At 37.7% G+C, this 115,343-nt stretch carries 107 protein-coding genes, 1 tRNA gene, 1 other RNA gene, 6 pseudogenes and 1 other annotated feature (2 of these 116 cut by a window edge); of the genes and pseudogenes, 23 read left to right on the top strand and 92 right to left on the bottom strand.

Going from position 1 to position 115,343, the window contains the following annotated elements:
• The 3 genes from ribF to IGJ87_RS04890 form a co-directional block, all read right to left on the bottom strand.
• Positions 1-676 carry the 5' portion of a riboflavin biosynthesis protein RibF gene (gene ribF / locus IGJ87_RS04900; protein ID WP_002301258.1) on the bottom strand. 266 nt of this gene lie to the left of the window's left edge, so the window shows 676 of its 942 coding nt (coding positions 1-676); its start codon is at positions 674-676; the stop codon falls past the left edge of the window.
• Positions 677-679: 3 nt separating this feature from the next.
• Entirely contained in the window at positions 680-1,603 is a 924-nt protein-coding gene (truB, locus tag IGJ87_RS04895) for a tRNA pseudouridine(55) synthase TruB (RefSeq protein WP_002301259.1), read from the bottom strand.
• A 367-nt stretch (positions 1,604-1,970) separates the two neighbouring features.
• Positions 1,971-4,334, bottom strand: coding sequence for a phosphoketolase family protein (locus IGJ87_RS04890; protein ID WP_104876609.1), 2,364 nt, complete (start codon positions 4,332-4,334; stop codon positions 1,971-1,973).
• Positions 4,335-4,498: 164 nt separating this feature from the next.
• On the opposite strand from IGJ87_RS04890, the pseudogene IGJ87_RS04885 reads away from it, so the two are divergent.
• Positions 4,499-4,955, top strand: a pseudogene (locus IGJ87_RS04885) (carbohydrate ABC transporter permease); the annotation flags it as partial.
• A gap of 156 nt (positions 4,956-5,111) precedes the next feature.
• On the opposite strand, the gene rbfA reads toward IGJ87_RS04885, so the two are convergent.
• The 15 genes from rbfA to rpsB form a co-directional block, all read right to left on the bottom strand.
• Entirely contained in the window at positions 5,112-5,459 is a 348-nt protein-coding gene (rbfA, locus tag IGJ87_RS04880) for a 30S ribosome-binding factor RbfA (protein WP_002294142.1), read from the bottom strand.
• Positions 5,460-5,485: 26 nt separating this feature from the next.
• The gene (infB, locus tag IGJ87_RS04875; protein WP_002294141.1) at positions 5,486-7,792 is read right to left on the bottom strand and encodes a translation initiation factor IF-2; all 2,307 of its coding nucleotides are present in this window, start codon (positions 7,790-7,792) and stop codon (positions 5,486-5,488) included.
• Positions 7,793-7,804: 12 nt separating this feature from the next.
• Positions 7,805-8,116 (bottom strand): YlxQ-related RNA-binding protein, encoded by a 312-nt coding sequence (locus IGJ87_RS04870; RefSeq protein ID WP_002288509.1) that lies wholly within the window; start codon positions 8,114-8,116, stop codon positions 7,805-7,807.
• Positions 8,113-8,406 carry an RNase P modulator RnpM gene (gene rnpM, locus IGJ87_RS04865; RefSeq protein ID WP_002288501.1) on the bottom strand — a complete coding sequence of 98 codons (294 nt, stop codon included), beginning with the start codon at positions 8,404-8,406 and terminating at the stop codon, positions 8,113-8,115. The genes IGJ87_RS04870 and rnpM overlap by 4 nt, the downstream gene beginning before the upstream one ends.
• Positions 8,407-8,427: 21 nt before the next feature.
• A complete protein-coding gene (gene nusA / locus IGJ87_RS04860; RefSeq protein WP_104876608.1) occupies positions 8,428-9,603 on the bottom strand; it encodes a transcription termination factor NusA in 1,176 nt (391 codons plus the stop codon).
• Positions 9,604-9,626: 23 nt separating this feature from the next.
• The gene (gene rimP, locus IGJ87_RS04855) at positions 9,627-10,100 is read right to left on the bottom strand and encodes a ribosome maturation factor RimP (RefSeq protein ID WP_002346361.1); all 474 of its coding nucleotides are present in this window, start codon (positions 10,098-10,100) and stop codon (positions 9,627-9,629) included.
• A 143-nt stretch (positions 10,101-10,243) separates the two neighbouring features.
• The gene (locus IGJ87_RS04850) at positions 10,244-14,596 is read right to left on the bottom strand and encodes a PolC-type DNA polymerase III (RefSeq protein ID WP_430609980.1); all 4,353 of its coding nucleotides are present in this window, start codon (positions 14,594-14,596) and stop codon (positions 10,244-10,246) included.
• 211 nt (positions 14,597-14,807) lie between these two features.
• Positions 14,808-16,517, bottom strand: coding sequence for a proline--tRNA ligase (locus IGJ87_RS04845; protein ID WP_002297401.1), 1,710 nt, complete (start codon positions 16,515-16,517; stop codon positions 14,808-14,810).
• Positions 16,518-16,584: 67 nt separating this feature from the next.
• The gene (gene rseP / locus IGJ87_RS04840) at positions 16,585-17,853 is read right to left on the bottom strand and encodes an RIP metalloprotease RseP (RefSeq protein WP_123839458.1); all 1,269 of its coding nucleotides are present in this window, start codon (positions 17,851-17,853) and stop codon (positions 16,585-16,587) included.
• A 160-nt stretch (positions 17,854-18,013) separates the two neighbouring features.
• Positions 18,014-18,814 carry a phosphatidate cytidylyltransferase gene (locus IGJ87_RS04835; protein WP_002294135.1) on the bottom strand — a complete coding sequence of 267 codons (801 nt, stop codon included), beginning with the start codon at positions 18,812-18,814 and terminating at the stop codon, positions 18,014-18,016.
• Positions 18,811-19,623: an isoprenyl transferase gene (locus tag IGJ87_RS04830; RefSeq protein ID WP_002294134.1), complete on the bottom strand. Its 813-nt coding sequence runs from the start codon at positions 19,621-19,623 to the stop codon at positions 18,811-18,813. The genes IGJ87_RS04835 and IGJ87_RS04830 overlap by 4 nt, the downstream gene beginning before the upstream one ends.
• 194 nt (positions 19,624-19,817) lie before the next feature.
• Positions 19,818-20,375, bottom strand: coding sequence for a ribosome recycling factor (frr, locus tag IGJ87_RS04825; protein WP_002293875.1), 558 nt, complete (start codon positions 20,373-20,375; stop codon positions 19,818-19,820).
• A gap of 2 nt (positions 20,376-20,377) precedes the next feature.
• A complete protein-coding gene (gene pyrH, locus IGJ87_RS04820; protein WP_002293877.1) occupies positions 20,378-21,100 on the bottom strand; it encodes a UMP kinase in 723 nt (240 codons plus the stop codon).
• A gap of 135 nt (positions 21,101-21,235) precedes the next feature.
• A complete protein-coding gene (gene tsf, locus IGJ87_RS04815; protein ID WP_002293878.1) occupies positions 21,236-22,117 on the bottom strand; it encodes a translation elongation factor Ts in 882 nt (293 codons plus the stop codon).
• A gap of 98 nt (positions 22,118-22,215) precedes the next feature.
• Complete coding sequence (rpsB, locus tag IGJ87_RS04810; protein WP_002293880.1) at positions 22,216-22,998, bottom strand: 30S ribosomal protein S2; 783 nt, start codon at positions 22,996-22,998, stop codon at positions 22,216-22,218.
• 358 nt (positions 22,999-23,356) lie between these two features.
• Here rpsB and IGJ87_RS04805 point away from each other — a divergent pair, with 358 nt between their 5' ends.
• From IGJ87_RS04805 to phnX, 3 genes are all read left to right on the top strand, one after another.
• On the top strand, positions 23,357-23,836 hold the full coding sequence (locus tag IGJ87_RS04805; protein WP_002293881.1) for an arginine repressor: 480 nt from the start codon (positions 23,357-23,359) through the stop codon (positions 23,834-23,836).
• A gap of 216 nt (positions 23,837-24,052) precedes the next feature.
• Positions 24,053-25,144 (top strand): 2-aminoethylphosphonate--pyruvate transaminase, encoded by a 1,092-nt coding sequence (gene phnW / locus IGJ87_RS04800; RefSeq protein ID WP_002346364.1) that lies wholly within the window; start codon positions 24,053-24,055, stop codon positions 25,142-25,144.
• Entirely contained in the window at positions 25,137-25,925 is a 789-nt protein-coding gene (gene phnX, locus IGJ87_RS04795; RefSeq protein ID WP_002346365.1) for a phosphonoacetaldehyde hydrolase, read from the top strand. The genes phnW and phnX overlap by 8 nt, the downstream gene beginning before the upstream one ends.
• Before the next feature lie 345 nt (positions 25,926-26,270).
• Here phnX and argS read toward each other — a convergent pair whose 3' ends face one another.
• The 5 genes from argS to IGJ87_RS04770 all read right to left on the bottom strand — a co-directional run bounded on the left by argS (position 26,271) and on the right by IGJ87_RS04770 (position 33,656).
• Positions 26,271-27,962 carry an arginine--tRNA ligase gene (gene argS, locus IGJ87_RS04790; protein ID WP_002293885.1) on the bottom strand — a complete coding sequence of 564 codons (1,692 nt, stop codon included), beginning with the start codon at positions 27,960-27,962 and terminating at the stop codon, positions 26,271-26,273.
• A gap of 76 nt (positions 27,963-28,038) precedes the next feature.
• Positions 28,039-28,236: a binding site (T-box leader), on the bottom strand.
• Positions 28,237-28,383: 147 nt separating this feature from the next.
• Positions 28,384-29,331, bottom strand: a complete 948-nt coding sequence (gene arcC, locus IGJ87_RS04785; protein ID WP_002288434.1) for a carbamate kinase — start codon at positions 29,329-29,331, stop codon at positions 28,384-28,386.
• Between the two features lie 114 nt (positions 29,332-29,445).
• On the bottom strand, positions 29,446-30,465 hold the full coding sequence (gene argF / locus IGJ87_RS04780) for an ornithine carbamoyltransferase (RefSeq protein ID WP_002288437.1): 1,020 nt from the start codon (positions 30,463-30,465) through the stop codon (positions 29,446-29,448).
• Positions 30,466-30,555: 90 nt separating this feature from the next.
• Positions 30,556-31,785 carry an arginine deiminase gene (gene arcA / locus IGJ87_RS04775; protein WP_002288439.1) on the bottom strand — a complete coding sequence of 410 codons (1,230 nt, stop codon included), beginning with the start codon at positions 31,783-31,785 and terminating at the stop codon, positions 30,556-30,558.
• A 551-nt stretch (positions 31,786-32,336) separates the two neighbouring features.
• A complete protein-coding gene (locus IGJ87_RS04770; protein ID WP_002323333.1) occupies positions 32,337-33,656 on the bottom strand; it encodes an IS1380-like element IS1678 family transposase in 1,320 nt (439 codons plus the stop codon).
• 272 nt (positions 33,657-33,928) lie between these two features.
• On the opposite strand from IGJ87_RS04770, the gene IGJ87_RS04765 reads away from it, so the two are divergent.
• Positions 33,929-34,630, top strand: a complete 702-nt coding sequence (locus IGJ87_RS04765) for a Crp/Fnr family transcriptional regulator (RefSeq protein ID WP_123838478.1) — start codon at positions 33,929-33,931, stop codon at positions 34,628-34,630.
• Positions 34,631-35,238: 608 nt separating this feature from the next.
• On the opposite strand, the gene tsaD is transcribed toward IGJ87_RS04765, so the two are convergent.
• From tsaD to galE, 7 genes are all read right to left on the bottom strand, one after another.
• The gene (gene tsaD, locus IGJ87_RS04760) at positions 35,239-36,255 is read right to left on the bottom strand and encodes a tRNA (adenosine(37)-N6)-threonylcarbamoyltransferase complex transferase subunit TsaD (protein WP_002323951.1); all 1,017 of its coding nucleotides are present in this window, start codon (positions 36,253-36,255) and stop codon (positions 35,239-35,241) included.
• Positions 36,252-36,716: a ribosomal protein S18-alanine N-acetyltransferase gene (gene rimI, locus IGJ87_RS04755; protein WP_002306425.1), complete on the bottom strand. Its 465-nt coding sequence runs from the start codon at positions 36,714-36,716 to the stop codon at positions 36,252-36,254. Before rimI (IGJ87_RS04755) ends, tsaD begins: the two co-directional genes overlap by 4 nt.
• A 6-nt stretch (positions 36,717-36,722) precedes the next feature.
• Positions 36,723-37,265: a ribosomal protein S18-alanine N-acetyltransferase gene (gene rimI, locus IGJ87_RS04750; protein ID WP_002293890.1), complete on the bottom strand. Its 543-nt coding sequence runs from the start codon at positions 37,263-37,265 to the stop codon at positions 36,723-36,725.
• Positions 37,249-37,971 carry a tRNA (adenosine(37)-N6)-threonylcarbamoyltransferase complex dimerization subunit type 1 TsaB gene (gene tsaB / locus IGJ87_RS04745; protein ID WP_033627704.1) on the bottom strand — a complete coding sequence of 241 codons (723 nt, stop codon included), beginning with the start codon at positions 37,969-37,971 and terminating at the stop codon, positions 37,249-37,251. The genes rimI (IGJ87_RS04750) and tsaB overlap by 17 nt, the downstream gene beginning before the upstream one ends.
• Positions 37,972-38,161: 190 nt before the next feature.
• On the bottom strand, positions 38,162-39,142 hold the full coding sequence (locus IGJ87_RS04740; RefSeq protein WP_086310217.1) for a LacI family DNA-binding transcriptional regulator: 981 nt from the start codon (positions 39,140-39,142) through the stop codon (positions 38,162-38,164).
• Between the two features lie 23 nt (positions 39,143-39,165).
• Positions 39,166-40,650, bottom strand: coding sequence for a UDP-glucose--hexose-1-phosphate uridylyltransferase (gene galT / locus IGJ87_RS04735; RefSeq protein ID WP_123839451.1), 1,485 nt, complete (start codon positions 40,648-40,650; stop codon positions 39,166-39,168).
• An 11-nt stretch (positions 40,651-40,661) separates the two neighbouring features.
• A complete protein-coding gene (galE, locus tag IGJ87_RS04730; protein ID WP_002293897.1) occupies positions 40,662-41,651 on the bottom strand; it encodes a UDP-glucose 4-epimerase GalE in 990 nt (329 codons plus the stop codon).
• 248 nt (positions 41,652-41,899) lie between these two features.
• Between galE and IGJ87_RS04725 the strand changes: the two genes are divergently transcribed.
• Positions 41,900-42,067, top strand: coding sequence for a DUF3042 family protein (locus IGJ87_RS04725; RefSeq protein WP_002288457.1), 168 nt, complete (start codon positions 41,900-41,902; stop codon positions 42,065-42,067).
• Positions 42,068-42,128: 61 nt separating this feature from the next.
• Here the strand turns inward: IGJ87_RS04725 and IGJ87_RS04720 are convergent, their stop codons facing one another.
• From IGJ87_RS04720 to IGJ87_RS04675, 10 genes are all read right to left on the bottom strand, one after another.
• On the bottom strand, positions 42,129-43,940 hold the full coding sequence (locus tag IGJ87_RS04720) for an FAD/NAD(P)-binding protein (protein WP_002346367.1): 1,812 nt from the start codon (positions 43,938-43,940) through the stop codon (positions 42,129-42,131).
• On the bottom strand, positions 43,937-44,302 hold the full coding sequence (locus IGJ87_RS04715; RefSeq protein WP_002288459.1) for a DUF488 domain-containing protein: 366 nt from the start codon (positions 44,300-44,302) through the stop codon (positions 43,937-43,939). The genes IGJ87_RS04720 and IGJ87_RS04715 overlap by 4 nt, the downstream gene beginning before the upstream one ends.
• A gap of 162 nt (positions 44,303-44,464) precedes the next feature.
• The gene (locus IGJ87_RS04710) at positions 44,465-44,860 is read right to left on the bottom strand and encodes a rhodanese-like domain-containing protein (RefSeq protein ID WP_002293900.1); all 396 of its coding nucleotides are present in this window, start codon (positions 44,858-44,860) and stop codon (positions 44,465-44,467) included.
• 17 nt (positions 44,861-44,877) lie between these two features.
• Complete coding sequence (locus tag IGJ87_RS04705) at positions 44,878-45,840, bottom strand: ROK family glucokinase (protein ID WP_002288462.1); 963 nt, start codon at positions 45,838-45,840, stop codon at positions 44,878-44,880.
• Positions 45,840-46,052 carry a YqgQ family protein gene (locus IGJ87_RS04700; RefSeq protein WP_002293902.1) on the bottom strand — a complete coding sequence of 71 codons (213 nt, stop codon included), beginning with the start codon at positions 46,050-46,052 and terminating at the stop codon, positions 45,840-45,842. The genes IGJ87_RS04705 and IGJ87_RS04700 overlap by 1 nt, the downstream gene beginning before the upstream one ends.
• 20 nt (positions 46,053-46,072) lie before the next feature.
• Positions 46,073-46,771 (bottom strand): rhomboid family intramembrane serine protease, encoded by a 699-nt coding sequence (locus IGJ87_RS04695; protein WP_002289885.1) that lies wholly within the window; start codon positions 46,769-46,771, stop codon positions 46,073-46,075.
• 19 nt (positions 46,772-46,790) lie between these two features.
• Positions 46,791-47,333, bottom strand: coding sequence for a 5-formyltetrahydrofolate cyclo-ligase (locus IGJ87_RS04690; RefSeq protein ID WP_002289886.1), 543 nt, complete (start codon positions 47,331-47,333; stop codon positions 46,791-46,793).
• 131 nt (positions 47,334-47,464) lie between these two features.
• Positions 47,465-48,469, bottom strand: coding sequence for a FecCD family ABC transporter permease (locus IGJ87_RS04685; RefSeq protein ID WP_002323947.1), 1,005 nt, complete (start codon positions 48,467-48,469; stop codon positions 47,465-47,467).
• Positions 48,466-49,455 carry a FecCD family ABC transporter permease gene (locus IGJ87_RS04680; RefSeq protein ID WP_002323946.1) on the bottom strand — a complete coding sequence of 330 codons (990 nt, stop codon included), beginning with the start codon at positions 49,453-49,455 and terminating at the stop codon, positions 48,466-48,468. The genes IGJ87_RS04685 and IGJ87_RS04680 overlap by 4 nt, the downstream gene beginning before the upstream one ends.
• Positions 49,452-50,258, bottom strand: coding sequence for an ABC transporter ATP-binding protein (locus IGJ87_RS04675; protein WP_002293905.1), 807 nt, complete (start codon positions 50,256-50,258; stop codon positions 49,452-49,454). Before IGJ87_RS04675 ends, IGJ87_RS04680 begins: the two co-directional genes overlap by 4 nt.
• Before the next feature lie 165 nt (positions 50,259-50,423).
• Between IGJ87_RS04675 and IGJ87_RS04670 the strand changes: the two genes are divergently transcribed.
• Positions 50,424-51,380, top strand: coding sequence for an ABC transporter substrate-binding protein (locus IGJ87_RS04670; RefSeq protein WP_002293906.1), 957 nt, complete (start codon positions 50,424-50,426; stop codon positions 51,378-51,380).
• A gap of 76 nt (positions 51,381-51,456) precedes the next feature.
• Here IGJ87_RS04670 and IGJ87_RS04665 read toward each other — a convergent pair whose 3' ends face one another.
• Together IGJ87_RS04665 and rpmG are read right to left on the bottom strand one after the other, a co-directional pair.
• Positions 51,457-51,975, bottom strand: a complete 519-nt coding sequence (locus tag IGJ87_RS04665) for a dihydrofolate reductase (protein WP_002296121.1) — start codon at positions 51,973-51,975, stop codon at positions 51,457-51,459.
• 87 nt (positions 51,976-52,062) lie between these two features.
• Complete coding sequence (rpmG, locus tag IGJ87_RS04660) at positions 52,063-52,227, bottom strand: 50S ribosomal protein L33 (RefSeq protein ID WP_002320810.1); 165 nt, start codon at positions 52,225-52,227, stop codon at positions 52,063-52,065.
• Between the two features lie 212 nt (positions 52,228-52,439).
• Here rpmG and IGJ87_RS04655 point away from each other — a divergent pair, with 212 nt between their 5' ends.
• A complete protein-coding gene (locus tag IGJ87_RS04655; RefSeq protein ID WP_002288531.1) occupies positions 52,440-52,886 on the top strand; it encodes a DUF2188 domain-containing protein in 447 nt (148 codons plus the stop codon).
• Positions 52,887-53,080: 194 nt separating this feature from the next.
• Here IGJ87_RS04655 and asnB read toward each other — a convergent pair whose 3' ends face one another.
• From asnB to IGJ87_RS04635, 4 genes are all read right to left on the bottom strand, one after another.
• Positions 53,081-54,976: an asparagine synthase (glutamine-hydrolyzing) gene (gene asnB / locus IGJ87_RS04650; protein ID WP_002323439.1), complete on the bottom strand. Its 1,896-nt coding sequence runs from the start codon at positions 54,974-54,976 to the stop codon at positions 53,081-53,083.
• Between the two features lie 324 nt (positions 54,977-55,300).
• Positions 55,301-56,275 (bottom strand): choloylglycine hydrolase, encoded by a 975-nt coding sequence (gene bsh / locus IGJ87_RS04645; protein WP_002333622.1) that lies wholly within the window; start codon positions 56,273-56,275, stop codon positions 55,301-55,303.
• A gap of 334 nt (positions 56,276-56,609) precedes the next feature.
• A tRNA-Ser gene (locus tag IGJ87_RS04640) sits at positions 56,610-56,697 on the bottom strand.
• A 144-nt stretch (positions 56,698-56,841) separates the two neighbouring features.
• Positions 56,842-57,408: a TetR/AcrR family transcriptional regulator gene (locus IGJ87_RS04635; RefSeq protein ID WP_002296332.1), complete on the bottom strand. Its 567-nt coding sequence runs from the start codon at positions 57,406-57,408 to the stop codon at positions 56,842-56,844.
• A 254-nt stretch (positions 57,409-57,662) separates the two neighbouring features.
• Here IGJ87_RS04635 and IGJ87_RS04630 point away from each other — a divergent pair, with 254 nt between their 5' ends.
• Both IGJ87_RS04630 and IGJ87_RS04625 read left to right on the top strand, forming a co-directional pair.
• Positions 57,663-58,994, top strand: coding sequence for a DUF1576 domain-containing protein (locus tag IGJ87_RS04630; RefSeq protein ID WP_227311083.1), 1,332 nt, complete (start codon positions 57,663-57,665; stop codon positions 58,992-58,994).
• On the top strand, positions 58,960-59,310 hold the full coding sequence (locus IGJ87_RS04625) for a hypothetical protein (protein WP_002296335.1): 351 nt from the start codon (positions 58,960-58,962) through the stop codon (positions 59,308-59,310). Before IGJ87_RS04630 ends, IGJ87_RS04625 begins: the two co-directional genes overlap by 35 nt.
• Positions 59,311-59,401: 91 nt before the next feature.
• On the opposite strand, the gene IGJ87_RS04620 is transcribed toward IGJ87_RS04625, so the two are convergent.
• On the bottom strand, positions 59,402-59,821 hold the full coding sequence (locus IGJ87_RS04620) for a cupin domain-containing protein (RefSeq protein WP_002317579.1): 420 nt from the start codon (positions 59,819-59,821) through the stop codon (positions 59,402-59,404).
• Positions 59,822-60,166 carry a carboxymuconolactone decarboxylase family protein gene (locus IGJ87_RS04615; RefSeq protein ID WP_002296337.1) on the bottom strand — a complete coding sequence of 115 codons (345 nt, stop codon included), beginning with the start codon at positions 60,164-60,166 and terminating at the stop codon, positions 59,822-59,824. It abuts the gene before it with no gap.
• Between the two features lie 349 nt (positions 60,167-60,515).
• Between IGJ87_RS04615 and IGJ87_RS04610 the strand changes: the two genes are divergently transcribed.
• Together IGJ87_RS04610 and IGJ87_RS04605 are read left to right on the top strand one after the other, a co-directional pair.
• Positions 60,516-61,112, top strand: coding sequence for a TVP38/TMEM64 family protein (locus IGJ87_RS04610; RefSeq protein ID WP_002287776.1), 597 nt, complete (start codon positions 60,516-60,518; stop codon positions 61,110-61,112).
• A gap of 123 nt (positions 61,113-61,235) precedes the next feature.
• Positions 61,236-63,035, top strand: coding sequence for a glycerophosphoryl diester phosphodiesterase membrane domain-containing protein (locus tag IGJ87_RS04605; protein ID WP_002287775.1), 1,800 nt, complete (start codon positions 61,236-61,238; stop codon positions 63,033-63,035).
• 277 nt (positions 63,036-63,312) lie between these two features.
• On the opposite strand, the gene IGJ87_RS04600 is transcribed toward IGJ87_RS04605, so the two are convergent.
• Positions 63,313-63,525, bottom strand: coding sequence for a hypothetical protein (locus IGJ87_RS04600; RefSeq protein ID WP_002297633.1), 213 nt, complete (start codon positions 63,523-63,525; stop codon positions 63,313-63,315).
• Between the two features lie 60 nt (positions 63,526-63,585).
• Positions 63,586-64,539 carry an IS30 family transposase gene (locus IGJ87_RS04595; RefSeq protein ID WP_002328397.1) on the bottom strand — a complete coding sequence of 318 codons (954 nt, stop codon included), beginning with the start codon at positions 64,537-64,539 and terminating at the stop codon, positions 63,586-63,588.
• 514 nt (positions 64,540-65,053) lie between these two features.
• On the opposite strand from IGJ87_RS04595, the gene IGJ87_RS04590 reads away from it, so the two are divergent.
• A complete protein-coding gene (locus IGJ87_RS04590; protein WP_002293931.1) occupies positions 65,054-65,203 on the top strand; it encodes a hypothetical protein in 150 nt (49 codons plus the stop codon).
• Positions 65,204-65,416: 213 nt separating this feature from the next.
• Here IGJ87_RS04590 and IGJ87_RS04585 read toward each other — a convergent pair.
• Together IGJ87_RS04585 and IGJ87_RS04580 are read right to left on the bottom strand one after the other, a co-directional pair.
• Positions 65,417-66,454 (bottom strand): annotated as a pseudogene (locus tag IGJ87_RS04585) (IS630 family transposase).
• Between the two features lie 132 nt (positions 66,455-66,586).
• A complete protein-coding gene (locus IGJ87_RS04580; RefSeq protein ID WP_000222573.1) occupies positions 66,587-67,546 on the bottom strand; it encodes an IS30 family transposase in 960 nt (319 codons plus the stop codon).
• Positions 67,547-67,662: 116 nt separating this feature from the next.
• On the opposite strand from IGJ87_RS04580, the gene IGJ87_RS04575 reads away from it, so the two are divergent.
• The gene (locus tag IGJ87_RS04575; RefSeq protein WP_002322843.1) at positions 67,663-68,049 is read left to right on the top strand and encodes a YxeA family protein; all 387 of its coding nucleotides are present in this window, start codon (positions 67,663-67,665) and stop codon (positions 68,047-68,049) included.
• A 307-nt stretch (positions 68,050-68,356) separates the two neighbouring features.
• Here IGJ87_RS04575 and IGJ87_RS04570 read toward each other — a convergent pair whose 3' ends face one another.
• Both IGJ87_RS04570 and gdhA read right to left on the bottom strand, forming a co-directional pair.
• Positions 68,357-69,703 (bottom strand): glucose-6-phosphate isomerase, encoded by a 1,347-nt coding sequence (locus tag IGJ87_RS04570; protein ID WP_002288574.1) that lies wholly within the window; start codon positions 69,701-69,703, stop codon positions 68,357-68,359.
• Positions 69,704-69,814: 111 nt separating this feature from the next.
• Entirely contained in the window at positions 69,815-71,164 is a 1,350-nt protein-coding gene (gene gdhA / locus IGJ87_RS04565; protein ID WP_002317577.1) for an NADP-specific glutamate dehydrogenase, read from the bottom strand.
• A 116-nt stretch (positions 71,165-71,280) separates the two neighbouring features.
• Here gdhA and IGJ87_RS04560 point away from each other — a divergent pair, with 116 nt between their 5' ends.
• On the top strand, positions 71,281-72,534 hold the full coding sequence (locus IGJ87_RS04560; protein WP_002288576.1) for an NAD(P)/FAD-dependent oxidoreductase: 1,254 nt from the start codon (positions 71,281-71,283) through the stop codon (positions 72,532-72,534).
• A 70-nt stretch (positions 72,535-72,604) separates the two neighbouring features.
• Here IGJ87_RS04560 and ybaK read toward each other — a convergent pair whose 3' ends face one another.
• Genes ybaK through IGJ87_RS04545 form a run of 3 tightly spaced genes read right to left on the bottom strand, consistent with a single transcriptional unit; the run spans position 72,605 to position 75,065 of the window.
• On the bottom strand, positions 72,605-73,090 hold the full coding sequence (ybaK, locus tag IGJ87_RS04555; RefSeq protein ID WP_002288577.1) for a Cys-tRNA(Pro) deacylase: 486 nt from the start codon (positions 73,088-73,090) through the stop codon (positions 72,605-72,607).
• 22 nt (positions 73,091-73,112) lie between these two features.
• Positions 73,113-73,871 (bottom strand): type I 3-dehydroquinate dehydratase, encoded by a 759-nt coding sequence (gene aroD / locus IGJ87_RS04550; RefSeq protein WP_002293935.1) that lies wholly within the window; start codon positions 73,869-73,871, stop codon positions 73,113-73,115.
• A 15-nt stretch (positions 73,872-73,886) separates the two neighbouring features.
• A complete protein-coding gene (locus tag IGJ87_RS04545) occupies positions 73,887-75,065 on the bottom strand; it encodes a class I SAM-dependent rRNA methyltransferase (protein ID WP_002322842.1) in 1,179 nt (392 codons plus the stop codon).
• 229 nt (positions 75,066-75,294) lie between these two features.
• On the opposite strand from IGJ87_RS04545, the gene IGJ87_RS04540 reads away from it, so the two are divergent.
• From IGJ87_RS04540 to IGJ87_RS04530, 3 genes are all read left to right on the top strand, one after another.
• Positions 75,295-77,415 carry an LTA synthase family protein gene (locus IGJ87_RS04540; RefSeq protein ID WP_002325787.1) on the top strand — a complete coding sequence of 707 codons (2,121 nt, stop codon included), beginning with the start codon at positions 75,295-75,297 and terminating at the stop codon, positions 77,413-77,415.
• 222 nt (positions 77,416-77,637) lie between these two features.
• Entirely contained in the window at positions 77,638-78,363 is a 726-nt protein-coding gene (locus IGJ87_RS04535; RefSeq protein ID WP_430609950.1) for a hypothetical protein, read from the top strand.
• Positions 78,353-78,862, top strand: coding sequence for a hypothetical protein (locus IGJ87_RS04530; RefSeq protein ID WP_002288586.1), 510 nt, complete (start codon positions 78,353-78,355; stop codon positions 78,860-78,862). Before IGJ87_RS04535 ends, IGJ87_RS04530 begins: the two co-directional genes overlap by 11 nt.
• Before the next feature lie 69 nt (positions 78,863-78,931).
• On the opposite strand, the gene IGJ87_RS04525 is transcribed toward IGJ87_RS04530, so the two are convergent.
• The 3 genes from IGJ87_RS04525 to IGJ87_RS04515 are packed head-to-tail and all read right to left on the bottom strand — an operon-like array spanning position 78,932 to position 81,427.
• Positions 78,932-80,380: an ATP-binding protein gene (locus tag IGJ87_RS04525; RefSeq protein ID WP_430609948.1), complete on the bottom strand. Its 1,449-nt coding sequence runs from the start codon at positions 80,378-80,380 to the stop codon at positions 78,932-78,934.
• Entirely contained in the window at positions 80,380-81,096 is a 717-nt protein-coding gene (locus tag IGJ87_RS04520) for a response regulator transcription factor (RefSeq protein ID WP_002293942.1), read from the bottom strand. The genes IGJ87_RS04525 and IGJ87_RS04520 overlap by 1 nt, the downstream gene beginning before the upstream one ends.
• The gene (locus tag IGJ87_RS04515) at positions 81,077-81,427 is read right to left on the bottom strand and encodes an SdpI family protein (protein ID WP_002288595.1); all 351 of its coding nucleotides are present in this window, start codon (positions 81,425-81,427) and stop codon (positions 81,077-81,079) included. The genes IGJ87_RS04520 and IGJ87_RS04515 overlap by 20 nt, the downstream gene beginning before the upstream one ends.
• Positions 81,428-81,570: 143 nt before the next feature.
• Between IGJ87_RS04515 and IGJ87_RS04510 the strand changes: the two genes are divergently transcribed.
• Both IGJ87_RS04510 and ssrA read left to right on the top strand, forming a co-directional pair.
• Positions 81,571-82,344, top strand: coding sequence for a Cof-type HAD-IIB family hydrolase (locus IGJ87_RS04510; protein WP_430609944.1), 774 nt, complete (start codon positions 81,571-81,573; stop codon positions 82,342-82,344).
• A gap of 170 nt (positions 82,345-82,514) precedes the next feature.
• Positions 82,515-82,881, top strand: a transfer-messenger RNA (tmRNA) gene (gene ssrA, locus IGJ87_RS04505).
• A 433-nt stretch (positions 82,882-83,314) separates the two neighbouring features.
• Here ssrA and IGJ87_RS04500 read toward each other — a convergent pair.
• On the bottom strand, positions 83,315-83,629 hold the full coding sequence (locus tag IGJ87_RS04500) for a hypothetical protein (RefSeq protein WP_002323892.1): 315 nt from the start codon (positions 83,627-83,629) through the stop codon (positions 83,315-83,317).
• A 285-nt stretch (positions 83,630-83,914) separates the two neighbouring features.
• Between IGJ87_RS04500 and IGJ87_RS04495 the strand changes: the two genes are divergently transcribed.
• On the top strand, positions 83,915-84,154 hold the full coding sequence (locus IGJ87_RS04495) for a hypothetical protein (RefSeq protein ID WP_002321266.1): 240 nt from the start codon (positions 83,915-83,917) through the stop codon (positions 84,152-84,154).
• A gap of 361 nt (positions 84,155-84,515) precedes the next feature.
• Here IGJ87_RS04495 and IGJ87_RS04490 read toward each other — a convergent pair whose 3' ends face one another.
• The 14 genes and pseudogenes from IGJ87_RS04490 to IGJ87_RS04425 all read right to left on the bottom strand — a co-directional run bounded on the left by IGJ87_RS04490 (position 84,516) and on the right by IGJ87_RS04425 (position 95,939).
• Positions 84,516-84,776 carry a hypothetical protein gene (locus tag IGJ87_RS04490; RefSeq protein ID WP_002289617.1) on the bottom strand — a complete coding sequence of 87 codons (261 nt, stop codon included), beginning with the start codon at positions 84,774-84,776 and terminating at the stop codon, positions 84,516-84,518.
• A 193-nt stretch (positions 84,777-84,969) separates the two neighbouring features.
• Positions 84,970-85,467, bottom strand: a complete 498-nt coding sequence (locus IGJ87_RS04485) for a GAF domain-containing protein (RefSeq protein WP_002289618.1) — start codon at positions 85,465-85,467, stop codon at positions 84,970-84,972.
• A gap of 129 nt (positions 85,468-85,596) precedes the next feature.
• On the bottom strand, positions 85,597-86,307 hold the full coding sequence (gene budA, locus IGJ87_RS04480) for an acetolactate decarboxylase (RefSeq protein ID WP_002323008.1): 711 nt from the start codon (positions 86,305-86,307) through the stop codon (positions 85,597-85,599).
• A 12-nt stretch (positions 86,308-86,319) separates the two neighbouring features.
• Complete coding sequence (alsS, locus tag IGJ87_RS04475; RefSeq protein ID WP_002297645.1) at positions 86,320-87,984, bottom strand: acetolactate synthase AlsS; 1,665 nt, start codon at positions 87,982-87,984, stop codon at positions 86,320-86,322.
• A 205-nt stretch (positions 87,985-88,189) separates the two neighbouring features.
• A complete protein-coding gene (locus IGJ87_RS04470; RefSeq protein WP_002297646.1) occupies positions 88,190-88,852 on the bottom strand; it encodes a DUF624 domain-containing protein in 663 nt (220 codons plus the stop codon).
• A 9-nt stretch (positions 88,853-88,861) separates the two neighbouring features.
• Positions 88,862-89,677, bottom strand: coding sequence for a carbohydrate ABC transporter permease (locus IGJ87_RS04465; RefSeq protein WP_002325788.1), 816 nt, complete (start codon positions 89,675-89,677; stop codon positions 88,862-88,864).
• A 64-nt stretch (positions 89,678-89,741) separates the two neighbouring features.
• Positions 89,742-90,638, bottom strand: a complete 897-nt coding sequence (locus IGJ87_RS04460) for a carbohydrate ABC transporter permease (protein WP_002293955.1) — start codon at positions 90,636-90,638, stop codon at positions 89,742-89,744.
• A 52-nt stretch (positions 90,639-90,690) separates the two neighbouring features.
• A complete protein-coding gene (locus IGJ87_RS04455; RefSeq protein WP_002293956.1) occupies positions 90,691-91,950 on the bottom strand; it encodes an ABC transporter substrate-binding protein in 1,260 nt (419 codons plus the stop codon).
• 28 nt (positions 91,951-91,978) lie between these two features.
• A pseudogene (locus tag IGJ87_RS04450) lies at positions 91,979-92,293 on the bottom strand (glycoside hydrolase family 88 protein); the annotation flags it as partial.
• Positions 92,294-92,583: 290 nt separating this feature from the next.
• Positions 92,584-92,826: a DUF2087 domain-containing protein gene (locus IGJ87_RS04445; protein ID WP_002293958.1), complete on the bottom strand. Its 243-nt coding sequence runs from the start codon at positions 92,824-92,826 to the stop codon at positions 92,584-92,586.
• A 453-nt stretch (positions 92,827-93,279) separates the two neighbouring features.
• A pseudogene (locus IGJ87_RS04440) lies at positions 93,280-94,459 on the bottom strand (tyrosine-type recombinase/integrase).
• 103 nt (positions 94,460-94,562) lie between these two features.
• Entirely contained in the window at positions 94,563-94,820 is a 258-nt protein-coding gene (locus IGJ87_RS04435; protein ID WP_407080764.1) for a helix-turn-helix domain-containing protein, read from the bottom strand.
• A 458-nt stretch (positions 94,821-95,278) separates the two neighbouring features.
• Positions 95,279-95,524 (bottom strand): helix-turn-helix domain-containing protein, encoded by a 246-nt coding sequence (locus IGJ87_RS04430; protein ID WP_430609936.1) that lies wholly within the window; start codon positions 95,522-95,524, stop codon positions 95,279-95,281.
• Positions 95,517-95,939, bottom strand: coding sequence for an RNA polymerase sigma factor (locus tag IGJ87_RS04425; RefSeq protein ID WP_430609934.1), 423 nt, complete (start codon positions 95,937-95,939; stop codon positions 95,517-95,519). Before IGJ87_RS04425 ends, IGJ87_RS04430 begins: the two co-directional genes overlap by 8 nt.
• A 243-nt stretch (positions 95,940-96,182) precedes the next feature.
• Between IGJ87_RS04425 and IGJ87_RS04420 the strand changes: the two genes are divergently transcribed.
• Together IGJ87_RS04420 and IGJ87_RS04415 are read left to right on the top strand one after the other, a co-directional pair.
• Positions 96,183-97,136 (top strand): IS30 family transposase, encoded by a 954-nt coding sequence (locus IGJ87_RS04420; RefSeq protein WP_002325884.1) that lies wholly within the window; start codon positions 96,183-96,185, stop codon positions 97,134-97,136.
• A 202-nt stretch (positions 97,137-97,338) separates the two neighbouring features.
• Positions 97,339-98,658 carry an IS1380-like element IS1678 family transposase gene (locus IGJ87_RS04415; RefSeq protein ID WP_113848360.1) on the top strand — a complete coding sequence of 440 codons (1,320 nt, stop codon included), beginning with the start codon at positions 97,339-97,341 and terminating at the stop codon, positions 98,656-98,658.
• 242 nt (positions 98,659-98,900) lie between these two features.
• Here IGJ87_RS04415 and IGJ87_RS04410 read toward each other — a convergent pair whose 3' ends face one another.
• The 17 genes and pseudogenes from IGJ87_RS04410 to IGJ87_RS04330 form a co-directional block, all read right to left on the bottom strand.
• Positions 98,901-99,482, bottom strand: coding sequence for a hypothetical protein (locus IGJ87_RS04410; RefSeq protein WP_317753576.1), 582 nt, complete (start codon positions 99,480-99,482; stop codon positions 98,901-98,903).
• A gap of 147 nt (positions 99,483-99,629) precedes the next feature.
• Positions 99,630-100,184, bottom strand: a complete 555-nt coding sequence (locus IGJ87_RS04405; RefSeq protein ID WP_317753575.1) for a VanZ family protein — start codon at positions 100,182-100,184, stop codon at positions 99,630-99,632.
• Positions 100,185-100,253: 69 nt separating this feature from the next.
• Positions 100,254-101,768, bottom strand: a complete 1,515-nt coding sequence (locus IGJ87_RS04400) for an IS3 family transposase (protein ID WP_016179228.1) — start codon at positions 101,766-101,768, stop codon at positions 100,254-100,256.
• A gap of 162 nt (positions 101,769-101,930) precedes the next feature.
• The gene (locus IGJ87_RS04395) at positions 101,931-102,851 is read right to left on the bottom strand and encodes an LCP family protein (protein ID WP_317753577.1); all 921 of its coding nucleotides are present in this window, start codon (positions 102,849-102,851) and stop codon (positions 101,931-101,933) included.
• 246 nt (positions 102,852-103,097) lie between these two features.
• The gene (gene tagD / locus IGJ87_RS04390; protein WP_010754242.1) at positions 103,098-103,502 is read right to left on the bottom strand and encodes a glycerol-3-phosphate cytidylyltransferase; all 405 of its coding nucleotides are present in this window, start codon (positions 103,500-103,502) and stop codon (positions 103,098-103,100) included.
• Positions 103,503-103,560: 58 nt separating this feature from the next.
• Positions 103,561-104,997, bottom strand: coding sequence for an oligosaccharide flippase family protein (locus IGJ87_RS04385; protein ID WP_317753574.1), 1,437 nt, complete (start codon positions 104,995-104,997; stop codon positions 103,561-103,563).
• The gene (locus IGJ87_RS04380; protein ID WP_034810448.1) at positions 104,990-106,132 is read right to left on the bottom strand and encodes a CDP-glycerol glycerophosphotransferase family protein; all 1,143 of its coding nucleotides are present in this window, start codon (positions 106,130-106,132) and stop codon (positions 104,990-104,992) included. The genes IGJ87_RS04385 and IGJ87_RS04380 overlap by 8 nt, the downstream gene beginning before the upstream one ends.
• Positions 106,120-107,073, bottom strand: coding sequence for a glycosyltransferase (locus IGJ87_RS04375; RefSeq protein WP_155854778.1), 954 nt, complete (start codon positions 107,071-107,073; stop codon positions 106,120-106,122). The genes IGJ87_RS04380 and IGJ87_RS04375 overlap by 13 nt, the downstream gene beginning before the upstream one ends.
• Positions 107,066-108,370 (bottom strand): hypothetical protein, encoded by a 1,305-nt coding sequence (locus tag IGJ87_RS04370; RefSeq protein ID WP_317753573.1) that lies wholly within the window; start codon positions 108,368-108,370, stop codon positions 107,066-107,068. The genes IGJ87_RS04375 and IGJ87_RS04370 overlap by 8 nt, the downstream gene beginning before the upstream one ends.
• Positions 108,370-109,374 carry a glycosyltransferase gene (locus IGJ87_RS04365; RefSeq protein WP_010754247.1) on the bottom strand — a complete coding sequence of 335 codons (1,005 nt, stop codon included), beginning with the start codon at positions 109,372-109,374 and terminating at the stop codon, positions 108,370-108,372. Before IGJ87_RS04365 ends, IGJ87_RS04370 begins: the two co-directional genes overlap by 1 nt.
• A 74-nt stretch (positions 109,375-109,448) precedes the next feature.
• Positions 109,449-110,579 (bottom strand): glycosyltransferase family 4 protein, encoded by a 1,131-nt coding sequence (locus IGJ87_RS04360; RefSeq protein ID WP_129236477.1) that lies wholly within the window; start codon positions 110,577-110,579, stop codon positions 109,449-109,451.
• On the bottom strand, positions 110,576-111,217 hold the full coding sequence (locus IGJ87_RS04355) for a sugar transferase (RefSeq protein ID WP_317753572.1): 642 nt from the start codon (positions 111,215-111,217) through the stop codon (positions 110,576-110,578). Before IGJ87_RS04355 ends, IGJ87_RS04360 begins: the two co-directional genes overlap by 4 nt.
• Positions 111,218-111,221: 4 nt before the next feature.
• Positions 111,222-112,169 (bottom strand): NAD-dependent epimerase/dehydratase family protein, encoded by a 948-nt coding sequence (locus tag IGJ87_RS04350; protein ID WP_010754250.1) that lies wholly within the window; start codon positions 112,167-112,169, stop codon positions 111,222-111,224.
• A 58-nt stretch (positions 112,170-112,227) separates the two neighbouring features.
• A pseudogene (locus IGJ87_RS04345) lies at positions 112,228-112,993 on the bottom strand (tyrosine-protein phosphatase).
• Positions 112,994-113,020: 27 nt separating this feature from the next.
• On the bottom strand, positions 113,021-113,725 hold the full coding sequence (locus tag IGJ87_RS04340) for a CpsD/CapB family tyrosine-protein kinase (protein WP_123840668.1): 705 nt from the start codon (positions 113,723-113,725) through the stop codon (positions 113,021-113,023).
• 13 nt (positions 113,726-113,738) lie between these two features.
• Positions 113,739-114,514 (bottom strand): annotated as a pseudogene (locus IGJ87_RS04335) (YveK family protein).
• A gap of 40 nt (positions 114,515-114,554) precedes the next feature.
• On the bottom strand, positions 114,555-115,343 hold the 3' portion of the coding sequence (locus IGJ87_RS04330; RefSeq protein ID WP_430609929.1) for a hypothetical protein. Its footprint extends 90 nt past the window's final position; 789 of the gene's 879 nt are visible here — the last part of the coding sequence; its start codon lies off the right edge, out of view; its stop codon occupies positions 114,555-114,557.

Here is a 115,343-nt window from a genome sequence, read left to right as displayed (position 1 = left end):
CTTCTTTAGGCAAATGAACTGTGCTCTTTACTTTGACATTTGCTGTAGGGAATCCTAGTAGTCTGCCTCGTGCATCGCCATGGACAACTACCCCTTCTACCTCATATGTGCAACCTAATAGTTTTGCTGCTTCTTTTACTTGTCCGCTGTCTAGTAATCCTCGAATACGGGTAGAGCTGATTTTTTCACCTTGTTCTTCTTCTTTAGAAACTGTGACGATTTTGAATCTTCCTTTGGCATATTCAGGAAAATGAGCGACATCTGCAATGTCTTTTGGTCCATACGTATAATCAAAACCGGAAACAGCATATTTTGCATGTAACCCTACGATGTATTGATCAACAAATTCCTGCGGTGCTAAATGAGCAAAAGAAGAAGTAAAATCAACTTCATATAAATAATCTATACCCAAAGCGGCCATTTTTTCTTCTTTTTGCTTAAGGCTAGTCAAATATTTCACGCTGCTAGGATCGATCTTTTTAAAGACAATCGATGGATGCTGATTGAAAGTCATCAATGCTAATTTCAATCCTTCTTTTTGTGCAATTTCCATACCTGTCTTTATGACTTTCTGGTGTCCAATATGCACGCCGTCAAAAAATCCCAGTACTAAAACGACATCGTCTTCTGGAATTTGTTCTGATTGGTAAGGATGTCTGATCTTGATGATATTCATTCGTTATTCCTCATTTCTCAATACTTTACTAGGTTTTAATTTGTTTTTTTCTTTCGGGTTTGGCTGATAGATACTGACAACTTTGCCTTTATAAAACAAAGCAATTTCTTCTGACGGCATTTCTGGGAGCGCAAATACAGTATAATCAAGTCTCATACCGTTTTTTACTTTCTGCCATACTTCATCAGTAATATCTACTCGTTTGAATCGTTTCACTCCTTTTTCTATTGGCAGCAAACAATCATCGATTGTCCCATTTTTCACAGCTTGAGCTACTTCTTCTAATGTCAGAGCATCTTTCTGGGACATACCGGCACTTGCTGTTCGGGTCAGATCAGACATGTGCGCAGGGTAACCAAGTTTCTTGCCTGTATCTACAGCTAATGTGCGGACATAGGTTCCTTTCCCGCATTCTACTTCGAAGCGCCAAGAAATGGTTCCTGTCACTTCGTCTCTTGTCAATTCACTTGTCCGGATAAAACGGTAAATCTGAGCCTTTCTAACAGGACGCTCCACTGTTTCATTATTGCGGGCATATTCATATAACCGCTTACCGTTGACTTTTACCGCTGAGTACATTGGTGGTATCTGGGTGATCTCACCAATAAATGAAGCCATCACTTCATCTATTTTTTCTTCAGATAAAGACATATCTACTGGTTTTGTTTCTACCCGTTCTCCGGATCGATCTTCCGTCGTTGTACTGAAACCTAGAGTTATCTCGCCTACATAGATTTTCCCAGAATCTGTCAAATATTCGATAACTTTTGTGGCTTTTCCAATACAAATAGGCAACACACCGTCTACGTCTGGGTCAAGCGTACCCCCATGTCCGATTTTTTTCGTATGTAAGATTTTTCTTAATTTGAATACGCAATCATGACTTGTCATTCCGCGTTCTTTCCATAAAGGTAATAACCCGTCCATGTCTTTTCTCCATTTCATTTTTGATTTAACTGAATTATTATAACACATTGCATCAATTACTGACGAATTTGACATCATAATGAACGGTTTTTATTTTTCGGCAATAAAAACGTAACAAAATTCATGCTCACGTAAATAGAAATCATGTTATGTTTTTTTAAAGGAGGGAATAGAATGGAAGATTTTTTCTTTGCACCATTTGATTGGATTTATGGGTGGCTTACAGGTAAATAGTTTGGTTTTCACTTCCCAAAAACGAAAAAAAAGACTGTCCATTCTTCCAGTCTTTTTTCCGTTTTTTTTATTTATTTTTTCAGTTTCTTAATCAATGTAAAAAATTCTGTTTTGCGGGATCGATTTTATCATTTTATTGGTCAAGATTTTTCCATTTCCAATCCAATACTTCTGGCAGATCAATACCATTTTCACGAATATAGTTTTGATGTTCTTGTAATTTCTGATCCATTTTTTCCGCAAAATCTTCTGCTTGACTTCCTTTGATTTTTAAAGCTGCGTCTTTTGCCAAATGATAACGATCAAGTTCATTTACTACACGCATGTCAAATGGTGTCGTGATATCTCCATTTTCTTTGTAGCCATGAATCATTAAATGATGGTTATGACGATCAAAGAAAATCGTGCGGACCAATGTTTCATAACCGTGGAAAGCAAATAAGATCGGTTTGTCTTTTGTAAAATATTGATCAAATTCTTCATCGCTCAACCCACGCGGATCTTGACTTGGATGACGTAATTTCAATAAATCTACGACATTAATGAACCGAATTTTTAGTTTTGGGAATTCTTCCAGCAGCAAAGTTGCAGCTGCTAATGCTTCTAAGTTAGATTCCGTTCCTGCAGCAGCAATGACCAATTCAGGTTCCTCCTCTTTTGCTGTCGAAGCCCAATCAATGATTTTCAAGCCTTCATTCACTAAGACGGCTGCTTCTTCTGCTGAGTAAAATTGAGCACGCGGATGTTTGGAAGAGATGATCAAATTGATTTTTTCTGACGAGCGGAATGCTTTATCCATGACTGCGAGCAATGTATTTGCATCCGCAGGCAGATATTCACGGATGAACTCCGCCTTCTTTTCTGCCAAATGTGTCAATATTCCTGGATCTTGGTGGCTATATCCATTGTGATCTTGCTGGAAGACTGTTGAGCTTGCAATGAGATTTAGCGAAGGATAATCATTTCGCCAAGAAAGGTCATGTGATTTCCGCATCCATTTGAAGTGCTGAGTCAACATAGAATCAACCACTCGCAAGAATGATTCGTAACTTGCAAAAAAACCATGCCGTCCAGTCAGAACGTACCCTTCTAAGAACCCTTCATCTTGGTGTTCCGATAATTGACTGTCGATGACGCGACCAGATGGCGAAAGCCATTCATCATTTTCTGGTTCGATTTTTTCCATCCATTGGCGATTTGTCGTTTTGAAAACTTGATTCAATCGGTTTGATTTTGTTTCATCTGGTCCAAATATACGAAAATTTTCTGGATTTTTCTCAATGATCTCGCGAACGAATTTACCAAGTTCGGTCATATCTTCTGCTTTAATGGAGCCTGGTTTTTCAAATTGCAAAGTATATTTTTTCCAATCTGGCATAATAAGCGGTTTTGGATCGATTCCACCATTGGTGATAGGATTTTTTGCCATTCTTTGGTCACCAGTAGGCGCGATTTCTCTGATTTCTTCTAAAATACGTCCTTGTGCATCAAATAATTTTTCTGGTTCATAGGATTTCAGCCAACGGAGTAAAGCATCTGCATGATCCATATGTTCTTGATCTACAGGAATCGGTACTTGGTGTGCTCGGAAGGTTCCTTCAATTGGTTTCCCGTCCCATTCTTTTGGACCGGTCCATCCTTTTGGTGTGCGTACGATCAATACTGGCCATTTTGGCATCACGACATCTGTTGCTGTCTTCAGGCGAGCTTCTTTTTGGATGGATTTGATTTTCTCGATTGCTTGATCCATTTTTTCAGCCATAACAGGATTTAATTTTTCTGGATCATTTCCTTCAATAAAGAAAGGTTCCCAGCCAAGTCCGTTAAAGTAATTTGCTAATTCTCCATCTGATTTACGTGCCAAGATCGTTGGGTTGGCTATTTTTGCACCATTTAAATGAAGGATCGGTAAAACAGCTCCATCTATCACTGGATTGATAAAGACATTTGAGAACCAGCTTCCAGCTAAAGGACCGGTTTCTGCTTCACCATCACCAATCACGACAGCAGAGATTACTTCAGGATTGTCTAATACAGCTCCGACTGCATGTGAAAGAGAGTATCCAAGCTCTCCGCCTTCATGGATAGAACCTGGTGTTTCTGGTGCTGCATGAGAAGCAATGCCTCCAGGAAATGAAAATCGCTTGAATAATTTTTGCATTCCTGTCTCATCTTCCGTTACTTCTGGATAGATCTCTGTGTAACTTCCATCTAAATAAGCATTCGATACCATGACTTGTCCGCCGTGTCCTGGCCCTTCGATATAAAACATGTTCAAATCATATTTATTGATGACTCGGTTCAAATGGACATAAATAAAATTTTGGCCAGGAATCGTTCCCCAATGACCGATTGGATGTTTTTTGACATCTTCTGGTTTCAGTGTACGTCTCAGTAAGGGGTTATCTTTAAGATAAAGTTGCCCAACAGAAAGATAATTAGCAGCACGCCACCAAGCCGTCATTTTATCAAAGTATTCTTTACTAGAATAATCCATACATAACTCTCCTTTTCATTATTACTCTTATTCTAGCGCAGATACTCCCAATTGAAACCTAATAAGCACTTCTGTTCATTTGTTTGGATTTTATATCTAGCCAAATGAACAGGTATAAAAAACCACGAAATTTTTCCTTTCGCTGACGTTTTTTACATTGATCCAAAAAACTTGTCGTTATCACAATGGCTGTTCCGCAGTTCATTTCGCTCCTCATCATGCATAATTTGCTGAATGACGCTAGGCCAGTTAACACATTGTTGGAAAACTGGGGCTGGATCGAGCAATTCCTTTCCTGATTGATCCGTTTTATGTAAAAGTCTCTGTTATCTTTGTCAATATGTGAATTGGTATCCCAGCTACTATGCTAATTTCTACAGGGATTATCCAAAATTTGGATCGTGACCAAATCGAAGCGGCGTAATCGGAAATATCAATAACTTCAACGTGATTTTTCTTTTAACTGTCAACGGACCGACAAACTCAAACTTTTATGGTGCAGGTTCCACTGATCTTCTAGTTACTTGGCTATACCTGACTGTCACTAAAATAGATTACAATCTAGCTTCCGTTATCGGTATCTTGATCTTTATCTATATGCAAAAATTTATATACTACTAGAAAAAAGAAAGTCGAATTTTTTACTTTTCTTTTTCTCTTTTTTGGTTAGCTGACACGCTACCAGACTAAAGTCATGGAACTCTTAGGTAATACGTCTTAATGAAAACAAAAAAATCCCGCAACCCCTGATTTCACAGGATTTGCGGGATTTTTTGATTAGTCTTTGTTCAAGTCGCGAAGCAATTCATCGATATGGTTGCCATAGACAACTGATTCATCAAGTTCAAAGAACAATTCAGGTGTCTTATAAATACTTAGATTGTGCCCTAATTCTCGACGAATCAATCCTGATGCCTTATTCAATCCATCTTGTGCTTTTTTCTTATCTGATGCTAAGTCAGATAAAATGCTGTAATAGATCGTTGCTTGCTGTAAGTCCCCCGTAACTTTCACATCTGTGATCGTTACGTTCTCCACACGAGGGTCACGGACCTTTTTGCGCAAAATATCATTGACTTCTTTTAAGATTTCTTGACCGACTCGGCGATCACGGTAGTTAGCCATAATGATTGGCCTCCTTTTATCAGTTTTTAGTCATTTTTGACTTCTTCCATGATAAATCCTTCAATTACGTCATCTACTTTGATGTCATTGAATTTTTCAATCATTGCACCACATTCATAACCCATTTTGACTTCTTTCACGTCATCTTTGAATCGTTTCAGACTTGCAAGTTGTCCTTCATAGATTACGATTCCGTCACGGATTACACGGACACCGCTATCTCTACGAATATATCCTTCTGTTACATAGGCACCTGCAATCGTACCAACTTTAGAAACTTTGAAGGTTTCACGAACGATCATTTGACCAGTGATTTTTTCTTCAAATTCAGGGTCTAGCATCCCTTTCATCGCAGTTTCGATTTCTTCGATGGCTTTATAGATGATACGGTGAAGACGAATATCGACTTCTTCAGTATCAGCTTGCACTTTTGCCTGCGGTGTAGGACGAACGTTGAAACCGATGATAATAGCGTTGCTGGCTGCTGCTAAGGTTACATCACTTTCATTGATTGCTCCGACAGCTGAATGGACGATTTTTACACGGACACCTTCCACATCAATCTTCTTCAATGATGCAGCCAGTGCTTCTGCTGAACCTTGTACATCTGCTTTGATGATTACGTTAACTTCTTTCAATTCGCCTTCTTTCAGGCTTTCAAATAAGTTGTCCAAAGTCACACGGCTTGTGGCAGCACGGTTTTCCAATAATGCACGTTTTGCGCGTTCTTCACCCGCTGCACGTGCTGTCTTTTCGTCTTCGAAGACTACGAAACGGTCACCTGCTTGAGGTACATCATTCAAGCCAGTGATTTCTACTGGCGTTGCAGGTCCTGCTTCTTTATCGCGACGGCCAAGATCGTTTGTCATTACACGGACACGTCCGTAAGTATTACCGACAACGATTGGGTCACCAACGTGAAGTGTTCCTTCTTGGACAAGTAAGGTTGACACAGGACCTTTACCTTTATCAAGACGTGCTTCGATCACTGTTCCGATTGCGCGTTGTGTTGGATCTGCTTTTAAATCTTCTACTTCTGCGACTAACAGGATCATTTCCAGCAATTCTTCGATGTTTTGGCCGAATTTCGCTGAGATCTCAACAAAAATCGTTTCTCCACCCCATGCTTCAGGAATTAACTCATACTCACTTAATTCTTGCATAACATGCTGAGGATTTGCACCTGGTTTATCAATTTTATTTACAGCGACGATGATTGGAACGCCTGCAGCTTTGGCATGGTTGATTGCTTCAACTGTTTGTGGCATGACGCCATCATCTGCAGCAACAACTAAGATCGTGATATCTGTGATACTTGCTCCACGTGCACGCATACTTGTAAAGGCCGCATGTCCTGGTGTATCCAAGAAAGTGATTGGTTTACCATCAATATCGATCTGGTAGGCACCGATATGCTGCGTGATTCCGCCTGCTTCTCCGCTTGTTACACGTGAATGGCGTAATGTATCCAATAAAGTTGTTTTCCCATGGTCTACGTGTCCCATAATCGTTACGACTGGCGGACGTGAGACTAATTTATCTGGATCGACTTCTTCTGCCTCGAAGAATTTATCGATATCAGCAATGTCAACTTGGACTTTTTCTTGTGGTTCCATGCCATAATCCGTCGCTAACAGTTCAATCGTATCTTTATCCAGTGCTTGGTTTTGATTGACCATAACACCAAGCATAAATAATTTTTTAATGATTTCTGCTGGCTCACGATGAATTTTTTTCGCAATATCTGCTACGTTCATACCTTCAGTATACTCTAATACATCTGGCAATTCACGGAATTTGCGTGGTGGTACAGCTGGTTTAGTTGATTGTTGCTGTTTGCCTTTTTTACCTTTTTTATTATAACGATTACGGTTATTATTATTAAATTTGCCGCGATTGTTATTGTTTGGTTTGTTGTTATTGTTAGTACGGTTTTGATTGCCGCCTTGGCTCGTTCCTTGACGATTTTGGCTGCTGGTATTTCCCGTATTATTTTGGTTTGTTGTTGGTTTTTTCCCTTGATTCACTTGACCGCTCCCTTGACCGCGATCTTGATAACTGCGGTTATTTTTATTTTTTTGTTGATTGTTCGTTGTTTCTTTTTTACGTTGATCGTTCGGCTGTTGATTGGCTGGTTTTCTGCTTGCTTGTTGTGCAGCTTGTTGTTTCGTGCTTGGGTTTTTGAACGCTTGTTGCAATTTCTTCTCATCACTGCTAGTAATCGCACCCATATGGTTTTTCACATCGATGCCAAGTTGTTGTGCTTTTTCCACGACGTCTTTACTAGATTTTTTGAGTTCTTTTGCTAATTCATAGATTCTTTTGTTGCCCATGCAATCACCTTCCTAACCTTCAATTAGCTCCTTGGTCTTCTTCGCAAATCCGGCATCCATTATTCCGAATACCTTGCGAGGTTTTCCGATCATCTGCGTGATTTCTGCTTCAGAAAATAGCTCAAAGCAAGGAACTTCATAATATGAACTCTTATCTTTTATCTTTTTTCTTGTATTCTCGCTTGCATCGGTTGCCACAAACACCAATTTTGCTTTTTGTTTGCGGATTTCAGCAATGGTCAGTTCTTCACCCGTGATTAGTTTTCCCGCGCGCATCGCTAGACCGATGAGATTCATGGCTTTTTGCCGATTAACTGTATTCATTTTCCAAATAACTCTTTACGTGCTTTTTGGTGAGTGACATAGTCAAGAAGTTCTTGATAAAACTCATCTGTTAATGTTGTTTCGAGTACTCGATCGAGAATTTTTTTATCCCAAGCTTGTTGTACTTCTTCCGGCTCAAGTGAGACATACGCTCCTCGTCCAGGCATTTTTCCAGTTGGATCGATCGATACTTCCCCTTCTTTTGAACGGGTGATTCGGACCATCTCTTTTTTAGGTTTCATTTCACCTGAAACCACGGATTTGCGTAAAGGAATTTTCCTTTGTTTCATCTCTTTGCCTCCTTACTAAAGTTAAGCTTCTGGTTTTTCTTCGACCGTTTCATTGTTGAATGCAATTGTTTCATATTCATCGTCTGTTAAATCTGACTGAACGATTGCTTCATCATGCAGTTCTTCTGCTTCTTTTTGTTGTTCTTGATTTTTATAAAATTCCGTCATGTCAGATTCTGATTTGATATCGATTTTATGGTTAGTCAATTTAGCAGCTAAACGTGCATTTTGTCCGCGTTTACCGATTGCTAGCGATAATTGGTAGTCTGGAACGACAACTGTGCAGGCCTTTGGATTTGTCTCATCGAAGATCACATCCATGACTTGTGCAGGATTCAATGCATTTGCGATGAATACAGCTGGATCTTCATTCCATTCGACGATATCCATGTTCTCGCCTTTTAATTCATTGACGATTGCTTGAACTCGTTGTCCCTTTGGCCCGACACATGTACCGACTGCATCGATATTTGGATCATTTGAGCGAACTGCCACTTTTGAACGATCGCCAGCTTCGCGGGCGATGCTGACAATTTCAACGATTCCATCATAGACTTCTGGTACTTCTTGTTCAAATAAGCGACGCAATAGGTCTGGATGGCTGCGGCTAACAAATACTTGCGGACCTTTAGACGTATTTTCTACTCGGGAAACATAAACTTTGATTCGATCATGTGGTTGATAAAATTCATTTGGCATTTGATCTTGTTTAGAAAGAACTGCCTCAATTTTACCAAGATTGACATAAATATAACGTTTATCCTGGCGTTCGACGATTCCTTGCATGATGTCTTTTTCATAAGCACTGAATTCGTTATAAATAATCGTTCTTTCTGCTTCACGTACACGCTGTAAAATAACTTGTTTAGCCGTTTGCGCAGCGATCCGTCCAAAATCTTTTGGTGTTACTTCAAAACGGATCGTATCACCGATCTCATATGCTGGATTGATTAAAAGTGCATCTTTCAATGAGACTTCCAACTGTGAATCCATCACTTCTTCCGTTACTTCTTTTACCGCATAGACATGGATCTTTCCTTTTTTCTGATCAAATTCCACTTCGACGTTTTGTGCTTGGCCATAGTGACGTTTGTATGCAGAAACCAATGCTGCTTCTAAAGCATCGATCACGATTTCTTTTGAGATCCCTTTTTCAGCTTCTAAAGCGTCTAACGCATTTAACATTTCTTTACTCATTTTTTTCTGATTCCTCTCCGTGATTAAAATTGGATAGCTAAGCGAGCTTTTGCAATATTTTTTCGGTCAAAAGTCAATTCTTTTTCTCGTGTTTTTATGCGTATTTGCAATGTAAGCTGTTCAGCATCAAATGATTGAAGAAATCCTTCATATTGTTTTTCGCCATCTACTGGTTGGTATAAGGAGACATGGACATAATCACCAAGTGCCTTTTCATAGTCGCTTTCTTTTTTCAATGGCCGCTCTGCTCCCGGGGAGGATACCTCCAGGAAATAAGCTTGAGGAATCGGATCTGGATCTGCTGCATCAAGTTTTTCACTCAGTTTCTCACTGACAAAGGCGCATTCTTCGATATCGATACCGCCTTCTTTGTCAATAAATACTCGTAAGAACCAGCTTTTTCCTTCTTTTACAAATTCGACTTCGACAAGTTCAAAATTTTGTTCATCTAAAATCGGTGTCACCATTTCTGTGACTGTTTCAACGACGCTACTCAAAAGTTTCGCCTCCTTAAAAATTAAGTGCGTAATTCCATTAAAAAGAGTGAGCGAAAAATCCGCTCACTCACAGTTAGTATCATTACCTATAAGAACTATACCATACTCTGCTTAAAATTACAAGCAGACAGGAAAACAGATGCTTATAGCATATCGAATAACGATAATTGATTTTCATCTGGTAGATCTTTCAATACGCCATTGTCGTTCATATATTCGATCAATGTTTTTGAAACTTTACCGCGGGTGGCAAGATCTTCTTTGGATAAAAATGGACCGTCTTTTCTTGCTTCAACGATTTGTTTCGCCACGTTGGTTCCCAAACTTGGGACAGCTCTAAATGGTGCGATCAACGTATCACCTTCAATAACAAAGTTAACGGCATCCGATTTATACAAATCAATCATTCCAAATTTGAATCCTCGTTCCAGCATTTCATTGGCTAACTCCAGCACTGTCAGTTGATTCTTTTCTTTTACGGAAGCATCTAATCCTTTGTCCGTGATTTCTTTCATTGCTTGTTTCACAGCATCTTTTCCTTTGCACATGGAGACTAGATCAAAGTCGTCTGCACGTACAGAAAAGTATGCACAGTAATACAAAATAGGGAAATAAACCTTGAAATAAGCGACACGAAGAGCCATCAATACGTAAGCTGCAGCATGGGCTTTCGGAAACATATATTTGATTTTTGAACAAGAATCGATATACCAGTCGGGCACATTATTTTCTTTCATCGCCGATAGATAGGTTTCTCGCAATTCATCAGGGATCTTGTTCCATTGTCCTTTACGAACAGTTTCCATGATTTTAAATGCCATCCCGCTATCTAATCCAGCATGGATCAAATAAACCATAATATCATCACGACAGCCGATTACTTCCGCCAGTGTCGCATCTCCTCGTCGAATCAATTCTTCCGCATTTCCTAACCATACGTCTGTACCATGAGATAGTCCGGAAATTTGCAGTAGTTCTGCAAAAGTTGTAGGATGCGTTTCTTCTAGCATCCCTCGAACAAAACGAGTGCCGAATTCTGGAATACCTAATGTCCCTGTTTTGGAATAAATTTGTTCCTGACTTACTCCAAGTACTTCAGGACCGGCAAATATCCGCATCACTTCCGGGTCATCCGTAGGGATCGTTTGTGGATCGATCCCTGATAAATCTTGAAGCATCCGAATAACAGTTGGGTCATCATGCCCTAGAATATCTAATTTCAATACATTATCGTGAATCGAGTGGAAATCAAAATGAGTCGTTTTCCATTCCGAATTTTGATCGTCTGCTGGATATTGGATCGGCGTAAAATCATAGACATCCATATAATCGGGAATAACGATGATCCCCCCTGGATGCTGGCCGGTTGTCCGTTTGACTCCAGTAGCGCCTTTTGCTAATCTGTCGACTTCTGCACTTCGAAACTGCAGATTATTGTCCCTTTCGTATCCTTTTACATAGCCATATGCTGTTTTGTCGGCGACTGTACCAATCGTTCCGGCACGGTAAACATAGTCTTCGCCAAACAATACTTTCGTATAGTTATGGGCTTCTGCTTGATAATCACCTGAGAAGTTCAAATCAATATCGGGCACTTTGTCTCCATGGAATCCTAAAAATGTCTCAAATGGAATATCATGACCGTCTTTGTTTAAGCGTGCACCACATTTTGGACATTGTTTTTCTGGCATGTCAAATCCAGAACCATACGTACCATCTTCAAAAAACTCGGAATATTGGCACTCTGGACAATAATAATGAGGGGCTAATGGATTAACTTCAGTGATTCCTGTCATCGTTGCAACAAAGCTAGAGCCAACAGAGCCACGTGAACCTACTAGATAGCCATCTTCATTACTTTTATGCACTAGTTTTTGGGCGATCAGATAAATAACCGAGAAGCCATGACCATTAATAGAATTCAACTCTTTTTCTAATCGTTTTTGAATGATCTCAGGTAACGGATCTCCGTACATTTGTTTTGCTTTGGTGTAACTCAATTCTGATATTTCATCTTCTGAACCTGGAATCTTCGGTGTATAAAGTTCATCTTTGACTGGAATCACTTCTTCGCAGATATCTGCGATTTTATTCGTATTTTCTACTACGATCTCTTTCGCTGTTTCTTCCCCTAAAAAGTGAAATGCAGTTAGCATCTCATCGGTTGTTCGGAAATGGACATCCGGCAAACTATGACGATTCAACGGATTCGCTCCGCCCATAGAATTGATCAAAATTTTTCGGTAAATGGCATCTTCTTCGTTCAGATAATGTACATTACCTGTTGCAACAACGATTTTATCCAAACTTTTTCCGATTTCTACCAAATTTTGGATAATTTCTTCCAAATCATGTTCATTTTTTACCAATTCTTGCTCGATCAAAGGCGCATAGACCGCTTTTGGCATAACTTCAATATAATCGTAGAATTTTGCTCGGTTTCTTGCCTCTTCTACCCCTTTTTGCATCATGGCTTCGAATATTTCTCCCTTATCACAAGCTGAGCCGATCAATAGATTTTCACGCATCTTTTTCAATTGGGAGCGTGGTATTCGTGGGACGCGTTCGAAGTATTCGACATTCGACATTGAAATCAGTTTGAACAAATCTTTCAGTCCTGCCTGATTTTTTGCTAAAATCGTTACATGGAAAGGTCGAGCCCTTTTGTAAGAATCTCCTTCTCCGATATGCTCATTTAGCTGATCATGATAAAGCATGTTATGATTGTCCATTGCCTCTTTCACAAAGATCCATGCTAAGTGACCAGTTGCTTCAGCATCATAGATTGCTCGGTGATGCTGTTCCAAGCTGACACCAAATTTTTTAGATAACACACCTAATCCGAAACGTTTGAATTGAGGATACAGATATCTAGCTAATTCCAACGTATCAATGACTGGATTGGCCGCTTCAGGAATACCATACCTTGCGTAGCTAGTATTCAAGAACCCCATATCAAAAGCCGCGTTGTGGGCTACCAAAATTGTATCTTTTGAAAATTCAAGGAACATCCGCAATACTTCTTCTTCCGACTTTGATCCTCGAACCATTTCATCCGTGATACCAGTCAGATCTACCGTTGTTCGTGACAAAGGATGTCCTGGATCGATAAATTCATCAAAGCTTTCGATCACATTTCCTTTATACATTTTGACTGCGGCTAGCTCGATGATCGTGTCATATACTGCAGACAATCCTGTCGTTTCCACGTCAAATACGACATATGTGGCTTCACTCAATGCTTCATGTGCATCATTATAAGCAATTGGGACACCATCATCTACGACATTCGCTTCCACGCCGTATAAGATTTTCACACCTGCTTTTTTTCCAGCACTATGTGCTTCCGGAAAGGCTTGCGCACCACCGTGGTCTGTAATGGCGATAGCTCGGTGTCCCCATTTCCCTGCTTGTGCCACAAGATCAGAGATGCTGTTTGTTGCATCCATCGTACTCATATTGCTATGAACATGAAGCTCTACTCGTTTTTCCCCTTCAGGAGCATAATCTTTGCGAGGTGTATGTTTGACTTCTATGATATCTTGCGCATTCATGACCAAATCACGGACAAACGTATCTTCTTGAATACTTCCTCGTACCTTTAACCAGCTACCGACACTGATCGCATCAAATACTTGTTCATCTTTTTCGCCGTTCGAGAATTTTTTGACGATAAATGATGAAGTATAATCTGTGATTTTCAAAGTCAAGATCTTGCGTTTTGAACGTAGTTCTCTGACTTCTTTGTCGAATACGTACCCCTCAAGTGTGACTCTTCGTTCTTCTTCAACGATACTGATCATTGGTATCGTTGGTTCATCGGCTGGAATATTTCGTCCTAGCTGGATGGGTCCTTCAAGAGCTGGCGATTGCTCTTTTCTTTCCTTTTTCTTTTGTTCGTGGACAACTAGACTTTCAGCTGCTTGCTTCATAAAGGCTTCTGCCTGTTCTTGTTTTCGTTCTTCAAAAAGTTTCAATACTCGTTCCGCTTGCTGCTCATCCACTTCTGGTTCGATACGAAATTTTGGGAATCCGTAACTGACGAACAACTCTTCTACTAATGGCAAGTATTGTTGCTTCAAATAAGAAATAGCTCCTGTACTGTCGATTGGCAAGATGACTTTACGATCTTTTATCACAGGTACCTGCGTTTTCAATACTTGCTGTGCTAGTGGTGTATCGCATTGCTGATTTTCCAAAGCTTGGGCCCAGTAATCTTGCAAGAGCTGTTCATCGAATGTCTGGTCATCTGCTAAGATATTCAGTTTGACTTGTGCAATATCTTTAAAAGCGATAGTCAGATGCTGAGTCAATGACCGATATAGCATAATAGGCAAAATTTTGGAAAAATGCAGCGTAAATTCCCATAAACGCGATTTACGATGGACCACTACACTATCCATTTCACCAGCAGTAAGCAGTGGATGATTTTTTTCTGCTTCCTCTAGTTGGATTTGTTCCAACAGTTTTTCAAATAAATCTCGTTTTTCTGACAAAGATATACGCCCTTTCTGATGAGAAACAATGCAATTGATCGCATCTTATCCTCTTCTTTTTCAGTACCTTTTAGTATACTCGTTTTTTCTGAGTTTTACATTAAAAAATTGGAACTGCGATTTGAATCGCAGTTCCAATTTTAAAAGCGAATCATCAGATTGTCAAAAACAGCTGATTCAGCTATTTTTATTTTCTGTGTTTTAACGCTTATTATTCGCCTTGGTTCAAGAGGATTGGTAAAGTATTCGCCAATTCTTCTTTACGTACTTCAACCATTTCGCCAGTTTTCTTGATTTTCACTTCTACGATTCCATCCACTGCTTTTTTACCGACAGTGATTCTTATTGGACAGCCAATCAAATCAGAATCCGCGAATTTCACTCCTGCGCGTTCATTTCTGTCATCAACCAGTACTTCATAGCCAGCTTTTGTCATCGCTTCTTCTAGTTCATTCGTCAGGTTTGTTTGGTATTCGTCTTTTAGATTCATTTGGACGATATGCAGATCAAATGGCGCAATTCCTTTTGGCCAATTGATTCCTTGTTCATCTGAATGTTGTTCTACGATTGCTGATAATAAACGACTTACACCGATACCATAACAGCCCATAATCACAAATTTTTCTCGTCCGTTTTCGTCTAGAACGGTTGCTCCCATAGATTCACTGTAACGAGTGCCGATTTTGAAGATATGTCCGATTTCGATTCCTCGAGTAAAGGCAAGAACACCGTTGTTGTCTGGTGAAGGATCTCCTTCTTGTACAAAACGAAGATCTTCATAAGAAAGCACAGTGAAATCGCGTTCTGGATTCACATTTTTATAGTGGAATCCTGTTTCGTTCGCTCCAGTAATGGCATTCGCTAAATCTTGGACATAACGGTCTGCATATACTTTTACGTCATCTGAAACACCGACTGGTCCGACAGAACCAAACTCAGCACCTAGATATTTTTGTGCTTCTTCTTCTGTTGCTTCTTCTAAAAAGTCAGCAGATAAAAAGTTTTTCAGTTTTACGTCATTGACTTCATGGTCTCCACGTACCAAAACAAGGACAGGTTGTTCATCCGCAATGAACAATACAGACTTGATGATTTTTTGAGGTTCAACAGAAAAGAAATCTGCTACTTCGTCAATTGATTTTACGTTAGGTGTAGCTACTTTCTCCAATTCAAGCTGTGTTTCATGCGATTTTTTTGATACATAGTAGCTTGTAGCCATCTCCAAGTTTGCAGCATAATCACTTTCAGTCGAATAACAGATCGTATCCTCCCCGATTTCTGAGATCGCCATGAATTCCTTTGAGTCTTTCCCGCCCATTGCGCCGCCGTCTCCGATGATCGAGCGAAATTCTAAGCCACAACGCTTGAATACTTCGGTATAGGCTTTTTCGTAATCTTTATATGTCTCGTCCAAACTTTCTTCCGTTGCATGGAAAGAATATGCATCTTTCATGATAAACTCTCTTCCGCGAAGCAAACCGAAGCGAGGTCGTTTTTCGTCACGATACTTAGGTTGGATTTGATAAAGATTTAAAGGTAATTTCTTATATGAATTGATTTCATTACGCATCAAATCAGTAAAAGTTTCTTCGTGAGTTGGTCCAAGGATCATTTTTCGATCATTGCGGTCTTTGAAACGATACAAGTTTGGTCCATATGTTTCGTAACGCCCGGATTCTTCCCAAAGTTCTGCTGGCAAGATGGCAGGCATCAGCATTTCTACCGCTCCGATTTTTTCAAATTCTTCCCGCATAATGCGTTTCAGTTTTTCCAATACACGATTTGCTAATGGCAGATATGAATAAATACCCGCTGATACTTGGCGGATATATCCAGCTCTTAGCAAGATTTGATGGCTTAATACTTCTGCATCATTTGGAACTTCGCGTAATGTTGGAATCAACATTTTTGATTGTCTCATTCTATATACTCCTTTATTTCCTCAAAATAGTTATCGTTTGTTATTATACCCTATTTGTCAACTTTTTCTAGAAAAAGAATCGTTGAATATCGTTCCATGTAACTAGCACCATCAACAACATTAAAAATCCAAAGCCAGCTAATGTCAATATTCCTTCTTTTTCTTGACTTAATGGTTTCCCGTGAATCCCTTCAAAAATATTCAAGACTAATTTCCCGCCATCTAAGGCAGGAATCGGAAGCAGATTGACGATTCCGAGATTCATTGAAAGAAGCGCCATCAAACTAATAACAGTTGTTACACCTTGATTTGCTGCTTCTGAAGACAATTGGTACATCATGACAGGTCCGCCTAATTTATCTAAACTGAAACCTGTAAATAGTGATCCTAAGGCTTTGAAAATTTCCAATGAACCGCTGAAAGCTTGACGCGTCCCTCCAATGATCTTATCCATAAAACCTGTATTCATTGGGGCTTTTATACCAAGTTGGCCAACTTTTTCGCCATTTGACTCTACAGATTTCGGTGTCACGTCGACAGATTGCACCTGACCTTCTCGTTCGATCTTAAAGTCTAATGTTTTACCTGGATTTTTCGTAATGACTGTTGTCAGATCATTCCATGAATGGATTTCTTTTCCGTCCACACTGACTACCTCATCATTTTCTTTTAAGCCTGCTTCTGCCGCAGCTCCATTAGGCATGATCTCTCCTACGCGATTAGTGTTCGTCACTTGAACACCACCTTGCATAAATGCCAGAATGATGAATAACACGATTGCCAAAATAAAGTTATTCATGGGTCCAGCAAAGTTGGTCAGCATACGCTGCCACAATTTAGCCGATTGGAACTGTACGTCTTTTGGCGCAATTCTGATTTCTGTTCCGTCGTTTTCAATAATCGTCGCATCGTGATCAACAGGGTAGGTTACTACTTCTGTTTCGTCTCCATTCACATAACCAGTGATAGTCAGCTCATCTTCTAAATCATAACGGCTCAATTCCATCGGGATAGCATTTGTCAATTGGATTTTCTTACTTAAATTTATCTTCTCTACGATGCCGTCAGAATTTAGTAAAAGAGAAAGAGGCATTCCTGGTGCCATTTCTGTTTCATCATCCCCATTGCCTGCCATTCGAACATAACCGCCAATAGGTAATAGGCGAAGCGTATATGTTGTCCCGTCTTTTGCTTGATGCCCATAAATTTTCGGACCCATACCGATAGCAAATTCGCGAACAAGGATTCCTGATCGTTTCGCAAAGAAGAAATGACCAAACTCATGAACAATCACTAATATACCAAAAACGATGATAAATGTCAGAATCGTTTTCATAGCTTTTTTCTCCTTTACTTGTTTTTTGTGTTTTTTATAAAACAACGATAAAACACTATAATTTTACCATAGTATACCAAAGACACCAATAGTATCAATATAATGAAAAATAAAAACCTGCGTCTTTTATGAAATTCACAAAGAAACGCAGGTATACTTACTAAATAATGCCAAATAAATGCATGATAGGAAATACAAACAGCAAACTGTCGAAACGGTCTAAGATTCCACCATGGCCTGGTAAGATATTTCCCGAGTCTTTCACATCATAATGACGTTTGATTGCAGATTCGACCAAATCACCAAATTGTCCGACTGCTGAAAAAATAATCGTCATCAGAAGCATGACAAACATACCATGATTGAATAGTTCTTTTGCTGGGTATAGCAATAAATAAAGAAATGCGACTACAACAGCACTACCGATACCACCGAGCGCACCTTCAATCGTTTTGTTGGGCGAAATATCAGGACTTAACTTATGCTGACCATAACGTCGACCAACCATATATGCTCCGATATCAGTTGCCCAAACAATAAATAGACCAAATATCAAAACAGCCAAGCTTTCTGTTCGTGCATTGACAAAATTCTGGAAACCTATTCCCACATACAAGCTGACAAGCACAGGAAAACCTGCTTCATCAATCGTATACGTATTTTTAGAAATAACTGATGTTCCTAAAAGAATCATAACTATAAGATAAAATAACATAAATGTACTTACATTCTCTGGAAGAAAGAAAAACCATCTTTCTTTTGGCAAAACAAGTAACACTGCACCAACGGCGGATAAAACTCCTTCAAAACTTAAGAGTGTCAATCCTTTCATCCGGAACAGCTCGTAAACTCCTACTACCGCTAAGATTGCTGCTGTAAGCTCAACCGCTATGCCTCCGATCCATATAATCGGAATAAACAAGACTAGCGCCACAGCTGCTGTGATCACACGTTGTTTCATGACTGATCCCCTTTCTCATCTTCTGTTTTTTTTACACCGCCGAATCGACGGTCTCGATTTTGATAAGAGGCGATTGCTTCTTCAAGATGCGCACCATCAAAATCAGGCCAAAGCGCTTTTGTAAAATACAGCTCACTATATGCGATCTGCCATAACAGAAAATTACTAATTCGCTCTTCTCCACTTGTACGGATCATCAGCTCAGGATCTTGTAACTCTTTAGGCAAGAAACCTGTCATTAAATGCTTAGCAATCAATTCATCATCGATTTCTTCTGCGTGTATTTCTCCTTTTGCTACTTCTTCGGCAATTTCTTGGACAGCAGTCACGATCTCTGCTCTACTTCCATAATTCAAAGCAAAATTCAATACCATTCCAGTATTGTTTTTTGTTTGCTCAATTGCACGTCTTACAGCATCTTGCGTATGTTCTGGCAATACGTTTTCATAACCCATGACATGAACTTTGACATTTTCTTTAATCAATTCTGGTACGAACGTATCAAAGAAGTCGACAGGTAGTTGCATGAGAAAACTTACTTCATCTTTTGGTCGCTTCCAGTTTTCAGTCGAAAAGGCATAAAGCGTCAACACTTTCACTCCAAGCCTTGATGCTTTTTTTGTGACTTTCTTTACTGTTTCCATGCCTTCTTTATGGCCAGCAACTCGTGGCAAACGACGGTTTTGCGCCCAACGACCATTGCCGTCCATGATGATGGCAATGTGCTGAGGGATTGGTCCATCGGTATTAAATTGAAATTCGCTTTTTTCTTGAATATATTTGTTTTTTTGCGGAAAAAAACGTAACATTCTTTTTCCTCCTATACTTAAAAGATTCCCACTATCTTAAGTATTATAGCAATATCTAACTGTTTTTCCTATGAAATCATTGTTTTTTTATTTAAAAACTGAATAATTTTTTCTTTTTTTAATTTTTAAATAAAAGAAATATAAATAAAAACAGAGGAAGCGGAATGATCCGCCCCTCTGTTTTTATGATTTTATTAAACTTCCAATAATTCTTTTTCTTTATCAGCAGCGATCTTATCTACTTCTTTAATGCTGTTATCTGTCAATGTTTGTACGTCTTTTTCTAATCCGCGCAAATCATCTTCGGTAATATCACCATTTTTTTGTTGTTTTTTATATTCATCGATCGCATCACGACGGATGTTACGAATCGCGATTTTTGCATTTTCTGCTTCTTTTTTCACATCTTTAGCTAATTCTTTTCTGCGTTCTTCTGTCAGTTGCGGGATAACTAAGCGAATGACATTTCCATCATTGGTTGGACTGATTCCGATATCACTTGCCATAATAGCTTTTTCAACATCTTGAAGAATGCTCTTGTCAAAAGGTGTGATCATTAAAACACGTGCTTCTGGAATTTGGATTGATGCCATTTGGTTCAATGGTGTTGGCGCACCGTAGTAGTTCACAGTAATACGGTCCAAAAGGCTAGCGTTCGCACGGCCTGCGCGGATTTGCCCAAGTTCACGTTGAAGATTTTGTGCTGCTTTTTTCATTTTTTCTTTTGCTTCTGTCATAATTGCATCTGCCATTTTTATTTCCCCCTTACAGTTGTTCCGATATTTTCGCCTAAGATTGCACGGCGAATATTTCCGTGTTCATTTAAATTGAAGACAAGCAGTGGAATATCATTATCCATGCTTAGTGAACTTGCAGTTGAATCCATGACTTGTAATCCTTTGGCAATAACTTCCAGATGAGTCAGTTCTTCAAATTTTACTGCATTTGCATCTACTTTCGGATCAGCAGAATAAACACCGTCTACATTGTTTTTAGCCATCAGGATAACATCTGCGCCGATTTCTGCCGCTCGTAATGCTGCTGTTGTGTCTGTCGAGAAGTACGGGTTGCCGGTACCGCCTGCAAAGATAACGATCCGTCCTTTTTCTAAATGACGTTCTGCTTTACGGCGAATATATGGCTCTGCGATTTGACGCATTTCAATCGAAGTTTGCACGCGTGTCGGTACACCCACGTTTTCCAACGTATCCTGTAAAGCTAAGGCATTCATAACTGTAGCTAACATACCCATGTAATCAGCTTGAGCACGTTCCATGCCCATTTGTGCTCCGATTTGTCCGCGCCAGATATTTCCGCCACCCACAACGATTGCCATTTCAACGCCCAGCTCGTGAACTTCTTTGATTTCTTGGATGATTTCTTTGATTACTGGTGGTTTGATTCCAAATCCTGCATCCCCAGCTAAAGCTTCTCCACTCAATTTTAAGACTACACGCTGATATTTCGGTGTGACCATGTTCATTCCTCCAATATTTTCTATTGCCATTTTACCATACTTAGATGATTTCGACACTCTAAGACTGGTTTTTCTTGTTTTGCTTAAAAAAAGGGAGCGCACAAACCGTGCGTTCCCGTCTGTTATTCAACAGAATTATTTTTTCACTTGGCTCATAACTTCTTCTACAAAGTTATCTTCGCGTTTTTCGATACCTTCGCCAACTTCGAAACGTACGAATGTTTTAACAGTTGCGCCTTTTGATGCAACGTATTTTTCAACAGTCATATCAGGATCTTTAACGAATGGTTGGTCCACCAAAGCGATTTCTGCTTTGAATTTCTTCAAGCGTCCTTCTACCATTTTTTCAACGATATTCGCTGGTTTGCCTTCGTTCAATGCTTGTTCTGTAAGAACAGTTTTTTCATGTTCTAATTCAGCTTCTGGAATTTGTGATTCGTTTACATAACGAGGATTGATAGCTGCTACGTGCATAGCTACGTCTCTTGCAACTGTTTCGTCAGTTGTTCCATCTAGAACAGTCAATACGGCAATACGTCCGCCCATATGCAAGTATCCACCAAATGCAGCATTGTCGTCTTTTTCTACAACTTCAAAGCGACGGAAGCTGATTTTTTCTCCGATAACTTGAGTTGCTTCGATCAAGTCAGATTCAATTGTACCTTTATCTGTTTTGATTTTCATTGCAGCTTCCATGTCTGCTGGTTTGTTTTCAGCAACAAGTTCTGCAATTTCTTTTACTAAATCTTGGAACATTTCGTTTTTAGAAACAAAGTCTGTTTCTGAGTTTACTTCAACGATTGCTGCAGTGTTACCTTTCACAGCAACTGAAGCCAATCCTTCAGCTGCAATGCGGTCATTTTTCTTCGCAGCCTTTGCCATTCCTTTTTCACGTAAAAGATCAACTGCTTTTTCCATGTCGCCTTCTACTTCAACTAATGCTTTTTTCGCATCCATCATTCCTACGCCAGTCATTTCGCGTAGTTCTTTTACCATTTTAGCTGTAACGTCTGCCATGTTTAACTCCTCCTGTGTGTTTTTCTTTTTAAAAAAAGCTGCTTCAAAGGAGAGTGAGGCTTGTCGCCCAGCCTTTGAAACAGCTCCATCATTCAAAATTATTCTGCTGAAGAATTGTCGCCTTCAACAACATCTACGATTTCTTCGATTGATGTTGCTGTGTTTTCTTCTGTGAAATCTTCTTCAACTACTTGATCTTCACCTTGGTTTCCTTCGATGAAAGCATCAGCCATTTTTGAAGTAATCAATTTAACGGCACGAATTGCATCGTCGTTTGAAGGGATTACTACGTCGATTTCATCTGGATCGCAGTTTGTATCAACCATAGCTACGATTGGGATATTTAATTTGTGTGCTTCTTGAACAGCAATACGTTCTTTACGTGGGTCAACGATGTACATTACATCTGGGATTCTTGGCATATCAGCGATACCGCCTAAGAATTTTTCAAGACGTTCACGTTCTTTGTTCAAACCAGCAACTTCTTTTTTAGGTAGAACTTCAAAAGTTCCATCTTCTTCCATTGCATTGATTTGTTTCAAACGGCTGATACGTTTTTGGATAGTATCCCAGTTTGTCAATGTTCCGCCTAACCAACGATGGTTAACGAAGTATTGTCCTGCACGAGTTGCTTCTTCTTTGATTGCTTCTTGTGCTTGTTTTTTTGTACCTACGAATAATGCTACGCCGCCTTCTTCAGCAACGCTCTTCATGTAATCATAAGCTGCATCTACTAATTTAACTGTTTTTTGCAAGTCAATGATGTAGATTCCGTTTCTTTCTGTGAAGATATATTTCTTCATTTTTGGATTCCAGCGACGAGTTTGGTGACCAAAGTGTACGCCGGCTTCTAGTAATTGTTTCATAGAAATTACTGCCATGTTTGTTTCCTCCGATTTGGTTTTATTTTTCCTCTTCTTATCTTCTACCTTGCCGGCAAACTTTTTCAAGCACCTACCGACAATCCAATAAGAATGTGGATTTGCTGATGCATAAAGCACCCTCAGCTATTATACAGACAAAAGATCCGTATCGCAAGAGTAAATATACTTTTCTGCTCAACATTCAATAGTTTACCTGAAAGATAAAAAGAATTCAAGAAAAACAGTAGATTTCTCTTTGTTTCTTTATTATCCTTTTTCCATAAAATAATTTTAGGTATAAAAGACGAATATTATTGGGCAATCCTTCTTTTTTTTGTTATGATACATGTGAAATCTTTCGTAAAGGAGAAAGAAAATGCGCAAAGCTCAAAGACATTTGCTGATTAAACAAGTCATTGAAGAATTCCCGATCCGTACGCAAGAAGAACTATTAAACAAACTTGGGCATTATGGCGTTACCGCCACGCAGGCAACGATTTCTCGAGATATCCGTGATCTAAAAATCGTGAAGGCACCTGATGAAAATGGCGTTTCCCGCTTCGTATTGTTTCGCGAAAAAGGAACTCCTGAGACTAGGACTGAGGAAGAGGATCGGCTGGTTCAAATGATTGAAGACATTGTATTGAAAGTCGAACGAGTCCACTTTTTGACGATCGTCAATACCTTGCCAGACAATGCTCATTTATTTGCATCTGTTTTAGATGAGATCAAACCTCCCTCTATTGTCAGTACAATTGCTGGATTCGATACGATCATGGTCATCTCGGAAAATGAGGAGGACGCAAAACGAGTAGAAGAATTTCTTCACCATCCAACTGAAGTATCACTTTTTTAATCAGAGCACGTATTCCTAATATGGAATGCGTGTTTTTTTATTTTCAATATTTTCCTTATTAAATAAACCTTTACACTCTTTACAAAAATACATCATTTTTTATTCAATTTTTTCAACACCTTGATTGAATCACAATAATCATCATTTATATTGGATGTTAACAAGAGCAGCTTCTTGCTCTTTGTGTATTTCAAAAAAGAAATGAAAGGAAATCATATGTATAAATTATTAACTCCTGGACCATTGACGACTTCTGAAACAGTGAAAAATGCTATGCTGATCGATCATTGTACTTGGGATCAAGAATACAAAGAAATTACACAATGGATAAGAAAAAAATTATTGGATCTTGCTCAAGTATCGGAAGGAATATACACAACGGTCTTAATGCAAGGTAGCGGCTCCTTTGGGGTAGAATCGGTATTAAGTTCTGTGATCAGGCCAGAAGATACTGTACTGATTTGTTCAAACGGCGCATATGGACAACGAATGATCAACATGTGCGAATGTCTGAAACTGAACTATACCGTTTATGAGGTATCGGAACATCAAATCCTCCAAGCTCATGTGATTACACAGCTGATTGAAGAGAATCCCTCTATCTCCGCACTAGCAATGGTCCATAGCGAGACTACTTCCGGTATTTTGAATAATTTGGAAGAGATTGCTGCTGTCACACAAGAAAAAGATCTTTTGTTTATAGTGGACGCGATGTCAAGCTTTGGTGGGATACCGATTCGTGTAGCCGAACTAGGGATTGATTTTTTGATTTCCAGCTCAAACAAATGTATTCAAGGTGTTCCAGGCTTTTCTTTTGTACTTGCTAATAAAGCGGAACTAGAAAAGCGAAAAAATGTGAGTCGAAGTTTGTCACTTGATCTATATGACCAGTACCGCGTGATGGAAAACGAGAATGGCAAATGGCGTTTCACTTCCCCTACCCATACGGTTTTGGCTTTTCAACAAGCGCTGAAGGAACTAGAGGCAGAAGGAGGAATCGAAACTCGATATTCACGTTATCTCGCCAATAATCATGTACTACGACAAAAAATGACAGAGATGGGGTTCCAGCCTTTCATTCAAGAATATCAGGAGCCATTCATCACCTCTTTTCTTTACCCTAAGGACTGGCGATTTGATTTTAATCATTTTTATCAGTATTTAAAGCAAAACGGATTTGTGATCTATCCCGGGAAAATCAGCGATCATGAATGTTTTCGTATCGGAAATATTGGCGAGATCTATCCGGAAGATATTTTGGAACTGACAGCAATTATCAAAGACTATAAGGAGAACGTTAATGATTAAAACTGTAATTTTTGATTATTGGGCAGGAACAACTGTGGACTTTGGCTGTATGGCTCCTGTCCACGCTTTTAGAAATGCTTTTCTAGAAAAAGGAATCCAACTGACTGACAAAGAAATCCGCGAACCGATGGGAAAATTAAAATGGGATCATATCCAACAGCTTCTTTCCCTCCCTTCTGTCAAAAAACAATGGATAGCTATTTATGGACAACTACCTCAGGAAAAAGAGGTGGAGGAATTGTATCAACAATTTGAACATTATCTGTTTAAAGATTTGGTCAAGCATTCTACCTTGAAACCCGACACATTGGAAACGATCGAACGGTTGAGAAACGCTGGGATCAATATTGGTTCCACGACTGGATTTACTGCTCCTATGATGACAATCGTAGCAGAAACCACAAAAAAAGAAGGGTATTCACCAGACTTCATGGCAACTTCTGAAGACGTCGAAGGGTATGGTCGACCGTTTCCTTATATGATCCATAAAAACATGCAGTACTTCAAAAACAAGTCGGTTGATGAAGTAATCAAAGTCGGAGATACGGTCTCAGATATCCAGGAAGGGAAAAATGCCGGAGTGTTGACAGTAGGTGTAATTGAAGGTAGTTCGCTAATGGGGATTTCTTATGATGAGTACCAAAAATTAGAGATGGGGAAAAAAGATCGTTTAAAACAGTCTGTTGCTCTTAGATTCCAACAAGCTGGCGCTGATATTTGTGTAAACAATTTAAAAGAGTTAACAGAATACATTTTGTACGCTGACAAGAATCCAGAATGACTTTTATACAAAATCAGAGGTCGTGAAAAAGCTGTACTGCATCAAGTAATAAGAACAGCCAAACAAAAATAGCTCCTCATATTTTTCGTTTGGTTAGGCTTATTACCGCAGATGCAAGCTTTTGAACACCGTTTATTCGAAAAAAAAAGGGAGCTGTGACACGACTTTTGTCACAGTCCCCTTATTTACAAACAAACAGTGTTTAAGAGACAACCTCTCCACTAAACGGTGTTCATTCAGCTGACTCTCGGTATTTGCTCAAAAAACGATAAAATTTGAAAAGCTATTTTCTCTTTTGTTTCTCTAATACTCGGATCAGAACGCTGATTTCACATTCTCTTTTTCTTACATCTTATCTGGTGCATGAAGTCCTAGCAAACGAAGGTCTTCTTTCAATAATACAGTCACTGCATAAACTAGAGCTAAGCGTGCTTCTTTTTGTTCATCATCAGCTAAAATCTTCGTATGAGCATAGTATTTGTTGAATGCTTGTGCTAATTTGATTGCATGTTTCGCAATCACTGACGGTTCGTATTTTTCCCCAGCAGACAAGACCGTTTCAGGGTATTTTTGAACTAATTTAACCACTTCCCAGCTGGTATCGTCATTCAATGCATAGTCTGCTGTTTCTGAAGGGACAAATCCTGCTTTTTCCAACAGGCTGACTGCACGAGCATGTGTATATTGCACATAAGGTCCAGTTTCTCCTTCAAATCGAACAACTTCTTCCAGGTTAAAGTCAAATGTATTCAGTCGATCGTTTTTCAAATCGTGGAAAATGACTGCCCCAACCCCAACTTGTTTAGCTACAGCATCTTTGTTTTCCAAATCAGGGTTTTTCTCGCTGATTTGTTCTTTAGCAGATTGGATTGCTTCATTTAATACTTCTTCTAATAAGACGATCTTTCCTTTACGAGTTGATAATTTTTTACCACCTTGCGTGATCAAACCAAATGGAATATGGCGCATATCGTCAGACCAGTCAAAGCCCATTTCCTTCAAGACAGCTTTCAACTGTTTAAAATGATAGCTTTGTTCATTCCCTACTACATATAGAGATTGTTTGAAGTCGTAAGTACGTTTACGGTACAATGCAGCAGCTAAGTCACGTGTAATGTATAGTGTCGCACCGTCTGACTTCTTAATCAACGCTGGATTCAGGTCATAAGCAGATAGGTCAACGATCTCTGCACCTTTATCCTCGTTCAGCAAATGTTTTTCTTCTAAAAGTTTGACGATTTCATCCATCTTGTCATTGTAGAAAGCTTCACCGTTCAACGAATCGAAACGTACTTCCAGCAGATCATAGATTTTATTGAATTCTTTCATCGATTCATCACGGAACCATTGCCATAATTGAATAGCCTCTTCATCGCCTTCTTCCAGACGTTTGAACCAAGCACGAGCTTCTTCATTTAATTCTGGTTCTGTTTCAGCTACTTCATGGAATTGGACATATAAACGAAGCAATTCATTGATTGGTTCTGCTTTAACAGCTTCTTCTGTACCCCATTTTTTGTAAGCGACGATCAGTTTTCCAAACTGTGTTCCCCAGTCACCTAAATGGTTGATGCGGATTGGCTGATAACCGATTTTTTCCATAATGAAACCGATCGAATTACCGATAACTGTCGAACGCAAATGTCCCATTGAGATTGGTTTGGCAATATTAGGAGAAGACATGTCGATTGGTACTGTTCCTTGATTCCCGATATTGCTATCCCCATAATGTTCTTTTTCTTTCACTACTGTTTGCAAAACTTTTTTGCTGATAAGTTCTTTATTCATGAAAAAGTTCAAGTAAGGTCCGACAACTTCGATTTTTTCAAAGTTGGCAGAATCGATTTTTTCTGCTAAATCTGCAGCGATTTGCTGTGGCGCTTTTCGGTAAACTTTTGCTAATGAAAAGGCTGGAAATGCAACATCTCCGTGTTCAGCTGATTTTGGATTTTCTAGTAATTGTTCGACTTGTTCCAGTGTTAAATCATCTTTGACAGCGTCATAGACAGCTTTTGCGACAAGATCTTTATTATTCATCTTTATTCCTCCTAAAGTGCTCCCTTGATTGTTAAACAAAAAAAATCTCTAGCGACGGCATACTTAGTATGCCATCACTAGAGACGAGATTTCCCGCGGTACCACTCCAATTGTCCTAAAAAAGGACCAGCTCCATCTGATATCGGTAGACGACCGTCTGTTTAAAACAGAATTCTCCAAGTGCGCTTCGTTGTATCTTCTTCATTCGGCTTCCACCACTTCCGAATTCGCTAGCCAAGAATGATACAAGTACTCTCTTGTTCAACAAATCTTAGTCTTATTAAACTTTCTTGAATTATATCAGAAAAAAAAACGAAAGGCTAGTCGTTTCTGATAAAAAAACAATCCAGATGGCCTAAAGGAGAAGAAATACCACCTGGATAGCTATAAATCATTTCGTAAATACGAAAGACTTAACAAATTAATCAGCTACGATAATCGTTCCTTCTTCAGAAGCTAAAAGATTCTCGATATTTTCTAAAGAAGTGATGATTGCCTTAGCGTTTGGTTTTGCTTCAACAAATGCAATAGCTGCCTCTACTTTCGGAAGCATGCTTCCTGGAGCAAATTGCTTTTCATCAATGTATTGTTTCATTTCTGAAACAGTAACAGTTTCTAATTTCTTTTGATCTGGTTTTTGGTAATTGACATACACATTGTCTACTCCTGTCAATACGATCAGCAAATCCGCATCGATGATTTCGGCTAATTTTTCTGAAGCAAAATCTTTATCGATTACGGCTTCTCGTCCTTCTAATCCAGTAGCTGTTTCTACAACAGGAATCCCACCGCCACCAACAGAGACTGTGATAACTCCTTGATCGACCAGCGTTTCGATGACACGTGCTTCTTTAATCGAGATGGGTTTAGGGGAAGCGACTACTTTTCTCCATCCACGTCCAGCATCTTCTTTGAATGTCACAGTGGAGTCAGCATTCATTTGTTCTTTGGCTTCTTCTTCCGTGTAGAATGGACCGACTGGTTTACTTGGATTTTTGAATGAAGGATCATTTTCATCCACAATAACTTGAGTGACTAAAGAAACCACATCTTTATCGATCCCTTTTTCCTTCAGTACTTCGCCCATGGCATTTTGTAACCAGTAACCGATAGATCCTTCTGTCATTGCAACACATGTATCTAAAGGCATTGCCGGTGTTTTCTCAGAATCAGCAGCTTGCTGCTGAATCAATAGGTTACCGACTTGCGGACCATTTCCGTGGGAGATGATCAATTCATCTCCTTGTTCGATAAATTTCACTAAATACTTTGCTGTTTCCATTAACGCTTCTTGTTGGGCTTTTGCACTTGCATCCGTAGACAAGATAGCATTACCCCCTAAAGCGACAACTACTTTTCGTTTGGCCATTTCATTCGTCCTTTCTTCAGTTCTACCGAATTTTCTAGATAACAAAACGAGCCAGCGTTTTGTGATTTTCCCTCAATGCTGACTCGTTTTTTCGTGAGATGAATATGGTTATGCTTAAACGCGAGGGATAAACAAGTTACCTAATGTTGCTGCCATGATCGCTTTGATTGAGTGCATACGATTTTCTGCTTGGTCAAATTGACGAGCATATTTGCTGCGGAAGACTTCATCTGTTACTTCCATTTCAGTGATGCCAAAGCGTTCTTTCATTTGTTCACCGTAAACAGTGTTTGTATCATGGAAAGCTGGCAAGCAGTGCAAGAAGATCAAACGATCTGTGTTGTGTGTTTTTTCTACCATTTCCATATTGATTTGGTAAGGTTTCAACAATTTGATACGTTCTTCGAATTTATCTTCTTCACCCATTGATACCCATACATCAGAATAAAGGACGTCTGCTCCGTCTACACCTTTATCAACATCGTCGGTAATCATCAATTGTGCACCGGATTTTTCAGCAAAGCCTTCTGCCATTTTGACGATTTCTTCTTCAGGTTGTAATTCTTTTGGTGCAACGATACGCATATTCGCTCCTAAAATTGCACCTGTGACTAATAAAGAGTTAGCCATATTGTTTCGACCATCTCCGCAGTAAGCAACAGTGATACCTTCTACTGTTCCAAAGTTTTCTTGGATAGTTAAAAAGTCAGCGATCATTTGTGTTGGATGCCATTCATCAGTCAAGCCATTCCAAACTGGAACACCAGAGAATTCTGCTAGTTCCTCTACCATTTTTTGACTGAATCCGCGGAATTCGATTCCGTCAAACATACGTCCTAGTACTTTAGCTGTATCTTCTGTGGATTCTTTTTTACCTAATTGGATGTCATTCGCACCTAGGTATTCAGGATGTGCACCTAGATCGATCGCTGCAGTAGTAAATGCAGAACGAGTACGTGTAGATGTTTTTTCAAATAAAAGCGCAATATTTTTTCCTTCTAGATAGTGATGTGGGATACCACGTTTTTTCAAGTCTTTCAAGTGTTCTGAAAAATCGATCAAATATTGTAATTCTTCTTTTGTAAAGTCTTTTTCTGCTAATAAGCTTCTTCCTTGGAATACTGATTCTTTCATATTAAACATTCTCCTTTAGATTGTTTTTATTTAAGATTAAAGAGGAAATCCCGACGGCAGCTGACAGTAAGACCGCCGTCAGGAAACAAATTACTTCAAGTCTTCACGGACAAGTGGTTGGCTCATGCAGCGTGGACCACCACGGCCTCGTGACAATTCACTTGAATTGATTTCTAACACTTTGATGCCATAGCTACGAAGCAATTCGTTCGATACATAATTTCGGTTATAAGTGACTACAACACCTGGAGCGATTGCCAATGTGTTTGATCCATCATTCCATTGTTCTCGAGGTGCAACGATCTCATCTCCATTACCAGTTGGGATCAGTACAAGATCATCTAATCCAAGAGCAGCTTTCATCGTTTCGTGTAAGTTATCTGAATGAGTAATCTTGATATCATCACCATCTGGTTCGATTGTAAAGACATCCATCTTACCGTCTTTACTTTGAATTGCTGGATGGATAGTGAATTTATCGTGATCTACCATTGTAAATACGGTATCCAAATGCATCATTGCACGGTTGTTTGGAATTTTGATTGCCAACACTTTTTCAAATCCTGAATTTTTTGCGAATAGGTGGCGTGCTAATTTTTCTAAAGCTTTCGCATTAGTTCGTTGAGAAATCCCAACAGCTACTACTTTATCGCTTAAGATCAATTCGTCTCCGCCTTCGATATGATCTGGATTTTCACGATCCAACCATACTTCGATTCCTTTATTTGCAAATCTTGGATGATGTTTCAAAATATATTCTGTAAACATCGATTCACGACGACGTGCTTCAAAAGTCATCTTATTGACTGTCATCCCATTTCCCATTGATGCGGAAGGGTCGCGTGTAAAGTACAAGTTTGGCATTGGGTCCATGTAAAATGGATAGTCATCGTCTGCTGACAGATCGTATAGACTGCTAGAACGTACTTCAATATCTTTTGTACGAACCCCAGCCATGATTTTATCTACCATTTCTTGCGTTTCCATTGATAGAAGGAACTCATGAAGACCCTCTCTTACAGCATTCGATGCAATATGAGATTCATCCAACATTTTATTCAAGAATTGTTCTTTGACATTGCCTGCGTCAATCGCTTCTGCCGCTAATTTTTCCAAGTAAAGAGTCTCGACGCCTTCATTTTGCAATGTCTTTGCAAAGTTGTCATGTTCTTCTTGAGCAATCGGAAGATATGGAATATCATCGAACAACAGACGATCCATAATATCTGGTGTCAAATTTTCCACTTCTTGTCCAGGCCTTTTCAGTAAGACTGTCTTTAATTTCCCTATTTCAGAGAAAACGTGAATAGGTTTATCCATGTTGTGTTGCCTCCTTCTTTTTGATTACATGTATAGGATATCCTCCTTTTGTAATCACTTTCATAATTTTGTCTCATTCAAAATGAGACATTCCTCACATTAATATTCGATAATTAAATAATTAAACGTTTTTCTATTTTTAAGCGTAATTTATTCATTTTTTATTCTGTATACACTTTCAAAAAAATATTTATTCATTGAAAAAATTTTTTTGAATAAATTAAAAAAATAAATTATATTAGCGTTGTTAGCGTTTACTATATGTATTATTGTTGTTTTTTATACACAAATCATTCGCTTCAAAACAAATTATTCAATACCATTGTATATTTTTTACATAATAACAAACCTGAATAATTCATAGCTTTAATTCTTTGGCACATTTTATTGAAATATGTATCACTAATATCCCTATCAACTGATTTTGACTAAAAAGTTACTTCAAACATTCACTGTTCAAAAATATTGAGGAATAAATTTTGGGTGTAAGGCATTTTGAGCATACTTCTCCCTGGATAACTTCCCAGTAAAAAAATCGTTAGATTGTTGGATTAGATCCATTGACTGCCTCGCCTCAGGCGAGCAAAGACCCTGTAGAATTCATTCTGATACACATGATAACTAGATAATTTGAGATAGACTCGTCTACCCGTTTGGACTAATTTCCCAGCAACTTTCAGAAACTTCAATCGAATAGAATGAATGGTCATTCCCTTTTGGACTTCTTCAAAGCCAATCGTTCTTAAGAAGTTGACTAAGTTGTAAGCTATCAAGCTGAGCATCATTCGGACATGATTCTCCAAAAAGCGAGGACTGTCTGTTTTGTCAAAGTAAAAGCCAGCTTTCGCTTCTTTAATAAAGTTCTCCATTGTGCCACGTTTGGCATAGATAGAAAAGATGGTATCAGGAGAAACATTTTCTGATAGATTCGTCACGATAAATTCATGTCGAAAGAGTAGTTCGCCCGCTTCACGTGTTGAGCGTATACACACGCGACGACTTTGTGACCAGGATTGTGCTTGATAAGTGGTCGAGAAGTACTGAACTTCTCGTTCTTCCCACTTTTGATTATCGCCATAAAGTACTGATTTCTCAGCTATTTGACCTAGTCTACGATTATTCTTCAGTCGAATAACATAATGACTCTTTTTTGATTCACACGAATCATACACACCAGGTGTAGCGAACCCGCTGTCTCCACGAACCAAGATGTCAGTGTTTGGTAGAGAGTGATTATAGTGCTCTAATAAAGGTGTGAGAAACTCCTTTACGCCTTTTGATGTATATTGATTTCCTGAACGTAGTTCAGCTTTTAAGAAGTCACCAGTCAATCCGTCAAAAGCTACCAATGGATGGTAACCATAGGTTTGGTAGTGTGTATTATAATTCGTTTGTTCTTGGTGACCAAATGTATCTGAATGGGTCGAATCTAAATCAATGATTAATTCCGTATCATTACGGATGAGGCGTGCTTTATCGATAAGTTCTTGGTTCAAAGCTTGAAGTTCATGGATATTCTCCTCAGATAGTCGATCTAAAAATCGGGAAAGTGAAGATTGAGAAGCGAGTTCTTTCCTATCTAAAACAGCTTTAAACACAGGATCTTGTCTCAGGAGATTAGCTGCAGAATCAGCTGAGTAACCAGCAATTAATTGCATAATGAACTGCTCAAGTATGGATAAGTTGTCATGAGTAAAATACGCTCGTTCGTCTTCAATGTGAATGTGTTGCTTAGCCAGTTCAGAAAAACCAAAGATGTTCATCAGCTCTTTCACTAGGACGAGACCCGAATCACTCGATAATTGACCACCTGTATGAGAAATAGTGATATTTGAATTGAATTTTACTTGGTTTTTGTGTAAGCTAGTCATGAAAAGAACTCCTTTCTTTTGGTTGGTTTAGTCACTTTAACCATAGCAGAAAGGGGTTCTTTTTTCATCACTTAACGGGTGAAGATGAAAAAGTAATTGTAAGCTGCCGTGAGGCAGTTTCACATGGTTTTAATTAAAAGTATGAATTATTCAGGACAAATTATATTTGTAAAGTATTAAAACTTGTTTCTAATGTTGGTATGTTAAAACTTTACAAATTCTTTAAAAAAAGTGACAATAAATATAGTGAACAATAAGGAGAGGACTTTTTAATGCGTGTTAATAAAATCGATTTTCACTTTTCAAAACTCAGATATCAACCTGATTTTGAACATTTCTCGGATGAAGAGTTCCAACAGATCAAGGAACATACTGTTCTTCGTTCTTATAAAAAAGGACAGATCCTTTTCGACGATGGTGATCCCAGACAACGGTTGTATATCTTGACCAAAGGACTCGTTCGTTTAGAACGTTATGATGAAAGTGCAACTTATTACTACTATGACTATGTGAATACAAATAACCTTTTTCCTATGTCAGGAATGTTTGGAGAAGAGACCTACACTTATACAGCTCAAGCGATGACTGATATTGAAACATTCTACCTTCCTGTTTCCTACTATGAAAAATTAGCACGAAAAAATCCCGAACAGTTGATCTATATGATACAAAAAATTTCTAAAGTAGTTGAAATACATGAATTGCGTATCCAAATCGGATTGACCTCTAGCGCCTTTGACCGGGTAAAACAAAATTTATTCATTTTGAAAGAAGAATTGGGCGTACCAACAAAAGATGGTCATATCACCATTCCTTATCCGATCACCTTAAAAGAATTAGCAGTGAATAGCGGCACGACACGTGAAACTGCTGGACAAGTAATCAAACACCTACGTGATTCCGGACTGTTAGATTATGACAAAAAGCGTTTTACTTTCTGTAAGACAGCTACTACTCCAGCTATGAGAGAATAACGCGAACAAAAATAAGCAGTGACCCTGATAAATATCAGGGTCACTGCTTATTTTCCTCCCTAAAACTTCTGAAAGATCCGGCAGTTTTAGATCACTGGACAAGACTCAAAGATTTTCTATGTGTGTTTCAGTTATGTAATATTCACTGTTTGCAAAAAATACTGTTAGATTAACTAGATGAAGCGTCTTGTCCTCATCCGACCTAGATTATTCGATATTCCTCGACAATAAACGATTACTCAGTGAGGGCAATCAGAGGAACGGATAATGATAAATAAGCTCTAAAAAATAGCAAAATAACAATAATGATTAAAAGTATGTAAAAAATAGGGCTTTGACAAAAACGTGTCACAGCCCTATTTCGATTAAACGGTGTGTACCTGTCAACTCTTCGGTCACAAGTCATAATGTTCATAAACATGAGGAGCTGTTTTTTGAAATTGTTCCTTGTGAATCAGAGTTAAACGACAGGCTTACGAACTCTTGATTAAACGGCGTTCAAAAGCTTGCATACGCGGTAATAAGAACAGCCAGGTCAAAAACATGAGAAGCCGTTTTTCCTGGGCTGTTCTTATTACTTGATGCAGGGCAGCTTTTTCACAACCTCTTTATTCAGATAAAACCAAGCTTGGATCAGCATTCAACTGATAGCTAGCAAAATTTCTTTTTTGCATTTCCACATGTGCTGCTGCTCCAATCATTGCAGCATTATCTCCACAAAGTCGAAGAGGGGGAATCACTAGTTCTACCTCAGGGAGTTTAGTTGCCAAAGCATCCTGCAATCCTTCACGCAACCCTTGATTGGCCGCTACACCTCCAGCTACAATCAGTTGCTTGACTGGATAATTTTGACAAGCTCGAAGTGTTTTAGTAATCAATACATCGATCACACTTGCTTGAAAGCTAGCTGCTAAATCATTTTTGTCTAGATCTTCTCCACGCTGTTGTGCATTATGCACGAAATTGATAAATGCACTTTTTAATCCGCTAAAACTGAAATCATAATTATCTTCATGGATCATCGCTCGCGGAAAATGGTAATTATCTTTTCCCTGATGAGCTAGCTGATCGATTTCTTTTCCGCTTGGGTAAGAAAGACCTAATACTCTTCCAACTTTGTCATAAGCTTCTCCTGCTGCATCATCTCTTGTCTCCCCAATGATTTCATATGATCCATCTTCTTGCATATAGACTAATTCTGTATGTCCTCCGCTAACAAGAAGTGCCATCAATGGAAACTGGAATGGTTTAACCAGACGGGCTGCATAGATATGCCCTGCCATATGGTTTACAGGAATAAGCGGCAATTGGTGTGCCCAAGCAAAAGCCTTAGCTGCAGAAATACCAATCAGCAACGAGCCGACAAGTCCTGGTCCATAAGTGACAGCGACTGCCGATAAATCTTCTGCCGACACACCAGCTTCTACCAGTGCATCTTCCAAGCATAAGGTGATTTGTTCTACGTGATGGCGGCTAGCTACTTCAGGTACTACGCCACCAAAACGTTTATGACTGTTTATTTGAGAAGCAACGATGTTAGATAAGATCTCTGTTCCATTTCTAACGACCGCTACACTCGTTTCATCACAACTTGATTCAATCGCCAGAATCAATTCTTCATTCATTTCATCGTCTCCGTTTTTAACTTTCTGCTCATAATGATCGCATCTTCCGTCGGATTGCGATAATATGATTTCCGTTTACCTAATATACGAAACTTTTCTGATTCATAAAGTTTTCTTGCTGCTTCATTAGATAGACGTACTTCTAAAAAAACATGCAGTGAATCTTTTATTTGTTCCGTAATCAGTAATTGTAACAAATGCCGTGCATGCCCTTTTCCTTGTTCTGAAACTGCAACAGCAATATTTGTGATCTCGACTTCATCTATTACTTTCGAGTATCCAATAAAGCCACAGATCTGGTTATCTTCAACTAAAAGCAGATAATCAGAGTGAGGCTGTTGGATGTCTGCCAAAAACTGCATTTTCGTCCAAGGGGAACCATGTGGATAAGCATTTTCGCTAATCACCCATACGCATTCTGCCAAGTACGCTTCATCAAAATCTTTTTTTCTGCAAATCAACTAATCTCACTCATTTTCTAAAAGTTTTATCATATCCAATGCATCTTCTTTTGTTTCAGTGTAATATCTTTTTTTGATCGTCGTTGCTTGAAAACCTAATTTCCGATAAAGTCTTTGTGCATCTTGATTACTCATACGCACTTCTAATGACATCGTCTCACAGCGATTCATTATAGCAAAGTTCTCGATTTCGTCAATAAGCAGCGAACCGATTCGTTTACGCTGATATGCCGGTCGAACGGCAATATTCGTGATATGGCAATCTAAACCGAACGCTCTTGAACCGATAAAACCAATCATTCTTCCATTATCAAAGATACCTAGATATAGATGAGGAAGCGGTGACTTCAATTCTGATATAAAGGCACTTTTTGTCCATGGCAATTCGCCATTATAGACTTCTCGTTCGACATCCAGCAGCTCTTTGATATCTTCTGTAGTCAATTCTCTTAGTACGTAACGACGATCGATTTGTTCGATTGTTTTTTCTGTATAAATCATTTTATCTTGAAAAAAGCTTCTGGCATACGCTCTAAATTTTTTCAACATAACTTTCGTCTCCAGGTGTGTGCGTCTCCAACCATTTTTCTTCTGCTTCTACCCGTTTTAAATAGCGAGGAAGAAAAGCTTGTTTCTCTGCAACTGGTTCAGCTAAAGTCCCTAATTGAGCCACAGTTACACCACTTGGAATATCCCATGCTGGAACTGTATTAATCGTCGCACTAGGCAATATTTCCTTTATTTCAGAGAAGAATTTGTGACAATCACTTCCGACGAAATAAATAGCTTCATTCAGCTTTTGTAGTTGTGTGAACAAATCAGAAGCAGAAATATGTACATCTTCAAGTACAGTTTCTAATCTATTTTCTTTCCAGCGGTATGCCCCAGCGTATACATTTTTTCTTCGAGCATCAAACATGGGCACAATAATTTTATCCACACCGATGCAATTAGCCGCGATGGTTTTCAGACTAGATACTCCTACTAGCTCTTTATCTAATGTATAAGCAATCGTTTTTGCTGTCGTTACACCTATACGAAGCCCTGTATAAGAACCGGGACCATCAGAAACCGCGATTCGGTCAATGTCTTTTGGACTTATTTGAAGATCTGCAAACAATTGGTCGATTGTAGGCATCAGTGTTACACTGTGGTTGCGTTTGATATTTGTTTGTATTTGTCCAAGAATTTGTTCGTCTTCTACCACACCGATCGCCAAAGTTTGGTTTGCAGTATCTATTCCTAATGTAATCATATATTTGATCCTTTCTGCTATGACATTCTCGCCTTCCATTGTAGCATACTTTTTTATTCTGAGGATGAAAATACCAAAGGCAAAACTAGTACAATGATACATGATTATCTGCTGGCGAGCAAATTTTGCCCCTTCCTGAAACACAAAAAAGCTGCGGTATCACTCCATTTCCCCACAGCTTTTCCATCTTTTATTTCGTTGATTCTCGAATAATCAACTCTGTTTCCACAATAATCTTTCTTGAAACCGGTGCTTTGGAATTACTTAATTGAAGAATCGTCTCCACTGCTAGCTCTCCCATCCATTCGGTATAAACTTTTACAGTAGAAAGAGAGGGCGTTACATATTTCGCTACACTGACATCATTGAAGCCCATCACAGAAATATCTTCTGGTACCACTAAACCTTTTTCTTGAATCGCTCTCAGTGCGCCAATCGCTAATGCGTCATTAGCTGCAAAAAGCGCATCAGGAACATGCGGATTCGTTTTTAAATACTGCTTCACTGCTTGATATCCTGACTCGACAGAAAAATCTGCTTCGATAATTGGACCTTCGTCGTAGCCTTTTTCTGCCAAAACTTGTTGAAATGCCATAATTCTGGGATCTTTTAGCCGCTGATGGTTTTTCTTCGTATATTCTGTTCCAGCAAGCATAGCGATATGTTGCGCTTTATGGGAGACAAAGTGTTCAATGACTTTTTGAACACTTGACTTAAAGTCGACAACTAGAGAGTCGATTCCTTGAGAAGTGCCGTCAGAATCTACCAAAAGCAAGGCATTTTGGGATCCTTTCATTTCTAATAACTGAGCTTCGTCGAATTTTCCTAGTGCGATCGTTCCATCTGCCGGAAGATCACTAATGGAATCCCACGTTTCTTTCAATAAAGTAACGTTTGCTTCTTCTGCCTTTTTTTCGATTCCTAGACGAATAGATAAATAATAAAGATCTTCAAGCTCTTCCGTATCGTCGTACCACTGGATCAGGCGAAGCGTTTGCTTAGTATTTGCTGCATTTTTACGATGTTTCGTATAATTTAAGCGTTCTGCTGCTTCAAAAATTTTTTGCTTTGTGGCTAAGCCGACGGAAAGATCAGGATCATAGTTGAGAACTCTTGAAACAGTAGCAGGAGAAACTCCTGCCAACTGCGCAATGTCTTTAATTGTTGCCATTTGTCTCTCCTCCTTTTTTACGTTTATAAAATCGCAGTAAATCGTTCAAACGCTGCCTGTCCTTTTTCATCTCGCTTGAATACCCCAGCGTCTTCCAGTACACGTGCAAAAACCTGACCTACAGATTTTTGTACGACATCGGTGACCGTATCTTTCGTCAAATTAGGATGTTCTTTTTTTAATTGTTCTGCCCACGGACGATGATATTCAGCCATCTGGTTTTCTTCTCCTAATAAGAAATGCTCTACTTCTACTAGTTCTGGTTTCAAACGAGGTGGTAAAACAGCAAGCCCCATTACTTCGATCAACCCAATGTTCTCTTTTTTGATATGTTGGACATCTTTATGTGGATGAAAAATCCCATCAGGATGTTCTTCTGAAACATTGTTGTCTCGAAGGACAAGGTCCAACTCAAAGTAATTGTCCCTTCTTCGTGCAATTGGCGTAATCGTATGGTGTGGTGTACCATCTGCTGAAAAAGCTCTGATAGATACTGTTTCATCCGAATATGCTTTCCACTTTTCCAATACTGAGTTAGCTGCTTCAATCAGCAAGTTTTTCTCTGTTGATTGCAAACGGATCACAGACATCGGCCATTTCACGACTCCTGCGATGACTTGCGGATAATCTGCTAGTTTGATAAGTTTTTCTATCGGTGCTTTTGCCATAGGAAATTCATGACGTCCTGCCTGATAATGATCATGAGAAAGAATCGATCCTCCAACAATTGGTAAGTCAGCATTCGAACCAACAAAGTAATGAGGCAAGACTTCAGTAATCCGAAGCAGTCTAGCAAATGTTTCCTTTGTGATTTTCATCGGGCGGTGTTGTTCTGATAAAATGATCGAATGTTCATTGTAATAAGCATAAGGGGAATATTGGAATCCCCAGCTTTCACCGTCTAGATTCATTCGAATAATCCGGTGACTGGTGCGGGCTGGATAGTTCAAGCGACCTCTATATCCTTCGTTTTCCATGCAAAGCATGCAGGTAGGATAGTCTACTTTTACCGCCTCGCGTTCTGCTGCGATTTGTTTTGGATCTTTTTCTGGCTTAGATAAATTGATTGTGATTTCCAGTTCACCATACTCCGACTCTGCCGGAAATTTGATGTTTTTTGCGATGGCTCTTGTTTTGATGTAGTCATTTTTCTTACTTAAATTAAAGAAATACTCAGTTGCTTCCTCTGGGCTTTTCGAATAGTGCTGTGCAAAGAATGCATTGACGACTGAAGGTGGCGGTGTGAGAAAATCCATTAATTGCGCTTTAAAAATCTCTTGTTCTGCTGGCAATTCTGAAAGAACACCATTTTCTCTTGCCTTAGCGACAAGCTGATCCAATAAGTCTACAGATTCTTCCTTAACTGGTCTTACTTCAATGCTTTCTAGAGCATCTTCTCCTACCATCCCTAAAAGACGATTCTGTAAATATAAGCGGTCCATTTCCATCCATCCGCCAGCTTCGATCGCAAGTGTGGCAAAATCACAAATCGTTTGACTGATTGACATATCTCATTCCCCTATTCTTCATAACCATTTGGATGGCTGACATGCCAATCCCATGCTGTTTTGATAATTGCTTTGATATCTGTGTATTCAGGTTTCCAGCCCAGAACCTCTCTCGCTTTTTCACTTGAAGCGACTAATCGGCTAGGATCTCCAGCTCTTCTTGGTGCTATTTCTGCTGGAATTTCTTTTCCTGTCACTTCTCTAGCTGCTTCTAGCATTTCCTTGACTGAGTATCCTTTGCTGCTGCCTAAATTGAAGAAGTTGCTTTCATTTCCTTCTTTCAAGTATTCCAAAGCTAAAATATGTGCAGCAATCAAATCTTCTACTTGAACATAATCTCTGATACATGTTCCATCTGGTGTATCATAATCGTCTCCATAAACAGCCAATGCTTTTCTTTGACCAAGAGCTACTTGTAAAATGATTGGGACAAGATGCGTTTCTGGTGTATGATCTTCTCCGATAGATGCATCTGCTTTTGCTCCGGCTACATTGAAGTAGCGCAAAGCGACATAGCGCATGCCATATGCTTGGTCACACCACTTCATCATTTTTTCCATCATCAATTTACTTTCACCATACGGATTTTTAGGATTAGCTGGTGTATCTTCTGTGATTGGAGACTCTTTCGGCTCTCCATAAGTTGCTGCAGTAGAAGAGAATACGATTTTATTCACGTTGAACTCGTGCATGACTTCAAGTAAGATTTGCATACCGTATACGTTGTTGTTGAAATACATCAATGGTTTTTCGACAGATTCTCCTACTAAAGAGCTTGCAGCAAAATGGATTACTCCTTCAATCGGTTCCTTTTCAAATACGGAACGTAGAAATTCTTTATCCCGGATGTCTCCTTCATAAAAATGAGCATCTGGATGTACTGCTTGTTTGTGACCTGTGAGCAAATTATCTACCACAGCTACTTGATACCCCTTTTGAACTAGCTGGTCTACAGCGTGCGAACCGATATAACCGGCTCCGCCTAGTACTAAAATTGTCATAAAAAACACTCCTTTGATTAGTAAAATTGTGTTTGTTGATTCTATATAATTTAAAAAAACGAAGTTTACTTTTATGGTGAAAACAAACAAAGTAAAATTTCGTAAATTCATATGGTAAATTTATAATAAAACATTTAGTAAACATTTTCAAGGATTTTTTGCAAAGGTTTACAAACAAACGTAAAACTAGCCTTTTTTTCTCTTTTGTTCCATAATAGATATAACAAATAATAAATGAGGTGGATTCAATGAAAAAATTTGTATCTGGAATATTAGTAGGAAGTCTGGCAACAGCCGCTGCCGTTGCTGGTTTGGTTGCTTCTGTGAAAAAAACAGTGATCGATCCAATTGACGAAAAAGAAGCAATGATCGAAGAAAACCGTAAAAAAGCAATGCGTAAACGCGTTTCTCGTTAATAATTATTTAAAAATACGCATGAAGACTTTCTAAAAAACAGATAAGTCATCATGCGTATTTTTATTTGTCAGTCAATATAAGTTGTGCTATTTTATCTGCCTGTCTCAGATTCCATGGATCTGTATAAGGTCTAGCTACTGCTGCAGTTAGCCAATCCACACCTTCAACAGGTATTCCATAGCAATAAAAGTCAGACTGGATTTCCCCTGAAGCATCAATCACGCGATTCGTACCTCGCTCAACATCTATAGCTTCTGAATGATAACTTCCTGTATTATCTGAAAATGAAAAAGGGCGAACAAGTTTGTTTTCCTTCAAATTTTTTATGACAGGATTACTTGAACGAGAAAAGCTTGTTTGTGGCAATCGAGCTTCAATCAAATAGCGACTGCTGATTTCTTTATCTTGTAGAGAAATAACATAGCGGTTGTGCTTTTGCTGAATATCAAATGGCGGTTCGATCAAATGAAAAATACCCGCATCTATCAGTGCTGCTAATTCTTTCGTCCGAATGACTGGCGGACCGATCGTTAAAAAGCTATTTAGATGAGTAAACCATCCCCATAGTATTTCTTTGTATTCCTTTGCAGAAAAAACGTGCCCTTCAATAGCCTGTCGTATTGGATCACGCCAGTCTTTTAATGCATCAAATGTTGAAGCAAATGCTCCTGTACAGTTTCCTTTTTCTGCTTCTTTTATCTGCCCTTCAATAAATATTCGGCTAGCTTCTGAAAAGGGCTCATTCTGATAGGCAAGAGGAGTTTCTAAATACGACCAATCCCATCTATAAGGGATTAGTGCTGGATGCTTTCCGAGACACTCCTCTGAAGAGAGGGAGAGAAAATCATGCTCAAAATTTTTCTTTGGAATCGGCAAGTGATATTCTTCGATGATTTTCTTGTAATAAAACAACTCAACGTCTTTTTTCAGATAGTCAAAAAATGTTTCGCCAGTCAAAAATCCCGACTGATGCCATTGCTCCAGGTTTTCTTTTGTTAGTAACCGTGGCCATGCCATTGCTCCGCCTTGCTTTTGATTTCTTCCTCGAGGGTAATAAGGGAGCCCCCTTCTTGATCCACTGTATACAATCGGTTCCTTGCCTGATGGATGATAGACCAGTTTTCCCTTTTCGTTCTCGAAGCGCCCTCCTCTTGATACTGTAAACAATCCGACATAATCAAAAAAACTTAAGCCTAGACCTCTTAAAAAGACATTTTCTTTAGGCGGTATCTTCGAAAGATCTACATCTGCAGGATTAGAAGGAAGCTGATACAGTAAATCATTTTTCTTTGCGTAGTCTACCCACACTCTTTCTTCTTCTGTCTCATCATTTTCCCAGTGACCGCTTGCTAAAACAAGCTGATCGACAGAATAGCTTTGCTGATCTGTCTGTAAAAGGTAACCATCTTTTCTTTTGCTGACTTTTTTTACTAAAGAATAAACAAACTGAATAGAAGCTGGAAATTCTTCTTGCAACTTTGAGAAAAACCAGCGTTGATAGAGTCCGTATAAACATCGAGTAGATTGCTGATCTTTTTCCAGACGATTGATTTCTTCTATAACTAGTTGCTTATTTTTGGTTACCGTCTGTTCGATATAATCTGTAGCAGGTCCTTTACTCCATTGAAACAAGTTGGGGCCCTGTGTTACCAATCCTCCACTGGACAATGTTTCATCTGTAAAAAGCGTCACTTGTTGAGAAACAGAGTTCATTAATAACTCCGGTGGCTGATTCAACCGCCAAACTCGACCTCCAGGACCATTGGGATCGAAAAGAAAAAGTTCAAGAGAATGTCTGTCCTGATTATTATGGAGAATTCTTTCTGCTACACTTAATCCTCTAGGGCCGGCACCAATGATCCCTATTTTCATTTGCATGCCTCCATTTCGATAAATTTTTTCAATAAAACAGCATGGTTCTGATGTTCATTTTTTGCACCATAAACAAAAGTAATGACTGGATGTTCTTTCATAAGTTGACTGAGTTTAAAAATAGCTTGCTTCTTTTCTTCTTCGAAAATCAATTCTTGCTGGTATTTCTTTGCAAATGAAGCAAATCGTTCTGGTACATGGTCAAAAGTTTTGCGTGCTTCATTACTAGGTGCAATTTCTTTCAACCACAGATCTAACTGCGCTTTTTCCTTTGAAATTCCTCGTGGCCAGAACCTATCCACGAGTATTCTATAGCCATCCTCTTTTTCAGCATCAAGGTAAACACGTTTTAATTTGATCATAGTTGCTTCCTTCTTTCTGCCTTTTCGCTTAGCTTATATATGTAGATAATAGCACAAAATAAAAAAAATGAACGGCACAACTATCCATTGCGCCGTTCATGTGATCTTGGTCAAAATCTAATGATTGATTCGTTTTTTAAAGCTGTCATACAATCATCTGTTTTATACTTTTTTACTTTTGATTTTTCCAGACCATCCGTCATATCCACCCTTAAGTAAATAAATCTCTTGATAACCTGCTTTACGTAATTTATTTGCTGTACGGATGCTCAAACTTTTCTTTTGATCGTAAATATAGACAGGCTGGTCTTTTCGAATAGATCCTAATGAATCTTTCAAAACAGTGTAAGGGATGTTTCTTGCACCTAAAATATGCCCAGCATCAAACACATCTTTTTCGCGAACATCGATTACTTGTGCTTTTCTCATTCCTTCTCGAAATTCTTCTTCTGTCAAAGTCGTTGCTGAACGTTTGGCCATTACTCGTAGATAGACTTCCCAAAAGATGATTGCAAGCACAATCAATAGCAAAATGATATTAATTACCCATAAAACCATGTAATGCCTCCGTTTTTTTAAGCAAATTTCAAGGCTAATGAGGCAGCACCAATGACACCAGCTTCATTACCAAGCTCTGCTAATTTGATTTTTGTTGATTCTCTTACTTGCGGGAAAGTAAATTCTTTAAAATATTTCTCTACACGGCTGCGTAAAAATTCTCCTGCTGCCGATACTCCTCCACCTAACACGATACTTGACGGATTTAATGTATTCCCCAAGTTTCCGCAAGCTAAACCTAAGTAGAAGCATACGCGATCAACAACCATCAATGCAAACGGATCGTCTTCTTGAGCCATTTCAAAGATATCTTTACTTGTTACTTCTTCTCCGTTGTCTAGCATTGCTTTCAGTTTTGAATCCCCTGCGTATTCTTCTGCCAAGAAACGACCTAGGCGTACCACACCTGTAGCGCTAGATACAGTTTCTAAACATCCGCGTTTACCGCAAGTACATTCGAACCCTTCAGGATCCACAGTGATATGTCCGATTTCTCCTCCAGCTCCGCTCACGCCGTGAATCAAATTTCCGCCAGCAACGATACCTCCGCCAACACCTGTTCCTAGAGTAACGAATACAACGTCTGGATCATTTTCTCCAGCACCTTTCCATCGTTCACCTAAAGCAGCAACATTCGCATCATTATCGATAGCGAATTTGATTCCTGTTCCTGCCTCGATCAGTTTTTTCACAAATTGAACTTCTGTCCAGTTTAAGTTATACGCACCAATAACCGTTCCAGCTTCGCTGTCCACGCTTCCTGGGGTACCCATGCCGATTCCGATAAAGTCTTCGGCTTTCATATTATATAAATTCAAACGATGATTGATTGATTCAATGATTTCAGGAACGATATGCTTACCATCATCCAAAATATTGGTATCGATGCTCCATTTTTGTTGAATCTCTCCTTCTGGTGTTAAAATTGCAAATTTTGCTGTTGTTCCACCTAAATCAATCCCAATAATCTTCTTGTCCATTACAAATTTCCTTTCTTTCGGCTTTCTTCAATTCGGTGCTCTCTTTTTAATATGCGCCACGCTGTCATGTATGTATCATGATCAATCAAACGGCTATCATACAGATTACGCAATTCGATAGTCATTAATTCAATGTCATAGATGCGTGCACCCACATAGATAAAGATGCCAAATTTTTTGAACAGCTGCTGTACATCATATAAGCTCTCCATCTTTAAGCACTTCCTTCATATTATACAAGTAAACCATATTTTTTTAAACCCAGTAAAATACATATTACAAAAAGAAATACAAAAACTAGTGTAGAAAGAATCCTTTGGTGTATCGAATAGCTTGTCTGTTGTTTCGGTAGACCCAAAACATTCCCTAACACTAATCCGCCAATTAGCCCACCGACATGTCCCCAAACATCTACAGAGGTATCCAGAAGACCAAAAACAAATGTCAACACAATAAATAAAAGAAAATGTCTGACTAGCTGCTGGATCGCTGGGTTATGTTTAAAATGAAACCCTAAGATAAACAACGCACCGAACAAACCGAATATCGAAGTACTCGCACCACCAGACAGAACATTCGCTTCGTTAAAAGCAAAGCTTGCTGTATTTCCCATTATCCCGCTGAACATATAAATCAAGAAAAAACGCCAATGGCCATAGATTGCCTCGATTTGCTGCCCCATAAAATACAGTATCAGTGAGTTCATTACGAAATGCATCAGTCCAAAATGGATGAAGATTGGTGTCACTAAACGCCACCATTCATTGAAGTGAACAAGATAAGGACCATACATTCCGGCATAATAAGGGATCTCAAGTCGCGGAAATAATTCCATCATGAGGAAGACCGCTGTCTGTATCCCTAAAAAAGCATAGGTCCATAACGGTCGTCTTAACCATGCACGCAATTTTATTTGCTGTTGATAATTCATGAAAACCTCCCATTTCATTTTAGTCAATAAACAATTGTTGGATCTTCTGATCAAAGCTCTCCGGTTGCCATTGTTCATTCAATTGTTCACGAAAAACAAGGCTACATGTTTTTTTATGAAAATTATTTAAATACCGGTCGTAATAACCACCGCCAAAACCGATTCGATAACCGGCTCTATTGTAGATAATACCTGGTACAATGAGGAGATCGATCATCTCCGGCAAATAGAGCTTCTCTGATTGTGGCTCAAGAACACCAAAACTCGAACGTACAAGAACGGACTGTTCATCCATTTCATAAAACGCCATCTGACGTTTCGGCAAAGTTTTAGGTACAACTATTTTCTTTTGTTCTTTTTCTGCTCGTTGGATAACCGGCTGTGTATCCAGTTCAAATTCATTCGATAAAGTCGTCCCTATCACTTTTGCTGACTTCCAGTACTCGCTGGCGAATAGCTGTTTATAGATTCGCTGTTCTTTTTCCTTTTTCTTGCCACTTTTGGCCAGATTTTTCAGCTTTTCGATTCCTTTCCGGCGTAATCTTACTTTCAATTGGTCCAAAAACTCACCCTTCCTTCTCTCATAAAATGGTATAGGAAAAAAAGAAAAATAGCAATCGAACTTTCAAATAAATGCATAAATAGAATAAAAAGAAGACCTAGAAATGATTGGCCTTCCTTTTTTAATGAATTTCAACTGTTCAGCGCGTGTTTTTGTCTGATAAAAAGTGCATACAGAAAATATGGCGCACCAAAAAGGGCAATCAAAATTCCTGTAGGTACTTCCCCACTTGGTAGAATCACTCTAGCAACCATATCTGCACTAAGCACAAAAATGGAACCGAACAAACCGCTCAGAACAAAGGTCCAGTTATTTTCTTTACGTACGACTAGCTTCGCAGCATGAGGAGCTAGTAGTCCTACAAAAGATAAACTACCTGTCACCGCTACACTACCGCTTGCCAAAGCAACAGCTAACAACAAAAGGATTTTTTGACTTTTAGCCACGTTAAGGCCTAATCCTTGCGCGCGTTCTTGACCAAATGATAGCAATCCAATCTTCTGTGCATAAAGTCCTCCTAGCGGAATTAAGATAACCGCCCATGGAAGCAATGCCCAAACATAAGGCCAGCTCGCACCCCAGATTGATCCCGCTAACCATGCATTCACAAATCCATAATTTTCCTTAGATAATTGGATCGTGCATAGCAATGTTAATGCAGAAAGGCCGGCATTAACGGCAATACCGGACAATAAGATTCGATTCATACCCAAAAAGCCATTTCGATCATAGGCCGCAAGATAGACACAGCAAGCAGCTAAAACACCACCTAGAAAGGCTACAACTAGCAATAGAAACGGCAGCGAATAGTGCGAAAAGAAACCTAAATAAAGCATCACTAAAAATCCTGCTCCGGCATTAATGCCCAATATACTAGAATCTGCCAATTCATTTCTTGTTACTCCTTGCAAGATATAACCAGAAACGCCAAGACAAGCTCCTGCTAATAAACTGATCAGTAATCGAGGAATTCGAAATTCTCTAACAATCAGCGCCAAAGAAGATGATTCTTTCCCTATGAACGTGGCAAAAAGCTGATCCAGGTAAATAAAAGGCGTACCAATCATTAAACTACCTATAGACAGGATGACAAGTACAAAAAGCAAGAAATAGAACGTCCAATATATTTTTTTCACCGTTGTTCCCTCCTTACTTGTATCAGTAAAAACGGAACGCCAATCAATGCAATGACTAATCCAAAAGGTGTTTCAAAAGGGGGATTGATCATCCTCGCTGTAAAATCCGCCAACATAACCAATCCACCGCCAACTAAAAAAGAGACAGGTAGAACATAACGATAGTCCGTTCCAACCATTCCACGAACAACTGGCGGAACCAACAGTCCAATAAAGGAAACTGGACCGACTAACGAAACTGCTATGGCTGCCAACACTGCGACTAGACAGAAAACAATCAACCGCGTTCGTTTAGGATGACTTCCAAGAGCTAATGCATGTGTTTCACTCAAATGAATCAAAGATATTGCTTTTCCTAATGAAAAAGAAACCAAAACAGCAAGTATATATAAAGGAAACAATACTGTTAACTGTTTCCATGTGATATTGGCAGCTCCACCTACAAACCAAAAAGCAAGATCCTGCTGCAGATTAAAGAATTGGGTCAGTGCTTGGCTGATAGCAGTAAAAAAAGAACTAATAGCTACGCCAGCTAAAATCAGCTGTAAAGGATTCATGCCCATTTTCGAAAACTGCAAAAAACCAAATACGAGCAAAGTTACAGCAAAAGAACCTGCCAATGACATTAGAAACACAGAAAAATCAGAAGCTTTAGGCCAAAAAGCAAAACTAAGGGCCATTGCCAACGAAGCACCCGCGTTGATTCCTAGTAAGCCTGAATCTGCTAAAGGATTTCTTGTCACTCCTTGCATCAATGCACCGCTCAATGCAAAACAACTCCCTACAAGAAATGCTCCCGCCACACGAGGCAAACGAATATTTCGTATGATTTGGTGACTTTGTTTTGATCTATCAAAATCAAACAACGCCTGCCAAAAATCTGCTTTTCCCACAGTCGCTGCGCCATTTGAAAGAGCAACAAAAAAAATAATCAAAAGAACAAAACAGACCAAAAGCAGGAGTCTATTTTTCTTCATAGTCCTCATAATTGATCCTCCTGCTCTTTTGGCAACAAATCATAGGTTAGAAAAACTGGTTTATTTGTTCTTGGAAGCGTGACAATCGTTGCATCAATCTCAAATATTTTTTTCATACACTCTTTTGTGATCACTTCTTCAGGTGTACCTTCTGTGATCAACTTACCGTTTTTCATTGCTAATAAATAATCTGAAAAACGTGAAGCATGATTAATGTCATGAATCGACATCAAGATCGTTGTTTGTTTCATTTGATTGATTTCAGTCAATAACTGTAGGATCTCTAATTGGTGTGCCGGATCTAAAAATGTTGTCGGTTCATCCAAGATCAAGATATCTGTTTCCTGAGCAAGCGCCATAGCGATCCAGACACGCTGGGTTTGTCCACCAGACAGCGTTGCGATATCCCGCATACGAAATCCAGCTAGACCTGTAGCATCCAACGCCCACTCGATTGCTTCATGATCTTGCGTGTCCATGCCGCTGAACAGTTTTTGATAAGGGTATCGTCCGTAAGATACTACTTCTTCTACTGTCATACCTGTAGGGTGTTCACTAGTTTGTGCTAATAATGCAATTTTTTTTGCAAGTTCTTTTGAACTGTATGTAGAGATATCAGAGTTATTGACAATGATCTTTCCTGATTTCACAGGTAGTATACGGGTAAAGCTTTTCAATAAAGTAGATTTTCCACTTCCATTTGGCCCAATCAAACTAGTGATTTTCCCTTCAGGAATCGTAACAGACATGTTTTCAATGATTTTTTTGTTTTCGTAGCCGGCTGCAATGTCAGCTGCTCTTAATCTCGTCATTTCACCCATCCTTTCGCTGAAAATCATTCTCAATTATGACGCTGTTTCAACATTTCGTCAAGCGCTACTTTCATATCTATAGCCAAATGAAGCGGTTGACAGCGTTCGAAATATCAGGAATAATAACCAATGAGAAAGATTCTCAATTATGTTAGGAGGAAAGAAATGAAATTAAAAACAAAAGTATTCACATTATCTAGCATATTGCTGCTGGCTGGAGTACTGAGCGCTTGCTCCCCCTCTTCAGATAAAGAAACAGCTACAACTGCCAATTCGACGACTTCATCCAATAGTACTCATACAGTCACAGATACACTTGGACATAAAGTAGAGATTCCAAACGCGCCCAAACGGATCATCGGCAGTTACTTAGAAGACTATCTGATTGCACTAGGGGAAAAACCTATCGCCCAGTGGACTGTTGGCAGTGGTTCCATTCAAGATTATCTGCAAGATGATTTAAAGGATGTCCCAACGATTTCTTATGACCTTCCTTATGAGAAAGTGTTAAGCTTTGAGCCTGATTTGCTGTTGATTTCTTCTTCCGCTACTGTCGAAGGCGGGAAATACGAACAATATAGCAAAATCGCGCCAACTTATGTTGTAAAAAACGGAACAGATGTCACATGGGAAGAACAACTAAAAGATGTCGGCAAAGCTTTGGCAAAAGAAAAAGAGGCAGAAAAGATCATTTCCGATTATCAAAAATCCATCAAGAAAACTCGAGAAGAACTAGCAGATAAAATCGAGAACAAGACAGCTGCAGTGTTGTGGGTGACCAACAACTCAGCCTTTATGGTCAGCAAAAATCGGTCAAGTGGAAGAATCGTATACGACGATCTGGAATTTGGTGTTCCTGATCTAGTGGAAGAGGTCTCCAAAAAAGCCACTTCTGACTGGTCTGCTGTTTCCTCTGAAAAGCTAGCTGAATTAGATGCTGACTACATCATCCTTGTGAACAGTGACAAAGATGCTGCCATGTTCAATGAACCAAGCTGGAAGAATCTTAAAGCAGTGACAGACAATCATGTACTGCAATTCGGACCTGAATCTAGTTGGCTATATAACGGACCTATTGCCAGTCAGGAAATGGTCAATGATATCAAAGAAAAACTAAATTGATTTTAACTAAAAAAAGCATCTTCACGATTAGTCGTGAGATGCTTTTTTTCTTATTAACAAACTAGACGCATAGATTTTATTCTTCTTTTGAAGCAACCCTATTTTTTACTCTTTCCCATTTTTGAAAACGATGGGCATATAGATTTTCTTGATCCGTTATCCCCTCATACTCCTCTATAAGGGCGAAGTCTGAAAAATCAATATTCCCAATATACGTATCGCCTTCAAACGTGCTATCGATCAATGTTCGCCAGATCCGACCAGTGTAAGGAAGAAGTTCTTGAAAAATCCGACTACCACCCGAAACATAGATATCTTCTGAGATCGTTTGACTATACGACAAAAGTTCATCGATCGAATGCATTACTTCCGCATTTTCTTTCGTGCGAAAATTTGGTTGCGTTGTCAACACGATGATATGGCGATAAGGAAGTGAAAGATCCCCCATTCCTTCATAGGTCTTTCTTCCCATCACTAAAATTCGATCCATTGTATGTTCGCGAAAGAAACGCATATCATTTGGCAATCGCCATGGTAACAAACCATTTTTGCCGATCAGACCATTTTTATCTTGTGCCCACATGGAAATAAACATATTATCCGCTCCTTATGATTTTAGATGTTTTGAGATAAAAAAAGTCTCAATTCTTTGACCAGCAAGGAATTGAGAACTTTAAAAACATTATTTTGTTTCACGGTGCAAAGTAACTTTGCGTTCGCGTGGGCAATATTTTTGTTTTTCCAAACGATCAGGATTGTTACGTTTGTTTTTGCTTGTTAGATAGTTACGTTCTTTACAAGAAGTACACTCTAAAGTGATGTTTACGCGCATGTTTTTCCCTCCCATTTTTACAAGAATCCTCTAAGATGACTCTCAGACTTGATTATCTTACCATGATTTTTTCTAGATTGCTAGTGTTTTTCACGATTTTGTTAAGTAAAACTACTTGACGATAAATACAACGGTTTTACTTCTCAAACAAAATCTTTTTCTTTTTGTATAAATACCCTTACACTTGTTTATATAGATTATGTTTTTTAATAAAGGGGGATACTAATATGCCATGGAACATGAAGGACTTTCCTGCATCAATGAAAAACTTAGATAAATTGACAAGAAAAAAAGCAATCGACATCGCAAATGCATTATTAGATGAAGGGTACCCTGATAACCGTGCGATCCCAATTGCCATTGATCAAGCAAAAAAATGGTATGAAGATGCTAGTGAATCAGAAAAACGAACTTTCGAAAAAGAAAAAAATCCAAGCAAGACGGATGAACACGATACGAATCCTCGTGCTGGAAAACTGCTTGATTCAGATGTGATCGTAGAATATGAGGAAGAACAATGGATCGTGAAATCTAAAGGGGCAAAAAAGGCAAGCAACCATTTTGATACAAAAAAAGAAGCAATCGAAAAAGGAAAGCAAGTAGCACAAAACAAAGAATCAACTTTGTTCATTTATAAAAAAGATGGGACAAAAGAAAAAGAAATCGATTATTGAACATATGTAAAGGGGTTGTGACGAAAATCGTGTCACAACCCCCTTATGTTCGAAACAATGGTGTTCCTCTGCCAACTCCGAACCATAAGTCATAATATCTATAAAACGGGAAGAGCTGTTTTTTGAAATTGTTTCTTATCACTCAGTGTTAAACGGTAGGAGAAAACCTCTTTTTTATTGATATTTGATTTTCATCAAACAGTCACATAGTCGATTGCTTCTGCTTGCGGAATCGTTTCATCTACAAAGTAGACTTTATACCATGTCAAGAAACTGAAGATTGTCCAGATTTTTCTTTGCTCTTCTTTACGTCCTTCGTGATGGTCATCTAGCAACTTCATGATTTTTTCTTGATCAAAAAATTCTTTTGCAAAATCTGCTTCGAACAATGCTTTGACTTGTTCGTAGCCGTGTTCTTCTTTCAACCAAGCTTTGATTGGCACAGGGAATCCTAATTTCACACGATTCGACCATTCTTCCGGAAGATGTTTGTTCGCAGCTTGTCTGAAAATATCTTTTGTGTTGTTTTGATTCAATAAAAACTTACTTGGTATTTGTTGAGCCAATTTCATGACTTCGATATCCAATAAAGGTACTCGGACTTCCAAAGAACTTGCCATAGAAAGTTTATCTGCCTTTAACAAGATATCTTTTGGCATCCATTGATGAAGATCGACATATTGCATCTTATTGACTTCATCTTTGATTCCTTCTGTTTTCTCGTAATGAACAGTCATGATTTCATCCACAGATGGTGCTGTTTGATATTTTGGTGTTAACACTTCTGATGCTTCTGTTTCTTCGAACACTCGAGCATGACCGATAAAATATTCTTTTGCAGGAGCAAGTGATTCATATAAATGGATCCGTCCATGGAAATTTTTCATTTTTCCGATTTTACGTCCTAAATTATAGCGTGTTCCTTTTGGTAATTTTTTCAATCCTTGAGCAATCACACGGATGAATTTTGAATTCGTATGGAATCCATACGTTTGGTATCCCGCAAACAGTTCATCCGCCCCTTCTCCAGATTGGACTACCCGCACACTTTGTGAAGCAAGATTTGCTAAAAAGTACAAAGGTACGCAAGAAGGATTTGAATCAGGTTCATCTAAGTGATACTGGATCAAAGGGAATGCTTTGAACGACATGTCTCCGTCGATCACTGCTGCTGTATTATCTAAGTCCAATAGTTCGGTTAGTTTTCTGGCTTCAATCGCTTCATTATAGGTTTTATCATCAAACCCGATTGAGAAAGAATGATCTGGTTTCAATACAGAGGTTACATAACTGGAATCAACCCCGCTGGATAAGAAAGAACCAACTTCTACATCACTGACCGTATGTGCTTCAATAGAAGCTTGAACGGTTTCGTCGATTTTTTCGATCCATTCTTGTCGGGAATGCGTTTCTTTTGTTTCAAAATCTGCATCCCAATATTGCTGAATGTCTAGTTTTCCATCTTTATACGTATAATAATGGCCTTCAGGCAAACGATAGACATCTTTGAAGAATGTTTCGCCGTTTAATGGAGAATATTGGAAAGTCATATAAGGTTTCAACGCTTCTTTGTTCAATTCTTTGTTAAAATCAGGATGAGGCAGAAAACTTTTGATTTCTGAACCAAACATAAATGTTCCGTTCATTTCTGCATAATAATATGGTTTGATCCCAAAGTGGTCTCTTGCACCGAATAACTCATTCTTTTCATTATCCCAAATAGCAAAAGCAAACATTCCGCGGATCTTTTGCAATAATTCTGTTCCCCATTCTTCGTAACCATGCAAAAGGACTTCTGTATCTGCATGTGTTTGAAAAACGTGGCCAGCTGCAATCAATTCTTCTCTCAAAGGCTGGTAATTATAGATTTCGCCATTAAAAATAATGATCTTTGTCCGATCTTCATTGTAAATAGGCTGAGTACCGCCCTCTAAGTCAATAATACTTAATCTTCTGAATCCTAAAGCAACATGTTTATCGATATATTCTCCTGAACTATTAGGTCCACGGTGAACGATTCGATCCATCATTGTATTAATAATTGTTTTTTTGTTGTCCTTGTCGTTAACAAAACCTACAATACCGCACATTTAACTTTCACATCCTAATATAAAATTACTGTTTATTTCATTCATATGCATCTTATCATAGAATAAATAGCGGACGAATATTTTCTCTCTTACAATTTCGTCACGTGAAAACAAAAGATGAAAGTTTCTGTTTTTACAGAAAATAAAGTCCCAATATCTAATTTACCATGTTTTCTTTTTTGAGGCTACCTTATTCTCTTCGTGTTAAAAAAATATTAGTGGATGCTATTTCCAAAAAAACCAGCAAAAAAAGACACGACCTAAAGATCGTGTCTAATTATGACTGTATCAGAAAATATGATACCAAACGGATCTATTCATTAATTAATTGACATAGTTTATCTGTTGCTCTTTTACGACTGGATAACTGACCAATTCATGACGATCCAAGTCTTCTTTATTTATATTTACAGCAGTAATTTGACTGTCTTCATACGTACGATAATAATAAATCCCTTTATCAACGTTACAGCAAGAAGAATAAATCGTATATTCGTATTTTCCTTCTCCAGTATCGCATACTCCTTTTTGTTGCTCGACTGAGCCTAGTATATGAAAAAATTGACTGATACTTTCAGATTCTGAATCACCTGATGCAGCATTCATTTTAGTAAATGTGGCTTTTACAAATCGAGAAACAGAAGAGAGATCTCCAGGTAAGCCCAATCCTCCCATCCCACGACTATAAACATTCAAGCTGATCTGGTTTGAAAAATGATTTTCTGGTGTTCCATTTGATAGCGAGCGATAATTGTTCAGATTAAATAATTGATAATCAAATGGCGGATTATTTGTCAACACACCGACAGGATTATCATATAAATGAAGTCCATCTTTCATACTTTCAATTACTATCGATTTTTCTTTATCAGCTAATAACCAGTGTAAAGGTGACAAGGGTAGTTTTTCACTAAAATCGATATTGACTAGATTGATAGTAGCCAATAATTCTTTAGCTTCGTCTATGGTTGAGCATTGCCCTAGTATCCATGGAATAAACTCAAATGGTGCAACGTTATCTTTTCCTTCTTGTAATTCTTTATAATCAGCATTGCCAGGAAAATTCAGTCCTGCCATACTCAACCCTTTTTCATTTGTAGCCTCATAATAGAGTGGATAGTTGGATACCCCAGCTGCTATTCCTATCATTGCATAATGTTTATCTAAATTTTTTACCTTTCTAAAATCGAAACGATAATTTCTTGGAGTAATAGTGACTACTTCATTATAAGACATCTCATAATCAAAATTCCTTCCAAAATAATGGTCTTTCGTTGCATAAGTGATTGCGGTACACATCGTTTCCCCTCCTAAAACAAATCGTTTTTACACTTTTATCTTACATCTAGTATTTTTTTTATCAAAAAAAAGGCCAAAGAAGATTGATTTACTAGCATTTATAAAAAATAGTACTCAGGGGGAATCAAAAAATATTGTAGGTTAAAAGTACAACAATAAGGGGCTGTGACAAAAGTCTTGTCACAGCCCCTTATTCCGAACAAACGGTGTTCAAAAGCTTGCATCTGCGGTAATAAGCCCAACCAAACGAAAAAATAGGAAAAGCTATTTTTGTTTGGCCGTTCTTATTACTTGATGCAGGACAGCTTCTTCACAACCTCTAATCGTTGATATAAGGAAGGTACAGGATTTGAACCTGCGCGCCGGTATTAGCCGGTTCGCCGGATTTCGAGTCCGGTGCATTACCACTCTGCCAACCTTCCGTAAGTACTATTTTTAAACTTTTTTCACGAAATGTCAAGCCTATTTCTAATAGATAAATAACAGAAATCGCTTTTTTTAGCAAAAAAGTCCATTGACAGTTTGCAGCCAACGGACTTACCGATCAAATTCATACTGATAGAACACTATCTGATTATTTCAGGATTATCTAATGCTAAAATCGAGTCAATTGTCCGTTTGATCAGTGCAATGATTTGTTCTTCTGTTGGATGCATGATGTTTGATGACATCAATGACGCTAAGCCAGTCACTGCTACCCATGTACCAGTATGCAGAGCATCGACATATTCATCCGATAATTGATTGTATCTTTCATCTTCTTTAACTATTTCACGGAAATAATTGTATGAAAAATCATGCATTTTCTTTCCGTCCCCATGTTCATCAATGTACAATGCCATGTAAAGACTATGATGCTTTTTTGCAAAGTAGATATAGTTCAAACCGAGATCAATGATTTTATCACCAGTACGTTCAATAGGGAAAACATCTTCTTTTAGTTGTTCAAAGATAGAATCCAGCAACGTATTTTTTAAATCTTCCATGTTTTTGAATTCCAGATAAATCGGCTGTGTCGAAATCCCCATCTTTTTAGCAATATTTCTCGCAGTAAATCCTTTAAACCCTTCCTTTGCAACAACATCATAAGCAGCTTTTAGAATTTGATCCTTGGTATAGACTTTTCTTCTCATTAAAACTCCCCCACTTCTTTACTGCAGTATATGTTGTTTTATTGTACCCTATTTTTAGCATTTTTTGCAAACATTTTACTCAAAACGTTATATTTTAAATTTTTTTCAGTCTTCTTTAACTTTTTTTTGCAAAATTAAAAAAATTTGGTTAAATTCAATGGGTTCCCTTACATTTTTAGTTTTGACCTAAATGATAGTTGTCCAAATCTTTCATTTCAAGTTATAGTTAAAGAAAATGAAAAAGAAGGTGTGTAATGGAAAACGAAACTGACGTTATTTATATTCATCCTCAAAAACGAATCGTTTCACAGAAAAGAAAGTATTTTTATCTTGGTTTTACAGGTGTTTTTTTTCTTTTTATTGGCTTGCTTTCTAATACTCCTACTGATAATTGGAGTGGATTGCTAACTATTCTTACCTCGCCAAGCAATCTTTTGACAGATTATTTTGCTTTAGGCGGTTTCGGAAGCGCATTCATAAATGTAGGGATTTTGACCTTACTTTCTGTGCTTTTAGCTTATCGGCACAAGGTGATTTTAAACGGTCCCTTATTTGCTTCGATTCTAACAGTTACCGGTTTCTCTTTTTTTGGCAAAAACCTTTATAATTCTATCTCAATCATTTTAGGTGTGTATCTATACGCTGTATTTGTCAATAAACCTTTTTCTCAGTACATCATGATCAGACTGTTTGGTAGCGCATTATCACCGGTCGTTAGTTATATCACTTTTGGTATGCGTTTTCCTTTACTGATAGGTATTTTATTGGGGAATTTAGCTGGCATAGCAATTGGTCTACTTCTTCCGCCCTTAGCTGCTCAAACTTTAGTTTTCCATCGTGGATTCACACTTTATAATATTGGATTCACCTCTGGGTTGATTGCGATGACTTTTACTGCTGTTTTGAGGTTATTCAGCTATTCAATCGTCGAAAATACATTGGTTTTCAATGAATATCACTTTCCTCTCATTTGGATTATTTTTGGCTTTTTTTCGCTGACAGTCGGAATTGGTTTCTATTATAATTCCTTTCGGCTTTCGGGGATTCGAGAAATTTTCGATTCATCTGGAAAATTGACAACTGATTTCATTGCTAATTCTGGTATTGGTGCTACTTTGATCAACATGGGCTTAGTTGGTCTGATGCTGTCTTCTTATGTTTTGCTGGTTGGCGGTCAGTTAAATGGACCTGTCATCGGTGCTATTTTATCTGCGGTGGGTTTCAGTGCTTTTGGTTGTCATTTAAAAAACAGTTTTCCGATACTAGTCGGAATATTTATTGCTTCTTTGTTTGGAACTTTTCATGAGATTACCAGTACTGGCATGCTTGTTGCAGCTGTGTTTGGGACAGGTCTCGCGCCCATAAGCGGTTTTTACGGCAGTTTTTACGGTGTAATAGCTGGTGTGCTACATATTGCTCTTGTCCATAACGTCAGCACTTTGCACGGAGGACTAAATCTATATAACAGTGGTTTTTCAACTGGTTTCGTTGCAGGTATCCTTGTACCGATACTAGATAACTTTACCGCTGTCAGAAAGGAAAAAAAGACACTTGGAAAAAGAATTATCAAAAAGAATCATCGATGAGCTTCTTACTTATTTATATTCCCATGAAATAACTGAAATACGTATTGGAGTAGAATTTGCTGAGGAAGGGCTTTTCATAGAGATACAGGGTACGGCAGAAACTCAGCCAGAAGATTTAGATGTACTTGCTGATTTGCTGAACAATCCTCGGGACCCTAGTATGGAAATCTACTATCAAGAACTATTAGGTAATCCCCGACATGATCGGGAAGATTATCATCTGTTAGGTAGTTTGATTGATGACGTGGAAATCATGTATGCCCAGCCGATTATCAATATTAAGATCTTTCGACGTGCTTCTCATTCCTATTATTAACCCTATTTTCTATTTATAAAAGACTGAATCAAAAAAGCAGCTCCTGAAAGTTCGATTAAAATCTACTTTCAGGAGCTGTTCAAGCTTGACATTATTGATTTTCCAATCCTTCATACACTTCATCTGTTACAGGTTCTAAAAACTCTGAATTACCAGCAGTGATCGCCAAATGTTCAAACCAACTGTCTTTTGTCGCACCATGCCAATGTTTAATCCCTTTGTGCGTTACGACGACATCTCCAGCCATTAATCGTCTTGCTGGCTTTCCTTCTTCCTGATACCAGCCTTCTCCTCCGGTCACAAGTAAGATTTGATAGCCGTCTGTATGGACATGCCAGTGATTGCGACAACCTGGTTCAAAAGTTACATTACCTACACCAACAGAAACTTCGGGATCATTCACTAACATATTCAGATAGCTTTGCCCGGTAAATACTTGAGCGTAAGCTTCGTTTTTTTCACCTGCTGGAAAAATCACGCCATTGTGTATTTCTTCGTGTTTTGTCATCATTTACGCCTCTTTCTTATCTTCGCTATTTTCTTCTAAATAGATTTCTTTTGCTAAACTAAAAGCTGACCAAGCTTTTGGCCATCCTACATAAAAAGCTAAATGGGTAATGATTTCTGCTATTTCTTCACTAGTAATGCCATTTTGCTTGCCAATCTTCAGATGAGCTGGCAATTGTTCAAAATTTCCTCCTGAAATTAATGCAGATATGGTGATGATACTACGCTGATGAGCAGATAATTCTTCTCTGGACCATACTTGTCCAAATAAAACATCATCATTCAATTCTGCAAATTTTGGTGCAAAATCTCCTAATTGATCTCGTCCTGCGGTTTGTTTTTCTGCCATTTCTCTTATTCTCCCTTCACGACTGTTAGGTGATTCAACTATGGTTCTAAGGCAACTTTATTTTCTATTGTTTCTTCGCATTTCATTTTAAATGTAGTCTTTCAGCCTGTCCAATGCTTAGTTTATTCAGTCGATATGCTTTTTAAGCATAGTTGCTAACGCTTTTTTTATTTTAAAAAAAACAAGTTATTAAATAAGTCTTTAGTTGGATGTTTTTTTGAGATCAATCTTTTATACTTATGATGAACTTACAAAATTGTTTGTTTTCTGTCATATCAAAAAATGGCGCAGTTAGTTGCTTTTCTAGTAAAGTATAGTTAACAAAGAACCTCTAAGGAGTTGATGAATAATGAATATTGCTGCCTCTCGAAAACTGATAAATTTCATATCCATTATCGGATTAGGCCTATCAATCGCGCTGACGATTTATTTTATTAATTTAGGTGTTTTCAAAGATTTGAATGCGTTAAGAGGATTAGTAGGTGATTCCATCATTTTAGGACCGATTATTTTTGTCTTCATCCAAATCCTGCAAGTAGTTATTCCAATCATTCCTGGAGGGATCAGTACTGCAGCTGGTGTCCTGATATTTGGCCCTTATGCTGGATTTATCTATAACTATATTGGAATCTGCATTGGTTCGATTATCATTTTTCTGCTAGGGCGTCGTTATGGAAAGCCATTCATACTTTCCATGATTAGCGATAAGACATATAACAAATATATTGGCTGGCTGGATAATCAAAACCGTTTTGAGAAGCTGTTTGCTCTAGCTATTTTTCTTCCAGTTGCTCCTGACGATGCGTTATGTTTGATGGCTGGATTGACAAACATGTCAGTGAAACGATATACACTAATCATTTTGATTGCTAAACCACTGTCGATTTTCTTATATAGTATGGCCTTGATTTATGGAGGTCAATATCTAAGTGGTCTTCTTGGATAATATTTATTTTGTAAAATTAGTCATTGATTGACAATGTTAAATCTGGGAAAGGGTCTGCAAAACACACTGCACCCTTTCCTTTTTCATTAGATTTGCGCTACAATGTGAAGAGCAGGTGATAGGATGAATTATTTGAAACGTAGCTTAGGTAATGCTTGGGACTTTTTAAAAGGAACACAAGCTTATTTCCGTGATGTCTTGCTGATGCATGGCTTTATTTTATTTATTTGTTTACCCTTATTGAGCAGTACGACCCGTTTTATTTTACACCGAGGGGCAATTGACTATTTGTCTTATGACAATATTCCTTCAATTTTTTCTCAACATCCTGGGGTTCTACTCTCGTTAATCGTAGTTTTGATGACGATTTTACTGTTAGTTTATTTCGAATTTACTTTTCTTTTGATGAGTGTTTTTTTTATTAAAAAGAAAGAACCAATCTCTTTGAAGCAACTCTTACACTTGACGATACTTCAGCTGAAGAAAGTGAGACCCATTACTTTTTTGTTTTTCCTTGCTTATTTTTTATTGATTCTACCGATCAGCGGATTAAGTTTTAATTCTGATCTACTGTCAAAAATAAAAATCCCCGCTTTCATTATGGATTTTATTTTTGCTAATCGTTGGATCATCGTCAGTTCCTTTTTACTCGTTTATATTTTCCTTGGCTATATTGGGATTCGACTGATTTTTGCTTTACCGGAAATGATTCTACGAGATCGTCCTTTTCGAGCAGCCATTCGGGAAAGCTGGTCATTGACCAAATCGCGTCTTTTGGCCATCACGGGCCAATTTATTGTGATTGGCGGTACGATTTTACTCCTTTCTTCTTTAGGATATATCGTTGTTATTTTGGCACAAAGTATGGTTGAACAATTTTTCCCAGACTATGCATTGATCAGCGCTGTGTTTGCTATGACGCTTTTACAAGGGATTTTATTATTCAATATCGTGATGTCTACCGTAGGGATTTTTTATATCATTGTTGATTTCATGGATGACGAAGGCTTCTTGCCTGAGATCCCTAAGTGGTTTATCCCACAAGCCCCCAACTTGCGTTTCTCTGCGCTGAAAAACACTGGTTTGACTCTTTTTGCAGTTTTTTTCGGTATTGGCGTCTGTCTTTACAATATGGATTATCTGACTTCAGCTGTTCAGACAAAACCAGTGACTGTCTCTCACAGAGGTGTGAGTACCCAAAATGGGGCGCAAAATACTTTAGAAGCACTTGAAAAAACAAGCAGAGACTATCATCCTGATTATGTAGAGATGGATGTTCAGGAAACAAAAGATGGTCATTTCGTAGTGATGCATGATGCAAATCTTCGTCACTTAACAGGGGTAAATGGAACACCACAGGATCTTACATTGAAAGAATTGACAAATCTTACAGTTACTGAAAACGGAGTGCAAGCCCCTGTTTGTTCTTTTGATTCTTATTTGGAAAAAGCACATAAGCTAAACCAAAAATTACTTATTGAGATCAAGACCTCTAAAAAAGATTCGGATGACCTTGTCGAACGATTTGTCCATAAATACCGCAAAGTTATCTTAGAGAACCATCATATTTTGCAAAGTTTGACGTACCAAACCGTTTCAGATTTAAAAGAAGCAGAACCAAACTTTTATGTGGGCTACATCTTACCTTTCAATATTGTTGGGCCCCCTGTGACGCCTGCTGATTTTCTGACAATGGAATATAGTACGATCAACCGTAACTTCATTAATTCTGCCCACCAAGACGGAAAAGAAGTATATGTATGGACAATCAACGATTCAGATGCCATGAGTCGCATGATGTTTTATGGTGTGGATGGTATCATAACCGATGAGATGGGACTACTAAATGAAAGTGTGAAACAAACAGATGAAGAAATCACTTATTCAGATAAACTGCTAAATTTTGTTTTGGGAGTCGGCTAATCAAAAATCGTTAATGAAAAAAGTCTTTATACAACAAAAAACGCATAACCTGCCACCGCAGGTATATGCGTTTTTTGTTTGACGCTCATAATGTGTGCTTAACTTTCTCTTGATTCCTTCATCGCACGAACAATAGCTAAAATAGCAGGAATTGCAGAGATCACTGCAAGAATAATTCCCATTTTCCCTGAACTTTTTCTTTTTGGCATATCTTCTCGCTCCCTTCTGTCTTTATTTATATTATAAGGGAGTTCTTGCGAATTCTCAAAAATACTGTTTAAGAAACCAATTCAGCAGGTGCGCTAATATCACAGAATTTTACGAGCATGCGATACTTGCTTTCATTGATAAGTTGATAGTCTCGTTGGTCATAACTTTCAACATACACGACAGCCGTGTTGATATATGTACGTTCAATACAGCCGATTAGTTCATGAGATACTCCGATCGGTTTGCATATATAAGATCTTCCTACTTCTGCTTTTACCATTTCATTCCCTCTTTTCTTTATTTTTATTTTGTTTTTTCTTTATTTTTATTATTTGTCAAATTAAGCGAGACAAAACTTTCCATTTACGTAACTCAAAAAAACTTCTAATGGTGTTTGGTAATTTAGTGATTTTCTAGGGATATGGTTTCTTTTGGACGCAACGGATGAGATGAATCCTTGATTGACTTGGTTGAAGTCCATTTCTTTTGGTAGTCCATCTTTTCGGAGGAGTCCGTTTGAATGTTCATTTAATCCCCGTTGGGAAGGCGTTCCTGGGTCTGCGAAATAAATATCAATATCATTCGTATTACTAATACTTTTCCAATTAGAGAATTCTTTTCCACAATCAAAGGTAATTGATTTGAAAAGATTTTTGGGTACGGATTGAAGCCATTCATTAATCGAATTTTCAATATCAACTGCCTTACGGCCTTCTGGTTTCAAGGCGATAATGGCTTTTGAAAGTCGCTCAACGAGTGTGATGACGGCACTTTTATGGTGGATGCCGACAATCGTATCACCCTCTAAATGTCCAAATTCTTCTTCGAAAACGACATAATCTTTTTTACGTTCAGAAATATTTCTTTTGAATGCCTGTTTTCCACGTTTTTCCTTATAACCATTTGGTTTTCGTTTTCCTTGCATCGGTAAATGTAAAACATTGAATTCTCCCGTCTTAAACCGGCGATAGAGGGTACTTACTGAACAAGAGAAGGTTCGCTCTGCACGGCCAATAATGACGTCTGGGGTCCAACCTTCAGTTGATCTTTTTGCAATGTATTCTTTTTCCTCAGCAGGAAAAATGATTTCGGTTCTCCCACAACGTCGCTTATTTTCTTTGTATTGTTCAAAGTATTCAAGTGCTGTTCCACCACATTTGAGAAAGTTATAGACATTGTAAATTGTTTGGCGTCCACGTTTAAGCTGCTTCGCAGCGATAGCAACCGGAGTTTCTTGATGAAAATATGCTTCTATCATTACAAGCTCGTTTGGTGTAAGATGGGTATAAGTCATTTATGTTCACTCTCCTTGTATGCTTTAGCGGGTATTACAATTTGAGTGTAACATAAATGGCTTTTTTATTTGTCTCGCTTAATTATACAAACGGCGTTTATAATAACAAATTACCTTGTATTTGAAAACGTTTTTATTCATTTTTTTATTTTTTATTTTGAGTATCTTTCTGCTTTTTAGATAACTATTTTTTAACACGATCTTAGACGTTGTGACAAAAACGTTTGTTTATATTCCTATGTTGTTCGTGCGTTTTTTTCTTTATATTGCTAAGTTATTTATAAAGAGGTGAGCATATGATTTATATTCAAGCAATAGTATTTGTAACCTTGATGATTGGGCTACTTATCGGATTAAAAGAAAATAGCTAAACCATTTAAGAAAAAATAAATAAGGAAAATGATAAATGCTTTTTAATTGCATCAAAAAACGTACGATGCTAAACTTGGTATAAGTTCGAAAGTTTAAAGGAAACTTTCAAGAACTAAATTACATTACAAAGGAGATGAATTTTATGACGTTTACAAAAACAAATATGCAATACCGCGTAGCTTTTGATACAACTTCTAACCGTTTTATGGCGATTGATGCACAAAACGAAAATAACGTTGCGTTTGGTATTACAATCGAACAAGCAGTCCGAGCATTAAACGAATCTAGATAAGGAGTGAACCATTCCAAATGGCGACTGATGAGATCTCGGAAAATCAATAAAAGACGTTTGTAACGGTAATCCGCGACAAACGTCTTTTTGTATTCATTACATATATTTGGAAATTGTCTCTCTTTATCTCTAGACCTAAACAAAAACACAAGTTCTAATATCAACCATCTCGTTTTTTATGACAATTTTGTTATATAGGTTGAATTAAATACTTTACATCCGCACGCACAGTCGGTCAATCACCTCAAGGGGACGCTCGTTTACATCGGCTAAGAAACCGCGGACCGACTGTTTGATTTTCTGGACGTGGTCAAAAAAAACATTGTTGATGACCGATTCCTTGAGCCACTTCCAAACGCCTTCCATTAGGTTCAACTGAGGGCTGTAGGGAGGGAGGAAGATGAGTGCCAGGCGCCTAGCGTTTTCTTCAAGAAAAGACTGGATCAGCTTGGCGTGGTGGATAAGGGCATTATCCAATACCATCACGATTTTTCCGGTGGGGTATTCCCGCAACGTCCGCTCCAGAAAACGGAGGAAGGCCGCTGCGTCGTATGCCCCTTCTTCTGTACAAATGATCCGACCGGTTTCATAATCCAAGGTGCCTATCAATTTTACCCCTTTGTGTTGTCCATAAGTGGGGATTTTTCGCTGGTGGCCGCGGAGAAACCAGGTGCAGCCAATGGCTTGGTAATCCCGGATCATGGTTTCGTCCTCGAATAGGAGGTGGTCAATATCGCTATTCAGCAATTTTTTTTAGGCTCGGGAAGGTTTCTTCCAAAAATACCTGTTGTTTCTTGGAATCCGCTTTTTTGAGGGTATACGTCGGACGGGTCCAGCTTAGTCCTAGCCGGTGAAGGAGGTCCGCCACGCCTTTTTGCGTATATCCATAACTCCATTCCCGGAGAATCAGGTCACACACAATCGCCAATGTCCAATTGGCACGGGATTTGAAACCTACTTCCTCCGGAGTGTGGTAGGCGACGATTTGGACCAGTTCCGCTTCCTGTTCATCTGTCAGCCGTGAAGGTCGTCCGCTTTGTTTTTGGAGACTAAACCTTGGATTCCATTATGGCAGTAGTTTTTCACATAGTGGCTGACAGTATGCTCGTCGCGGCCGATGGTGTGCCCGGCTTCTTTCCGGGTGTGGCCTTCAAGAACCAACTTGACTGCCAGGAAACGCTCGTACAACCGGCGGTTGTCTGTCGTATTCATCGCTTTTTCCAATTCACGGATTTGGCGTTCTGTTTCCATGTTCCCCACTCCTCAAGTGTTTTCTTTAGTATACGCCTATAGGAGGAAAAACGAATACAATTTAACTCAATTTATATAGCTGTTTCGATGATAATATTCCGTTATTATCTGTATAATATTTAATCTTAATTGTCAAATTAAGTTAGACAAATCATCAATACTTACGTAACTCAAAAATACTTCCAAAGGTGTTCGATAATTCAGTGATTTTCTAGGAATATTATTTCGTTTCGATGCGACAGATTGAATAAAAGATTCATCTACTGAATTGAAATCCATAGATTTCAATAAACCATCTCTACGTAACAATCCGTTAGAATTCTCGTTTAGGCCTCTTTGAGACGGCGTTCCTGGATCAGCGAAATAAATGGCAATATCATTGGCATTACTGATCTGTTTCCAATTTGAAAATTCCTTTCCACAATCAAAAGTGATGGATTTGAATAGATTTTTCGGTACAGATTCAAACCAATGATTTAATTTGTTTTCAATATCAATCGCTTGTCTACCACACGGTTTCAATGTGATGATAACTTTTGATAATCGCTCAACTAAGGTAATTACAGCACTTTTATGTTTCAAACCTACGATAGTGTCACCTTCAAGGTGACCAAACTCATTTGAGAATTGGCTATAATCTTTTTCACGTTCATGAATAGAGCGACGGAAAGCTTGTTTTCCACGTCTTTCTTGATGTCCATTTGGTTTACGCTTGCCTTTCATCGGTAAGTCAGAAGGATTAAATAGCCCCTTTTTGAACATACGATAAATGGTACGAGCAGAACAACGAATAGGAAACGCTGCACGACCAACAATCACATCGGGTGTCCATCCTTGAACAACCTTTCTTTGAATATATTCTGATTGTTCCTCAGGTAAAACAAGCGGGCGTCTACCACAGTTTGATTTGTTTTTCTTATACTGTTGATAGTACTCTAAGGCTGATTTTCCTTGCTTGAAGAACAGGTATACTTTATGGATCGTTTGTCTTGAACGATTCAAGCAATGCGCAGTTTTCGCAACAGATTGATTTATTTTGAAATAAGACTCTATCATTACAAGTTCATCCGTTGTAAGATGGGTATAGGTCATTTGTACTCACTCCTTATAATTCTTTGGACGGAACTATTTTGAGTGTAGCACAAATGACTTTTTTAGTTGTCTAGCTTAATTTTACAATCGGCGAAAAATAAAAAAGGAGATCTTTCATGAAAAAAATTTTAGGGTTGATCGTTATCATATTGATTGCTTTTATAGGATGGAAAGGTTGGGACTACTATCAGTCTACTTATGTAGGTAAAGATTATTATGCGGTAGTCAAAGCTCCAATGCCTGCAGAAACTGATATCAAAGCAGATAATGGGGAAGTAATTGGAAGAGGTTTTAAATACAACGTAGATGCTTATGCTGAAAACGGTGAAAAAAGACAGTTAGATTTCGATGTCATTACTTCTGGTGACTCTGCCAATGGTTCTGCTTACCCCGAAGGAACGATCTTGCAGTTGAAAGCAAGCGAAAAGCGGATCATAGAGAAAAAAGTAATTACCAGCGATAAGGTACCCTCATCTGCAAAAGAAAAATTAGGCCTATCTTAAGCTAAGAATATATCGCAAAAAAGCACTCGAAGTGAGTGCTTTTTTGCTTACTGATTCTAGAAAACAAAAAAACAGAATTAACCTTCGAAGTCAGCCTCACTGTTCTTAAAGTCCTAAAACAAACTAAAGAGCAAGGCAATCAATCGATTTCTATACAAACAAGGGACTGTGACAAACGTCTTGTCACAGCCCCTTATTCTGAATAAACGATGCAGTATGTTTGAGTACCTAAATGGGTACCAGTTTTCATTTTAAAGCGAACATGTTTCTATCACTGATTATTTAAATCTAGCGAAAAACCCTTATCTTACAGGCGTTCGTTCAATTCTTTAGCAAGATCTTCAAAGCCTGGTTTGCCTAGAAGTGCGAACATGTTTTTCTTGTAAGCTTCTACACCTGGTTGGTCGAATGGGTTGATTCCATTCAAGTAACCTGAAATACCTACAGCAATTTCAAAGAAGTACATTGTATAACCCAATGTATAAGCATCCATTTCTGGAATTTTGACTAGCAAGTTAGGCACGTCACCGTCTGTATGAGCAAGCAATGTTCCTTCAAATGCTTTTGTATTTACGAAGTCCACTTCTTTTCCTTGCAAGTAGCCTAGACCGTCTAAATCTTCTGCTTGTTCAGGAATTGTGATTGATTTACGAGGTTTTTCAACCTTCACAACTGTTTCAAAAATATTGCGACGTCCTTCTTGGATGAATTGTCCTAAAGAGTGCAAATCAGTTGAGAAGTTTGCGCTTGAAGGATAGATGCCTTTTTGGTCTTTTCCTTCAGATTCACCATACAATTGTTTCCACCATTCTGAGAAGTATTGCATTCCTGGTTCATAGTTGATCAACAACTCAGTTACTTTGCCTTTACGGTAAAGAATGTTGCGCATTGCTGCGTATTGGTAAGCTTCGTTTTCTTCTAGTTTGTCGCTTGAGTATGCTTTGCTTGCATCAGCGGCACCTTGCATCAATGCATCGATATCTGCACCACTAACAGCGATTGGTAACAAACCAACAGCAGTTAATACAGAGAAACGTCCGCCGATGTCATCAGGAATCACGAAAGTTTCCCAACCTTCTGCATCTGCTTCTACTTTAACTGCACCTTTTGCTTTATCTGTTGTAGCGTAGATACGTTTGTTTGCTTCTTCTTGTCCATATTTCTTAACAAGAAGCTCTTTGAATACACGGAACGCAATCGCTGGTTCAGTAGTTGTTCCAGATTTTGAAATAACGTTTACTGAAAAGTCGCGATCACCGATTACTTCGATCAAGTCAGCAATATATGTTGAGCTGATTGAATTTCCGGCAAAGAAGATTTGTGGTGCTTTTCTTGTGTTGCTATCTAATAAATTGAAGAATGTGTGATTCAAGAAGTCGATCGCTGCACGAGCGCCTAAATAAGAACCACCGATACCGATAACAACTAATACTTCAGAATCAGATTGGATTTTTTTAGCTGCTTCTTTGATACGTGCAAATTCTTCTTTGTCATAGTTCGTTGGTAAATCGATCCAGCCGCGGAAGTCGCTTCCTGCGCCAGTACCTTCCCGTAATTCGTTGTGGGCTGCTGTTACTTGGCTTTGCATGTACCCTAACTCTTGTTCGTTGACAAACGGTGCTACTTTTGAATAGTCAAAATGAATGTGTGCCATTTGTTCTCCTCCTTATAGGTTTACTCTACAGGTAATACTTTACGTTTTTTTTTATTATTTTTCAAGCAAATAAATAAAATGCTGACAATATTTCCAAGAAAGTTTCATTTTTCAAACTAAACCTTCTGCTGCCATTGCTTTGGCAACTTTTTCAAATCCAGCAACATTTGCTCCAAGAAGCAGATTTTTTTCGTCGCCGTACTCGGCTGCTGTTTGGCGACACGTATGGTAAATCGTTTCCATGATTTGATCCAGCTGCTCATCCACTTGCTCTCTTTCCCAAGTCAATCGCTGGGCGTTCTGACTCATTTCTAAAGCAGATACTGCTACTCCTCCAGCATTAGCAGCTTTTCCTGGACAATACCACACGCCTGCTTCATGAAGAACAGAAACAGCTTTTACTGTACATGGCATATTAGCGCCTTCTGCTACGATTTTGATCCCATTTTCTACTAAGATTTCGGCCAAGCTTTCGTCTATTTCATTTTGAGTAGCACATGGCAAAGCGATATCCGCTTTTTCTTTCAATGTCCAAACAGATTCTCCAGCATGATAAATAGCAGAAGGACGTTGGTTTGCGTATTCCGTCAAACGTTGTCTATTGATTTCTTTGACTTCTTTCAATAGTTTCACATCTATTCCTTCTGGATCATAGATGTACCCGCTAGAATCTGAACATGTAACAACTTTCCCGCCTAGCTCTTGCACTTTTTCGATTGCATAAATGGCTACATTCCCGCTTCCGGAAACAAAAACTGTTTTTTGATTAAATGAATCTTTTTCTTCGTTCAATAGATGTTTGACATAATACACTAATCCATAACCAGTAGCTTCCGTACGTATCTTACTTCCCCAAAAATCCAAAGGTTTACCTGTCAACACACCAGTATCATATTTTTTCAATCGTTTATATTCGCCGAACAAATAGCCGATTTCTCTAGCTCCTACACCGATATCTCCCGCAGGAACATCAATCGATGGGCCGATATGTTTTGACAATTCCAGCATGAAACTTTGACAAAAACGCATGATCTCATTATCAGATTTTCCTTTAGGATCGAAGTCACTTCCGCCTTTTCCTCCACCGATTGGCAGACCGGTTAAACTATTCTTGAAAATCTGTTCAAAAGCCAAAAATTTCAAGATACTTAGATTGACACTAGGATGGAAGCGCAATCCACCTTTATAAGGGCCGATAGCTGAGTTGTATTGGATACGGTACCCTCTATTTACTCGCCAGTTTCCTTCATCATCTTGCCAAGGCACTCGAAATTGAATAACTCTTTCTGGTTCCGTTAAAAGTTCTAAGATATTCTTTTCGATATATTCGGGATGAGTGTCCAAAAAAGACATAACCGTGGGCATGAATTCATCGATTGCTTGTAAAAATTCTTCTTGCCCTTGATCCTTTTGATGTAGCTTTTCTTGAATTGCTTGAACATATTCTGTTGCGTTTGTCATCGTTCCACGCTCCTTTGCTTATCTTCCCTCATTTTAGCTCATTTTCTCTTTTGGCTCAAAACATTTTTTTCTGTTTTCTTTCTTCAGATATGCTACACTTTCCTTGAGGTGAGGGAATGGAAAAACTGTATGATGTGATCGTAGTCGGCGCTGGAACAAGCGGGATGATGGCAGCGATCAGTGCAGCTGAACAAGGCGCACGCGTACTCTTGATCGAAAAAAACAAAAAAGCAGGAAAAAAACTACTGATGACAGGTGGTGGTCGGTGCAATGTTACGAACAATCGTCCTGTTGATGATTTGATTGCACATATTCCTGGAAATGGAAAGTTTTTATATAGTACGTTTGCGCAATGGAATAATTTCGATATCATGAACTTCTTTGAATCACAAGGCGTACATTTAAAAGAAGAGGATCATGGACGGATGTTTCCTGTAACAAATAAATCAAAAACGATTATCGAAGCATTGCTCAATCGTCTGAAAGAACTAGATGTGACGCTTCTATTCTCTACTCGAGTAGAGAAATTGATCCACAAAGAACATAAAATTTACGGTATACGCACGGAATTCGAAGAGTTCCATGCTCCTGCCATTATCTTAACAACTGGTGGACGGACTTATCCATCTACTGGTTCTACTGGAGATGGGTACAAGATCGTGAAGCGAGTGGGTCACACGGTGACGCCTCTTTATGCGACAGAGTCCCCCTTGATATCGGATGAACCGTATATTCAGGAGAAAACACTTCAAGGGCTTTCTTTACAAGACATCACTTTACGCGTTTTAAATAAAAAAGGTCGTGTATTGACTGAACATACGATGGATTTACTTTTCACCCATTTCGGTATTTCTGGTCCGGCTGCACTGCGTTGTTCAAGTTTTGTCAATAAAGAATTAGAGAAAACGGGAGAACCAGTGACACTTTCTCTGGATTGTTTCCCTACACAAACCAAACAAGAGCTTATTCATATATTGACAGAAAAAAGTAAAGCAACCAAAAAGAACTTGGTCAATGCTTGGCATGGTATATTGCCTGAGCGATTGTTAGTTTTCTTTCTTGAGCGGCTTGAAATGGATCATCTGACAGGACAACAAGCCTCTCAAAAACAAATTCAAGATTTTGTTCAACTATGCAAAGAGTTTAAGCTATCAATCAACAAAACTTTTCCTATTGAGAAATCATTTGTAACTGGCGGAGGGGTTTCTCTAAAGGAAATTTATCCTAAAACATTGGAGAGTAAAATCATTGATGGTCTGTATTTTGCGGGAGAATTACTGGATGTCAATGGTTATACTGGCGGCTTTAATATCACAGCGGCTTTCGCTACAGGGCATGTAGCAGGAATGAATGCCGGGCAAAGAGCATAATGTATAAAAAAGAAAGAAGGAGACTGGACAAACAACATCCCGGCCTCCTTCTTTCTTTTATACGTATGATTTATTGTTTTATATCTGCAAATTGTCCGCTCGTTAATGCACAGATATCTTGAGGTGCTAACTCCATCTGTAGCCCTCTTCTGCCAGCCGAGACAATGATTTGTTCATAGCTTTCTGCAATTTGATCTAAATAAGTAGGAAATAGTTTTTTCATACCTATAGGCGAGCAGCCACCACGTATGTATCCGGTCGTTGCTTCCAAATCTTTTAAATGGAGCATTTCTACTTTTTTATTCCCTGAAACTTTTGCTAATTTTTTTAGATTCAATTCGGCTTCTCCCGGTATCACAGCAACAAGAGGCCCCGTCACATTGCCCACAGCAACCAGTGTTTTAAATATACGAGATTGGCTTTCTGGAAGCTGTTCAGCGACCGATGACGCACTTAGGTGGCTTTCGTCCCACTCATATTCGTGCTCTGTATAGGGAATCTTTTTTTGTTCGACCATACGGATTGCATTCGTTTTTACTATTTTTTTCTTTGCCAAAAAATATCACCTCAAACTTGTTCTACAACGGTTCATTTAATAATTGAATAATTTGCTTCAATGCTTTGACCGGTAATTGTCCTGGAGCAGAAGTAGAATCGCTGCTTAAGGAACCAAATGTCATAACGGAACCCGTCGTTCCGCCAGCCAGACGAGAAATTTTACCAAGATTTCCCATGGACATCGTAATAATAGGCATGGAGACAAAAGCATTTGCCCGTCTAGTCAACTCCATCAACCGCAAAACATCTCGTTCATTATTGGGAGTTACTGCCAGTTTTCCGATATCGGCTCCAAAATGTTCCATAACATTCAATCGGTAAAGCAAGACAGGGTCTGCTGGTGTTTCTTTAAAATCATGACTACTGATAATTAAAGGAATGTTTAAAGACTTGATTTCCTCTATCAGTCTTTTTCCTAGACTTTCTACTTTGAACAACTCGATATCGACCATATCTACTAATCCTGTGTGTATCACATGTTCATAAAGGTCGCGATACTGACGGATCGATATGTCTTGTTCTCCGCCTTCAGCTAAGGTACGAAACGTAAATAATAACGGCAGTCCATCAAGCATCTCATGGATAAGAACCAATGTTTCTGCTACTTCATCAAAAGAAAAAACTTCACGATAATGATCGACTCGCCATTCGACTAAATCGGCCCCTGCTTCACGTGCAAGAACTGCTTCACGTAATACTTCCTCTCGGACGGCCCCGATAAGAGGCGCACAAATCTTTGGTCTACCGCTTCCTATATTCAATCCCTTTACCCGAACCATTCTGCATCGCTCCTTCTAATGGTTATTTTTAATTTGATAAACAAACACTTTCAGATAATTGCCTTCTAAAAAGGTATCCGTCGTCTGGAAATCTTTTGGCAGACGATATAAAGCAAGTTGTTCAAAAGAAACATTTTTGGCATGGAATTCCTCTTCAATCATTGTTTGGAATTGTTCTATCGAGACATTCGCAGCATTTGTAGACGCAATAAGTATCCCGTCTTCTGCTAAAATATCCAGACTATCCTTGACCAGTTCCCCATAATCTTTTGCTACGCGAAAGACTTTTTTCTTATTTCTGGCAAAACTTGGTGGATCCAATACAATCATGTCATATAAAAATTGTTTTCTTTTGGCGTATTTGAAATACTCGAATACGTCCATAACAATGATTTTTTGCTGATCGACATCCAAACCATTCACTTCAAACTGTTCCTGTGTTTTTTTTAAACTGCGTTTTGCTAGATCGACACTTGTTGTTTCGATTGCCCCTCCCATTGCGGCAGCAACAGAAAAGGCGCCGGTATAACTAAACATGTTCAAAACTGTTTTCCCAGAAGCGAAACCTTCTGCTAATGATCCCCGTACTTCTTTTTGGTCTAAAAAGATCCCAGTCATTAATCCTTCATTTAAATAAACGGCAAATTTTACTCCGTTTTCTTTTACGATCAAGGGTTCCGGTGCCTCTTTTCCGTAAATGAACTGGCTCTCAGGCAGATTTACTGATTCAAATCGAATTTTCTCATAGCCTCCTACGATTTCCGGGTAGATTTCACGAAAAGCTTGAATCAATAATTCACGATGTGCATATAACGTTTCGTTATACCAAGAAAAAACAGCATAACCTGCATAATAATCAACAATCAGACCGCCGATCCCGTCTCCTTCTCCATTGAATATACGAAAAGCGGTAGTAGAATCATCTGAAAAAAAGAAAGTTCTTTTTTCTTTTGACTTCACAAAAAATTCTTCAAAAAAAGATTGATCAAATGGGATGTTCTGCTGGCTCAATACCCAACCGATTCCCTTATTCTGCTTTCCTAGATATCCTTTTGCGATAAATTGGTTTTGCGAATCAACTAATTCCACCCATTGCGTGGTTTCTTTTTGGGGATGAGCAAGGTCTTCTTTTTGGATCAGTGGATATCCTTTTTTCAATCGATTGCTTGCTCTTTTTTTTACTTTTACTTTCATTCCTTCACCTGCTTTAGCTTTCTCTTCCCAAGTATAACAAAAAACATAGGACTTGTCTTACTGCTCATTTTTTCATGAAGCTTAAAGAAAACCTTAATGAAACAGCATAAACTTCTGGTTTCAATTGACACTATATTGTCATACTAGTAAAATAAATGAGAATAAGTGAGCTGTGTAACATGGTTTCATGACACTTCTGTGATTAAGAAGTGCAGAAAGGAAGATTATCTTGAAATGTATAAAAACACCTGCCTTTTTGAATAAGAGGCTCGGATTTTTTTCTTTACTAGTCGTTTTACTTTGGTTGAAAACGATTTTTGCCTATTTAGTTGATTTCCATCTCGGAATCGAAAGTGGCATTCAATACTTTATCTTGTTTATCAACCCTATTGCAACTACATTGTTATTACTTGGAATTGCTCTTTATATCAGACGTCCTAGAGTTGCTTATATCACGATGATGGTCATTTATTTTCTTTTGACATTGCTTGTTTTTTCGAATGTCACTTATTATCGAGAATTCACGGACTTCATTACGATCAACACGATTTTAGGTGCTGGGAAAGTAGCGAGTGGTCTGGGAGAAAGTGCCATTCGACTGTTTCGCCCATATGATGTGATCTATTGGATCGATTTTATTATCTTGACTGTTCTGCTGATTGCAAAAAAAATCAAGTTGGACCCTCGCCCGATCCGAGCAAGAATGGCTTTTGCGATCTCTACATTAGCAGTTATGATTTTCTCAGGAAATCTTTTTATGGCGGAAGCTGATCGTCCAGAATTGCTGTCTCGAACATTCTCTCGTGATTATTTGGTCAAATATCTTGGCTTGAATGCTTTCATGGTTTATGACGGTGTTCAAACTTACCAGACAAACCAAGTGCGGGCAGAAGCAAGTCCCAATGATATGAAAGAAGTAGAAAATTATGTAAAAGAACATTATGCAGCACCAAATGACGATTTGTTCGGGCTCGCTAAAGGAAAAAATGTGATTTATATCCATTTAGAAAGCTTCCAGCAATTCCTGATCGATTATAAATTGACAGATGAGAATGGTCTCCAGCATGAAGTTACACCTTTCATCAATAGTCTTTACCACAGCAACAGCACGTTCAGTTTTGACAACTTTTTCCATCAAGTAAAAGCAGGAAAAACAAGCGATGCGGAAACGCTGATGGAAAATTCATTGTTTGGCTTGAATCAAGGCTCCTTGTTCACACAATTAGGCGGAAAAAATACTTTCCAAGCTGCACCTGATATTTTAAGTCAAACACAAGGTTACACTAGTGCGGTATTCCATGGGAACGCTGGTACATTCTGGAATCGAAACGAGACATACAAGAATTTAGGATATGATTATTTCTTTGATTCTTCTTATTATGATGTTAATGATGACAATTCGTTCCAATACGGGTTGCATGATAAACCATTTTTCCAACAATCCGTACAATACTTGGAACGTCTGCAACAACCATTTTATTCAAAATTCATTGCTGTATCTAACCATTATCCTTATTCAAAATTCACCAATGACGAAGCAGGATTCCCGTTAGCCAATACAAATGATGAAACGATCAACGGTTACTTTGCGACAGCCAATTATTTAGATACCGCCGTACAAGAATTCTTCAATTATTTGAAAGAAAGCGGCTTGTATGATAATTCAGTTATCGTCCTTTACGGTGACCATTACGGTGTCTCGAATTCAAGAAATAAAAATCTAGCTGAATTAGTTGGAAAAACAAGTTCTACTTGGACAAACTACGACAATGCACAAATGCAGCGTGTCCCTTATATGATCCATATCCCTGGACAAACACAGGGCGGAATCAATCACACTTACGGCGGACAAGTTGATGCCTTGCCTACATTACTTCACTTACTAGGTGTAGATACAAAAAATTATATTCAGTTAGGACAAGATCTATTCTCGAAAGATCATGAACAGCTTGTTTCTTTCCGTGATGGTGATTTTGTTACACCAAAATATACTTACTACGGTGGTACGATCTATAGTAACGAAACTGGTGAAGCTATTACTGAACCTACTGAGGAAGTACAGAATGAAATTGATTCACTGAAAGAAAAAGTTGATAAACAGTTAGCTGTTTCTGACCAAATCAATAATGGTGATCTTCTTCGGTTCTATACGAATAGTGGATTAGACCCAATTGATACCAGTGATTATGACTACAAGAATGGCTTAGAGAAATTAAAAGAAGCTGAAAAATCTCTTGGTGACAAGTCAACTAGTGTCTTTAGTGAACACAACGGACAATCAACTGTTGATCTTTATAAAACGCAAACGTATCAAGAACTTCACGGAACGACCACAAGTTCTTCCGAATGATAAAATAAATTTAAAAGGAGCAGCGACAAAATTATTGTCGCTGCTCCTTTTTTCGAATAAACAGTGTTCAAAAGCTTGCATCTACGGTAATAGAATAGGGTAGCTTCTTCACAACCTCTTGCTTTTTACAAAATATTTTCTGGTTTTAATTCGTGATTTCACTAAAGGAATTTCATACTTTATTCATATTCATTTTCTATACTTTTTATAGAGGTGAAAAGTATGAAAATAATCCGCTATGCTACTGCTCGATTAATTTATTACAAAAAGCAGACAATACTCTATTGTTTATTTTCAAGCTTTTCTGCTTTTTTATTGATAGCATGCCTGACTCTTTACCATTTGCAATCGGCTTTAGCCAATCAAGTCCAAGATCGGCTTTCATTTATTGGCGCTTCTGCATCTACAGAGCTTCTTCCGGCTTTAGAATTAGCTAGCCGATTTTATATAAAAGGCATATTCAGTTTATTTTTTCTATTTGCCTTCCTTTTTATCTTTTTCTTTTACTATTCAGTCAGGCAAAACAAGCAGGAATTGATCAATTGGCGCCTGACTGGTCTTTCTAAAACCAAATTATTCCTTTTTATTTTCTGGCAGCTGTTCTTTCCTCTCTTTCTTTGTTGTATCTTGGTTTTATTGTGGATCGTCAGCTTCCAGTCAGTTTATGAAGCGCTTCTTCAAAGGATCAATTTTTTTGTCTTAAAGACTACTGAACTGCCAGATATTCGTGATATCTTGACTTCGGTAAGCGGACTGACAATTCCGATGGATCAACAGACTTTTTTTACCATCGATTTCCAAAATGATCTTTTTTTCACAGATATACTTAAGGGATTTGCCCAAACTCTTATTGGACTCAGTGGATGCTGTCTCATTCTTAGTATATTCCCTTTCACTTTTTTTATCCATCATTTGCAAAGTAGGAGGCCTGGACATAATGAAACCTGAATATTTGATTCATGCTGAACACTTGACCGTTATTTTGTGTCCTCTCGAAAAACAGCATAAAATATTAGAGCACTTGAAAAAAGAGGTTCTTGTTGCAAAACTGGATAATTTTGCGATCATCCAAAAAAATTGGCCGATGTTTCCTTATCTGAATCTTAAAGACCATGTCCTGTTGGATGTACCGGAAAAAGAAATCAAACAAGATCGTTTGGCCTATCAAGAAAAACTTGATATCTCTCCTTCCTTGCTTAATTGTGCGGCAGCTGAGTTGACGTCTTTTGAAAAAGTAAAGCTGCAATTACTTCATGCCTTGCTTTCCAAGCGAAACAATATTGTTATTGAAGATACATTTGATGAACTTAGTGTATTGGAGATCCAAGAGCTACTCCACTTGCTTTCTTATTTAGCTCATGAAGAAAATCAAGGTATCTTACTCTTTACTCATGATGCTACTATTGCCCAAAGTCCTTATATTGATCGTTTAGAGCCCGCGGGCTAAATCAATCATTTTATAGTAAAAACAAGCGGTATAGAAGATCGATTCATGATCTTTTATACCGCTTGTTTTTTACTCTTCTTTGATTTCTACGTCAGGCAAACGAACAGTGAATTTTGTTCCTTTTCCTAGTTCGCTTTCTACTTCTAATTTTCCTTTATGCAAGCGTACAAGTTGCTGCACGATTGGTAAACCTAATCCTGATTCACCATATTTTGTATTTTTTCTTGAAGGATCTACTTTATAATAACGATCCCAGATACTTTTCATTTGTTGTTCAGACATTCCAATTCCCGTATCTTCAATCGTGATGATCGTTTCAAGATAGCCTTTTTCTAAAGTAATCGTGATTTGGCCGTTTTCAGTAAACTGTATCGCGTTTTGAATAATATTGACCATGATTTGGACAAATCGGTCATAATCAGCGTAAACATCAATATCATCAACGACTTTCAATGTCAATGTATCTCCTGCTGCTTCTGCTTTAGCTTCTAACTGTGCAACAATATTTTTCAATGTTTCTGTTCCATTGAATTTTTTAATGACCATACTGATTTGATTCGTACGGATTTTTTCATAATCCAAGTTTTCATTCACCAAACGGATCAGACGCTCTGTTTCATTTTTCATCAATTTAATCGCGTTTTCTCGCTGATTTTCAGGGATTGCATTGTATTCTAACCCTTCCAGAAGTCCGTTGATTGTCGTAAGAGGTGTTCTCATCTCGTGAGAAGCATCTGCCATAAATTGTCTTCGACGATTTTCTTGTTCTTCAATTTCTGCTTGAGATTCTTTCAATGAATTCGTCATTTTATTGAAATCATCTGCTAACTCATCAAATTCATCTTTGTCATGTACGGGGAGCTGTACATCAAAATTACCATTCGTCACTTCTTTCGTCGCATTCCTTAACCGATTGATACGCTTAACTTGGAATGCTGCAAAAGCATAGCTGGCAATAACTGCAACGATACTGGAAAAAATAAATCCTTTGACCAGGTTCAGTGTAATTGGACGAACGCTGTTATCTATATTTCGCGCAGGTTGACTAACTACAAGCGCTCCATAGAATTCATGATTCAAATTAAATGGCACAAGTGCGTAAGAGGTCGCCTGTGCTTGTCCTAAAATATTTTTATTCGATGTGAATTTTTCTTGACGTCCATTCCTCAGATTTTTCCATTGATCAGCTGTTAAGGTAAAATTCAGTAAAGCTGTATTAGTCGGATAAATGACACGTTCGTTTTTATCGATAAATATAAAGTTCACATTTTGTTCTGTCAGTACTTGCTCTGTCAGCAGCAATGCATTTTGAAACGCCTGATCTTGACTAAACTGCGGGAGCGTATCGGCATAGGTTTGCGTTGTCTTTTCAACTGATTCAGCATATCCAAACAGTTGCTGGTAATTGTTTTCTTCAATCGTTTGTTTTGTCAGTTGTGTAAAAGAAACTCCAACGATCAATAAGATCAACGCGACCATTCCGCAAAAAGCTAAGAGTTGCTGATACAAATAACGCATTAGGCAACACCAGAATCATCGAATTTGTAGCCGACTCCCCAAACAGTTTGGATGACTTGTGGTCCGACCTTTTCGATTTTTTGTCGTAATTTCTTGATATGAGCGTCCACTGTCCGTTCATCACCAAAGTACTGATAATCCCAGACTAATTCAAGCAGCTGCTCCCGAGAGAATACTTGACGTGGTTTTTTTGCTAAAGTAAACAATAGATCGAACTCTTTAGGCGTTAGTCCTTCAATTGGCCGGTTGTCCAGATACGCTTCTCGTGTTTTCGTATTCATCTTGAAATGACTAGTCTCGATATCAAAATGATCATCTGAAACTGCTGCTTCTTCTCTTGCTTCTGCCAACTCACTACGACGATGCAAAGCTTTCATTCGAGCAATAAGCGTCAGAGGACTGAAAGGTTTTGTGACATAATCATCTGCCCCCATCTCTAAGCCGATCACCTGATCACTTTCAGAATCTCTAGCTGTCAGCATGATAATCGGCACAGTACTTGAAACTTTGCGGATCTCTCTTCCTACTAGCATACCGTCCAGTGTGGGCAAATTCAGGTCTAGTGTAATCATATCCCAATGTTGTGGGTTTTCTAAAAAGGCATCGAGCCCTTCTTTTCCATCATACTTGAAAGTTGCTTCCCAACCTTCATTTAAGAAAAACATCTGCATCATTTCAGAAACAGATTGATTATCTTCAATCATTAAAATATTCATTATCGTTCCCTCCAGTTTCCAGGTCATATTTCTGTAATTTCTTTTCTGTCATAATAAAAATAGGCATAATTGGAAATACTAGCAAAAGCATTTCAATCAGAAAATAATTCGTATGCCCAGATGTCTTTAAATAATAGCCGATCAATGCCATCAGTAAGCCCATAAGAAAAAACCAGTTTCCGCTTGTCTTTTGAGCCAGCCGCCAATGAGCGTCTGTTTTTGCGGCAAGAGGCGAATGGTACCCATAAAAAGGCAGATTTCCTTTTGAGGGCAGAATCCGAAAAAGACTGCCAATTATTAAGAATAAGATACCAATACTGAAAAAAATCATTCTTTCCCTCCTAAATTCTCTTCTTATAGTATACTCTAAATTGTTGACTGAACCAATATGTTCAGGAATTCTTCACGAAAGGTTTGTCTTTTGTTCATTCTTTGTTAAGATAAACTTATTCCAATAAAAAAGGAGTTTTATCTGTGTCAAATTATCGTGCAATCACTTTCTTTGATCTTGATGGAACATTACTAGATGCGAAATCAAAAATCACACCCGAAGTGGCAAAAGCTATGAACGCATTAAAAGAAAACAATATTCTCCCCGTCATCGCTACAGGACGTACAGAAGCAGAAATCCACTCTATCATGGAAGATGCGGGCATTACTTCTGCGGTCACCATGAATGGTTCTTTCATTCGAGTAGACGGCGAAGAAATCTATTCTCAAACATTTTCTTCAGAAGAATGTCAAAAAATGTATGATCATGTACAGTTGAACGGTCATGAACTTTCTTACTATAACGATCAGAAAATCTGGTGTACCGGTCATAGCCAAACAATGATCAATGCTTACGACTTCATTCATTCAGATGTTCCGGAAATTGATCCTTTAGGCTTTAAAGAAAACACAGTAAATATGTTGCTGATCTTATCTCAATCAGGTGACGAATACTATCACGAACATTTTCCTGAGCTAACTTTTTATCGGAATGGTCCTTACTCGATCGATACAGTGAAGAAAGGAATCTCAAAAGGGGCAGGTGTCAAACGTCTGCAAAAAGAACTTCAGCTGGAAAAAGTTCCTACTTTTGGATTTGGCGATGGTCCGAATGATTTTGCCTTGTTGGAAGCTTGCGACAACAAAATCGCTATGGGCAACGCCTATGACGGATTAAAAGAACTTTCTACCTTTATCACAAAGAAAAATACAGAAGGCGGAATTGTCCACGCATTGAAGTATTTTGATCTGATTTAAGATCTTTTTTTGAAGCTACCTCTTTTCTTAAGAAAATCGCTTATTTTTTCTTAAGAAAGGGGCAGTTATTATATAAATAATGGGATATGATTCGCTTTTTTATTGAATTTATCCCAATATATGCTATACTAATTTTGTATGAAAAATACACGTAACCCTTGTTAGCTAACGGGGACGTTACGGATTCGACAGGCACAGTCGAGCTTGAATTGCGTTTCGTAGGTTACGTCTACGTAAAAACGTTACAGTTAAATATAACTGCTAAAAACGAAAACAACTCTTACGCTTTAGCTGCCTAAAAACAGTTAGCGTAGATCCTCTCGGCATCGCCCATGTGCTCGAGTAAGGGTCCTAACTTTAGTGGGATACGTTTCAACTTTCCGTCTGTAAGTTGAAAAAGAGAACATCAGACTAGCGATACAGAATGCCTGTCACTCGGCAAGCTGTAAAGCGAATCCTTAAATGAGTTGACTATGAACGTAGATTTTTAAGTGGCGATGTGTTTGGACGCGGGTTCGACTCCCGCCGTCTCCATATATGTATGGTTGAGACAGATAAACATGTATGAAAAACGTTGTTAAATCAACGTTTTTTTATTTTGGTCAAGGAGAGAAAAGTAGAGAAATGCAAAATTTTTTGCATTGATTTTGCATTCAAAAAAGCATTCAAACATTTAGAAATCCCCAATACGTATTCAGGAAAATCTATTTTAAGGTTTACAAAAAGAACTTTTGTTCGTACACTCTTTTTGAGGTGAACTTTTATGCTGATGGAAGGAAAAACACAATTATGGTTTAAGCATGTTCCTTCAAATAAGTTTTTTAATTATAAACTCTAGAGAAATTAATTCATCCTAACATAAAATAATTGTTCACTCAAAAGTTTTTCTAGAACAATTAAAACAGCAGGCTTCACATTCGCTATACATTTGTAAGAAGTAATAATTCCTGTACTAAAAGGCATAATTGCTTTAATTATTTTTTGACTTCTCTTCAAACACAAGAAGTAGTTGTGTAATAATTGCAGAAATAAGGATTCCAATAATAGATATAAAATTTGACATGGAAACGTCTATAACATTAAAAGAATAAAGTGTTGAAGAAAGTAAACTGATTGAAATAACCCCTCCGTAAAAAATAGTCTGTGAATATACCCACTTTTTTTCAGAAGACGTACTTCGTTTGGTTCTAAAACCTATCCCTGCATTTCTACTCTTATCAAAAAACCAAATATTTAGAAGTAATAATATTGCTATTATTAAGATAAAATTACTGTAAAAATCCAAAAGCTATCCTCCTAGCAACTATTTAAATACCCAAAAAAATTACCTCTAGATAATATCATACCTACGTTTTCACTTATAAATTTTTTCATAAAAAAAGCGTTTAGAAGCATAATCGTTAATACAGATGGTAACCAATGTATCTGGTTTGAACTGGGATATCACCCTCTCCATATATGTATTACTAAGACTAATAGATACTATAAAAGACTTGATAGTTTTGCATTGATTTTGCCTAATACTGAGCATAGGTGTATGCTAAACGATACTATAAGGAGTGTGTACATAATGAAAAGAATTCTGTTTATCAGTTTATCAAATTTATTGTTACTTACTGCTTGTGGGACTTCTGCATCAAAGAACATACCTTCAGATACGCAAATTTCGAATAGTATCGATTCAACAATTTCTACAAATGAGAAAAATTCTCCGGTAGAAACTTCCGATATAAAAGTTTCTACCTCTGCAAAAAACAGGGTAAAGAAACTGTCAGCACGTCTCCTTTATTTCAAACAAACTCTGAATTAGCTTCTTCATCTTCTTCAGCAAATAATGATGATAGTTTCGCGTTTACTCCTAACTAAATGCAACCTTTACAAATGCTTTACGATAACAAGCCTGAGCTAAATGATCCTGATATCAGTTTTGCATTTTTTGAAATGATTGGATCGGATGATCTTTTTAAAACTACTAGTTTGTCTATCCGAAAATAGGACAGTTCTGGCAGTATAGGTTTTTATCGAGTTTCTCCACCAGGCCTCGTTACAGAAACAGATTCTCTAGGCGAACCTTTTGAATAAATCAAAAATCATGAACAATCACTGCCAACTAAATAAAGTGCCTTCAAAAGCTTGGTCTTCTCGCTTTTGAAGGCACTTTATTTAAATCTTTATGAAACTAAAGTATGTTCATATTTGTTGCTATAGTTATATAGATATTCTGTTGTTTCCAACTCATAAACGTGAGTATATTTTGCCACTACTTTTCCGCATTTTTCTAATATTTCATTGCGATCGACGTCATGATATTCGTCTACGCAGATCACAACACAATTTTCTAATTTACTGATTACTTCTCCAACCACTTTTTGTTTCAAGCCAATAGGTTGGCAAATATATTTTTTTCCTAAAATGATAGTTTCGTTATTCATATTTCATCCACCCTTAATGTGTTTTTCATTATTTAAAATGATAATACCATTAAAACATGATTATGAAAACCAATAACACTTGTGATTTTATAAAAAAATAAAAAAATAAAAAAAACGAAAAACAGAAATGCCCACTGTCTTTCCGGCTCTTTTTATTCTTGATTTCTCTTCTTTTTTGTCTCAATAGACGATTTTAGTTATTAATAAATGAAAAAGCATTTATATTAAAATTTGCTAATAAAAGATCTACATATTTTTCTAGAAATGCTTGATCGATTTCATCATACCCTTTCGTTACTCCGCAATCGATATCTAAAACACCGATTAAATTACCTTCTTTTACCATTGGCACTACGATTTCTGATTGTGCGGCTGAATCGCAGGAAATGTAATTTGCATGGGTTTTGACATCATCAACGATCAATGTTTCTTGTTTTTCAGCTGATTCTCCACAAACTCCTTTTCCCATCTTGATACGTGTGCAAGAAACTCGCCCTTGGAACGGTCCTAAAATCAATTCATTACCATCGAATAAATAATATCCTGCAAAGACAGTCTCAGGTAAAGTTTCATTCAACAATGCAGATGAATTTGCTAAATTTGCTAACCAGTTATCTTCTGCTTCTAATAATCCTTGTTGCTGTAATAATAAAATTTCGTATGCATCTTTTTTCTGTTTTTCTGTCCACATGATAAAAACCGCTCCTTTTTGATCTATGGAGAAGATTATAGCTCAGTTTTTTTGTAAACGCTAGGTTTCCTCCTCAAAAAAACGAGATACGTCAGGTTAATCACCTTGAACGCATCTCGCTGTCTTTTTCTATTCTGCTTGTTGGATTTCTGCTGCTAAATCAGCATAATCAATCGTTTCGTGAACAAAAGTCGGATCATCAACTGGAAAATGCTGTACAAGGGACGAGATGCGGCTAATCTCAACTTTTCCTTCAGCCACTTCAAAACCCATTACATGTCCGCCAAATGTATGTGTATCATCGATAAAATGCAGGTGAAATCCCGCTGCAGCAACTCCTTGGAATAATTCAGGCGTAAAGAACCCGACTAATGTTCCTTGGACATTGCTTTGTTGGAATTCTGGTTGAGACTCTGAAATTTTTGCTAGTCTTCTGTAAGGTTTTTCTTGCTTCGGCATGATACGGATGTGCATATTTTTGAATAATCCAGTTATCTTCACTGCCAAAAATAGGTTTTCCCCGGCTTCTCTTACTAATATGTCTTTTTTCAATTGTTCTCCATCTGCAGTTTTTGAGACAGAAAAACTAGTATCTGGCGTAAAATCTGTAATTGCTGCATAGGGGGTAAGTTCACTTCCATCTAATTGGGCAACTGAGCCATCTGATCTTCCTTGATAAGCTACGCCATCTAAAAAGATGACTTCACCATCAAGCCCATGCAATGTTCCCAATCCCAGAGTTCCTTTTTCTAATATATGAGCAATCGTTTCTGTTCCATCCATCAAGCCGGCCATCAAAGCTCCTAATGTCCCGTGCTGGTATAAGATTTTTTCAGTCATGTCGACACTTCCTTAATAGAATTGATCTGGTAAGATTGTTTCTCCCAATTTCTCATTATCACGGTAATCAATCGGAATATCAATAATTACGGGTCCTTCTGTCGCAAATCCTTCTTCTAAAGCTTTTTCTAATTCCTCTACACTTGTAGCTCGGATTCCTTTAGCGCCAAAAGCTTCTGCATATTTCACAAAATCAACTGGACCAAAGTCTACACCTGACGCCCGCTGATATTTCATTTTTTCTTGGAACTCTACCATATTGTAGTGTCCATCATTCCAAATCAAATGAACGATATTCAATTTTTTACGTACCGCCGTTTCTAAATCCTGGGCAGAGAATAAAAATCCCCCATCGCCGGAAACTGATACGATTTGTGTATTTGGACGCACCAATGCAGCAGAAATCGCCCATGGCAATGCAACACCAAGCGTTTGCATACCATTACTGAATAACAAATGACGAGGTTCATAACTTCTAAAGTGGCGTGCCATCCAAATATAATGACTACCTACATCTACGGTAACAGTCATATCATCTGTTACTTTTGACTGAAGCGTGTTAATAACTTCTAAAGGATGCAAGATACCTGCTTCTCCTTTTGATTGAACAATGTCCCGCTCCGTTAATTTTGCTTGAAGAGATGCTAAATATTCTTTTGCATCTTCTGACACTTGTTGAGGCTCTAATGAACCTGTCAATAAATCAAGAGTGGCTGAGATATCACCGATCAATTCTCTTTCAGGCTGCATAAAAGGATCGATTTCAGCTGGCGCTTCATCGATCACAATGATCCGCGCATCTTTTTCCGCATTCCAGTTTCTTGCTTCATATTCGATTGGATCATAGCCAATTGCAATAACTAGATCACTTCGTTTCAAAAGCATATCTCCTGGTTGGTTTCTAAATAAACCCACACGACCAAAGAAATGCGCTTCTAATTCACGTGAGATCACTCCAGCTGCTTGGAATGTCTCTACAACAGGCAATGCTGTCTTTTCAACTAATTGCCTGATGGCTAACGTTTCTTTTTCACTTGATCCTCGCATACCTACTAATAGTACCGGTAGTTTTGCTTCTCTAATGCGTTCAGCTAGGTAACGGATATCATCTGCAGAAGCAGAACCTAATTTAGGATCGCTCAATGGCTTGATGACATTCCCTTGGACAGGTGCATCCACTACATCTTGCGGGATACTGATAAAGCTCGCGCCTTTTTTTGAACTCTTAGCCATACGATAAGCATTGGCAATCACTTCTGAAATTGTTTCTGGATCTTGGATTTCTGCACTGTATTTTGTGATTGGCTGGAACAGTGCTGCATTATCCATGCTTTGATGGGTCAACTTCAATAGATCGCTTCGTTTTACTTGTCCGGCAATTGCTAAAACTGGGTCACCTTCTGCTGTCGCTGTTACCAAACCTGTAGCTAAGTTACTAGCACCAGGACCACTTGTTGCGATAACTACTCCTGGCTCTCCTGTAATACGTCCGATTGCTTGTGCCATAAATGCAGCATTTTGTTCGTGACGAGTCACGATTAATTCAGGACCTTGATCCTCTAATTCATTAAATACACCATCGATTTTTGCACCTGGTATACCGAATACATAATCAACATGATGATTAATCAAACTTTCTACTACAGATTTCGAACCTTGTTTCATTTTTTCGGCCATTGAACATCGTCCTTTTTATGCTTTATTTTTAATTATTAGTTAGAAATAATCACAAATAAGTGATACAGTTTCTAAACCTGTTTCATTCAAAAGTATAGCACGTTTTATTTCATTTGTTTAGCCATATGTTTCAAAAAATGAAAAAGAATGACAGTTTTTACATAAAAAACTGTCATTCTTAATTGAAAGTTTCAATTTATAAAGTCTACAGATCCATAGTTCTCATCAATTTACGATTGTTGAAGTAAATCAAACCAAATACAATAGAAGGACCTAGTAGAATACACCATTGGGGCTTTACGAAAAAGAAGAGAAACAAACTTGTCAATAGTAAAAAATCTAGTAAACTCACATACCATTTTTTCAACGTATAGTAGAACGCTATCCGTAGAACTTGATTTGGTTTCGACGCTGGATTTCTCACCTGAAAATACCAGCAGTTGATGCTAAAGGAAACTGATAAACAAGCAAGTAAAACAAACAACGGAATCAACCATTTTCCATAAGAAAAACGTATAAAAAAGAAACAATCAAAAATCATTATCACACTAACTATCCAAGCAAATAGCCAATAAAAAAATCCCTTTAGCCAAAATTGGCGAAACGTCTTTATGAACAAACGTACTGGTGAAAAACTTTTTTCTTTTGCTAATTCTTCTGTCATACCTATCATCACGATGCAACCTGGACCAATAAAAAGTAAAGAAAAAATAAAGGAAAAGACATTCCTTCCATCTATCGACAAAAGGAACGCAGCTGCTATATACAAGATATTGACACACCAAAAACAAAGGCTACTTGCCAATGATTGATACAACCAATAAAAGAATTCCATATAAACATTTTTGTCAAAACGCTGCTCTTTCATAATCACCTCCTATTCCTTCATTCCTGATGAAGCGATCCCTTCTACAAAATATTTTTGCATCGCTAAAAATATAAAAGCAACAGGAAGAACAGAAACAACTGAGGCAGCCATGATTAATGCGTACTCTGCATCAAATAGCCCAATAAACATTTTCAACCCTAACTGGATTGTTTTATTTTCCGTAGAAGACAAATAAATGAATGGCCCCATATAATCGTTCCATGTATTAACGAATGTGATGATCGTCAAACTGGCAATCGCCGGTTTTGTAAGAGGTAAAATGATCTTGCGATAGATTTCCCACTCTGATAAGCCATCGATCCGCGCACTCTCACATAAAGAATCTGGGATACTACTGTAATATTGCTTCAACAAGAACACACCAAAAGCATTGAACGCTTGTAATAGCACCAACGACCACAACGTATATGTTAAACCCACTTTTCTCATCATAATGAACTGCGGGATCATATAAGACTGCCAAGGGACAGCAATCGTGCCGATATATGCTAAAAATAAAATATCGCGCCCTTTAAAATTTAGTTTAGAAAACCCGTAAGCAGCAAAACTAGAAGTAAACAACTGAATCAACGTGATCACAACGCTTAAAAAAGCTGTATTCTTAAAAAATGTCACTAAAGGAATACGAGACCAAATAACCAGATAATTCTCTAAATGCCAAGTTTTAGGGATCCATTGAATCGGAATCGTGAACACTTCATTATTTGCTTTGAATGAAGCAGAAACCATCCATAAAAAAGGAATGATCGTCAATAAAGCTAATACAATCAGCAGAATCATACCCAACCATTGAATAAAGGGCATGTTTTTTGAACGAATTTTTGCTTTTTTTCTTTCATTTCGAACACTCTCTTCCATATCACACCTCCTAAGTACGACGCTTATTCCAAGAAAATTGAACAACCGTAACGCCCAAAACAATTACGAACAAAACAAGTGAAATAGCTGAAGCATAACCAAAATCAAATTTTTTGAATGCTTCATTGTAGATTTGGTAAACCAGCACATTTGTCGCTCGACCAGGGCCGCCATCCGTCATCACTTGCACAAGGTCAAACACCTTGAAACAATTGATGACAAGCATGATCGTTACAAAGAAGGTTGTTGGTCTCAACGAAGGTAATGTCACATTCAAAAATTGTTTCCAACGGTTTGCTCCATCTAGCGAAGACGCTTCATATAGTTCTTTTTGGATACTTTGTAGTCCTGCAAGGTATAGAATCATGTAATAACCCATCCCTCGCCAAATACTGACAATTACAATTGCCCAAAGCGCCCAATTTGAACTTGAAGTCCAACCTGGAGGATGTTCAATAAATCGTCTTAAAAAGATATTAATAGGTCCCACTGTTGGATGAAACAACATATTCCAAACAACAGCAATTGCTACTAAGGAAGTAACATACGGAAAGAAAAATATCGTACGAAAAAGCTTCATCCCTCTAATTTTCTGATTTAGTAGTAAAGCTAGCCCTAACGAACAAACAAGTGTGCCAGGCACTACAGCAGCGGTATATAAAAAAGTATTTTTCAAAGAAATCCAAAATGTCTCATCGTTGGCCATTTTACGAAAGTTATCTAGTCCAGCAAATTCTGGCGTTGAAAAAGAATCCCATTTCATAAATGCTAGTACAAGCGAAAACAGGATTGGTATTAATGTAAAAACGAAAAAACCAATGAAATTCGGGGCGATAAACGAATAAGCGATCCACGTTCGTTTTCTACGCAAATGATTTGTAGCTTTCTTATTTATACTATTCTCCATTTCGATGACGAAACCAAGAGTGTTTGATCTCTTGGCTTCTCTCCTTTCATGATTATTCTTTTTCCGCAGCTACACGTTTCTCCATATTTACCGTTCCTTTTTCCGGCGTTTCATCTCCAACCAAAACTAAGTCATATTCTTCTTGTAAAATCTTATCGATTGCAGGCCCATACGTATCAATCGGAAATTCAAGTTTGATTTCATCAGGAGAAAAAGCTTTTTTAGAAATTTCATCCGTTGGCATTCCAGCGAGATTAAAATAAAGCTGATCAATCTCATCCGTACGATATGAAGGAACTACTCCTACTCCTGCTAATACTTTTGCTCCTTCTTCACTGGCTGCAAATTCAATAAATTCTTGCGCCGCTTTTTGTTTCTTTGAGTTTTTATTGACAGCAAATGCTGTTGGTGAGCCAAACGTCGTGACCGATTCTCCTTTTTTCTTCTGAGGAATAGCTGTAATTCCCCATTCTACTTCTGTCTTACTTGCTTCTTTGTTTGCGAGTATGCCAGCCATATACCAAGTTCCCATGTACATCATTGCTGCTTTTTGTTCTTCAAATTGAGACTGATAGGTTACTTTCGTTGATTTAGCCGTGCCAAAATCCATCTGCGCGCCTTCTTTTTGCATCCTCAATGCTCGATCATAATAATCAGTCATATATTGATAATCTGGTTCAACAAGATTCGCCTCGTTTTGAGCAGCTGCAATAGCTTGGATTGTCGAACGCCAGATATGTTGATATGCTCCGTAAACTTGTCCGTCATTTTTACTAAGTTTTTTTGCTAAATCTTCATATTCGTCCCAAGTTAGATTTTTTGGATATTCGATTCCTGCATCATCAAACATTTTCTTATTGTAATATAGTACCCAAAAGTCCGTTCGATATGGCAATGCATATGTTTTTCCATCGATATCATACATTTCATATGTTTCTTCAGCAGCATCAGTGTCTAATTCTCTAATTCGTTCTGTTTGATCGACTAACTGATCTCGTAAAGCATAATTTGAATACGACAAAAGATTTTTCATCGTCAATACATCTGTCGTGTCTCCAGAAGAAAGCATCGTGGTGAGTTTCGTATCATAATCATCTGAAGCAATATCTACTGCTTTCACTTTGATTCCCGTTTTCTTTTCGAATGCTTCAAAGAGCGCTTTGAATTCAGGTGTTGTTTCATAATTCCATGTCGAAACGGTAATTTCATTTGCTGATTCTTCACTACTGTCTTCTTGATTACCACAAGCACCAAATACGAGTGACATTCCTAAAACTATTGATCCAATCATCATTTTTTTCCATCGCTTCATTATATGAATCCTCCTCTTCTCTTATACATCACCAGTAACAGTACCATGTTTTAGCTAGACGAGTGATTCCTTCTACATAAAAGTAATCGCCCCAGATCACACATTCATCTACACCTTTTAAGCTGTTTTTATCATAAACGGCATGGAGAAGCAGACCGTTTGATCCGTTAACTCGTTTCGTTGTATAGTTTTTCTGTAATTCTTCCAAGATTTTGATTGCTATCTCTTCGTAATCGAAATGACGAGGATCTGAAACAGGCAGTTGTTTGGAAAGTTCTAGCAATCCACATGCCGCTATAGCTGCTGCAGAACTATCTTTTTCCTCTTTGCTATCTTCTTTGAATCTAATTTTAGGAGGTACGTTTTGGTATTTATTCGTACAAATAAAAGAGAATTATCTTTATTCATGTAACGCATCCAATTGATTTTTTCATGTACGCTCCTGGAACGATTTTACTGACGATTGCTTATTTAACTGCGAATCGCTCATTAGCTTTTATCATAGCTATCCATATTTTGAATAACGTTCTTGGCTTTGTATTATAGATACAGATGACAAAAAAAGTTCAAGTATGCGGTGTAGAACCAATATCGCATACTTGAACTTTTTTCAATGAGTATAAATTAAAACTTCTAATTTTCAATTCCCATCATCTGATATGCCCGACCGTCTGAACTTCTTTTGAAAAAGCCAAATGTGATTAGATAACGTCTTTGTTCGACATAATCGCCACTAGAAAATACGTTCAGCAGTATCGAATTAACCTCTGTTTCTGTATAAGTCACTCCATGGTCAAAGCGTTTCAAGACTTCTTTCAATAGGATGTTTTTCTTTTTTGTTGAACTTGGTACTTGTTTTACTTTTCCATCATTCATGAATGTGTCTCAAACTTTCATTTTTTCTTGCTCCGTATAAGTATAAACCATCTTCTTTCTCCTTTTGATTCTAAGAATACTCCATTTATGTTAGAATATTCTGGATTTTTTATTAAAGCGGTTACTCTTAAGAAAGATATTATCATAGTGCTCTTTTTTTTACTACTACTTATAGGTAGATTTATTCTAATCCATTATTCTCCCCTACCAATAATTAAAGAAAAAAACTGGATCAGGGTGTTCAAATTACATGCTAAGAAAAAAGAACCCTTGAATACCAAGGGTTCTTTCTCAGTCTGATAACAATGATTAACGACGGATTTCTTTGATACTTGTGAAAAGTCGTTAAAGTATTGATATAAAAAGATTTTTATTACCTCTGACTACACTTTGACTAGTTTATGAAAAATTGGCTCTTTAAGAATCCTATAATACCAGCGTTTTCACCGTATTTTAGTCTTCCAAAGAACGAAATGCAAGTAATGGTTTTACCTTTTCATTATTAGTCAAATGACGGTAGATTTTTGAAGTCGTTTTGTCCGTATGACCTAATCGATCCTTCAAGACATCCCAACTACAATACTCGGCTACTAGACTAGCCATTGTGTGGCGAGCTAAGTGAGTATGGAATGACTTTCCAATCCCTGACCGCTCCACGCACCGCTTAACGTGATCATTTACATATTCCCTGCGATAAGGCACCCCACGTTTACTAGCATCGAGATAAACAAATAAATAAGTCTCATCCACAATAAAGCGATGATGCCCTCTCATCTCAGCTAAAGCACGAATCAATTGCTTTAGCTTTTCCATCGCCAATGGTGTTACCGGCACTCGTCTAGCAGAACTAACTGTCTTAGTAGTTTCAATACGAAAATCTTTACTCTTTCCTTTAACCGCTGTCTGTTTATAGAAGAGAATTTCATTTCTTTGAAAATCAATATCTTCTGGTTGTAAAGCAAGTGCCTCACTAACACGGCAGCATGTATAGAATAGAACATGAAAGAGAACTGACATAGGTAATTCTTCATGGACAATCCCATAGTTCAAGAACGTCCTCAACTCATCTACCGTCAAAAACTTATCTTCCACATTATTGACAGCTTCTTTCAAATCCCGAACGGTTACTTGATACTTAGGTATTCTGACTGTCTTCATTGGATTTTCACTTACTAACTGCTTTTTGAGACAGTACTTGAAAACCATGTTTAGGACTTGAATCAGAGATTGTAGACTATTTTTAGCATAGCCTAGGTCTGTACCGTTGAGGCCTCGTTCCTTCAAGTTGAAAACCAACTCTTGTAGTTCATCTGATGATAAATCACAGAGTCGTTTATTTGCCAATCCAACGATTGATGATAGTCAGTTGTTCTGCTCGCTTATCATAGGTCGATTCTTTTTGTTCATTTAAGGACCGGTAATATTGAAACCATTTTTCACCTACAACGCTAAACTTGTCGTTGCTTGCAACAATCCTTTTCTTGTGTCGTTGCTCCTTTTCCATTTCCAGATAAGCAAGTTGTGCTTCCTGTTTTGAATTGAAACCACGTCTTGTTGTTCGAAATGCTTGAAAATACCAAGTGACTCTGCCAGTAGAACTAATTTGTTTTTTAAAACGATCTTTTGTTTTCATTTATTGATTCCTCCTATTTCGAAGGAACCCAACAAGCGAAAAATCTTTGGAAATCTTTCTATCTATGCTTCCATTGTACCGCATCTTAATAAAAAGATGTAACCTATAAAGATCGAAGTAGTCGCATTTGTTCACGAAAGCCATCTGCATCACTCTTCCTCATCCATTCTAAAACATCGTCTCGCAGGTAGTATCCTCGAATTCCATACCAACAAGACGGAAAATCGCCAAGTTTGACCAAGCGATTTAACGTACTATCACTGATTTGAAAAAGACGTTTCAAATCAGTATTAGTAAGTACTAGTGGTAGTTGCGCCATAGCAAGTAGCCTATCTGTGTATTCTTCTAGTTTCTTTTGCAAGTACGGATAAAAATCAGTTTCAAGAACTCTTTGATTAGTAGGATATTCCAATTGCTTCACCTCTTCTCTATCGTAAAAAATCTTCCCAGTATTTCTAAACAAAAATTAGGTATCATAAAGCAATGACGTAGATAAGAAAAATCAAGTCTTAAAAATAGTAGTTTTTCATCTATCAGCTGCTCTGCCAAAGCACATAGGAATCTCACCTCCCCCCAGTAATGGCGGGCCAATTTGGTTACGGAAGTATCATTATCTAGTTTTCATCTTTACATTTCACTATTTCTGTCGCTCCGATCATTCGATCCTCCTGGCGTAATAAAATGTAAGATTAAAAAACTAACGTACTGATAGATTCATATTTAATTTTCAATGGACATGGCTTTTCAGCCTATGATAATCTTCTAGAAATGAATCTAAAAAACTTCCATAGAATGAAAATTGGAAAGAGGAAGGCACTACTAGCGACTGACATCAAAGGTCAGGATTTTTTCAATTAGTTTGGTTTCCAAGTTTCTACGCAAAAACTCATCAATATAAACAGACGATGTAGAACCAACTTCATAGTTATTTCGCAATGAAAGTCTGATAATATACTTCTGATAGTTATGAAGAACCTCTGTGATTGCCACTGGCTCCCCAGAAACTGCCGAAACAATTGTCTCTACTTTTAATGAAGAAATAGCCTTGTTAGTGTCATTATTCATGGCTATTTTCCTCCAAATACTTCCTTAACTCTTCTTCAGCTTTCCTTCGTTGGTACCACACACCGCCAACACTCATCTCAATTATTTCCCCTATTTCACGATCGTTGAATCCAGCAAAATAATAAAGTAAGATAATTTTTCGTTTAGGTTCGCAGAGTTGGTGAATTGCTTCTGCTACATCGAGATTTGCGACTAATAGTTCCATACCTAGAGCTAGAAAAACCTCACTATTCTCCATGGAAGTATCGTTGATTTGAAAAGATGCTAGAGCTGATTCTGGTAATTCAGTTAATGAAATTTTCCGTTCTCGGAGTCTGGCATATTGCTTTTTGATATTCCGTGCTTCATTGCGAATGACTGTTTTACAAAAGCTATCAAAGATTTGTACAACGCGGAAATCCAATAAATCTTTCATATTCTTTCCTCCTCATGTTCAAACAAAGATTTTGTAACTCATTGCTTTTCCCTTTCCACTACTAATACAATTTGGGCAGGTCTATTTTTCGAAGAATCGGAATTTTTTTCAAAAAAATAGCGCACAGACAAATTTGTCTATACGCTTCGCCGTTTGTATAATTAAGCGAGACAAATAAAAAAGCCATTTATGTTACACTCAAATCGTAATACCCGCTAAAGCATACAAGGAGAGTGAACATAAATGACTTATACCCATCTTACACCAAACGAGCTTGTAATGATAGAAGCATATTTTCATCAAGAAACTCCGGTTGCTATCGTTGCGAAGCAGCTTAAACGTGGACGCCAAACAATTTACAATGTCTATAACTTTCTCAAATGTGGTGGAACAGCACTTGAATACTTTGAACAATACAAAGAAAATAAGCGACGTTGTGGGAGAACCGAAATCATTTTTCCTGCTGAGGAAAAAGAATACATTGCAAAAAGATCAACTGAAGGTTGGACCCCAGACGTCATTATTGGCCGTGCAGAGCGAACCTTCTCTTGTTCAGTAAGTACCCTCTATCGCCGGTTTAAGACGGGAGAATTCAATGTTTTACATTTACCGATGCAAGGAAAACGAAAACCAAATGGTTATAAGGAAAAACGTGGAAAACAGGCATTCAAAAGAAATATTTCTGAACGTAAAAAAGATTATGTCGTTTTCGAAGAAGAATTTGGACATTTAGAGGGTGATACGATTGTCGGCATCCACCATAAAAGTGCCGTCATCACACTCGTTGAGCGACTTTCAAAAGCCATTATCGCCTTGAAACCAGAAGGCCGTAAGGCAGTTGATATTGAAAATTCGATTAATGAATGGCTTCAATCCGTACCCAAAAATCTTTTCAAATCAATTACCTTTGATTGTGGAAAAGAATTCTCTAATTGGAAAAGTATTAGTAATACGAATGATATTGATATTTATTTCGCAGACCCAGGAACGCCTTCCCAACGGGGATTAAATGAACATTCAAACGGACTCCTCCGAAAAGATGGACTACCAAAAGAAATGGACTTCAACCAAGTCAATCAAGGATTCATCTCATCCGTTGCGTCCAAAAGAAACCATATCCCTAGAAAATCACTAAATTACCAAACACCATTAGAAGTTTTTTTGAGTTACGTAAATGGAAAGTTTTGTCTCGCTTAATTTGACAAATAATACTTCAAAAAAAATCATAATGAACATTAGTTTAGCCTGAATAATTCATACTTTTAATTAAAACCATGTGAAACTGCCTCACGGCAGCTTACAATTACTTTTTCATCTTCACCCGTTAAGTGATGAAAAAAGAACCCCTTTCTGCTATGGTTAAAGTGACTAAACCAACCAAAAGAAAGGAGTTCTTTTCATGACTAGCTTACACAAAAACCAAGTAAAATTCAATTCAAATATCACTATTTCTCATACAGGTGGTCAATTATCGAGTGATTCGGGTCTCGTCCTAGTGAAAGAGCTGATGAACATCTTTGGTTTTTCTGAACTGGCTAAGCAACACATTCACATTGAAGACGAACGAGCGTATTTTACTCATGACAACTTATCCATACTTGAGCAGTTCATTATGCAATTAATTGCTGGTTACTCAGCTGATTCTGCAGCTAATCTCCTGAGACAAGATCCTGTGTTTAAAGCTGTTTTAGATAGGAAAGAACTCGCTTCTCAATCTTCACTTTCCCGATTTTTAGATCGACTATCTGAGGAGAATATCCATGAACTTCAAGCTTTGAACCAAGAACTTATCGATAAAGCACGCCTCATCCGTAATGATACGGAATTAATCATTGATTTAGATTCGACCCATTCAGATACATTTGGTCACCAAGAACAAACGAATTATAATACACACTACCAAACCTATGGTTACCATCCATTGGTAGCTTTTGACGGATTGACTGGTGACTTCTTAAAAGCTGAACTACGTTCAGGAAATCAATATACATCAAAAGGCGTAAAGGAGTTTCTCACACCTTTATTAGAGCACTATAATCACTCTCTACCAAACACTGACATCTTGGTTCGTGGAGACAGCGGGTTCGCTACACCTGGTGTGTATGATTCGTGTGAATCAAAAAAGAGTCATTATGTTATTCGACTGAAGAATAATCGTAGACTAGGTCAAATAGCTGAGAAATCAGTACTTTATGGCGATAATCAAAAGTGGGAAGAACGAGAAGTTCAGTACTTCTCGATCACTTATCAAGCACAATCCTGGTCACAAAGTCGTCGCGTGTGTATACGCTCAACACGTGAAGCGGGCGAACTACTCTTTCGACATGAATTTATCGTGACGAATCTATCAGAAAATGTTTCTCCTGATACCATCTTTTCTATCTATGCCAAACGTGGCACAATGGAGAACTTCATTAAAGAAGCGAAAGCTGGCTTTTACTTTGACAAAACAGACAGTCCTCGCTTTTTGGAGAATCATGTCCGAATGATGCTCAGCTTGATAGCTTACAACTTAGTCAACTTCTTAAGAACGATTGGCTTTGAAGAAGTCCAAAAGGGAATGACCATTCATTCTATTCGATTGAAGTTTCTGAAAGTTGCTGGGAAATTAGTCCAAACGGGTAGACGAGTCTATCTCAAATTATCTAGTTATCATGTGTATCAGAATGAATTCTACAGGGTCTTTGCTCGCCTGAGGCGAGCCAGTCAATGGATCTAATCCAACAATCTAACGATTTTTTTACTGGGAAGTTATCCAGGGAGAAGTATGCTCAAAATGCCTTACACCCAAAATTTATTCCTCAATATTTTTGAACAGTGAATGTTTGAAGTAACTTTTTAGTCAAAATCAGTTGATAGGGATATTAGTGATACATATTTCAATAAAATGTGCCAAAGAATTAAAGCTATGAATTATTCAGGGTTTAGTTAGCAACAATAAATAGATTTTTTAAAAATTATCTAGTTATTGTTTTGTAGAACGTGTTCGAGTATTGCCGCTGCTTTTCCTTCAAACACGCATTCTTGGTAATTATCCGTTAGATTATCTTGATTCAATAGAATCGTAACAATCGAATCATTGTCACTGATTTCCTCGTCTTCTTCCTTGAAGGCCGCAACCTGCTCCTCGGACAAACCTAAGTCGCCAAACTTCGTCCCCGACCACGTGCCATCATCGCTTTTCCCATAGGCCGCTTCCAGCTTCGTCAAAGTCTCCGCAGCTTCCTCCTCTGTCGGCATATAGCGCAACGTCACGCCAATCAAGCCAAAGCCCGGATCAAAGACCAAGTCCGGAGCAGCCATCCCCACTTCCGTCTCCATGGCACTGGTAAAAGAGAATACCTGGTATTTTTCGGGAGTGACATCCAGCGCCGCCTCTTCCACATCCAAGTCTAAGGCCTCCATAGCCTCATCTTCTCCCATCCCCCAACTAACATCTTCAAAAGGTGGCGTCCAGTCATAGGTCACATCCTCGGGCTCCTCCTGGGTAGAGCAGCCACCTAAGAAACACACTGCCAACAAGCCTAACAAAAGTTTTTTCACATTCACTCCTCCAGTCAAAATAAACTCAAAATAAATTGAAAGAACACTCAATAAGCAACTACTAACATGAAATTAACCAAAATAAGTGTCAACGGCAACATTAAAATGTAGGAACCTACAATTTTAAGTTGCCCTTGACATAACTCCCTACTCCTGAAAATGCTCATGCAATGGTTGATAAAGATGATATCCTAGCAGGCAACCGATAAAGTTTAAGAAGATATCACTTACCGCAAAGGTGCCAAGGTAAAACACAAACTGTATCGTCTCAATCCCCACAATCGTCAGGAGAGCTACGATGACAAACTCCCGATAACGAGCCTTCATCCCATACAAAAGTCCCAGTGGTATGAAGTAGCAAACATTTAGTAGTGCCTCAAGCCAGCTTAGCCTCCCACCCATCAAAAAGTCGATAGGATTCAGAATCAAGGCCTGATAACGGGGAGCCTTGGTGAATAAAACGACGAACAATAAGAACAAATACACACTAAAAAATAGATAAAGATAAACTACGGATAATTTTCCTAAAGACCACTGTAAGTAAAACAACCAAATCACCAATGCAAGAAAACTGATTAACACCAATTCAGTATAGACAAAACGCTCCATCGTTTGGGCAATCCGAGGATACCCCGCTAGAACTGGCAGAGCAATAAAGTGGATCAACAGACCACTGATGCCCACCGCGATTAGCAACGCCACCACGCTCTTGATGTCAACGGCAACATTAAAATGTAGGAAAGGGGGTGCGGATGTTTTTCTGGACCTTTTTTAACCAATACATCCTTGCTTCTTCCGATATTGAAGAGGACTTAGTCCCCCTAAAGATAACTTAATCCGTTGATTATTATACCAATAGATATAGTCATCCAATTGATTCATAAACTGGTTAATTGTCGTGTTTTTCCAGTCACGTTGGTAAAACACCTCATTTTTTAATCGTCCAAAGAAACCTTCGCACGCTGAGTTATCTGGGGAGCAACCTTTTTTAGACATGGAACGAGGCAAGTTCGCTTTGTTCATTCGTTCGATCCAACCGGGCCATCGGTAATGAGCACCACGGTCAGAATGAACGATTGGACGCTCCTGGTCTTGAAGGGTAGCGAGTCCAGCGTCTAACATAGTATTCACTAATTCTGCATCAGGTTTTGTTCCAATAGTCCAGCTAATAACGGCGCCATCATAGCAGTCAACCAATGGGGATAAATAGACTTTCCCTGCGGGAATCCTAAACTCGGTAATATCTGTTAGCCATTTCTCATTTGGCATTTTTGCTTTGAAGTTGCGATTCAATAAATTAGGTTGTGCAGGAGTAATCTCCCCAGCATACGAAGAGTATTTTTTTCGTCTAGAAAATTTAACAAATAGATTTTCCTCGAACATCAATTTACGTACGACTTTTTCAGAAAGGATTTTCCCCATATTTTTTAAAGCTTGATGAATTCTGCGGTAACCATAAGCGCAGAAATTACTGTTGAAAATCGTGACAATTAATTGGCGTTCTTCAAAATACTTATCCGGTTGCTCAAGCACCTGTTTTTGATAAAAGTAGCTACTTTTAGACAACTGGAGCTGTTGAAGAAGATCTTTCAAGTTGAATTGATTTCGTAAGGCATCAATCAATAGAGTCTTTTCTTGATTTGATAGACGAAGTAGATTGATGCCTTTTCCTTTTTTTAGTAGTTCAGCTGCTCCTTCGAGTAATGCTTTCTCAAGCTGCAATTGGTGTACTTGTTCTTGTAACTCTTCTACTTCCTTTAAAAGTAATTCTTTTTGTTTTCCTTGATTTTTTGAAGTCATGCGCAGAGGGAAATCCTTTCCAAGATAAGTGGCCTTCCATTGATATAGAGCAACCCTACTGATTCCTTCAGCTTCAGCTAAGCCTTTTCTGTTGGTTTGAGGTTTATAGAACTTTTTCAACACGTCTTCTTTTTGATCTTTGGTTAACTTTACCGCACTTTTTCGAAGTTTTCTAGCACCTGGTGCGAGTTCTTCACACCATTGTCGTAAGGAGCCTTTATTTGGGTAACCAAGCATTCGAATGGTTCGTGCATAACATTGACCATATTCAAAATAATGATTCACAGCGACTCTTTTTTGTTCTTCAGAATACTTTGACTTCTTCCGGAGTTCCTGATGGAGCTCTCCAGATACCAAATATTCTTTATACCATTGACGTAGTGCTCCAACGGACGGATAACCTAATTTCCGAATGGTAGCGGCGTAGGAGCAATCATATTTTAAAAATAACTGAATTGCTTTTACACGTTCTTCGTGGGAAAACATACGGATATTCCTCCTAAGTTCATTTTTAGTCCAGGATTATGTCCGCACCCCCAAACCTACAATTTTAAGTTGCCCTTGACACTCTTGATTACTCTCACGTCAGCCACTTCCTTTCACAAAAATGGCGCCCCACATCAGGACGCCATTCATCACTATTGGTACTTAAAAGTCCAACTCACCTTTCAAGATGTCTTGCACCCGTTTCAACTCATCTTCGGAAACCCGTTGGTAACTGATATTGTCTTGCATGAAGCCTTCTCCTTGCATCTGTTCTGTCTTCACATTGGTAAAGGCATCCCGATAATTCAAGGCAATCTTCTTCATGTCAGCAAAATGCATATCCGTGGTCACATTGGACTCCATCGCCTCTAAGACTTCTTGATACTTAGTAATCCCATCCATCGACAACAGCTTCTTCACGACACCGACGACGATGGCTCGCTGCCGTTCTTGCCGACCATAGTCTCCTCGAGGATCTTCCTTACGCATCCGGGAAAAGGCAAGTGCCCTATCGCCATCCAACGTGTTTAACCCATGCTTGAAGGTATAGCCACTTTGAGTGAACTCACCACTATTGGAAACCTCCACGCCACCTACCGCATCCACCAGTTCCTTGAGGCCTTTCATGTTAATAGCTACATAATGATCAATCGGAATATCCAGATAACTTTCCACCGTATCCATCGACATCGCCGCTCCACCAAAGGCATAGGCGTGGTTAATCTTATCATCTGTCCCATGACCCACGATCGGCACATAGGTATCTCTGGCAATGCTGACAATCGTAGTCTTCTTATCTTTCGGATTAACCGTCGCCACCATCATGGTATCCGAACGCCCTTGTTCCGTCCGACCCAAGTCCCCGGTATCAATCCCAAGTAACAAGACTGAAAAAGAATCTTGCTCTTCCAAGTCTACTGCCTGTTCCCGCTTGGCTGGGTTTTTACGTTTAACAGATTCATACGTCTGATCCGCTGACCCTCGGACATCGAAATAAACCTTGGCACCAAGTCCGACTACTACCAATGTGATTGCAAGAATTAGTCCCACGATTCCTAAAATGATTTTTTCCCTGTTGACAATGAATGATCCCTCGTTTCCCTGACTAAGTTAAACAAAAGTACTGCCTATTTACTTAATAATACACTATTCTTAATGATAATTAAGTTAGTGGGGGATGTCAAAGCAAAGTTGATCTGTGGTGAAATAATAGAAGATTCTCTTAATGAGAGTAATCAATAACCTGTTCGTACTTCGCTGAGTTAGTTTATAGATGCGCTTTTTAAAAATTCGCTAACTACTCTATCCATAATCTGAAAATCAAAAAGATTATCTATTTTTTTCCTCTAAATCTCTCTTAATCTGGGTAGTGGAGATTTCCGGTGTCCGAGGCAAATAAATCACCTCAGCCTCAGTTTGATCTTCAATAAAATCAAACTTGCCAGCCCAATCATCCCCCATGACAAATTTGTCAATGTGATACAATTCAATATCTGTTGTTTTTTGTTCCCAATTTTTTTCTGGAATAACCAAATCCACATAGCGAATTGCTTCTAATAATTGTTTGCGTTTTTCATAGGAGAAATAGCATTTCTTTTGTTTTTCATCCCAGTTAAACTCATCAGTAGATAAAGCAACAACAAGATAATCACCTTGTTCCTTCGCTCTTTTAAGTAAATTAATATGACCATAATGTAACAAGTCAAATGTTCCATAAGTGATGATTCTTTTCATTTTAGTTGCTCCTTTTATTTCTTTTAGACGTTGCAATATTACTATAACTAAAAATCCATCATTTATTATGTTTATAAATTCTCTTTAATTTAATAAAATTAGTTCTCAATCTTTTATTAAGTAAAATACAAATCAATAAATAAAAGATTAAATAAAAGATTGCTTTTCCGAATACACTTAATAGATTATTCCCTAAATAAGGTACCTGATATACAATGAAAACTGAGATAATAAAAGCCGAACAAAATGTCCAATCCATTTTGAAGATTTCCGAAAAAGATAGATACTTTCGTGTTAAATAAATTCTTAGGAAACAAATTATTCCTTCCGTAAAAACTAAAATAATACTGGCACCCACTGCACCATAGAGTGGAACAAATATATATAATAATATTGGATTAACTACGGCGCCAATTACAAAAGGTATAGTATAATTCACATATTGTCCCTGTGATAAAGTAAATTGATTTGAAAATACCCCCCCAAACGAAATAAAAGGAATTAAAAGGGAGGAGATAATGAGATTAATTTCCATACTTTGAAATTTTTCTCCAAAAAAAATTGGAATAAACTCATGGGATACCACTATTATTTCTCCACAAAATAATAGCGATAAAAATAGGGTTAAATCAATTGAAGTCTTCATCAACGAATTACGCTCGGACCTATCTAGCTTAACCATTTTCGGCATAAGTATTAAACTCATTGATGAAACGATAGAGTTTATAATTCTGGGTATCTTCTGAGATTGATCATAGAAACTCAGTTCTGTATTACTCAATAACCCCCCTACAATGGTCTTATCCAAAGAACTATATACCTGAATTGCAATTTGTGGAATAAGTAAAACCAAAGCTGCTTTTATAAAGAACATTTTGTTTGTTCTTAAACGTGAAGAACTAAGTCTCAGCGGACTGAAAAATTTCCTCAGATTCCCCCAAAAAATGATATTACTTAAAAGCTGTCCAACACAATTTATTACTACATAAAGGTAATAGTCTTCAATATTTTTAACAAAAACTATAGTTAAAATAAGTGTGACAATTTTAATAAACAGATTTCTTAAAACCACACTAGTAATTTGCTCAATGCCCCAAAAAAACCAAGAAATATCTAGAATATAACTAATTAACATTGGTAAAAAAAGTAGTGCAATAATATGAGTCTCATTCATTACTTTAAGTAATACAAAATATATTGGGATTGTTACAATACCTACTAATAGTTGCATTTTCCAAAGAGAGGTAAAAGTATTCAAAAGGTCATTTTTACTACCCTCTTCATTTATTTTCGATATTTCCCTAACTCCTAACTGATTAAGTCCCATCATCACGAACGAACTTAAAAAAGTAATGATGCTGGTCACATAAGAGTAACTTCCTAGCAATTCAGGACCTAGTACCCGCGACACATATGGGATAGTTATCACTGGAATTGCAATAAGAAAAAATTGATAAATTGCATTAAAAATGAGATTTTTGACTGTTTTATTCAATTACTAATACCTCACTAATGAGAAAATTACATAAATCTATAGTACTCGAATTATTATTACTACTTATAATCGATTTTAAATAATTATATCTGTCCTGATAAATTGGGGTATTCCAGCCTTGTTTTTTTACTTCACTTTCTAATTCCTCTTGGGTTTTTACTATCGGTCCAGGAACAAAATTTTCATAGTCAAAATAAAATCCTCTTTCAGACGTCTGATATTGATTAAGATCATACGCAAAGAAAACCATTGAATTCTTTAGTAGAGAATAATCAAAAAATAATGAGGAATAATCTGTAATCAGCACGTCAGAAACTAGCAACAACCTATTTACATCTGTGTTTGATTTAAAATAAATTACATTGTCTGATTTATAAGAGTCGTTGGCTGTAATATTAGGGTGAAGTTTAACTAAGATTCTATAATTATTTCCAAGATTTTCGCTAAACTTTTTAAGATCGATTGGATATGGAAAACCCAACATTCCATCTTGACGAAAGGTTGGTGCGTATAACACGTTAATTTTTCCATCAAGCAAATTCAAATCTTTTTTTATAGTTTTTATTTTCTCATCAGTATTTACCAAAAAAAAGTCTTCTCTTGGAAGTCCTTGATTCCTTATTACTCTGTCATCAATTTCAAAGGCGCTCTGAAAAAATCTATCAAAATACTTTGATGGAGATAAGAACATATCCCAATATTTTGCAGATAATATCCATCTTCTCTTTTCAGTTTTCAGAGTTTCATCTATGATATCATTACCGATTTTTTTTAAAGGTATCCCATGCCAGGTTTGTAAATAAAAGGTTTCCCGTCTCGGTTTCATAAACTCACTAGTTGTAACATTAAAAATCCATAATTTTGAAGTAGCACAATAAAAATAATATTTCATACTGCCAAATTTGACAAATTGAACATTCTTATCTTGTATCTTTGATTGGTAGTACGCATCATTAAGAACGATAACGTGTTCAATTGATTTATTATCGTTTGATAAGGAACGGTAAATTTCCAACGGACTGTCAGAAAATTCTTTCCCATAGTGAGACATATAAAGCACCCGATTGCGGGTTACGGGCAGTAACTTAAAAAATGTAAAACACATAATATTGATTACTTTTCTTATTCTCCACATGCTTTTTTCACCATCACTTTATAGCTAAGAAGCATTTTAAACATATATCTAACTAGTTTATTCATTAAAAGACTTGATAGTACATCACCATATCCCGTAAGTGAAAACTTATTTTTTTGTATTTTTTCAACACCCAAAGTAAATCTTTCATAATAATAGTTGAACTTCTGTTTCTGTTTATTATTAGTAATAAATTTTTTATATTTTTTTTCTGAAAATACGTCTGATTTATCTTTAATTCTCTTTTTATAGTCTTCTCGAATAAATATATCAGTCATTATTTGTCTGTATACATTACTTTTTGTCATACTATTCTTGCGAATACGATAATATAATAAATAGTCTGGCAAAGACCTTATTATTATTCCTGCTGATAACATTCGCAACCATAAATCATAGTCCTCTGCGGTTTCTAATTTCCTATACCCCTTCATTTTCAAAAACGCTACTTTTTTCCCCATAACGCTAGGATGAATAATTGAAGAACCAATCGGTAAAATTTTTTCTATTGCCTCTTTAGTTGTTGGAATTTCAGATTTTTTTCCAATTAGTTTTCCATCCTCATCTATATAAAAGCAATTTGTACTCAAAATATCTGTACTCGGATGATTTAAAAAATGAGCTATCTGCCTCTCAAATCTATCCTTAGCCGATATATCATCAGCATCCATTCTCGCAATAAGTTCTCCATTTGCTTCTTGTAATCCAATGTTTAGGCTAGCAGCTAACCCCATATTCTTTTTGTTTGATATAATATGAATTCGATTATCCATTTCTGCATATTTCTCAACGGTACTTAATAAATTCTTATTATTTGGATTATCTATAATAATTATAAACTCAAAATCTGTGTAACTTTGTTGTAAAATCGAGTCAATCGCTGAAGAAAGTTCCTTTGTTTCTTCATTGTAAGTACTCATGATAACTGAAATTTTAGGCACGTTCCCCAAAGTGCTTCCTCCGTTCAGACATAATAATCAAATTTTTAACAACCACTAAAAATACTAAGGGTATACCGCTTCTCATAAGTTCGCCTTTATAATTACCAATCAATACTAATACGAACAAAGTAAACGGTAATAAATCCAATCTTCTTAAATCAAAACTTGCTTTATCATTAACAGATATAAAATCGTTCCTCTTATTTAAATTTGAGAGTGTGTATAATAAAATAGACCCATATTGTAAAACAATATAAATTAAACCACCAAGATATATATCGTTAATATATCCGATATCTGATCTAGGCAATAAAATATTTGATGCAGTTCCGCCAATAACTCGTGTCCCTAGTCCAAAGATTAAATCAAATCCACTAGGTAACACAAAACTGTTTGATAATGCAGCTATATTTCCTGTTTTTACATTATCTCCAAAAAGATTCGCAATATCTCCAACCATTAACATGAACCATTGATAAGTATTTGGGCTGGCTATTTTTATGACCATTAAAGATGCCCATGTAAAGCTGCCAATAATCAATAGGTAAAGGAGACTCTTTCCTATATAATTTGGATTATTGATTAACAACAATAATAACATCATTACTGCCCCAATAAAAAATATGACTAATCCAGTTCTTCCATTTAGAATTATCACTAAAAAAATAAAAGGAAGATATAATAAATATTTACTATTTTTTATCATAGATAGCCAGAGTAAACAAACTCCTAATAATCCATGGTAAATAGGAGTAAAAAATGTATAATCTCCACTTATTCCATATATCCTCATTCCAGAAATAAAAATATTCTCTTCCCTACCAAGATAGTATAGTTGAAGTGCAATTTGCTTTGTAGAAGGGAGCATCAGCATGATAATACAAAAAACAGCTTGAATCATCGCTAAATTTGCAAGAAAAAGAATCGCATTTTGAAAAAGACTATATTTGTTGTTCAATCTAATATGATATCTATTTAAGAGATACGTCCAAGTAAAAATTTGAATGATAATATATACATTTTGCAAAAAGCGATTCTGATACCCATTTTGCATAGAGATTAAAAGTAAGTAGGCTGCGTTAAGAAGAATACAAAGAAAAACCACCTGAACTTCTCTAGATAAAAACGGAGAGACTCTTTTTGCAAGAATTTTTTTTAAAAAGAGTGAAACTAAGATTAACATTCCAATGAATCCAATTATTACTTGAGAAGGAACACCGAATCTCAAAAAAAGTTCAGGACTATAAACCACATAAAAACCAACTACATACAAGCAATACGTTTTAATTCTTTCCATTATCTATTACCGTATAAATCTGATAAACGTTTTTTAAATAATTCGGAATCAGAGTAGGAGCGAATGCTTTTTTTTGCACCTTCTTCCAATGATCTGTACCTATTATTTTCCAACAGATTTAATATCCTTTCTACCATTTCCTGTTTTGAATCTACAATAGCCCCATTCATATCATTTACAAACTCAGTAATTCCACCGTTATTATATGTAATAACTGGAACGCCTAACTGTAAGCTTTCTGCTGCGGCTAAACTAAATCCTTCCCATAATGATGTAACAAGCATTATCTTACTATTTGAGATAATACTTTCTGGATTATGTACAAATCCGAACATATCAATATCAAGGGAATTTGTATCGATGTATTCACTTACTTCATCTCTAAGTGATCCATCTCCTAAAATAGCTCCTTTTAATTTCAAGCCTTTTTTCGTTAATGTATTAAAAATCTCCAGATATTCAATTGGATTTTTTACCGGTTCAAGTCTTCCCAGAAAAATCAAATCATATTTTTTTTTTACAAGAGTCTGAACTTCCTTCATTGGTAGTAGATAATTGGGTAAAATTACTTTTTTATTTGAAGGTAATGAAAATATATATTCGTTAAAAAAATTCTCGGAGACAGATACTATTTTGAAAAACTTTCTAGCACGTATATGATACAGCGTTGATTTTAATCCTTTCTTACTAATCCAACTAGGATTTTGATGTATATGTGATATAACAGTAATACTTTTCGGTAAAAAACTAGCTACTATACTTGCCTTAAAATCATGCGCATGTACAATATCAATTTGATTTTTCTTGCAAATACTATATAACTGAGAATATAAGTTGCCCTTTTCTAAAGAAACAAACGGGATCTCACTTTGTTCTAAGATAGTACGAATTGGGCCGTCAAAAGAGCAATAATATGCAAAACCTTCTGTATTTTTAATAATATTAATTGCAACTTTTTCTGCTCCTGATAATCGATCTGTAAAAAGCAAATGCAAAACCTTCATATTTTCACCCTTAAAAAAATTTTTGATAAAACAGATAAGAAATTGATTCCTACAATTTCAAAAAAATTTAACCTTCAAATACTTCTATATATTTTAAGCATTTTCATATTTACAACAGAAATATCATATTTCATTGATTTTCTGTAATTATAATTTCCAAAATCATTTAGATGGTGATTTGATTTTAAAACTGTTGATATAATATCAGTTAGATTTTTAGAGTCTTTAGGATTAAACAAAATCCCACCTTTGTTATTATCCACCAAATCAATATTACCTCTAATATTTGATGCTAGTATTGGCTTTCCCTTTGCCATCGCCTCCATAACAGAAACCGAAAGCCCCTCTCTAAAAGAGGGGAAAACAAAAATATCTGATTTTTCTAAGACATCACTAACATCAGTTCTATATCCCAACAATTTCACGATATTACTTAAATTATTTTCCTTAATATAATCTTCATATTTGCTTTCATTTTCACCTGTACCACAAATCCAATATTCTAAGTTTTCTTTATCAGGCAAATACTTGATTGCTTCTATGACTGTCATATGATTTTTGTTATTATTTAACTCTCCAACAGAAAGTAGAATCAATTTATCAGACCCATTTGACTTAGTACGATTATCTTTAGGTTTAAATTTTTGAATATCCACACCAACTCCTGGGATTTTCTCAACCTTTTTAAAACCCATTTTTTTAGCACGTTCATAATCTTCATTATTAATTGTTATTAACACATCTGTTTTCGATGCCAAGAGACGCTCAACAGGATAAAAAAGAAGCCAATCGCGTTTTCGTCCCCCTTTAAAGAACTGAAAACCATGAGCAGTATAGATTATTTTAGTTTTATGTTTAATATTGGCAACTCGTACTAATGCACTGGCCAAAGGAGAATTTGTGTGAATAAATTTGTATTGCTTATCTGAAATTAATTTTCTTAGTTGCAAAACAACTGCAATATTTCTTTTTGGAGAACCTATTCCTCTTTGAAAATCAACTTGATGAAACACAATACTATTCTCTTTAAAGGAAGTGAACATTTTGTTTTTTTTATCTTTACTGATTGGATCTATTTCACCAAAATTTGCTGCAACTTCAACATCGTAACCTTCGTCTTTAAGCAGAGAAATATTCTCCATATTAAAATTTGCAATCATGGATCCAACAGCACCAACAATTAATACTTTATCCTTCTTACTCATCTCGCACCTTCACCTGTTAAAACAATTCCCACAGTTTTTAATAAAATAGCAAAATCCATTTTTAAAGACTTATTTTTAATATAATATAAATCTAGTTCCAATTTTTCTTCTGGTGAAATATCATAACCACCATTGACTTGTGCCCAACCAGTTAATCCCGGCTTAACTTCCATTCGCTTTGGAAAATTAGGAATCTCTTTTGAGAATTCATCTACAAAAACTTTCCGTTCCGGTCTTGGACCAATAATGCTCATATCACCTTTTAAGACATTAATAAGTTGAGGCAATTCATCAATCCGTGTTTTCCGAATAAAATGACCTACTTTGGTAATCCGATCATCATTTTTATCTGCCCATTTGGCACCATTTTTTTCAGCATCTAATCGCATGGAACGTAATTTAATCACCTTAAATTCTATACCTAACAACCCTAAACGTTTTTGAAGATAAAATGGATTTCCAGGACTCTCTACCATAATCGCTAAAGTGGTAACTAAAACAATTGGTGTTGCTGGAACTAAACCAATAATTGAAAAGACAATATCAAATCCTCTTTTTAAGGTACTAGATAAACCATTTTCCTGATTATTTAAACGATAGGAATCATTCATCTTCATTAAATCAATCCGCTCCTCCACTTTCTTACCTCCCTAAAAATTCAACCAACTTGGATAAACCTTGGAAAATTGTGTTTTCAACTGTAAACCCTAATGATTTCAATGCTGAAATATCTGCCACAGAGCGATGAATATCTCCTACTCTAGCTGCTTCATGCGTGACTGGTAATTTAAAACCATAAATTTTATTTAATTCAGCGATAACCTGATTTAGGTCAGTTTCTTTTTCAGTACCGACATTAAATACTTGACCTAAAGAATTTTCAGATTCTGCTACTAATAGTAAGGCATGTAGTACATCTTCAATAAAAATAAAATCACGAACTTGGGTTCCATCACCAAACAATGTAAATCCAATCTTTTCTCCATGAAGATTTCGCGTATAGCAATCTAGTAAAATTGAAATCACACCTGAATAAGGAGATTCTGGGTTTTGATTTGGACCGTAAACATTAAAGAAGCGTACAGCAGAAGCTGGTACGTCGTACAAATTATTAAAAATAACCGCTGTTCTTTCAGCAGCAAACTTATCAACTGCATATTGGGTCATTGGTTTGATTGATGAGGTTTCTTTTTTTGGTAATTCTGGATCATCACCATAGACAGCTGCAGATGAAGCAAAAACAAACCGTTTTAAATTTTGTTGGTGTTTACGAATAAAATCCAAGATATTCAAAACTGCATTGTAATTAACTTCATGAGTTTCTAATGGACGGGCAACTGAATCCGCAACGCTTGCAACCGCTGCTAAATGAAAAATATAATCAAACTGATGATTTGTTAGCACTGATTCCATTAAAGCCCCATCTATAATCGACCCTCTAATGAATTCTACTTTTGAAAGGTCATTGAAATTTTCAATTTTCCCCATTGATAGATCATCAACCACAACTACCTCATGACCCTGAGCGATTAACATATTAGTCAAATTAGAACCAATAAATCCTGCTCCACCTGTTATCAAATATTTCATGTAAAAAATCCTCCTAAGATCTCTCCATTTATCCATAAAAAGCGATATTTCTAAAAAATTAAAATAATCCAAATCGTTTCTTCTTAACTTCTGTATAATCTGGGTATGTGACCGCATCCCCATTTATCAAATCTTTCGCCACTTGTTCCATAGCTTTGACTTTTTCTTCATCAAAGTCATGTCCGATTTGGCGAAAGGCTTCTTTCATTGCAAACGTTCTTTTTTTGATACCATGAGCGTCAGACGCCATCATCTGAACGAGGTTATGCTCAACCATCTGTTTTGCCGTCTTTTGGATGTCTTTACCAAAGACACCTATGTAGCTTGGAGCGGTGAGTTGCGCGAGGCACCCCATCTCCAAGTATGGAATCAGGCGATTGGGATCTTCGCGAAACTTCGCATTTCTTTCCGGATGGACGATGACTGGCACCTTTCCCATATTTCGCAGCTTGAAAAAAAGTTGCTCCGTATAGGCTGGGACATCCATCGTAGGAAATTCAATCAAAAGATAGGTATCTGCTAAATCTGTAAACAAAATCTGATCTTGTTGGATTTCTTCTACTAAATCCCCCGTAATCCGCACCTCTTGCCCTTCCAGCAGGGTCAGAGGGAGGTTACGACGATCGAGTTCCGCCTGGAGCTCAGCCACGTTATCGATAACCGCAGCTTTCGGATTCACATATTTCCCATTATTATGATGGGAGGGTACACAAGATATGTGTGATGCCTTGGCTGATGGCTTTTTCTGCCATGGCAATGCTATCAGCTAACGTGTCTGCCCCATCATCTACTCCCGGTAAGATATGACAATGAAGATCAATCATCCAATCTCCTCCTCAAATCAATTCAACTTAGTTACCATAATAATAGTAGTAACCTTGGTCTTTCATATTTTGCGTGCCATTATATACCACGCCTAATACCCGCGCTTGCACCATTTCCAACAGATTTTTCGCATTGGTTAATGTATCTTTTCGCGTGACGTTTTCTCTAACAACTAGGAGTGTGCCGTCAGCTTTTGACGCCATAATCTGAGCGTCCGTCACGGCGACCACAGGTGGCATATCGAAAATAACAACATCATACAGGTGGCGCGCTTCCTCAATGACTTGGTTCATACGTACAGAGCCTAGTAATTCAGAAGGGTTTGGCGGCTTAGGCCCACTTGGTAAGATGGACAGATTTTCGATTCCGACTGTGCGCGCATTTTCCAAGACGCTTTGATTGGTACTCAAGACGAGGCTCAGACCGGTATCATTACTTAACCCAAATGTTTTGTGAACCGTTGGCTTACGCATATCCGCATCCACCAAAAGCACACGTTGACCGGAACTAGCGAAGACCACAGCAAGATTCGCTGAAGTCGTGGATTTACCCTCTGCCGGTCCAGATGATGTCACGACGATGGTCTGAATTTTTTTGTCTGCTGAAGCAAACTGGATATTGGTCCGAATCGTCCGGTACTGTTCTGAGATTGGTGACGTTTTGTCTGCTAGTGTGATGAGACTGACGGCACTGGTTTGTTGGCTATGATGTTTACTGTTTCGTTTTCCCATAATCGATATCTCCCTATACTCGTGAGCGACTGCGACGAGCTTTGTCTTGTTTGGTTGTGGAATTGTCCTGCTTTTGCACTGCAGCCACTGATTTTGTGGTCTTCTTAATTTCTTTATCTGTCATTTGTGGGACTGAGCCAAGGATGGTAAAGCCGAGATTTTCTGCTACGAACCGGCTATCTTTGACGGTACGGTCCAACAGTTCCAATAAGAAGGCCAAGCCAATCCCTACCATCATCCCTAGAACCAAGCCGATTGCTAAGTTCAGCTTGTTGTTGGGAGAGACTGGTGTCATGGAGGCTTGTGCATTTGAAATGATTGAAATCTTGTCGACATCCAAAACATCTTTGGCATTTTCTTGGAAGACTTTCGCTGTGGTGTTGGCGATATGTTCCGCATCCACTGGTTTTGTATCGGTTGCTACGATGGAAAACATTTGGGAATTCTGGGATTGTTGGACTTGGATAGCGTCTTTGAGTTCACTGACAGTTTTATCCAGATCATATTCTGACTCCAGACGATCTTTGACAGTGCTCATGACCAAGTCGCCAGTAATCATATCTTTATACGTATTAATCATCAATAAGTTCGTATTGACATCCCCCGCATTGGTCGCATCTGTTCGAGGTAGTTTAACAATCAATTGGGCTTGTGAATTGTATTTCGGCGTAATGATAAAAAACGTCGCCACGCTTGCCAGAGCCAAGCCAGCAACATACTAATCAATATTGCAGCGACATGCTTCTTTAAGATGTCAAATATTTCCTTCAAACTGATTGTCTCTTCCATTAGTGTTCCCACTTTCTCTTTCATTTTCTACAAAGACTGTTTACTGTTCGTCGTCAGGCTCAGCATATTCTTCGGTGAATGCTTCTTCATGAGAATTACCTTCATCAGAAGACTCATTTCCCGACTCACCGCTATCACCTGGTGACAAGGTACCGTATCCTAACTGCTCACTTATGGTGTTCAGTGAGGCTGTAAAGGATTCCTTATAGGTGAGATTACGAACTTGACCGATGCTCTCTGCTAAGGCAATATAGCTTTCATAATTTGCCTTGTCTGTGATTTGACCATTTTTAAGTAAGCTGTCGATGGTTGCTTCAATGTTCTTAATCCTAGTCAACTGTGCATTGGCAAAATCTAGATACTCAGTGATATTTTTTTGCCATTGGTCAGCTAACGTCGACAGTTTCAAGGTTTCTCGAATTTCTCCGATTGATTCGTCTGAAATGTCTTTTTTAATCACTACATCATTAACCGGCTTCTGCCAAGAACTCACAGGATTCTCAAACAAGTTATTGGTCTTTTCTTGAATAGTTAATTTGTCATTGACCAAATTAACTTTTTTCACAAGGGCGTCTTTGGTCTCTTGAATCCCCCCAGCATCGTCTGTTAGGTCTTCTGCTTGAATATGGTATTCTTCAGCATCAACTTTGACAGATTCAAGCTTTCCTCGTACGGCCGCAAGCTCGGACTCCGTCAAATTTTCTCTCAAAAAAATTGATTGACCTTCTTGATAAAACGAATCAACGGTTTTTGTGAGAGTCGCTAACTGCTCTTGGCTTTTTGCAATGGTGCTATTGGCGTACTGAACTCGTTGTTCATACTGATGTGT

It is taken from the genome of Enterococcus sp. DIV1411a (genome assembly GCF_050531945.1).
In the GTDB taxonomy this organism is placed as follows: domain Bacteria; phylum Bacillota; class Bacilli; order Lactobacillales; family Enterococcaceae; genus Enterococcus_B; species Enterococcus_B faecium.
The sequence above is the reverse complement of the archived record's forward strand: the minus strand, read 5'-3'. Positions and strand labels throughout refer to the sequence as shown.

Bases quoted from the DNA above. Each gene is read 5' to 3' on its own strand.
- IGJ87_RS04515 (WP_002288595.1), bottom strand. From the start codon at position 81,427: ATGATTTTTTTCAGTATTGGTATCTTATTCTTAATAATTGGCAGTCTT.
- tagD (WP_010754242.1), bottom strand. From the start codon at position 103,502: ATGAAAAGAATCATCACTTATGGAACATTTGACTTGTTACATTATGGT.
- IGJ87_RS04770 (WP_002323333.1), bottom strand. From the start codon at position 33,656: ATGACTAGCTTACACAAAAACCAAGTAAAATTCAATTCAAATATCACT.
- IGJ87_RS04620 (WP_002317579.1), bottom strand. From the start codon at position 59,821: ATGATGACAAAACACGAAGAAATACACAATGGCGTGATTTTTCCAGCA.
- pyrH (WP_002293877.1), bottom strand. From the start codon at position 21,100: ATGGTCACACCGAAATATCAGCGTGTAGTCTTAAAATTGAGTGGAGAA.
- IGJ87_RS04360 (WP_129236477.1), bottom strand. From the start codon at position 110,579: ATGAGTAAGAAGGATAAAGTATTAATTGTTGGTGCTGTTGGATCCATG.
- IGJ87_RS04870 (WP_002288509.1), bottom strand. From the start codon at position 8,116: ATGAATACAGTTAATCGGCAAAAAGCCATGAATCTCATCGGTCTAGCG.
- tsaD (WP_002323951.1), bottom strand. From the start codon at position 36,255: ATGAATGAAGAATTGATTCTGGCGATTGAATCAAGTTGTGATGAAACG.
- IGJ87_RS04575 (WP_002322843.1), top strand. From the start codon at position 67,663: ATGAAAAAAATTTTAGGGTTGATCGTTATCATATTGATTGCTTTTATA.
- galE (WP_002293897.1), bottom strand. From the start codon at position 41,651: ATGACAATTTTAGTACTAGGCGGAGCCGGTTATATCGGTTCGCACGCT.
- IGJ87_RS04580 (WP_000222573.1), bottom strand. From the start codon at position 67,546: ATGACCTATACCCATCTTACAACGGATGAACTTGTAATGATAGAGTCT.
- IGJ87_RS04610 (WP_002287776.1), top strand. From the start codon at position 60,516: ATGAATATTGCTGCCTCTCGAAAACTGATAAATTTCATATCCATTATC.
- alsS (WP_002297645.1), bottom strand. From the start codon at position 87,984: ATGGCCGAAAAAATGAAACAAGGTTCGAAATCTGTAGTAGAAAGTTTG.
- IGJ87_RS04490 (WP_002289617.1), bottom strand. From the start codon at position 84,776: ATGAATAACGAAACTATCATTTTAGGAAAAAAATATATTTGCCAACCT.
- IGJ87_RS04725 (WP_002288457.1), top strand. From the start codon at position 41,900: ATGAAAAAATTTGTATCTGGAATATTAGTAGGAAGTCTGGCAACAGCC.
- IGJ87_RS04765 (WP_123838478.1), top strand. From the start codon at position 33,929: ATGCGTGTTAATAAAATCGATTTTCACTTTTCAAAACTCAGATATCAA.
- gdhA (WP_002317577.1), bottom strand. From the start codon at position 71,164: ATGACAAACGCAACAGAATATGTTCAAGCAATTCAAGAAAAGCTACAT.
- IGJ87_RS04545 (WP_002322842.1), bottom strand. From the start codon at position 75,065: ATGAAAGTAAAAGTAAAAAAAAGAGCAAGCAATCGATTGAAAAAAGGA.
- IGJ87_RS04615 (WP_002296337.1), bottom strand. From the start codon at position 60,166: ATGGCAGAAAAACAAACCGCAGGACGAGATCAATTAGGAGATTTTGCA.
- rpsB (WP_002293880.1), bottom strand. From the start codon at position 22,998: ATGGCAGTAATTTCTATGAAACAATTACTAGAAGCCGGCGTACACTTT.
- galT (WP_123839451.1), bottom strand. From the start codon at position 40,650: ATGTCAATCAGTCAAACGATTTGTGATTTTGCCACACTTGCGATCGAA.
- rimI (WP_002293890.1), bottom strand. From the start codon at position 37,265: ATGTTGAAAAAATTTAGAGCGTATGCCAGAAGCTTTTTTCAAGATAAA.
- IGJ87_RS04495 (WP_002321266.1), top strand. From the start codon at position 83,915: ATGAAAAGAATTCTGTTTATCAGTTTATCAAATTTATTGTTACTTACT.
- IGJ87_RS04425 (WP_430609934.1), bottom strand. From the start codon at position 95,939: ATGAAAGATTTATTGGATTTCCGCGTTGTACAAATCTTTGATAGCTTT.
- IGJ87_RS04835 (WP_002294135.1), bottom strand. From the start codon at position 18,814: ATGAAACAACGTGTGATCACAGCAGCTGTGGCGCTAGTCTTGTTTATT.
- IGJ87_RS04460 (WP_002293955.1), bottom strand. From the start codon at position 90,638: ATGGAGAATAGTATAAATAAGAAAGCTACAAATCATTTGCGTAGAAAA.
- IGJ87_RS04830 (WP_002294134.1), bottom strand. From the start codon at position 19,623: ATGTTACGTTTTTTTCCGCAAAAAAACAAATATATTCAAGAAAAAAGC.
- IGJ87_RS04705 (WP_002288462.1), bottom strand. From the start codon at position 45,840: ATGGACAAGAAGATTATTGGGATTGATTTAGGTGGAACAACAGCAAAA.
- IGJ87_RS04365 (WP_010754247.1), bottom strand. From the start codon at position 109,374: ATGAAGGTTTTGCATTTGCTTTTTACAGATCGATTATCAGGAGCAGAA.
- rseP (WP_123839458.1), bottom strand. From the start codon at position 17,853: ATGAAAACGATTCTGACATTTATCATCGTTTTTGGTATATTAGTGATT.
- rnpM (WP_002288501.1), bottom strand. From the start codon at position 8,406: ATGAAACAAAGGAAAATTCCTTTACGCAAATCCGTGGTTTCAGGTGAA.
- budA (WP_002323008.1), bottom strand. From the start codon at position 86,307: ATGACTGAAAAAATCTTATACCAGCACGGGACATTAGGAGCTTTGATG.
- IGJ87_RS04340 (WP_123840668.1), bottom strand. From the start codon at position 113,725: ATGGGAAAACGAAACAGTAAACATCATAGCCAACAAACCAGTGCCGTC.
- aroD (WP_002293935.1), bottom strand. From the start codon at position 73,871: ATGGTTCGGGTAAAGGGATTGAATATAGGAAGCGGTAGACCAAAGATT.
- IGJ87_RS04630 (WP_227311083.1), top strand. From the start codon at position 57,663: ATGGAAAACGAAACTGACGTTATTTATATTCATCCTCAAAAACGAATC.
- rpmG (WP_002320810.1), bottom strand. From the start codon at position 52,227: ATGGGAGGGAAAAACATGCGCGTAAACATCACTTTAGAGTGTACTTCT.
- IGJ87_RS04680 (WP_002323946.1), bottom strand. From the start codon at position 49,455: ATGAGGACTATGAAGAAAAATAGACTCCTGCTTTTGGTCTGTTTTGTT.
- IGJ87_RS04670 (WP_002293906.1), top strand. From the start codon at position 50,424: ATGAAATTAAAAACAAAAGTATTCACATTATCTAGCATATTGCTGCTG.
- arcC (WP_002288434.1), bottom strand. From the start codon at position 29,331: ATGGCCAAACGAAAAGTAGTTGTCGCTTTAGGGGGTAATGCTATCTTG.
- IGJ87_RS04605 (WP_002287775.1), top strand. From the start codon at position 61,236: ATGAATTATTTGAAACGTAGCTTAGGTAATGCTTGGGACTTTTTAAAA.
- IGJ87_RS04710 (WP_002293900.1), bottom strand. From the start codon at position 44,860: ATGGTTTTATGGGTAATTAATATCATTTTGCTATTGATTGTGCTTGCA.
- bsh (WP_002333622.1), bottom strand. From the start codon at position 56,275: ATGTGTACCGCAATCACTTATGCAACGAAAGACCATTATTTTGGAAGG.
- argS (WP_002293885.1), bottom strand. From the start codon at position 27,962: ATGAATAATAAAGATCTTGTCGCAAAAGCTGTCTATGACGCTGTCAAA.
- IGJ87_RS04695 (WP_002289885.1), bottom strand. From the start codon at position 46,771: ATGAATTATCAACAGCAAATAAAATTGCGTGCATGGTTAAGACGACCG.
- IGJ87_RS04600 (WP_002297633.1), bottom strand. From the start codon at position 63,525: ATGGTAAAAGCAGAAGTAGGAAGATCTTATATATGCAAACCGATCGGA.
- IGJ87_RS04430 (WP_430609936.1), bottom strand. From the start codon at position 95,524: ATGAATAATGACACTAACAAGGCTATTTCTTCATTAAAAGTAGAGACA.
- IGJ87_RS04525 (WP_430609948.1), bottom strand. From the start codon at position 80,380: ATGCGTTATTTGTATCAGCAACTCTTAGCTTTTTGCGGAATGGTCGCG.
- IGJ87_RS04445 (WP_002293958.1), bottom strand. From the start codon at position 92,826: ATGAATGATGGAAAAGTAAAACAAGTACCAAGTTCAACAAAAAAGAAA.
- IGJ87_RS04455 (WP_002293956.1), bottom strand. From the start codon at position 91,950: ATGAAGCGATGGAAAAAAATGATGATTGGATCAATAGTTTTAGGAATG.
- IGJ87_RS04590 (WP_002293931.1), top strand. From the start codon at position 65,054: ATGACGTTTACAAAAACAAATATGCAATACCGCGTAGCTTTTGATACA.
- IGJ87_RS04665 (WP_002296121.1), bottom strand. From the start codon at position 51,975: ATGTTTATTTCCATGTGGGCACAAGATAAAAATGGTCTGATCGGCAAA.
- IGJ87_RS04845 (WP_002297401.1), bottom strand. From the start codon at position 16,517: ATGAGACAATCAAAAATGTTGATTCCAACATTACGCGAAGTTCCAAAT.
- IGJ87_RS04675 (WP_002293905.1), bottom strand. From the start codon at position 50,258: ATGACGAGATTAAGAGCAGCTGACATTGCAGCCGGCTACGAAAACAAA.
- truB (WP_002301259.1), bottom strand. From the start codon at position 1,603: ATGGACGGGTTATTACCTTTATGGAAAGAACGCGGAATGACAAGTCAT.
- IGJ87_RS04380 (WP_034810448.1), bottom strand. From the start codon at position 106,132: ATGTGGAGAATAAGAAAAGTAATCAATATTATGTGTTTTACATTTTTT.
- frr (WP_002293875.1), bottom strand. From the start codon at position 20,375: ATGGCAGATGCAATTATGACAGAAGCAAAAGAAAAAATGAAAAAAGCA.
- infB (WP_002294141.1), bottom strand. From the start codon at position 7,792: ATGGGCAACAAAAGAATCTATGAATTAGCAAAAGAACTCAAAAAATCT.
- nusA (WP_104876608.1), bottom strand. From the start codon at position 9,603: ATGAGTAAAGAAATGTTAAATGCGTTAGACGCTTTAGAAGCTGAAAAA.
- IGJ87_RS04720 (WP_002346367.1), bottom strand. From the start codon at position 43,940: ATGAAAATAGGGATCATTGGTGCCGGCCCTAGAGGATTAAGTGTAGCA.
- IGJ87_RS04520 (WP_002293942.1), bottom strand. From the start codon at position 81,096: ATGAATATTTTAATGATTGAAGATAATCAATCTGTTTCTGAAATGATG.
- IGJ87_RS04415 (WP_113848360.1), top strand. From the start codon at position 97,339: ATGACTAGCTTACACAAAAACCAAGTAAAATTCAATTCAAATATCACT.
- IGJ87_RS04635 (WP_002296332.1), bottom strand. From the start codon at position 57,408: ATGAGAAGAAAAGTCTATACCAAGGATCAAATTCTAAAAGCTGCTTAT.
- argF (WP_002288437.1), bottom strand. From the start codon at position 30,465: ATGAAAGAATCAGTATTCCAAGGAAGAAGCTTATTAGCAGAAAAAGAC.
- IGJ87_RS04400 (WP_016179228.1), bottom strand. From the start codon at position 101,768: ATGTTTTCCCACGAAGAACGTGTAAAAGCAATTCAGTTATTTTTAAAA.
- tsf (WP_002293878.1), bottom strand. From the start codon at position 22,117: ATGGCAGACGTTACAGCTAAAATGGTAAAAGAACTACGCGAAATGACT.
- IGJ87_RS04715 (WP_002288459.1), bottom strand. From the start codon at position 44,302: ATGATCAAATTAAAACGTGTTTACCTTGATGCTGAAAAAGAGGATGGC.
- IGJ87_RS04420 (WP_002325884.1), top strand. From the start codon at position 96,183: ATGACTTATACCCATCTTACACCAAACGAGCTTGTAATGATAGAAGCA.
- IGJ87_RS04700 (WP_002293902.1), bottom strand. From the start codon at position 46,052: ATGGAGAGCTTATATGATGTACAGCAGCTGTTCAAAAAATTTGGCATC.
- phnW (WP_002346364.1), top strand. From the start codon at position 24,053: ATGTATAAATTATTAACTCCTGGACCATTGACGACTTCTGAAACAGTG.
- IGJ87_RS04485 (WP_002289618.1), bottom strand. From the start codon at position 85,467: ATGTGGACAGAAAAACAGAAAAAAGATGCATACGAAATTTTATTATTA.
- IGJ87_RS04570 (WP_002288574.1), bottom strand. From the start codon at position 69,703: ATGGCACACATTCATTTTGACTATTCAAAAGTAGCACCGTTTGTCAAC.
- IGJ87_RS04655 (WP_002288531.1), top strand. From the start codon at position 52,440: ATGCCATGGAACATGAAGGACTTTCCTGCATCAATGAAAAACTTAGAT.
- asnB (WP_002323439.1), bottom strand. From the start codon at position 54,976: ATGTGCGGTATTGTAGGTTTTGTTAACGACAAGGACAACAAAAAAACA.
- IGJ87_RS04890 (WP_104876609.1), bottom strand. From the start codon at position 4,334: ATGGATTATTCTAGTAAAGAATACTTTGATAAAATGACGGCTTGGTGG.
- IGJ87_RS04740 (WP_086310217.1), bottom strand. From the start codon at position 39,142: ATGGCAACAATTAAAGACATTGCGCAGTTGGCAGGAGTTTCTCCTGCT.
- IGJ87_RS04560 (WP_002288576.1), top strand. From the start codon at position 71,281: ATGGAAAAACTGTATGATGTGATCGTAGTCGGCGCTGGAACAAGCGGG.
- tsaB (WP_033627704.1), bottom strand. From the start codon at position 37,971: ATGATTACATTAGGAATAGATACTGCAAACCAAACTTTGGCGATCGGT.
- IGJ87_RS04595 (WP_002328397.1), bottom strand. From the start codon at position 64,539: ATGACTTATACCCATCTTACACCAAACGAGCTTGTAATGATAGAAGCA.
- rbfA (WP_002294142.1), bottom strand. From the start codon at position 5,459: ATGGCTAACTACCGTGATCGCCGAGTCGGTCAAGAAATCTTAAAAGAA.
- arcA (WP_002288439.1), bottom strand. From the start codon at position 31,785: ATGGATAAACCTATTCACGTTTTCTCTGAAATAGGGAAATTAAAGACA.
- IGJ87_RS04350 (WP_010754250.1), bottom strand. From the start codon at position 112,169: ATGAAATATTTGATAACAGGTGGAGCAGGATTTATTGGTTCTAATTTG.
- IGJ87_RS04805 (WP_002293881.1), top strand. From the start codon at position 23,357: ATGCGCAAAGCTCAAAGACATTTGCTGATTAAACAAGTCATTGAAGAA.
- IGJ87_RS04470 (WP_002297646.1), bottom strand. From the start codon at position 88,852: ATGAAAGAGCAGCGTTTTGACAAAAATGTTTATATGGAATTCTTTTAT.
- IGJ87_RS04530 (WP_002288586.1), top strand. From the start codon at position 78,353: ATGAAACCTGAATATTTGATTCATGCTGAACACTTGACCGTTATTTTG.
- IGJ87_RS04370 (WP_317753573.1), bottom strand. From the start codon at position 108,370: ATGGAAAGAATTAAAACGTATTGCTTGTATGTAGTTGGTTTTTATGTG.
- phnX (WP_002346365.1), top strand. From the start codon at position 25,137: ATGATTAAAACTGTAATTTTTGATTATTGGGCAGGAACAACTGTGGAC.
- IGJ87_RS04535 (WP_430609950.1), top strand. From the start codon at position 77,638: ATGAAAATAATCCGCTATGCTACTGCTCGATTAATTTATTACAAAAAG.
- IGJ87_RS04465 (WP_002325788.1), bottom strand. From the start codon at position 89,677: ATGCCCTTTATTCAATGGTTGGGTATGATTCTGCTGATTGTATTAGCT.